This window comes from Ensifer sp. (genome assembly GCF_031989085.1).
In the GTDB taxonomy this organism is placed as follows: Bacteria; Pseudomonadota; Alphaproteobacteria; order Rhizobiales; family Rhizobiaceae; genus Ensifer.
The window spans coordinates 802,741-918,083 of record NZ_DALZXU010000002.1; the positions used below are offsets into that span (position 1 = coordinate 802,741).

Consider the following 115,343-nt stretch of genomic DNA (forward strand, 5'->3'; position numbering starts at 1 on the left):
CACCATAAAGTTAAGACGAAGCGCAACGCACTACCGCACACCAAACCGTGAGCAGGATGACAAAGCCATGTATCGGGTCTATCTGCATGTCTGGGCCGGCGCACCGCTTCGCCTGATCACGCGTCGAGAACGGTCTGTGCCGGGACAAACCGTTCGACTTTCAGAGGAAACCTGTCCGCTTGGAGACAACACTCTATCTGCCGATCAAGCGCTTCCTCGAAGGGGCCGGATATTCCGTCAAGGGTGAGATTGGCGGTTGCGATCTTCTGGCGCTCAGCGACGACGAGCCACCGATGGTGGTCATCTGCGAACTCAAGCTGGCGTTCAATCTGGAACTGGTGCTGCAGGCCGTCGATCGCGCCAATGCCGGCGATGAAGTCTGGATCGCAGCGCGCGTCTCGGCCAAAGGCAAGGGCCGCGAAAGCGATCGCCGCTTTCGCGATCTCTGCCGCCGGCTCGGCTTCGGCATGCTTGCCGTTGCCGATAGCGGCACGGTCGACGTGATTGTCGCGGCATCGGCCGCCATGCCGCGCAAGAACCTGAAAAAGCGGGCGCGGCTGATCAAGGAACATCATCGGCGCAAGGGCGATCCGACGCTCGGCGGCAGTACGCGCGCGCCGATCATGACCGCCTACCGCCAGCAGGCCCTTGCCTGCGCCGCCGCGTTGCAGCTCGGAAAGTTGCGCCCCCGCGACCTGCGCGACGCCGCGCCCGATGCCGCAAAGATCCTGCAAGGCAATGTCTACGGGTGGTTCGAACGCGTCGAACGCGGGGTCTACGCGCTGACGGACCTCGGCGCGGAAGCGCTTCGGCGCTGGCCGCAAGCTCCGGTTTCGGGTGTATCCGCGACAGAGGCCATCACACCGTGTGGCGAAAACTGAGCTGCCCCGGAGAGCAAAGATGAACCTTCCCCTTCGGCTGCTCTGTCTTGGCCTCGGCTGGCTGATGGTCGGCCTTGGCGTTGCCGGTATCTTTCTGCCGATCCTGCCGACCACGCCGTTCCTGCTCTTGGCGGCAGGCCTGTTTGCCCGGGCATCGCCGCGGCTCGAACGCTGGCTGCTGGAGCACCCGACCCTCGGCCCTCCCTTGCGGCTGTGGCGCGAAAGAGGCGCGATCCCCACCAGGGCAAAGAGGGTTGCGCTGGCGCTGATGGCGGCAAGCTTCGCCTTCTTCTGCCTCGTCAGCCAACCGAGCGTGCCGCTCGCCGCGATCGTCGGCGGCGCGATGCTGCTGCCCGCCCTTTTCATCATCACCCGACCGAGTGCCTGACCGATCGGGCGCCCGGCGCCCGCCTTGCGGGAGGCGACGCTTAAAGATTGCTGGCGTGCAGCTCCATCATCGCCCGGCGAAGATCGTCGATCGGCGTCATGCCGGAGGTGGTCGTGCCTTCCAACTCCTTCGGCATCTTCCAGCCGGGGTCGATACCCTGCATGTTGGGCAGTTCATGGGCGATGCCCTTGTGACAGTCGATGCAAGTCGCCTTGCCCGACAGCAGATAGCGGGTGTGGATGGTGGCGGCGCGCTCCGTTTGCTTCTGCAGGTCCATCGCAACGGATGAGTGGCAGTTGCGGCATTCCAGGCTGTCATTGGCCTTCAGCCGCGCCCATTCGTGCTGGGCGAGTTCGAGGCGTTTTTCGAGGAATTTCGGCCGCGTACTGATCGTGCCGAAGATCTTGCCCCAGACCTCCTTCGACGCCTGCATCTTGCGGGCGATCTTGTCCGTCCATTGGTGCGGCACGTGGCAATCGGGACAGGACGCGCGCACGCCGGACCGGTTGGAGAAATGGATGGTGCGCGTCAGCTCCTCATAGACGTTGTCCTTCATCTCGTGACAGGAGGTGCAGAACTTCTCGGTGTTGGTGATTTCCAGCGCCGTATTGAACGCGCCCCAGAACATCACGCCGCCGACGAAACCGCCGAGCGTGAGAAATCCGAGGCTGAGCGTGCCGGCCGGCGTGCTGACCAGCCGCCACGCCCAGAGGATAAGACTTCGGATCCGCTCCATGGGCTCACTCGCTTCCGGCCGGCTTGACGCCGAGTTCGCTCATATCCTTGAAACCATTGTCGACCAGCGGGCGAACGTCCGCCTGCGGCACATGGCAAGCCGTGCAGAAATAGCGCCGGGGAGAGACGTCGGCGATCATCTGGCCGTCGCGCGTCATGTAGTGCGTCACGCTGATCATCGGCGCGCCGCTGTCCTGGGTGAACTCGCGCTTGTGGCAGGAGAGACAGCGATTGGTGTTGACCGAGAGCTGGTAGCCCTCGATCGAGTGCGGGATGATCGGCGGCTGGTCCGGATAGGCGCGCATCTTGCGTTTGTCGTCAACCACCCATTTCGGCAGGGTTGCCGCAGGGCCGGTTTCCATCTGCGGTGTGGGGCCCTCAAGCTGCGGCACCATCTGCTGGACGACCTGAGCGATCGCCGTCGTCGCGACGAACAGCGCGAGACCGATGGCAACGGCCATCCATTCTGGTCGCCTCAGGCGACGGAGACGATCTTGACTGCGCATTTTTTGAAATCCGTCTGTTTGGAGATGGGATCCGTTGCGTCGAGTGTCACCTTGTTGATCAGCTGGCTCGCATCGAACCAGGGCACGAAGATCACGCCGGGCGGCATGCGATTGCGACCGCGTGTGTCGATGCGCGAGCGGATTTCGCCACGTCGCGACAGGATCCGCACCTCCGCCCCCTGATTGATGCCGCGCTTGCGCGCGTCGTCTGCATTCATGAAGCAGCGCGCGCCGGGAAACGCCCGGTAGAGTTCCGGAACGCGCATGGTCATCGAGCCGGAATGCCAGTGCTCGAGCACGCGCCCAGTCACCAGCCAGAGATCGAATTCATCGTCCGGCATTTCTGCCGGCGGCTCGTAGGGCACGGCGAGAATGATCGCCTTACCATCAGGCCGGCCGTAGAATTTCACGCCTTCGCCGGCCTTCACGTAGGGATCGAAGCCCTCGCGATAACGCCAACGCGTTTCCTTGCCGTCTACGACGGGCCAGCGCAGGCCCCGTTCCTCGTGGTAGCGATCATAGGGCGCCAGATCGTGGCCATGGCCGCGACCGAAGGTGGCATATTCCTCGAACAGACCCTTCTGGAGATAGAAGCCGAAGGCTTCCGCCTCGTTGTTGGCGTAGTCGCCGCTGACCTCGCTCAAGGGGAAGCGATTGACCTCGCCGTTCTGGAACAGAACGTCGTGCAGGGTCTTGCCCTTGAACTCGGGGTTGGCTGCAAGGATTTCCGCCGGCCAGACCTCGTCGGTGATGAAGCGCTTGGAAAATTCCACCATCTGCCAGAGATCCGAGCGCGCTTCGCCCGGCGCCTGCACCAGCTGGTGCCAGACATGGGTGCGGCGTTCGGCATTGCCGTAGGCACCTTCCTTTTCCACCCACATCGCCGCGGGCAGGATGAGATCGGCGCTCATCGCCGTGATCGTCGGATAGGCATCGGAGACGACGATGAAGTTTTCAGGATTGCGATAGCCCTGCCAGGTCTCGTTGCTGGTGTTGGGGCCGGCCTGGACGTTGTTGTTGACCTGCACCCAGTAGAAGCTGAGCTTGCCGTCCTTCAGCATCCGGTCCTGCTCGACGGCGTGATAGCCGGGCTTTTCCGGGATGATGCCATTGGGGATCCGCCAGATCTCCTCGGCATGCTTGCGGTGCTCGGGATTGGTCACGGTCATGTCGGCCGGCAAGCGATGGGCAAACGTCCCGACCTCGCGTGCCGTGCCACAGGCGGACGGCTGGCCGGTCAGCGAGAACGGGCTGTTGCCAGGCTCCGAGATCTTTCCGGTCAAAAGGTGGATGTTGTAGACCATCTGGTTGGCCCAGACGCCGCGCACATGCTGGTTGAAGCCCATGGTCCACAGCGACATCACCTTGCGCTGCGGATCGGCATAAAGTTCGGCGAGCTCTTCCAGGAATGCCGGGTCGACCCCGCTCAGTTCGGCCGTCTTCTTCAGGGTGTATTCCGACACGAAGGCCTTGAACGCCGCATAATCCATCGGCTCCATCTTGCCGGGATCCGACGCATTGGCCGCCTTGACCTCAAGCGGATTGTCCGGCCGCAGCCCGTAGCCGATATCGGTGACGCCGCGCATGAACGTCGTGTGCTTCTGCACGAAGTCTTCGTTCACCCTGCCCTTTTCGATGATGTAGTTGGCGATGTAATTGAGGATGGCGAGGTCGGTGCCGGGCTTGAACACCATCGGGATGTCGGCGAGATCCATGCTGCGATGGGTGAAGGTCGACAGCACCGCCACCTTCACATGCGGCTGGCCGAGCCTTCGGTCGGCAAGCCGCGTCCACAGGATCGGGTGCATTTCCGCCATGTTCGAGCCCCAGAGCACGAAGGCATCCGCGTGCTCGAAATCGTCGTAGCAGCCCATCGGTTCGTCCATGCCGAAGGTGCGCATGAAGGCGTAGGCCGCCGACGCCATGCAATGACGGGCGTTGGGGTCGAGGTTGTTGGAGCGGAAGCCCGCGCGCATCAGCTTGGTCGCGGCATAGCCCTCGAAGATCGTCCACTGGCCGGAGCCGAACATGCCGACGGCGGTCGGCCCCTTCTCCTTCAGCACCTTTTTGCATTGCTCGGCCATGACGTCGAAGGCTTCGTCCCAACTGACGGGCTCGAACTCGCCATCCTTGCTGTAGGCGCCGTTCGACTTGCGCAGCATCGGCGTCTTCAGCCGGTCGGTGCCATACATGATCTTCGAAAGGAAATAGCCCTTGATGCAGTTGAGGCCGCGATTGACCTCGGCCTGCATGTCGCCATGGGTGGCGACGACCTGCCCCTCCTTGACGCCGACCATCACGCCGCAGCCGGTGCCGCAGAAACGACAGGGCGCCTTCGACCACTTGATCTCGAGCGCGCTGATGCCGCCGGGCACGGGTTGGGCGGCAGCCGGCAGCGCGATGCCGGCGGTGGCGGCGGCAATGCCCGCTGCATGTGCCTTCAGGATGTCACGCCGCGTCAGTTCGGTGGTCATCGTCCGTCACTCCCTCCGATTCGACATGTTCGAACACCATGTTGGCTGCGACCACGCCTTCGAGCGTGGAGATCGTCGACAGGGCTTCACCAAGCATGCCGGTATTCGTTCCCTCGATCACCACGACGATCTTGCCGCCTTCGTGACCGTAAACCTCGACATTTTCCATGCGCGCCAGCGCGGCGAGCACATCGTCCTTCATCGCCGGAAGAGCGACGACGACGGCGCTTGAGACATGATAGTGCCGGGCGTGTTGCTCAGGCATGGACGCCCTCCTCAAGCGGTTCGGCGACCTCGATCGCAGCGACCGGACAGGTCCCGATGCAGGCGCCACATCCGCTGCAGCTATCGGCGTCGACCTCCGGCAGGAAAGGGCCGCCGGCACGCGGCCGAAAGCGGATTGCCTGTTCGGGACAGGCATCGCGGCACGATTGGCAGGCGACATAGTTGCGGGCGAGACAGCCATCGCCGATGGCAACGACATAGGCGAGCCGCGTCATACTCTGGCCAGTGAACACCGGCTCCGGACAGACGCGCGCGCAATCACCACAGAAGGTGCATTCGCCGCCGGAAAAGTCGAGCGTCGGGCGCTCATCCATGAGCGCGACGATGTGGGTGGGGCAGTGCTGCACGCAGCGGCCACATCCGGTGCAGGCCGTCAGGCTTTCCACGGTAACGCCGGGCGGCAGGACACGCTTTCTCTCAGCCTGCCGGCCGAAGAACAATCCGCGTCTGGTTGTCACCGGCCCCATCGATCACCTCAATGCCCGAGTGGGCCCGGAGGGCCGAAGATCATTTGATAGAACCAGACCAGGAAGCCGTAACCGGCGACCGTACCGACGGCGACGATCGGCCAGATGCCGAAGGCGAGGACGAGAAAAGTCAGAAGTTCCTGGCGCCGGCGCGAGCGCGGCTCCCCTTCGGTCAAGTGCTGTGGAGGTACCTCTGACACGTCAGGCTCCCGGGCTCGTTGATCCGAGAGCATAGTAACAATCCTTGGCAGAAAAGAAAGCGGAACAAACTATACCATAATACTCAAGTACATAAATAACATATGTCAATTCAAAGCGATAATTACCCCGGCAATTCTAGTGGTAGTTCGCCGCGTGAGCGTCGAGATCTCACTTGGTCTTTTCGCAAATGACCATTTGAAGGGGCCGCGAAACAACGTCGACGCGTTGATCAGGGTGTGAGCCGCGTGCGCCATGACGCGCTTCTAAGCCATTGGATTTCGCAGAAAACCGACGATTCGCGAAATGCGCCAGTGCATTCCCCAACGCGAAACCGCAGCCGCGCAATAATACTGGGTGCAGTCGAGCGCTCGGCCCGTCTTCGTAAACGACGCGCACGCCGTGCCGCGCCATCCCCACGATTGCCGGTTGACAAGCCGATGGAGATAAGGACACATATTGCATTACAAAGGGATCAATTCCTTAATAAAGGAATATACGGAGGACTTGGGGTGCCGGACTTGCTTGTGAGCTTGTATTCGCCGACGCTCGCCAATCTCAAGCGGAAAACCGACACGACCGACATTCGCATTCGCCCGGCGCTGCCGCCGGAGATGCATGTCGTCGTCGAATGGGTAAGGCAGAACTTCAGTGACAATTGGGCGAGCGAGGTTCTCGTCGCCTTCTCCCGCCAGCCGATCGCCTGCCTGATTGCGGTCGAGGACGGCAAACTGCTGGGCTTTGCCTGCTACGACACGACAGCGCGCGGCTTCTTCGGTCCGACCGGGGTCGCGGGCGAAAGCCGTGGTCGCGGCATCGGCGTCGATCTGCTCGTTGCGTCGCTCGAAACCATGAAGACGCTCGGCCACGCCTACGCCTTTATCGGCGATGCCGGCCCCGTCGACTTCTATGCCAAGACCATCGGCGCGGTCGCCATCCCCGCCACCGACAAGGGCATCTACGAAGGCATGCTTCGTAGCCCATCCAAATAATCATCTGAACATCGGAGCTATCCCATGGCATCGACGCCGCTCGCCCTCTTCGTCGGGCTTCCCAATCCCACACTCTCGAACGACGAGTTCGCGCTCTTTCGCGAAACCAATCCGCTCGGCCTGTTCGTCGGCCGCCGCAACCTGCGCGAACCCGGTCAGGTCAAGGTCCTGATCGAACGCTTTCGCGAGGCCGTCGGCCGTGAAGACGCGCCCGTCTTCACCGACCAGGAAGGTGGTCGCGTGCAGCATCTCGACGCCGGTCCCTGGCCGCTTTTCCGCAGCTTCGGCCAGTTTGCCGAGCTTGCCCGCCACGACCTCGATCTCGGCCGCAAGGCGCTGCGTCTGTCGTCGCAGGCCATGGGCACGATGATGACCGAACTCGGGCTGACCAGCGGCTGCTCACCGGTTCTCGACCTCGTCTTCGAAACGACCAGCTCGGTCATCGGCGCACGCTCCTTCGGCTCGGATCCCGACTTCATTGCCGCGCTTGGCCGCGAAGTGGTCGACGGCCTGCTCGAGACCGGCAACATGCCGGTCATGAAGCACATTCCCGGCCATGGCCGCGCGACACGCGATTCCCACAAGGAACGTCCCGTCGTCGACGCATCGCGCGAAACGCTCGAAGCAACCGATTTCAAGCCCTTCGTCGCCCTCAAGGACACGCCCTGGGCGATGGTCGCCCACGTCGTCTACTCCGCCTATGACACCGAGCTGCCGGCCTCCATCTCGCCGACCATGCACGAGGTTATCCGCAAGGACATGGGCTACGAGGGCGTGCTGGTCTCGGACTGCATCTTCATGGAATCGCTGCGCGGCACCTTGCCGGAACGCGTGAAGCAGGTGCTCGACGCAGGTTCCGACATCGCACTCCACAGCCACGGCGATCTGGCCGAGAGCGAGGCGGCTGCCAAGGCAGCGCGTCCGCTGACGGCAGACGCACAGAAGCGCATTGCCGCCGGCCAGAGCCGGATCGGCAAACTCAAGGTCGATGTTCGCGCCGCACATGCCGAAGTCGAAGACATGTTCAAGAGCGTTTTCGTCGCCTGACGAGACGCCGTTCACCAATCAAGGGGGGAGAAACCATGAAAACATCCATGCTCTGGGCAGCAACCGCGCTGACCCTTTTTGCCGCGCCGGCGATGGCGCAATCGGTTCTGACGGTCAACATCGAGCCGGCCACGACCTGGGTTCGCAACTTCAACCCGTTCAACCAGACGTCGGCGCGCCAGAGCACGCTCGACTTCGTCTATGAGCCTTTGATCGTCTTCAATCGCTTCAACGACAACAAGCCGGTCTTCCGCCTTGCCGAAAGCTTCAAGCTGTCCGACGACCTGAAGTCGATCGAGTTCAAGCTGCGCCCGAACCTGAAATGGTCCGACGGCAAGCCGCTGACGGCATCCGACGTCAAGTTCACCTACGACTATCTGAAGAAGTTCCCGGCGCTCGACTTCGTCAGCATCTGGACGTTCATCACCGGCGTCGAGGCTGTCGACGGCCAGACCGTGCGCTTCACCCTTGCTAATCCGAGCTCGCTTGCAGCCGAACAGCTGGCGCAGCTGCCGATCGTGCCTGAGCATATCTGGAAAGATATCGCCGGGCCGGTGACCTTTGCCAACGAAACGCCCGTTGGCAGTGGCCCGATGACGGAGATCGCCCGCTTTACCGGCCAGACCTACGACCAGTGCCGCAACCCGCACTACTGGGATGCAGCGACGCTGAAGGTCGATTGCATGCGCTTCCCGCAGCTCGCCGACAACAACCAGATCCTGACCGCGACCGCGTCGGGCACGCTCGACTGGGGCGTTTCCTTCATCCCGGATATCGAGAATGTCTACGTCGCCAAGGACCCGGAACACTTCCACTATTGGTACTCGCCGAGCAGCATGGTCGCCTTCCTGTTCAACCAGGAGACCGCCAACGAAAACAACCGCAAGGCCTTCAACGACGTGAAGTTCCGCCGCGCGGCCTCGATGGCGCTCGACCGCGGCACCATGGTCGACGTCGCCGGCTACGGCTATCCGACGCTCAACGAAGACCCGGCCGGCATGGGCGAGCTCTACAAGAGCTGGGCTGACCCGACCGTCGCGACCGACTTCGGCACCTACGGCAAGTACGACGCGGATGCATCGAAGGCGCTGCTCGACGAGGCAGGCTACGTCGACAAGGACGGCGACGGCTTCCGCGACAATCCCGACGGCAGCAAGATCTCGTTCTCGATCATCGTGCCGAGCTCCTGGACCGACTGGATCGACACCGTGACGATCGCCGTCGAGGGCCTGCAGGCCGTCGGCCTCGATGCCAAGATCGAAACGCCGGAGGAAGCCGTCTGGACCGGTAACCTCATCAACGGCACGTTCGACGCAGCGATCAACAGCCTGCCGGCATCCGCCTCGCCCTACTACCCCTACAAGCGCGCCTTCAGTTCTTCGGACAAGGGCAAGACGCGCTTCACCGCGCAGCGCTGGTTCAATGCCGACGTCGAAAAGCTTGTGACCGAGTTCACCCACACGGATGATCTTGCCAAGCAGAAGGAAGCGATGAACAAGGCACAACGTATCGTCGCCGAGAACATGCCGATGATGCCGGTGTTCAACAATCCGAACTGGTACCAGTACAACACCAAGCGCTTCACCGGCTGGGTGTCGGCGGAGAACCCCTTCGTCAACCCGTCGATCACCCGCAACAACCCGGCGCGTCTGCTGCACCTTCTGGCGCTGCAGCCGGTCAAGTAAACATCCCAGGACTGACGGGAGCAGCCGACGATTGGCTGCTCCCGTCTCCGCGCCGGCCTGCGGGAGAGTTCTCGTCCGGGGCTTGCGCCTTTTCAAAGCGTTTCTGCTGCCTCTTCTGCCGGTAACGGGATCAGGCGCAGTCGATGGAGTCCCCATGGCTTTCCTGCTTCGCCGCCTATGCTTCTATCTGGCAGCCTTCGTCGCGGCGGCGACGATCAATTTCTTTCTGCCGCGGCTGATGCCGGGTGATCCCGTGCAGATCATGTTTTCGAGCGCGGGCGCGGAATTGCCGCCTGAAAGCCTGCAGGCGCTGAAACTGACCTTCGGCTTCGTCGACGGCCCGCTCTGGCAGCAGTACCTCACCTATCTCGGCAGCATCTTCAGCGGCGATCTCGGCCGCTCGATCAAGTATTTCCCGCTGGAGGTGACGACGGTTCTCGGCAATGCGCTGGTCTGGACGGTCGGCCTGATGGGCACGGCGACGATCATCAGCTTCACGCTCGGCACCTTCCTCGGCATTCTCGCCGCCTGGCGGCGCGGCAGCCTATTCGACGTCATCGTTTCCGTCGGCGCGATCTTCGCGACGTCGGTTCCAGCTGTCGTCACCTCGCTGATCGTCGTCTTCTTCTTCGGCTTCACGCTCAACTGGTTCCCGACAGGCTATGCCGCCGATCCGGCGCTCGATCCGGCCTTCACGCTCGAATACATCGGCAGCGTTCTCTATCACGGCATCCTGCCGATGCTGACGCTGTGCACCGTTCTGACCGGCGGCTTCGCCGTCACCATGCGCAACAACATGATCAACCTGCTGGGCGAGGACTATATCGTCATGGCCCGCGCCAAGGGCCTGTCCGACGGTCACGTGATGCTCTGGTATGCGGCGCGTAACGCGCTTCTGCCGACGGTATCGAGCCTTGCCATCGCGATCGGCACGATCCTCGGCGGATCGCTGGTCACCGAAGTGGTGTTCAACTATCCGGGCCTCGGCAACATCCTCTATCAGGCGATCCTTGCCCGCGATTACCCCGTCATCCAGGGCCAGCTTCTGATCATGACTGCGACCATGCTCGTCGCCAATTTCATTGTCGACGTCAGCTATGTGTTGCTCGACCCCCGTTTGAAGAGGGCGTGAGATGAAGTCCCAACCCTTCGGATTGATACGAAACCGCAAGGCGCTGGTCGGCGTCGCCATCATCGCCTTCATTCTGATCGTGGCGATCGCGGCACCGCTGCTCACCCCCTATGATCCGGGCGCGCGCGTCGGCCGGCCACACCAGGCGCCGTCGCTCGCCCACTGGCTTGGCACCACCCGCATCGGCCAGGACGTGTTCACGCGGCTCATCTACGGTGCGCGCACGTCACTTGCCGTCGGCTTCGGCGCCGGCCTGCTCATCACCATCGTCGGGACCGCGCTCGGCATTCTCGCCGGCTATCGCGGCGGCAAGGTCGATGAGGTCATCAGCTTCTTCACCAATATGGTGCTCGTCGTTCCCAACCTGCCGCTGCTGCTCGTGCTCGCAGCCTTCATCGGCCAGGCCAGCCCCTGGGTGATCGCATTGATCCTCGGCGCGACCTCCTGGGCCTGGGGGGCGCGCGTCACCCGCGCCGAGACGCTTTCGGTCAAGCAGAAGGACTATGTCAAATCGGCGGAGATGATGGGCGAACCGCGCTGGCGCATCATGACCTTCGAGATCTTCCCCAATCTGATCTCGATCGTCGGCATCAACTTCATCGGCAGCGTCATCTTCGCGATCATTACCCAGGCGACGCTGGAGTTTCTCGGACTTGGCGACCCGAAGGTCGTCTCCTGGGGCACCATGCTCTATGCCGCCCAGAAGGCCTCGGCACTCTCGGTTGGCGCCTGGTGGGACATCCTGACGCCATGTTTCGCGCTCGCCTTCCTCGGCATCGGCCTGTCGCTGCTCAACTTTGCCGTCGACGAGATCGCCAATCCGCGGCTGCGCACCGGCAACCGCCTCGGCCGCTGGTCCGCGCTCATTCGCTCCGGGGAGGGTCGACTGTGACCGCGCCATTGCTATCTGTGAAAAACCTGACGATCGACTATATCGGCGAGGAGAAGGATTTTCGCGCCGTCGATAATGTCAGCTTCGACGTTGCGCCCGGCGAAGTCTTCGGCCTTGCCGGCGAATCCGGCTGCGGCAAGAGCACCATCGCCTTTGCCATCAGCCGGCTGCACAAGCCGCCGGCGCTGATCCGGCGCGAAAGCAGCATCCTGCTCAACGGCAGAAACGTGCTCGACCTCGACGACAAGGCGCTGCGCGACTTTCGCTGGCGCGACGTCGCCATGGTGTTCCAGAGCGCGATGAACTCGCTCAATCCGGTGCTGCGCATCGAGCAGCAGTTCTACGACGTCCTGAAGACGCACAAGGGCATGAGCCGTGCCGAGGCACGCGACCGCACCGCCGAAATGCTGAAGCTTGTCGATATCGCGCCGGACCGCATGCGCAACTATCCACACCAGTTTTCCGGCGGCATGCGCCAGCGCATCGTCATCGCCATCTGCCTGGCGCTCGATCCGCGGCTGGTGGTCATGGACGAACCGACGACGGCGCTCGACGTCGTCGTTCAGCGCGAAATCCTGCAGCGCATCAACGAACTCCGCCGCAAGCTCGGCTTTGCCGTTCTCTTCATCACCCACGATCTCGGGCTGATGGTGCAGTTCTGCGACCGCATCGGCATCATGCTCGGCGGCAAGCTGGTCGAGCAGGGCACGGCCGACGCCATCTACCGTACGCCGGAGCACGACTATACCAAAAAGCTCTGGGCCTCCTTCCCCTCGCTGCACGGAGGCGTCCTTCGATGAGCGCGACTTCAGCACCCATTCTGACCCTGGACAAGATCAGCAAGACCTTCGGCGGTGGGCCGGGCGCGGTGCATGCCGCTCGCTCCATATCGTTTTCGCTGCATGCCGGACGCGCGCTCGCCGTCGTCGGCGAATCCGGCAGCGGCAAGACCACCTGCGCCCGCATCGCCATGCGCGAATATGAGCCGAGCGAGGGACGCCTGCTGTTCAAGGGCAAACCCGTCGACACAGCAGGTAGCAGGGAAATCGCCGACTATCGCCGTTCGGTGCAAATGATCTTCCAGGATCCTTTCGCCTCGCTCAATCCCGCCCACACGATCGCCTACCATCTGAAGCGTCCGTTGATGCTGCATCGCCCCGAACTGAAGGGTGCGGCGATCGGCGAGGAGATCACGGCGCTGCTCAGGCAAGTGAAGCTCGATCCCGACATCGTCGCGCCGAAGTACCCGCACGAGCTCTCGGGCGGCCAGCGCCAGCGCGTCAACATCGCCCGCGCGCTCGCCGCCAAGCCCGAGGTCATCGTCGCCGACGAGCCGACCTCGATGCTCGACGTCTCGGTCAGGCTCGGCGTCCTCAACCTCTTGAGCGAAATGAAGCGGGAGATGAACCTCGGCCTGCTCTACATCACGCATGACATCGCCACGGCGCGATATGTCGCCGAGGATATCGCTGTGATGTATGCCGGCCAGATCGTCGAGTGGGGCAACACCGGCAAGGTCATCGATAACCCTGCACACCCCTATACGAAGTTGCTGCTTTCAGCCGTGCCCGACCCCGACATCCGCTTCGACGATCCGAAAGCGCAGGTCAGCACCTCCGAGGCTGACGAGACACGCCGCCGCTCGGCGGCAACGCAGGAGACCATCCGCGAGGTGGAACCGGATCATTTCGTGCGCGCTGCCTGAACCGCCCAACGTCGTCTAAACAAAAAACGCCCCGCGAGCCGCGGGGCGTTTTTTGTTGGGCGCGAAAAGCGCAACCCCGTCGATTTGGCCCGGCGCCCTCGTAAGCGCCGGGCTCCGAAATCAGGCGGCTTCGCGCTTTTCGACGTCGGTCGGAACCTTGGAGATCGTCTTCAGGATCTGCGCGGCGATCTGGTAGGGGTCGCCCTTGGAGTTCGGGCGGCGGTCTTCGAGGTAGCCCCTGTAGTCGTTGTTGACGAAGCTGTGCGGAACGCGGATCGAAGCACCGCGGTCAGCAACGCCGTGGCTGAACTGGTGGATCGAGGCCGTTTCGTGCTTGCCCGTCAGGCGCAGGTGGTTGTCGGGACCGTAGACGGCGATGTGATCGGCGCGGGCTTCGGCAAAGGCCGCCATCAGGTTTTCGAAGTACGCCTTGCCGCCAACGTCGCGCATGTAGGCGGTCGAGAAGTTGGCGTGCATGCCCGAGCCGTTCCAGTCGGTGTCGCCGAGCGGCTTGCAGTGGTATTCGACGTCGATGCCGTACTTTTCAGTCAGGCGCTGCAGCAGGTAGCGGGCAAGCCAGATTTCATCGGCAGCCTTGCGCGAGCCCTTGCCAAAGACCTGGAATTCCCACTGGCCCTTGGCGACCTCGGCGTTGATGCCTTCATGGTTGATGCCTGCGGCCAGGCAGATGTCCAGATGCTCTTCGACGATCTTGCGGGCGTTGTCGCCGACATTGCTGTAGCCGACGCCACAGTAGTAGGGGCCCTGCGGCGCCGGGAAGCCGGCTTCCGGGAAGCCGAGCGGGCGGCCGTTCTGATAGAAGAAATACTCCTGCTCGAAGCCGAACCAGGCGCCGTCGTCATCAGCGATCGAGGCGCGGGTGTTCGACGGATGCGGCGTCTTGGCATCGGGCATCATGACTTCGCAAAGAACGAGCACGCCGTTCTTGCGCTCCGGGTCCGGATAAACGGCAACCGGCTTCAGTACACAGTCCGAGCTGCTGCCTTCGGCCTGCATCGTCGAGGAGCCGTCGAAGCCCCAGTTCGGGAGCTGTTCGAGCTGCGGAAAAGCGTCGAATTCCTTGACCAGGGTCTTGCCGCGCAGGTTAGGGGTCGGCTTGTAACCGTCGAGCCAGATGTATTCGAGCTTATACTTTGTCATTTCGTTCTCTCACATGACGCCAGGAATGGCTTGGTTCCGAAGCGGCTGGGCATTCCAGATCGGCTGCCCGAAGACCGTTGATCACAAGAATGCATTAATCGTGCCAGTTCGCATTGCTCGGTCAAAACATGAAAAATCAACGCTCGCAGCACGCCCGGCAACGGGGTCGGCGGCGGCGCAAGACTAAGGATGAAGCGAATTGCATAGAAATTAGGCATTTCCAGCCGCACTTTGAGGCACGTTCGCGCGCAAACCGCTGCCCAGACGGCAGGTGGGCGGCAAGATGGCGGCGGCGAGGTCGCCGCGCCAGCACTGCTGACCGTCAAGGAAGGTGCTCGAAAAACGAGCAGCCCGTGGCGCACAGGCGAGAACCGGCGCTGCAGACGACGCTCTAGCGGACGATCTTGGCGAGCACGCGGTAAAGCCGTTCGTCGCCCGACTGGGCGACATTGAAGCGCAGAAATCCTGAAGCCGCGCCGGAATGACTAAAGACGTTTCCCGGCGCCAGAACGACATCATGCGCAAGAGCCTTCTGCGCCAGCTCCGATGCATCGGCCCCCTCCGGCAGCCGGCACCAGAGGAACATCCCGGCTTGCGGCTCGATCCACGGCTTGATCCCGACCGCGGCAAGCCGCGGCGCCGTCTCGGCCATCGCCCGGTTCAGGCGTAAGCGCAGCGCCTCCATATGCTTCCGGTAGCTGCCATCCCTAAGAAGCGTCAGCACCAGTTCGGCCGCAAGACCGGGGCCGCCGAAGGTGGTGGCGATCTTCAGATCCGTCAGCCCTTCGATCCAGCCGCGCGGCGCTGCAATGTAGCCACAGCGCACGGAAGCCGACAGCGTCTTGGAAAAACTGCCGATCTGGACGACACGGTCGAGACCATCGAAGGCCGCGAGCCGCGGTGCGGGCGCATGCTCGAAATCGGCAAAGATGTCGTCCTCGACGATGGTCAAGCCGGCCTGTTCGGCAAGCCGCAGCAGACGATGCGCGACCACGGGAGAAAGCGTGGCGCCCGTCGGATTGTGCACGGCGGAATTGGTGATGTAGAGGCGAGGTTGATGGGCCTCCAGCACCTCGGCGAACCGGTCGAGATCCGGACCAACGGGCGTATAGGGAACGCTGACGATGTTGACCCGGTGCGCCCGCAGCAACGCGTGGAAATTGAAGTAGCAGGGATCATCGACGATGACGGTGTCGCCGGGCTCGAGTAGAAATCGGCAAAGAAGGTCGATCGCCTGGGTTCCCGATTCGGTGAGCATGATCTGATCGGGCGACGCCTCGACACCATGTTCGGCAAGCCGTCGCGCCAGCAATTGCCGCAGCGGCCGCAAGCCGAGCGGCGTGCCGTAATCCGCAAGGCAAGCCGCGTCGGCGCGCGCGACCGCGCGCAACGCCCGCCTGAGCGCCTGCTCCGGCATCCAGGATGCCGGCAGCCAGCCACAGCCGGGCTTCAGCACGCCGGCATTCGTTTCCAGCGACTGCCGCGAAACCCAGAGGGGATCGACGGCGCGATCGACGCGCGGCCCTGCCTCAACGAGCGATAGCGGCGCGAGCGGCGCCGAAACGAAGAAGCCGGAGCCAGGCCTGGAGCGGATCGCACCTTCGGCTGCAAGGCGTTCATAGGCCTCGACGACCGTCGATTTGGACACCCCCATTGTCTTGGCCAGCGCCCGGATGGACGGAAGTTTGGAGCCGGGCGTCAGCGACCGCCCGGCAATCCGCTGCCGGATCGTGCCCATCACCGCTTCAAGCAGGGTTTCGCCGCTGCTTTCCGATTGCTGAAATGCCATCCGTACCGGCTCCAAATACAGAACAGTTTGGCGAAACTGTACCGCATTGTCTCTGGAAGAACCATCGCGTCGAGCCGATACAGGTGAAAAAGGAGACGACAATGGATAAAACGACGACCGGCTGGTTGAACGGCTTTCTCGGCGTGCTGATTTTCAGCGGCTCGCTGCCGGCCACCCGGGCCGCGGTGATGGATTTCGACCCGGTGTTCCTGACGGTAGCGCGCGCGGCGATCGCCGGCGTACTGGCGGCCTGCCTGCTCGTCGTCTTCCGCCAGCCGAAGCCGACACGCACCGATCTCGTCTCGCTGGCGATCGTCGCCTTCGGCGTCGTTCTCGGCTTTCCGCTTCTGACGGCGCTGGCCCTCAAGCATGTGACATCGGCCCATTCGATCGTCTTCGTCGGCCTGCTGCCGCTTGCAACCGCGGTCTTCGGCGTGCTTCGCGGCGGCGAACGCCCGCGTCCTGCCTTCTGGCTGTTTTCCTGCCTCGGCAGCGCGCTGGTTGCCGGCTTTGCGCTGACGCAGGGCTTTTCGGCCTCCCCGGTCGGCGACCTCCTGATGCTTGCGGCCATCATCGTCTGTGGCCTCGGCTATGCCGAAGGAGCGAGCCTGTCGCGCCGGCTCGGCGGTTGGCAGGTGATCTGCTGGGCCCTGGTACTGTCGCTGCCGGTCATGCTCGGCATCGGCCTTTTCACCACGGCACCCGCCATCGAGATGATCAACAGGAGCGCCTGGGCGGGACTGGCCTACGTCTCCGTCTTCAGCATGTTGATCGGCTTCGTCTTCTGGTATCGGGGTCTGGCGCTCGGCGGCGTTGCCGGCGTCGGCCAATTGCAGCTGCTGCAGCCGTTCTTCGGCCTGGCGCTGGCGGCAGCACTGCTCCAGGAACCGGTAAGCGGGGCGATGCTGGCCGTCACCGGCGCGATCGTGCTCTGCGTCGCCGGAGCCAAGAAATTTGCGAAGTAGCGAGCCCGAGCGCAACCGTTGTCAGAGATGGTCGAGCTTCAATCTCTTGCTCAGGAGGTCGATGAAGGTTCGCACCTTGGCGGTGGGCGCCCGGCCCTCGCGCCGCAGGATGTGGATCGGGACAGGCGCAGGTTCGAACTCCTCGAGGACAACCTCGACCCTGCCCGCCGCGATCAGATGCTCGATCTGCCAGAGGGGCGAAAAGCCGAGCCCAAGCCCCTCGCCGACGGCAGCATAGATCGCCGCCATGGCATTGACCCGCAAGGGACCGCCGACCTTGATCCCGCGCGGCTTGCCGTCGATCGTGAACATCCAGATGCCTTGCCGATCATCGCCTGGGCGCGTGACGCAGTCGTGGTGCCTTAGGTCTTGCGGATGGCTCGGCCGGCCGCGCGTGGCGAAATAGGACGGCGCGCCAAAGACGACGCGGCGCAGGCCGCCGAGCCGTCTGCCCGTCAGACTCGAGTCGGCGAGGTCGCCGATCCGCACCACCATATCGAGACTGTCCTCCGCAAGATCGACGAAGGCGTCGGAAAGGTCGAGTTCGACCTCCACCTCAGGATATCGGCGCATGTACTCGGCGACGATCGGCATCAGAAAACGCGGCGCAAACAGAGCGGGCGCGCCGATACGCAACACGCCTGAAGGCTCGAGCAGGCGCTGTGCCGCCTCCAGCCGGGCTTCATGGATTTCATCGATGGCGGGTTTCACCCGACGATAGAAGGTCTCGCCAGCCTCGCTCGGCGTCGAACGCCGAGTGGTGCGGTGGATGAGTTCCACGCCAATATCTTCTTCAAGCGCAGCAAGCGCCCTGCTGACAGTCTGCAGCGGCCGTTGAAGACGGTTGGCGGCCGCCGTCAGGCTGCCAAATTCGACGACGGCGACGAACGCTTCAAGATCTTCGATACGGCTCATCTTATTATCCCACTTTTGCTGAGAATAAATCACGTTTTCGGCCAATTGTCTCCGATCTACTCAGGAAATATCCTCTACTCACAGTGCACCATACCACCGTCAGGAAGGCCGAATCGCATGGCAGAGGCAGAGAAAAGAACTGCAGAGAACAGGGTACTCGTCGTGGGTGCGACCGGCCGGTTTGCCGGCCTCGTCGTGCCTGAGTTACGCCGTCGTGGTGCCACCGTTCGCGCCCTCGTCAGGGACCAGTCCAATATCGGCGCGGCGCGGGAAGCCGGTGCGCAGCAAGTGGCGGTGGGAGACCTCAGGGACCGCCAAAGCCTCGACATGGCGCTGAAAGGGATCGACGGCGTCTTCCATATCGGGCCTGCCTTTGCACCCGACGAGGCAGCGATCGGCATCGCGATGGTCGATGCCGCGGTGCGCGCGGGCGTCCGAAAGTTCGTCTTTTCCTCCGTCATCCAGCCGAGCAATACGCGGCTGAAGAACCACGCAGCCAAGATACCGGTCGAGGACGCGCTCTATTCGTCCAGCCTGGAATACACCGTGCTGCATCCGGCAAACTTCATGCAGAATATCCACTCCGCCTGGCCGGGGATTGTCGAGAGCGGCGTCTTTGCCGAACCTTTCCCGAAAACCGCGCGTCTGGCGCGTGTCGATTACCGCGACGTGGCCGAGGTGGCGGCGATCGCCTTGACGGAAGACCGCCTCGCCTTCGCCACCCTCGAACTCTGCGCCGAAGGTCGTCACAACCGGCTGGAGATTGCGGCGATGATATCAGCAGCGCTTGGACGCCCCATCGATGCGGGCGAGATCAGTTTCCACGAATGGGCTGCTCCGGCACGCGCCATATACACCGAACAGCAACTTGGCCTGCTCGCCAAGGTTCACGAGCACTACGCCACCGTCGGTCTCGGTGGAAACAGCCTCGCCCTCAGGGCCGCACTCGAGCGGGAACCGCGAACCATGCAGGCCTTCATCAGCGCCCTTGCAACCAACACCCGAACCCGGCTCGACGCCTGAAACCCAGAACAGGAGCTCACGCTATGCGCAAAAAGTTGCCGCCTCGCTACAATACCATCGCCATGCCTCTGGTGCTCTCGGTGTTGATGTCCTGCCTGGTCTCAGGCGTCTCGACTGCCGCCAGTGCCGGGTTCGGGGCCGATATGCCATCCCTGTGGCTGAAAGCCTGGGGCATCTCCTGGCTGGTGGCGTTTCCAAGCTTGCTGCTGGTGCTGCCACTGGTGCGCGTCATCGTCGGCGCCTTGGTGCAGGCACCGCAGACCCGCCCCTGAATCTTGCCCGCCGAACGCATGCCGGCAACACCCTTTAGAAGCCGCGATATTCCGATCACGACAATACCAGTTTAACACCGGATAAAAATATTGCATAAGGGAGACAACGCAAGGCAGGTGTCTCCATGAGCGATCGGGCAACTCTCGACTTTCTGTTGCAAACCATGTCCGGCGAGAGCGGCGAGCCGCTCTACCGCCGGCTTGGCGACGCCATCAAGGTGGCGATCGGTGCCTCCGTCATCCGGCATGGCGCAGTGATCCCGAGTGAACGGGATTTGAGCGAAGGCCTGGCGATCTCGCGGGTAACCGTCAGGAAGGCCATAGAGGGTCTTGTCGCCGAGGGGCTTCTGGACCGGCGGCAGGGCGCCAAGACCATCGTATCGTCGCGTGTCGAAAAATCTCTGGCGACGATGACGAGCTTTTCCGAGGATATGCGATCGCGCGGCCTGGAACCGGGCTGCGTCTGGATCTCCCGCGAAGTCAGCCGCCCGTCACCGGCCGAGATGATGGCGCTCGGCATTCCCGTCAGCGAAAAAATCGTGCGGCTGCGGCGCCTGCGCACTGCCGACAATACGCCGATCGCGATTGAAACGGCGGCACTGCCGGCCCGTTTCGTGCCGCATCCGGAGGCGATCGGCGCCTCGCTCTACGAGTATCTGGCGGCCCATGGCGCTCTTCCCGTGCGGGCGCTGCAGCGCATGCAGGCAAAACCGGCAAGCGAGGAGGAGCGCCGCCTGCTCGCCACTCCCGAAGGCACCAGCCTTCTGATCATGGAGCGCCGCTGCTTCCTTGCCGATGGCCAGATCGTCGAATTCACCCAGACCAAATATCGCGGCGACGTCTACGACTTCGTCATCGAGCTGATGCGATAATACCAGTTTAATTCCTGTTGCAATCTGGTCTTGCCCTGTTACCGTAATGGCCAGATCGGGTCGCAGCGCTCCCGGGCAGAGCAAGCCAAGGGCGACGGCGCGGCCGAAAGGCAAGTGCGTGCGGGCAGTGGCGATGTCGCCACAGACCTCGGCCCGCGCCAGAGGAGCCGGCGTGACTTTCGAAATCCAGAGCCTGAAGAATGGACTGATCGTGTCCTGCCAGCCCGTCAAGGGCGGTGTCATGGACAATGCGGCAATGGTCGTCGGCTTCGCTCTCGCAGCGCTCGATGGCGGTGCTGCGGCGCTGCGGATCGAATCCGCCGACTATGTGCGCGCCGTTCGTCAGGCGACGCATCGGCCGATCATCGGCCTGGTCAAGCGCGACCTGACGACATCGCCGGTGCGCATCACGCCGCTGATCGAGGATGTCGACGCGCTGGCCGCCGCCGGCGCCGACATCATCGCCTATGACGCGACAGAGCGCACGCGGCCGGTCGAGACGGCGCGCCTGATCGAACGCATCCATGCGGCGGGAAAAATCGCCATGGCAGACTGCTCCATCATCGGTGACGCCGAACAGGCCTTGCGGGAAGGCGCCGATATCATCGGCTCGACACTTGCCGGCTACACCGGACCGGTCGAACCGACCGAGCCGGATTTCGCGCTCATCGCCGCCATGAGAAAATTGACGCCCCTCGTCGTGGCGGAGGGCTGCGTGCGCACGCCAGAGCAGGCATCTCAGGCGCTGAGGGCCGGCGCGTTTACGGTCGTCGTCGGCTCGGCCATCACCCGGCCCGAACACGTAACGTCCTGGTTTCGCGCAGCACTCGACGAAACGCTGGCCTCGACCGGAGCGTGACGGTGATGGCGGAGGTCCAACACACCCTTGCAATCGACCTCGGCGGCACGAAGATGCTGGCAGCGCTTGTGCGCGGGCGGACCGTCGTCGAAACGCACAGGATGGCGACGCCGCGTGAGGGAAATCCCACCATCTGGCTCCAGAGCCTGTTCGACGCCATCGCCGCCTGGAAGGGACGCTATGGCAGGGTTGGCATCGCCGTCACCGGCATCGTCGACGATGGCCATTGGTCCGCGCTCAATCGCAACACGCTCGACATCCCCGATCGCTTCCCGCTGACCGACACGGTCACCGCGCTTTCCGGCGCGCCCGTGTTTGCCGCCAATGATGCGCAGGCGGCGGCCTGGGGCGAATTCGTCTTTGGCGCCGGCCGGCACGAAGACATGGTGTTCCTGACCGTTTCGACCGGCATCGGCGGCGGCATCGTCGTCAACGGTCGCCTGCTCGGCGGCCTTGCCGGGCATTTCGGTCAGTTTCGCCTCGACGAGAGCGGGGCTCACACGCTCGAGGACCAGGTTTCCGGCCATTGGATCGCCGCTGAGGCGAGATCGCATCATCCGGGTGCTACGGCACGCGAGGTCTTTGCCGCGGCGGACGCCGGACAGACCTGGGCGCTCGGCATCGTCGAGACCTCGGCGCGCCGGACAGCACTTCTCTGCCGCAACGTGCAAATGGCGCTCGATCCGAAGCGCATCGTCATCGGCGGCAGTATCGGGCTGGCGCCGGGCTACATACCAGCCATGGAGGCCGCCTTCGGCGCGCTTTCGCCGCGGCTCAAACCATCGATCCACGCCGCCGAACTCGGGGAAAACGCCGGCGTGGTCGGCATCGCAGATCTTGCAGAGCGTCAACAACAACTTTGAGGGAGAACCAAAGATGACACTTGCGACCATGAAACGAGGAGCGCTGCTGGCAGCCGGTATCGCCAGCCTGCTGGCAAGCCCTGCGCTGGCCGAAGTCACCGTGCTCGGCTGGCCCGGCGGCCCGGAGGAAGTGGCGCTGCGCGCCGCCGCCGACACCTACAATGCCAAGTCCGACGTTGCCGAGAAGGACAAGGTCGAGCTCCTGTTCTTCAACCGCGACGGCTTCTGGGACAAGCTGCAGGCCGACCTTGCCGCCGGCTCGAAGGCGTTCGACCTCAACCTGCTCGCCACCTATTCGATCGGCCGCTATGCGCCGTTCATGGAGCCGGTCGAACTGTCGGGCGAGGCCAAGGCCGTCTACGGCGATTCCGTGCTGTCGACGATGCAGTATGAAGGCAAGCAGTATGGCGTGCCGACCGACCTGTCGCTGCACTTCATGTATTTCCGAAAGGACCTCATCGACACCCTGATGAAGGACGATGCGGCCAAGGCGAAATATGCGGAGATCTCGGAAAAGTACCTCGGCAAGAAGCTCGAGCCGAAGGCGCCGGACGAATGGAGCTGGGACGACTACGCCGCAACGGCGCTCTATTTCACGCAGGCCGTCAATCCTGACAGCCCGACCCGCTACGGCACCGTGCTGCAGCTGAAGAACCTCTTGTTCAACATCATGATCTGGCAGTCCGTGCCGCGCGCCTATGGCGCCAACTGGATGGACGACAGCGGCAAGATCACCGTCAATTCCGACGCCTATCGCAAGGGCCTCGAAATCTACAAGCTGCTCTACGACAACGGCGCGACGCCGCGCGATTCGCTGTCCTACGAGTTTGCGGAAGCAAACGCCGCCTTTGCTTCCGGCCAGGTGGCTGCCATGCTGCAATGGAATGCCGCCGCCGGCGACCTGACGAGCAAGGAAAAGTCTCCGGCCGTAGCGGAAGTGACCGACACGGTTGCCCCGCCCGCCGGGCCTGAAGGACGATTCACCCATATTCACGGCCTCGGCTTCGGCCTCAACAAGAATGCCGAGAACAAGGAAGGCGCGGCCCAGTTCCTGAAATGGCTGTCTTCCAAGGAAGCGGCGTTGATCTATGCGAAGAACAATGGCGCACCGGCACTGACGCCGGAAGTGGTCGCCGAAGTCGCCGAAGCACGGCCGGACCTGGTCAAGCTCGGCGAGTTCGCCGGCAAGTACGGCTATGTCATGAACGGCGGCACGTCAGCCAAGGCGCTTTCGGTCTACGAACTTCAGGCCAAGGAGTTCACCGGCTACTGGTCCGGCCAGCAATCGATCGACGATGCGCTGGCAAACACCGAAAAGGGCATGGCCGAGCTGCTGAAGTAAGCGATGATGACCGGCGGCGGCCTGTCCGCCGCCGGTCATGTCGACATTCGCCACGGCCATGCGACGTGGGCGCCAGGAGCCGCCAACCCCGCGGGGTTGTCGATGTTCAAGACATGCCAGATGCAGATCGGTTCGATGACGAAAGCCCAGCAACGTCCCCTTGTCCAGGAATTCAGGCTGCTCGCCACGCCGGTCGTGGTGTTCCTCTTGGTCTTTCTCGGCTTTCCCGCGATCGTCAACCTGATCTATTCGGTCTCCGAGGTCTCGTTCGAGACATTGCGCCAACCGGAACTTTCCGGTTTCAAGAACTTTGCCGCCGTATGGAGCGACGGTGCCTTCTGGCAGGCCAGCTGGTTCTCGTTCCGGTTCGGTCTGCTGACCGCCGTCCTCGAATGCGCGCTTGGGCTTTTCCTCGCCATTTTCCTGTCGCCGCTGATCGAGCGGCGGAGCTGGCTGATGGCGATCCTGATGCTGCCCTTGATGGTGGCGCCGGCGCTGGTGGGGCTGATGTACCGGCTTGTGCTGCACGAATTCGTCGGGCCGGTGCCATACTATCTCTGGACCTACTTTGGCGCGAGCCTGTCGTTCCTTGGCCCGGGCTCCGCCTTTTGGACGCTCGTCGTCGTCGAGACGCTGCAGTGGACACCCTTTGCGCTGTTGCTGTTCTACATGGCCTACCAGGCGATCCCCTCCGAGATCGCCGAAGCCTCGGCGATGGATGGCGCCAGGAGCCATCATCGGCTCTGGTATATCGAATTGCCTTTGATGCTGCCGACGATCGTCGTCGCGCTCCTCATCCGGTTCATCGACGGCTTCCGCGTGTTCGACAACGTCTACGTGTTGACCGGCAGCGGCCCCGGCGGCTCGACCGCGTCACTGTCGATCTACATCTACGAGGCGTTTTTCAAACAGGGCGCCATCGGCAAGGCGGTCGCTGCCTCGGTTATCCTGTTCGTCGTCTCCTTCGCGGTGCTCTACGGCCTCAATTTCATCGCCAGCCGCCGGAAGGGAGCCAACCGATGATGACCACACTCCGCTGGCTGGTGTTCGGCATCGCCGCCTTCGCCATGAACTTCCCGATCCTGGTGACGCTTTCGACCTCGTTCAAGAGCGCCCGTGAACTGTCGACCAATCCTGGCCTCTGGGTCGAGGCGCCGACGCTCGACAATTATCTTGCGGTGTTCCAGGTGACGGATCGCCTCAACATCTTCCTCTATCTGTTCAACAGTCTTTCGGTGGCCCTGATTGGCACCGTGCTTGCCGTGGCGCTGGCGCTTCCCGCGGCCTATGCGATTGCCCGCGGCCGCCTCGGCGAGCGCACGCTGCTGCCGTTCATCGTCAACCTGCGCGCCGTGCCGCTCATCATCTTCGCGATCCCCCTCTACATGATGTTCCAGTGGCTGGCGCTGCTCGACACCCGTCTGGGTCTGGGGCTGATCCTTTCCATCGTCAACCTGCCGCTGGCGCTGGTCATCCTCGTCAACGCCATCCGCGACCTGCCGGGAGAGCTCGACGAGGCGGCGCTGATGGATGGCGCCAGCCGGACGCAGATCCTCTTCAGGGTCATTGCCCCGGTCTGTCGCCCGGCCATCGTCACCAGCCTGATCTTCGGCTTCATCACCGCCTGGAACGAGTTCCTGTTCGGCCTGATGCTGACGACGTCGAAGGCCGTGCCGATCACCGTCGGCGCCTCGTTCTTCTTCGCCGCCAGCGGTGGCGGCGTGCAGTGGGGCGTGGCATCCGCAGTTATGGTCGTCGGCGCGCTTCCGCCGGTTCTGCTCGGCCTCATCATGTATCGCCAGATCAGCGGCTCCATGACCGCAGGCGCGGTCAAGGGCTGACCCATTTTTCGGAGACAACCATGGCACCGATTTCGCTTAAAAAGGCCGGCAAGCAGTACGGCAACCTCGAGATCATCCGGGAGCTCGATCTCGACATCGCCGACGGCGAATTCGTCGTCATCGTCGGCCCGTCAGGCTGTGGAAAATCCACGCTGCTGCGCATGATCGCCGGACTGGAAGAGACCACCTCCGGTCAGATCCTCATCGACGGGCGCGACGTGACGGCCGCCTCCCCGGTCGAGCGCAAGCTCGCCATGGTGTTCCAGTCCTACGCGCTCTATCCGCACATGACCGTTCGCCGCAACATGGGCTTCGGCCTGAAGCTTGCGAAACTGCCCGCCGAGCGGATCAGGGAAAAAGTCGAGGCTGCGGCCGAGACGCTGAAGCTCACGCACCTGCTCGAACGCTATCCAAAGGAGCTGTCCGGTGGCCAGCGCCAGCGTGTGGCGATCGGAAGGGCGATCGTGCGCGAACCGGTCGGCTTCCTCTTCGACGAACCTCTCTCCAACCTCGACGCGGCGCTGCGCGTCGACATGCGGCTCGAAATCACCAGGCTGCACCGAACCCTCGGCGCAACGATGATCTATGTCACCCATGACCAGGTGGAGGCGATGACGCTTGCCGACCGGATCGTGGTGATGAAGGAGGGTCGCATCATGCAGCAGGGCACGCCGCAGGCGCTTTATGAAACACCGGCAAACCTGTTCGTCGCCCAGTTCATCGGCAGCCCGAAGATGAATCTCCTGCCTTGTCTGCCCGGTGCAGGTGGCCTCGACCTATCCGGCGAAGGCAGCATCCAGTTGCCGGTGTCCGGCCGGGCAGCGCCCGCCCATCTCGGCGCCCGACCCGAACATCTGTCGCTGGTCTCGCCCGACAGCGGTCATTGCCGCGGCACCATCGAGGTCAGCGAGTATCTCGGTGGCACGACCAGCGTCTTCGTGCGCGCCGGCAAGCTCGGGCTGATCAATGTCAGCGCGCCCGCCGACACGCCCTATCGCCTCGGCGAGATTGTCGGCATTCATATCGACGTGGCTCGGTCATCGCTGTTCGATGACGCAGGCAAGGCGATCGCGGCGAGCCGGTAGGCGCGCCGCGCAATCTGCCTCAGGCGCCCCAGGTCGTTTCCAGCACGCGGATCCAGTTGCCGTGGCAGATCTTCGCCAGCGCTGTCTCGTCGTAGCCGCGCTTGCGCAAGATGTCGACGAGCAGCGGCAGATCGGCAGCATCTCGCATCGACGTGGGGATGGTCGTGCCGTCGAAATCCGAGCCGAGCGCGACATGGTCGAGTCCGATGCGGTTGACGATGTAGTCGATATGATCGGCCAGGAGATCCAGGCTGGTGTCCGGGTTCCGGATGCCGTCCGAGCGCAGGAACAGCACGCCGAAATTGATGCCGGCGAGGCCGCCGGTATCCCGGATGGCGTCAAGCTGGCGATCCGTAACATTGCGGCTGTGCGGGCAAAGCGCATGCACGTTCGAATGGGAGGCGACCAGCGGCGCGTTCGAAAGCGCGGCAATGTCCCAGAACCCCTGCTCGTTCATGTGCGACAGGTCGACCATGATCTTCAGCTCGTTGCAGGCCCGGATCAGGTCCTTGCCGCTCTCCGTCAGGCCCGGGCCGATATCCGGCGACGAGGGGAAACGGAACGGCACGCCATAGGCAAAGATGTTCGGCCGGCTCCAGACGGGACCAAGCGTGCGCAGGCCGGCGGCATGCAGCACATAGAGCGCATCGAGATCGGCGGCGAAAGCTTCCACGCCTTCGATATGCAGCACCGAGGCGAAGACACCGTCCGCGATCGCCTGGCGGATGTCGGCGGCGGAGCGGCAGATCTTCAACCGGCCGGCCGCCTGTCGCTCAAGGCGCATCAGCAGGCTTGCCATGCCGAGCGTGCTCTTCAGCGCATCCTGTTGTTCGGGCGTCGCAAAATCGCCGTTGGCATCCTTCTGCGCGCTTGGGGAAGAGACGTAGACGGCGCAAAGACCACCGGCAAGCCCACCCTCCTTGGCCTTCACGAGATCGATATGGCCGGAGCTGCCGCCGTCTATGAACAGCGCTTCTGCGTCCGGCTGCTGCGAATGCCAAAGGCGCGACAACACATCGTTATGCCCATCGAAGACCGGAATTTTTGCCTGTGTTGCCAATTGGGGACCGCCTTTCAACCTGTTTTCCGGCCGAGACTGCCGGCTGCGTGCGACTCATTGCATCGTCGCGCGGGAACATAACCATCCGACAGCCCTAGGGGAAAGCCATCTGTCGGCGCAAATGCAAACCATGCATAGGCCTTGCCGAAATCGGAATTGGTCGCGCCCGGCCGTGTTGTGCTTAATCCGGGCCCTAACGAGGGAACACGGCTGGCGGTGCGGCAAATGGAGCGCCCGCCGCGACGGCCGTCCGCATGACATCAAGACCGAGAAGGGGATATTTCCGATGATTTCCAGACGCAACCTGTTGATCGGCGGCGCAGCCGTGCCGTTTCTGTCCTATGTAAGCCTGGTGCCGGCCTTTGCCGAAACACCGAAGGACATCCTGGTTGTCGCCCAGCAGCTCGACAACATGACGAGCCTCGACCCGCACGAGAGCTTTGAAGCGGTCGGCAGCGAAATCTGCGGCAATATCTACCAGAAGCTGGTTCATCCCAATCTCGACGACGCCAACAAGGTCGACCCGACGCTCGCCGAATCCTGGGAAGCCGACGCCGACAGCAAGGTGTTCACCTTCAAGCTGCGCGCCGGCGCCGCCTTTGCAAGCGGTGCACCGGTGACGGCTGAAGATGCGGCCTTCTCGCTGCAGCGCGCGATCAAGATGAACAAGGGCCCGGCCTTCATCATCGCCCAGTTCGGCTTCACGCCTGAAAATGTCGAGGAGCGGATCGTCGCCGTCGACGGCTCGACGCTTCGCCTCACGCTGGAGCAGCCAGCCTCGCTCGCCTTCTTGCTCTACTGCCTCTCGGCCAATGTCGGCAGCATTGTCGAAAAGAAGATTGCGCTCGAAAACGAAGTCGACGGCGACCTCGGCAATGCCTGGCTGCAGAAGAACACCGCCGGCTCCGGCGAATTCGCGCTGCAGTCCTGGAAGCCGAGCGAAAGCGTCGCGCTGTCCGTCAACCCGAACGGCCCCTACAAGGGCAACATCAAGCGCATCATCCTGCGCCATGTCGCCGACCCGTCCTCGCAGCTCCTGATGCTGCAGAAGGGCGACATCGATATCGCCCGCAACTTGAGCTCCGAGCAGCTGCGCACGCTACAGGGCGACCAGAACTTCACCCTCGTTCGCAAGGCGGTCGCCTCGCTGGTGCTGGTTTCGCTCAACCAGAAGCAGCCGAACCTCGCCAAGCCCCAGGTCTGGCAGGCGATCAAGCATGCGCTCGACTACAAGGGCATGCAGGAAAATATCGTTCCGCTCACCCACAAGATCCACCAGAGCTTCCTGCCCGAAGGCTATCCCGGCGTCGTCAACGACACGCCGTTCGTCAAGGACGTGGCCAAGGCCAAGGCGCTGATGGCAGAGGCGGGCCTCGAAGCCGGCTTCGACATCGTCATGGATCACTATTCGGCGCAGCCCTATCCGGATCTGGCCCAGGCAATCCAGGCGAACCTCGCCGAAATCGGCATCCGCGTGCAGCTGCAGGCCGCCGAAAACCGGCAGGTGCTGACGAAGATGCGTGCCCGTGAACATCAGATGGCGCTCTCGGCCTGGGGTTCGGACTATTTCGACCCGCACGCCAATGCCGACGTGTTCTGCATCAACCACGACAATTCCGACGATGCCAAGTCGCGTCCGTTCCTGTGGCGCTCGTCCTGGCAGGATGAAGACATGGCCAAGAAAGCCGAAGCCGCCCGCGACGAGAAGGACCCGGCAAAGCGCATCGCGCTTTACGAGGAGCTGCAGCGCGCCCACATGGAGCACAGCCCCTTCATCTTCATGTTGCAGACGACGACCACGGCCGCCTGCGGCAAGACTGTAACCGGCATCCGGCTCGGCACGCTCTCGGACGCCCACTCCTATGCAGAGGCGTCCAAGGCTTGAACAAGCGTATCCGAAGCTTTTCCGCCACGGCGAGCAGCGTCTTCCTGACGCTGCTCGGCCTGACGATCGTCACCTTCATGATCGGCCGCGTCATGCCCGTCGACCCGGTGATTGCCGCGGTCGGCGACAACGCCTCCGAGGCGGTGATCGCGCGCGCCCGCATCGAGATGGGCCTCGACCAGCCGCTGATCGTGCAGTTCTTCCGTTATCTCTGGCAGTTGCTGCACGGCGATCTCGGTATGTCGATCCTGACGCGCAACCCGGTTTCGACCGACATTGCCCGGTTCTTCCCGGCGACGCTCGAACTGGCGACGGCGGCGCTGATCCTGTCGGCGGCAATCGGCATTCCGCTCGGCGTCTGGGCGGCCGTCCGCCAGGGCAAGTTCATCGACCAGGCGATCCGTGTGGTGTGCCTTGCGGGTCATTCCGTTCCGGTGTTCATGCTGTCGCTGATCTCGCTCCTGATCTTCTACGCCACGCTCGGCCTGGCGCCGGGACCCGGCCGTCAGGACATCATTTTCGACGGCATGATCGACCCGGTCACCGGCCTTCTAACGATCGACACGCTGATTGCCGGCGACTGGGATGCCTTCTGGGACGCCGTCGCGCACATGGCGCAGCCGGTCTGTATCCTTGCCTATTTCAGCATGGCCTACATCACCCGCATGACCCGGGCCTTCATGGTCGACGCGCTAAAGGGCGAGTTCGTCATCACCGCCCGCGCCAAGGGACTGTCGGCCTCAACGGTCATCTGGAGCCACGCCTTCCCCACCGTTGCCGTGCAACTGGTGACGGTACTGGCGCTTACCTATGCCGGACTTCTCGAGGGCGCCGTCGTCACCGAAACGGTGTTCAGCTGGCCGGGCCTCGGTCAATACCTGACGGTGTCGCTGATGAACGCCGACATGAACCCGGTGGTCGGCGCGACGCTTCTGATCGGCCTCATCTATGTCGGCCTCAACCTCATCGCCGACCTTCTCTATCGTGTACTGGATCCCCGCGTCCGATGATGCTTACGACCTTCAGAAACTGGGCGCTGGATGAAACGCCCGCCTCCCGCACCCAGGCCTCCTGGGGCCACCGCTATCGGATCTGGCTGAAGCTCAGGTCCAATCCGCTGGCGATGATCGGGCTTGCGATCATCCTCGTCTTTTCGCTGCTGGCAGCGCTTGCCCCGGTGCTGGCGCCGCACGATCCGGCGATCCAGAACCTCGCCAACCGGCTTGCCGCACCGAGTGCCGTCCATTGGCTCGGCACCGACGAGCTTGGCCGTGACATCTTCTCGCGCATCCTTTTCGGCGGTCGCGTGACGCTTGGCATGGTCGTTTCGGTCGTCGTTCTCGTTGCCCCGATCGGCCTTGCGGTCGGCTGCATCGCCGGCTATTTCGGCGGCGTCGTCGATACCGTGCTGATGCGCGTCACCGACGTTTTCCTCGCCTTCCCGCGCCTGATCCTCGCGCTTGCCTTCGTCGCGGCGCTCAAGCCCGGCGTCGAAAGCGCCGTTCTCGCCATCGCGCTCACCGCCTGGCCGCCCTATGCGCGCCTTGCCCGGGCCGAAACCATGACGGTGCGCCGCAGCGACTTCATCGCCGCCTGCCGGCTGACCGGCGCCTCGCCCTGGCGCATCATCATGCGCCATGCCGCGCCGCTCTGCGTGCCGAGCCTGATCGTGCGCATCACGCTCGACATGAGCTCGATCATCATCACCGCCGCCAGCCTCGGCTTCCTCGGCATGGGCGCGCAGCCGCCGTCCCCCGAATGGGGCGCGATGATCGCCACCGCCAAGCGCTTCATCTTCGACCAGTGGTGGGTTGCAACCGTGCCCGGCATTGCGATCTTCCTGGTGTCGCTCGCCTTCAACTTCCTCGGCGATGGATTGCGCGACGTGCTCGATCCGAAGGGAGACTGAGCCATGCTGGTTGATATCCAGAACCTTCGCATCGCCTTCGAGAACCGCTCATCCCGCTTCGAAGCCGTGCGCGGCGTCTCGCTTTCGCTCGGTGCGGAAAAACTCGGCATCGTCGGCGAGAGCGGCTCCGGCAAGAGCCTGACGGCGCGGGCGCTGATGAAGCTCCTGCCCGCCAATGCCGCCATATCAGCCGATCGGCTCTCGTTCGACGGCATCGACGTGCTCGCCGCCTCCGAAAGACAGATGCGCCAGATCCGCGGCAAGCGGGCGGGCTTCATCCTGCAGGACCCGAAATACTCGCTGAACCCGGTGATGAACATCGGCCGGCAGGTGTCCGAAGCCTGGCGCGCCCACAAGGGCGGCAGCAAGAAACAGGCGCTTGAGGCGGCGATCCACCTTCTCGACCAGGTGAAGATCCGCAATCCGCGCGAAGTCGCCGCCGCCTACCCGCACGAGGTCTCCGGCGGCATGGGCCAGAGGGTCATGATCGCGATGATGCTGGCACCCGATCCGGAACTGCTGATCGCCGACGAACCGACGAGTGCACTCGATGCCACCGTACAGGCGGAAATCCTGCGGCTGATCGAGGAACTGGTGTCGGAGCGCAACATGGGCCTCATTCTCATCAGTCACGACCTGCCGCTCGTCTCGCATTTCTGCGACCGCGTCGCGGTGATGTATTCCGGCCGGGTCATGGAAGAGCTGAAAGCCTCCGAACTGCTGAACGCGCAGCACCCCTACACCAAAGGCCTCCTCAACTGCATGCCCTCCCTTACGCATCCCAGGGACCGGCTGCCTGTTCTCAACCGCGATGCATCGTGGCTTACCGCATGATCGACGTTGAAAATCTCCGCATCAGGTTCGGCGACCGCGAGGTCGTCAAAGGTGTCTCGTTTTCGGTGAAGAAAGGCGACAGCTTCGGCATCGTCGGCGAAAGCGGCTCGGGCAAATCCACCATCCTCAGGGCCATGGCCGGGCTCAACGAAAGCTGGGAAGGCCGCATCGCTTTCGGTGGCGAGCCGGCCGCGCTGAAACGTCCGCCGGGCTTTTTCCGCCGGGTGCAGATGGTGTTCCAGGACCCTTACGGCTCACTGCATCCACGCCAGACGGTCGACCGCATTCTCAGCGAATTGCCGCTGGTGCACGGCATGGACAATATCGACAAGCGCATCGTTCAGGCGCTCTCCGACGTCGCCCTGCCGCAGGCCGCCCGTTTCCGCTTTCCACACCAGCTTTCCGGTGGCCAGCGCCAGCGCGTGGCGATTGCGCGCGCACTGATCGCCGATCCGCAGGTGCTGCTGCTCGACGAACCGACGAGCGCGCTCGACGTCTCGGTTCAGGCGGAAATCCTCAATCTGCTATGCGACCTTCGCGAGGCGCGCGGCCTCACCTACATTCTCGTCAGCCACAATCTCGCGGTCATCGCCCATCTCTGCGGTCAGGTCGGCGTCATGTTGAACGGCGAAATGGTGGAGCAACTGAGTGCGCAGGATCTGCGGGCAGGCAAGACAAGCCACGCCCACACGACGGAACTGCGCACGCTGAGCGTCGGGCTGGAAGAGCCCGCCTGACCTCGGCCCTGTCGTGGCAACAAGCACAATGGAAGACACCATGCCGGCACATCTCGATTGGCACGCAGCATCCTCCACCGCAAAGGCATTTGCCGAGCAGTGGGCAGACAACGAACCGGGCGGCGCGATCATCGGCTTCGACGACAGCGGCATCCGCTTTTCGCACGCGCGCGGCGTCGAGAGCCTGTCGACGCTCACGCCGTTTTCGGCCGACAGCGTCGTGCGTTATGCCTCCGTCACCAAGCATTTCTTCTGCGCCATGGTTCTTCGCCACGACGACATCATCAAGCTCGACGACCGGCTTGGCCAGCACCTGCCGGAACTCGTCTCGCCGCTTGCCGACGTGACGGTCGGCCAGGCGCTCGACATGAGCGGCGGCCTGCCGGACACGCGCGAATGCCTGTCGCTGCTCGGGCTTTCCGTCTACACCGAAACGGAAGCCGCACCGCTGCTTGCGTTTCTGGCACGGGTGCAGCGGCTGAATTTCGATGCCGGCCACGAGGTTTCCTATTCCAACACCGGCTATCGCCTGGTCGAGGCGGCCCTGGAGCGTCGCGGCTTCGCTTTCGACGACTTCATCCAGAACGATGTCGCCGGGCCGCTTAGCGTTGCGTTCAAGGCGCCCGACGTCTGGAACGATCCGGTCGCAGGGCTGGTGCCGGGCTATTGGCACAACGGCAAGCGCTGGCAGCTTTCGGCAGCCGGCCTGCATATCTCCGCCTCCGGCAGCCTGACGGGGAGCGCCAACGCGCTGACGACCTGGCTGCAGGCGTTGATGCGCCGGACGGGCCATTTCGATGGGGTCCTCGAAAAGCTGCAGGCGAGACGCGCCCTCGCAGACGGGCGGCCGAGCGGCTACAGCCTCGGCCTGCGCCTTTCGACGCTTGGCGCGCGCGACTTCGTCGGCCACGGCGGTTCTCATCCGGGCTACAAGACCTACTTCCTCATCGACCCCGAAAGCCGCTCGGGCTTCGTCGTCGTCTCCAACCGCGAGGACACGAACGGCAACAAGATCGCGCTCGAAAGCATGGCAGCTCTAACGGGCCTGCCGCTGCCGACGCCGGCAACCGGCATTCCCGACGGCCTCTATGTCACCGAACAGGGCCCCTGGTGGCTGGAGATCAAGGGCAGCACCTGCACCTATCTCGATGCCGACGACACGCTTTACGACGATGGCGACGGTTGGGTCTCCTCGCGCTCGGCCTCCTCGCCGATGCGTTTGCGGCAGGAGGGATCGGCGCTTGTCGGCGAGGCCGGTCATGCGGCACGGCGCTTCCTGCCCGTTGCCGGCGATCAATCGGTATCCGCCGCGCTTGCCGGGACGTGGCGGTCCACGGAAGGTGCTGAGTTCGAAGTCCGCGACGGCGCGGTGGTCATGGGGGTCGGCCCTGTGCGCCACGTCATGCCGCTCATGGCACTCGGCAACGGCCGCTACCTTTTCACCCTTCATGACGGCCCGTGGACGAAACGCGTCTGCCTTCACGTGCTCGGCGACGACAGGGTCGAACTCGTGCTCAATCGCGCCCGGATGATGGAATATGTCCGCCGCACCTGATTTTCCTTGAAGCCTGTCGAACTGCGCCTAAAAGAGGTCAGGTTACCGCTGCAGTGCGGAAATGGACGTTTTTCAGGAGTGCATGCTTTGGAAATCAAGTGGCTCGAAGACTTTCTGGCACTGGCGAGCACGCTCAATTTCTCCAAGGCAGCCGACGAGCGGAACGTGACACAATCCGCCTTCAGCCGCCGGATCAAGCAGCTTGAGGCCTGGGTCGGGGCGAGCCTCGTCGACCGCGCCACCTACCCTTCGCGGCTGACCGAAGCGGGTCAGAAATTCGTGCCGGTGGCGCAGGAGACGCTGCAGCACCTTTATCAATCCCGACGCAACCTGCAGAAGGAAGAGGGCTCGGACGCCAAGACGATCAAGGTGACGGCGCTGCACACGCTCTCCTTCACCTTCTTTCCCGACTGGATGAACCGGATCAACAGGAAGGCTGGCCCGATATTCTCCAGGCTGCGCCCGGATTCCGGCAGCATGGAGGAAAACCTCAACTCGCTGGTCGACGGTTCGTGTGATTTCCTGCTGACCTATGCCCACACCCAGGTGCCGCTGCTGCTCGACCCCCAGGCGTTCGAGCACCGCCTGCTCGGCCATGAAAAGATCATTCCGGTTTCGGCACCCAACGAAAACGGGTCGGCCGCGCACATCCTGGAAGGCGGCACCAAGCCTTTTCCCCATATCAGCTACGAAAAGTCATCGTTCTTCGGGCAATTGCTGGGAGAGCTTGTCGGCGCCGACCTGCCGTCGTTCCAGCGAGTGCATGAAGGCAGCATGTCCGTCGGCCTGAAGGCGATGGCTGAGGCCGGCTGGGGCATCGCCTGGGTGCCGGAAAGCCTGATGGTGGCCGAGCTTGCCTCCGGCGCACTCGTGCGCGCCGCCGACCCACGCTGGGATATCAGCGTGGAAATCCGGCTCTACCGCGCCAAGGACAACCGGCGCCCGGTCGTCGGGCGCATCTGGCAGTCGCAGGAGACGGTTGCCGCCTGAGGGAAGAGATGAAGCGGATCCCGTCAGGATGCGCTTCACGCCTTCGTCCTGTCAGCACTAGATCGCCGTGCGGCGGGCATTTTCCAGATAAAGTTCGCGCAACCGCCGGACCATCGGCCCAGGCTTGCCGTCGCCGACCGGCTTGCCGTCGATGCGCGTCACCGGCACGACGAAGTTTGATGCGCTCGTCAGCGCGGCCTCGCGGGCGGAAAGCGCCTCGTCCAGCGTAAACGGCCGCTCTTCGACCGTCAGCCCCTGCTCGCGCGCCAATTCCAGCGCGGCAAGCCGGGTGCAACCAGGCAGCGTGGCATTGCTGTTGCCGCGGGTCACGATCCGGCCGTCGTCGGTGACGATGTAGGCGGTCGAAGACGCGCCCTCCGTCACGAAGCCGTCCTCGATCATCCACGCTTCGTCACAGCCCTCGGCCTTGGCGATGCGCTTGGCCATCACCTGCGGTAAGAGACACACGCTCTTGATATCGCGTCGCGCCCAGCGCTGGTCGGGGACCGACTTGACGGACACGCCCTTGTCGACGGCAGCCACATGCTCCAGCGTCTTGACCTGGGTGAAGAGCAGCAGCGTCGGCTTGATATCACCTGAAAACAGGAAGTTGCGATCTTCGGCGCCCCGCGTCAGCTGCAGGTAGACGACGCCCTCGGTGAGGTTGTTGTCGCGCACCAGCCGGCGCTCGATCTCGACGATCTCGGCAACCGAGACTGGAAGCGGCACGTCGATCTCGCGGGCGGAGCGCTCAAGCCGCGCCATGTGCAGGGCACTGTCGATGAGCTTGCCTTCGAGCACGGCGGTGACTTCGTAGATGCCGTCTCCGAACAGGAAACCGCGGTCGAAGACCGAAAGTTGCGCCGCATGTTCGGAAACGAACTCGCCGTTCAGGTAAACGATACGGCCGGTCGGGTTGGGCATGGGAACTCCGTCTGAGGGAAGAAAATTAGACCTTGAGGGCTGCCAGCCGGTCGAGCGAAATCGCCTCGACCGAGCTCGGCTTACCCGTGGCGGCGTTGAAGCCGCCCATGGAACGTGCGGCGACCAGCGAATTGAGGATCGCTTCTTCGGCGGCCTCGATCGTCGCTTCGAAGAGCGGCGACACCAGGTCGTTCGGCAGGTCGGGATAGCTGGCAATCTCGGCCCGCCTCGCCCGCGTGCGACGGACGGCGTCAGCGGTCGAGAATGCCAAGGCATAATCGCCGGACCCGTTGCTGAGGGCGGCGCCGGTGCGCGACAGCCCGCCAAAGGCGCGTTCGGCCAGCCGTTTCAGGTTGCGGGCCGACAACGGCGCGTCGGTGGCAACGACGATGACGATCGAGCCATCGCGATCATGTCCGGACGGCGCATCGTAAGGCTGGCCGCAGACCAGCAGCCTGCCGCCATAATTGGACTGGACCAGCACGCCGACGGTAAAGGTCTCGCCCGCCGCCTTGACCCGGCGCGAACTGGTGCCGATCCCGCCCTTGAGGCCGAAAGCGACCGTGCCGGTGCCAGCGCCGACAGCGCCCTCTTCGACCGGACCGGGCCTGGCCGCGGCAAGCGCCATGCCGATCTCTTCGACCGTCGGGCGGCCGGCGCGGATATCGTTCAATCGGCTGTCATTGGTTTCGCCGACCACCGCATTCAGCGACACGACCTTTTCGTTGCCCGGCTGCGCCAGCGTGAAGCGGTTGATCGCCTCGATCGCCCGCCCGGTCGCCAGCGTATTGGTCAGCACGACAGGGGTTTCGAGCTCGCCCAGTTCGGCGACCTGGGTGGATCCGACGAACTTGCCGAAGCCGTTGAGCACCGCGAGCGCCGCCGGCACCTTGTCCTGGAACAGATTGCCCGGATGGGGAAGGATGGCGGTGGCGCCGGTGCGGATGCTGTCGCCCTCGACGAGGGTCGCGTGACCGACGGCCACGCCCTCAACGTCGGTGATGGCGTTCAACTCACCGGTTTCATACACGCCCGGCCGAAAGCCCAGGTCTCGAAGTCGCAGGCGTTGATCGTCTGTCATGGGTTTCCCGTTGCCGCCCTGTCCGCCACTCAAGGTCGCAACAGGCATTTCGTCGGAAGGACCCTACCCTTGCCGCCGACAAAACGGCATCGCAAAAATGGAATAGTTTTATGAGAAGCCTGCAACGCCCGCCGTTTTCGGCTGTTTGTCTGCCCGGGCACCGGCAACTGCGATCTCGCGCGGAGGAAATACGGCATCCGCCGTATTTCTTGACGGCGCCCATGCCACTAGCCTAGCGCCATCCGCGCCGTGAATCTCCGTTATCTTTCAATGCCCTGCGCCACGGAAGCGCCACCGCGTCGGGTCTTGAGGACCTGTCTTGAAGAAGAACCGCCAAACAGCCATTCGCGTTGCCGCATTTATGTTGTCGACCGTGCTGCCCTCCCTGTCGCTCGCACAGGCCGTCGGCGACCCTCGAGATCCGCAGACATGGCGGACGCCGGAGTTCACCGCCCAGTGGGGATTGGCCGCGGTTCATGCGGAGTACGCCTACACGCTCGGTTACGATGGCCGCGGGATCAAGGTCGGCGTGGTCGACACCGGACTGGACATCACTCACCCGGAGTTCGCTGGACGCTACGGGGAAGGCGTGACCTACGATCCATCAAAACCGTGGTATCTCGACCTGGACGGCCACGGCACCGCGGTTGCTTCCATCATCGCCGCCAATCGTGATGGGGTCGGCATGCACGGCATTGCTCCTGGCGCCTCTATCGTTCAGGTGGGCGCCTTCCATGAGCTTGGATACATCGATGACCGCGCGGCCGAATACGGCATTCGCAAGCTCGTCGATCAGGGCGTGAAAATCATCAACAACAGCTACGGCTTGGGCTCGATTCTGGAATTTACGGCCGCGGATTTCGAGGCGTGGCGGCCAGGAGACCTGGCTACCTACCGCTACGCGGTCGCGCACGATGCGTTGATCATATTCGGTGCAGCCAACGATGGGGCGGCCCAGCCTTCGTGGCACGCCGGTCTTCCCTATCTTTTTCCGGAGCTGGAACGGGGGTGGCTGGCGGTGGTGGCAGCAGGTCCTTCGGACATGCCGTATTGGTCGAACGGTTGCGGGGTGGCCATGAACTGGTGCCTCGCGGCGCCCGGCGGCGCAGACGCCGAACGATGGAACGCGGAAAAAGGGGAATGGGAGTGGGTCAACCCGCAGGACAACATCATGGTAGCCGCGACAGGAGGTGGATATGTCAGAGAGTTCGGCACATCGCTCGCAGCGCCTTTCGTCGCAGGCGCGGCGGCGTTGGTCGCACAGGCTTTCCCCTATATGACCATGGACCAGGTGAGGCAGGTGCTGCTGGGCACAGCGACCGACTACGGCGACCCCGGCGTGGACCCTATTTTCGGCTATGGCATGGTCAGCGCCGGCTGGGCGGTGCGCGGCCCGGGCAAATTCGACTGGGGTGATTTTCAGGCGGCGATCGAGGACGGGCAGAGCGTCTGGTCGAACGACATCACCGGCGCGGGAGGGCTGATCAAGTCGGGCGACGGCGTCCTGATCTTGGCAGGCGACAGCACATACCAGGGCGCAACGTCTGTTAAAGGCGGCGCTCTCGCCATTGGCGGCAGCATCGCCTCCAACACCTTTATCGAGTGGAACGGCACCCTTTCCGGCAACGGTGTCATCCATGGCGATGTGGACAATGCCGGCGCGGTAATCGCCGGTTTTGGGTACGTCGGCGGCACTCTCACCGTCAACGGCGATTATCGGCAGCGTGAAGGCTCCGGACTGCTCGTTCATCTTGAAGCGCCGCAGGGCACAAGCCGCCTCGACGTTCTTGGCGAGGCTGTCATCGAGGGAGGCGAGGTCGCCGTGCGGGTCGCGCCGGGCAGCTACAAGGGCGACAGCCGCCACACGATCCTGTCTGCGCTTGGCGGCGTCAGCGGTCGTTTCGCAGAAGACTGCGGTTGCTACGCCTTTCTCGACCTGTCGCTTTCCTATGATCCTGAGAACGTCTATCTCGATGTCGTCCGCAACGACCTGGCGTTCGCAAGCGTTGCGGCCACCCGCAACGGTGTCGCGGCTGCCACAGCCGTCGAGAGGCTGGGGATCGGCGGGCTGCTTCACGATCTCGCCATGACGCTGGACGGCGACGCGGCGGCCGAACTGTTCGGGCAGTTGCCAGGCGAAGTCTACGGCGCGACCGTGAGCGGCCTGATGGAGAGCAGCCAGCTCATCGGCAACCAGATGAACGACCGGCTGCGTTCGGCCTTTGAAACCGTCGGCGCCGACGCCCTGCCTGTGACAATCGGTGCCAATGGCACCGACAGTATCACGACGGCATCGATCGCGGCGGAGCGTTATGGTGCCTGGAGCTCGGCCTTCGGCTCCTGGAGTGACATCGACGGCGACGGCAACGCCGCCGCGCTGTCTCGTTCCACTGGCGGTTTCGTCGCCGGGATCGATGGCATGGCCAGCGACGAGTGGCGGCTCGGCTTCCTTGCCGGCTACAGTCATTCCAACATCGAGGTCGACGACCTCAAGTCATCGACCTCGAGCGACAATTATCATCTCGGCATCTATGGCGGTCGAGCCTGGGAGGCCTTGTCGTTCCGCTCCGGCCTTGCCTATACCTGGAGCGAGATCGACAGCCGTCGCGTCGTCGCATCGCCGGCTCTGACCGACAGCCTGACGGGCGATTACAGCGCCGGCACGGCACAGTTGTTCGGCGAACTTGGCTACGGCATGGCCGCCGGAAACATCGCCTTCGAGCCCTTCGCAAGCCTCGCTTTCGTCAACGTCGACACCAGCGACTTTTCAGAGAAAGGCGGCGCCGCGGCGCTTTCCGTTCGTGGTAGCTCGCACGACATGACATTCACCACGCTCGGCCTGCGCGCCTCGACCGATTTCGACTTTGGCGACGCAAAGGCGACAGCGCGCGGCCTCATCGGCTGGCGACACGCCCTTGGAGATGTCACGCCCGGTGTTGCCCAGGCGCTCTCGGGCAGCGAAGCCTTCTCCGTCACCGGCGCGCCGCTTGCCCGCGACAACGTCGTTCTGGAGGCCGGCGTCGAGGTCGCCATCACCCGAGAAGCGACGCTCGGCATCTCCTATCAGGGGCAGATCGCATCGACAGCAAGGGATCACGGCGTCAGGGCCGATCTCGCCATCCGCTTCTGACAACGTTGCGGCAGGGATCACGCCTACGCCGTGCCGGCGAACCGGATCAATTCAGCGGCAGACGGCGCTGCTGCCAGGACGCCTTCGGAACGATCCCGCCGATGGCGTAGCTGAACGACACGACCTCGACCGTATCAAGGTTGACCTTGCACTTGAAGTTGACGTCGTGCCAGTCGCCCTTGCTGCGGTAGGCGCCGCCGCTCGCATCGATCTGGTCCTTGCCAATAAAGCCGCCGGATGGGCCGAAAGGCACCAGCATATCGGGAAAATCCTCCGGTCGCTGGTTGCGGATCTGCTCCAGCGCCTCGATGCTGCAGAGCTGCAGGATGCGCTTCTTCACCGGCAGTTGGCCCATCGCCTGCTTGACGCGCGGGTCGGCGATCGATTTTGCCGAGAACAGCTCCTTCGCCTCAACGAAGCGGTCTGCCGGCAGCTTGGCCTTCGCCTCGGCCTTGCCTTCGGTCGCATCGGCCTTTTTCCTGTCATCGACTGGTTTGCGCGCCGGCACCGGATCGGTCTTCGGCACCGATTTTTCGGCTTGCGTCTCAGCACTCGCCTTGTTTTCGGCGGTGCGCTTGTCGCCATTGGCGGCACTTGAAAGAACGGCGAGTTGCTCAGGCGTTGGCTTTTCGGCCTCGGGCCGCGCCCGCGCCTTCGCCTCTTCCTTCGCAGCCTTCTCCGCAGCCGCCGCAGCCGCGGCGGCGGCCTTCTCGGCCTCGTCTGTCACGTCTTTTTTTTCAGCCTTGGCGGTCGGCGGAAGGTCGGCGGCCTTGGCCTTCTGCTCCGTCTTGGCTGCGGCCGATTCGAAGGCCTGCGGCTGCTGTCGGGCAGGTGCCGGCTGCGGCTTCGGCTGCTCTTTCTTCGGCTGCTCCTTCTTGGGTTGCTCTTTCTTTGGCTGTGCCTGCTCTTTTGTCTTTTCCTGCTGCTTTGGCTGCGGCGGCGGTACGATTTCGACGTTGACGCTCTCTTCACCCGGAGGCTTGGGCGTTTCCTCCGGCAAGCGAAACAGCAAGAGAACGATCACAAGCAGATGCAGCCCCACCGAGACCGGCGCACCCCATCGGATCTTCTCCCACCATTTTTCGGAAAACAGCTGCATCGGTTACGAGATAATGGACCACGGGGATGGACGCTAGAGCGCTTCATTTCTAAACGGAAGCGATTCTGTTGGCTCCAAACGGCCGTTCCACACGAAGGATGGCGCAGGGCTATCCGCTCCAGCACTCAAGCCATCCGACACAGGGGCGGCCGAAATTCCTTCCGGCAAAATGCATCCGTTTAAAAAAGAAGCGCTCTTGGTGTCGCCAGACTCTGGCGAAATTATTGCATGGCCGGGCTCGGCAAATGAAAACAGCAAATAGCCTGACGGCGCGCGCGAGAGGTCCAGGTGGAGATTGGACAGTTGCTCTTCATTTTCCTGGTCGGCGTGCCGGTCATGGCGCTCGCGATGATCTGCTCTGTCTGGCTCATCTGCGTCGTCAGGCGGCCGATCCTCGGGGTCATTGGATTGGCAATCGTCGGTTGGACGTATTTTTGCGCGGAGGGCCTGGCTCTGTTGCTCTTCGTTCCCGGCATCCTGGCCTGTATTGCTGCGTCGAGAGGACCGGGCAAGACCTTCGCCGCGAGAATGCGAAGACCAATGCCGTCTGCGTCGCACCGGGACTAACTGGTTTCGTCCGATCTGGCGTCCGTTTCGCATCTGCGCTGCCATTGCCGCCATTTTCCACTCAGATCAGAAATTTCTTCTCGCAACGGCGCGGATTCAGCACGTTCATCCCTATTCTATAATTTCTATAGATTTAAAACTTAACTTAGTTGCGGCCCTGGGTTTGAGGGGCGGCGCGACGAACGAACATCATGGCCAGGAGCCTCTTCATGCAGCGCAATTCCACTCGAAGCCGATTTTTCACAAAAGCATTTGCAGTAACGGCAGCCCTCACCGCCGCACTGGTCGCGTCGTCGGCGCTTGCCGGCGAAACCCTCGACAAGATCAAGGCGCGTGGCCTCATCAAGGTCGGCGTCGGCACGACGCCCGGCTTCTTCACGCCGGATAGCAGCGGCCGCTGGCAGGGCTTCTTCGTCGATTTCGGCCGCGCGCTCGCCGTCACCGTCTTCAACGATGCCGAGAAGGTCGAGTTCACCAACTCATCGCCGCAGCAGCGGCTTCCCGCATTGCAGTCGGGCGAATTCGACATCCTGCTCTCGGGCGTGACCCAGACGGTCACCAGAGCGTTCAAGCTCGGCTTCCACTTCGGCCCCGTGGTCTTCTACGATGGCCAGGGCCTGCTGGTGCGCAAGGACCTCGGCGTCGCCAAGGGCGAGGAGCTCGACGGCGCGACGATCGGCGTACAGAGCGGGACAACGGGCGAGCTCAACATCGCCGACTTCTTCCGCAAGACCGGCAAGACCTTCACGCCCGTCACCATCGAGGAGACCGGCGAATTCCTGAAGGCACTCGATTCGGGCCGCGTCGATGCGCTCACCCAGGACGCCACGGACCTTGCCGCCAAGCGCACGCAGCTTTCCAAGCCCGACGACTACGTGCTTCTGCCCGAGCGCCTGTCGAAGGAGCCGCTGGCACCGGCCATCCGCGCCGGCGACGACAAGTGGCTCGAAATCGTCAACTGGACCGTCTACGCCACGATCCAGGCCGAAGAATTCGGCATTACCCAGAAGAACGTCGACAGCTTCCTCACCAGCGAAGACCCGGGCATCAAGCGCTTCCTCGGCGTCGATCCGTCGCTTGGCGAGGCCATCGGGCTCGATCCGAAGTTTGCCTACAACATCGTCAAGGCGGTCGGAAACTACGGCGAGATCTTCGATCGCAACGTCGGAAAGGGCACGCCACTGAACTTCGACCGCGGCTACAACCAGCCCTGGACCGCCGGCGGCCTTCTCTATTCGCCGCCGTTCCGTTGAGCCGTTGCCGGTATCTCAGATGACGCCAATCAACCAACCGGGCCCCGTCGGGCCCGGATTTCCCTCGCGCCTGCGCACCTGGCTCGGTCCCTTTCCGTTTCAACAGATCCTGCTGTTTGCGGGTGTGCTTGCGATCTTTGCGATTTTCGGCGCAAACACCGCCGACAGCATGCAGCGCATGGGTCTCACGCCCGGGTTCGACTTTCTCTTTCATCAGGCAAATTTCGAAATCGGCGAGAGCGTGCTGGCCTACTCCGCCGGCGACACCTATGCCCGCGCGCTTGCGGCCGGCCTTGCCAACACCGTCAAGATCGCCGTCGTTGGCTGCGTGCTGGCCACGATCCTCGGCGTTGCCCTCGGCATAGCCCGGCTGTCCGGCAACCTGCTATTGGCGACCTTCGTGCATGGCTATGTCGAATTGCTGCGCAACACGCCGCTGTTGTTGCAGCTCTTTCTCTGGAGCGCGATCATCCACGCGCTGCCGCCGCCACGGGGCGCCTACGCTTTCCTTGACAGCGTCTATCTCAGCAATCGCGGCGTCTACGTCCCGTCCGTTTCGCTGCACGGCCTCTCATGGGCGATCTGGCTACCGGCGATCCTGCTCACCGCCTATGCGTCGCTATCGCTCGCTCGGCGCCTTCTGACGGGTGCTGCGTTCTACATGCCGAAAGCAGCCGTGAGCGTGCTCGGCTCGCTGGTCATCTGCACTTTCGCGCTTACGTCTTTCGGCCTTGCTGCCACCATCGATCTTCCGGCCAAGGGCGGCTTCAACATCAAGGGCGGGCTGTCGCTGACACCGGAGTTCTTCGCACTTTTGATCGGTCTCGTCGTAAATGCATCCGCCTCGATTTCGGAGATCGTGCGCAGTGGCATCCAGTCGGTAAAACCCGGCCAATGGGAGGCCGCGCGCGCCCTCGGCATGAGCCGGGCGCAGATCCTGCGCCTGATCGTCCTGCCGCAGGCGTTGCGTATCATCACGCCACTGATGATCTCGAGCTTCCTTGACCTCACCAAGAATTCCAGTCTCGCCGTCGCCATCGGCTACCCCGATATCGTCAGTGTCGCCAACACCACCGCCAACACCACCGGCCAGGCGCTCGAAGCGATCTGCATCATCGCTGCGGTCTACCTGACCTTGAGCCTCTCGGTCTCAGCCTTGATGAATATTTACAACCGTCGCGTCGTGCTTCGCGGGGAGGCGCGGCGATGAGCCATATCGAACTACCGCCCCCAACCGCACCCGACTGGCACCGCTGGCGAAGCGGCCTCTTCGGTGGCTGGGGCAACAGCCTCGTCACGCTTGCCGCCATCGGCGTTTTTGTGTGGCTCCTGCAGCCCCTGCTCCGCTGGGCCGTTTTCGACGCCGTATGGACGGGAACGGCAACGGATTGTGCCGTCGACGGCGCGGGCGCGTGCTGGGCCTTCATCGGTGCCAAGCTGCGCTTCATCCTCTTCGCGTTCTATCCGCCCGACCTGCAATGGCGTCCCGCCCTTGTCGTCGCGGTGGTGCTTGCCATGCTGGTCCTGTCGGCGCTGCCCCGCTTCTGGAGCTTGCGACTGGTGCCGTTGTGGATCGCAGCGCTGATCTTGAGCTGGCTGCTGATGGCCGGAACGCTGACGCCGCCTGCGGTATCGACCAACAATTGGGGTGGGTTGCCCATCACTCTGGTGGTCTCGATCGTCGGTCTTGCCCTTGCGTTTCCGATCGCACTGCTGCTGGCGCTTGCCCGACAATCGCAGATGGGCATCGTCAGGACGCTCGCGATCGCCTTCATCGAGACTCTACGCGGCGTGCCGATGATCGCCGTGCTTTATGTGGCGATGTTGATCGTTCCCCTCGCCTTGCCGAGCGGCGCTGCCATCGACAAGCTGCTGCGGGCACAGATCGGCGTCACGCTGTTCTTTTCGGCCTATCTCGCCGAAGTCATTCGCGCAGGGCTGCAGGTCGTGCCGCTGGGGCAGCGCGAAGCAGCCCTTTCTCTCGGCCTTGGCTATGTCCAGACGATCCGCCTCGTCGTCCTTCCCCAGGCGCTTCGGGCCGTCATCCCGGCCATCGTCAACCTGTCGATCGGCATCGTGCTGAACACGTCGCTGCTGGCGGTGATCGGCATCTACGACCTTTTGAACGCGGCGCGGACGTCGGCGACGGATCCGACCTGGCTCGGCTTCTACACGGAAGCCTATGTCTTTGCTGCCCTCACCTATTTCACCATCTGCTTTACCGGCTCGCGCTACAGCATCTGGCTCGAGAAGCGGCTCGATGCCGCCGCCCGCCATTGAGGCGAACGTTGACTTCGCCTTGCGCGAGACGCCTTGGCGCGCCAAAAGTGGCGGCAACGGAATCGGATGCCGGGCGGGCGCATGAAACGAAGCGAAATTGCGATCATCGGCGGCGGGCCGAGCGGGCTGATGGCGGCGGAGATCCTGTCCCTGCAGGGTCATTCGGTGACGGTCTATGACAGCATGCCGACCGTTGCGCGCAAGTTCCTGCTCGCCGGCAAGTCCGGGCTCAACATCACCCATTCCGAAGATTTCCAACGTTTTGCCGACCGTTTCGGCGCCGCGTCGAAGCCGTTGCGAACGGCACTCGAGGCGTTCACGCCCGCCGACGTGCGCGCCTGGGCGGACAATCTCGGCACGGAAACCTTCGTCGGCTCGTCCGGACGCGTCTTTCCAAAGGCGATGAAAGCCTCGCCGCTGCTGCGCGCCTGGATCAAACGACTGGAAGCGCAAGGGGTGCGGATCCTGACGCGGCACCGATGGCTGGGGTTTGACGGCCAGGTCCTAGCGTTCGAGACCCCGGATGGACGCAAAAGCTTCCATAGCGACGCCACGCTGCTCGCACTTGGCGGCGCCAGCTATCCGCGGCTCGGGTCCGATGCGGGCTGGCTCGCGGCTCTCAAGGGCAAGGACGTCGATATCGCCGATTTCCGCCCGGCAAACTGCGGTTTCGACGTCGCCTGGAGCGAGCAGTTCCGGGAGCGTTTTGCCGGCGAGGCGCTGAAGTCCGTGACGGCAAAGTCGGCCGCTGGAACGATTCCCGGTGAGTTCGTCATCTCACGGCACGGCATCGAGGGCAGCCTCGTCTATGCGCATGCGGCGGCGTTGCGCGACCGCCTGGCAACGCAGGGAGCTGCGGTACTGACGATCGATCTCGCGCCCGGGAGGTCCAGCGAACGATTGGCCAAGGACCTCGCGCGCCAGGACGGCAAGGCGAGTTTTTCCAATCGGCTGCGCAAGGGTGCTGGACTGGAAGGCGTGAAGTCGGCGCTGTTGCGCGAGATCGCCCCCGATGCGGCACGCGCCGAGCCGCGGGCCCTTGCCGACCTCGTCAAGGCCTTGCCGATATCGGTTCTTCGCCCCCGCCCGATCACCGAGGCTATTTCTTCGGCCGGCGGCATACGCTGGAGCGCTGTCGATGAGAGCTACATGCTGAAGGCGCTTCCGGGTGTTTTCGTCGCCGGCGAGATGATCGATTGGGAAGCGCCGACCGGCGGTTACCTGCTGACAGCCTGTTTCGCCACCGGCCGCGCCGCCGCGCGCGGTATGGACGCCTGGCTGCAACAATCGCAAAACGGCGGCTAGGGGCGCAAGACAAACGCGAGACGCCGGCAACTGCGGTTGCCGGCGTCTCGCGTTTCAGCCTTTTGCATGACCCGACGTCAACTGTCGTTGAGCACCAGACCCTTGGTCAGCTCCAGCGCCTGCCGTTCGAACAGGCCGCGGTAGATGCCGCCGTCGAGGCGGATCAGCGCCTCATGCGTGCCCTCTTCCGCAATCCGGCCATGGCTGAACACCAGCAGCCGGTCGAGCGCGCGCACGGTCGACAGCCGGTGAGCGATCACCAGCGTCGTGCGCCCGAGCATCAACCGCTCCATCGCTTCCTGGATCAGCACCTCCGATTCCGAATCGAGGCTCGATGTAGCCTCGTCAAGGATCAGGATCGGCGCATCCGCGAGAAACGCCCGGGCAATCGCGATGCGCTGGCGCTCGCCGCCCGACAGCTTGACGCCACGTTCGCCCACCAGCGTGCCATAACCTTTCGGCAGGCCGGTGATGAAATCGTGGGCGCTGGCAAGCTTTGCCGCCTTCTCGATCTCCGCCTGCGTCGCCGTCGGCCTGGCATAGGCGATGTTTTCCGCAAGCGAACGGTGGAACAGGATCGGTTCCTGCTGCACGATCGCGATCTGCTGGCGCAACGTCGCCTGGGCAACCCCGGAAATATCCTGACCGTCGATCCGGATCTGCCCCGACTTCAGGTCATGCAGGCGCTGGATCAGCTTGACGAAGGTCGTCTTGCCCGAACCGGAATGACCGACAAGCCCGACGCGTTGCCCCGCCGGGATCGTGACCGAAAACCGATCGTAGAGCGGCTTGCGATGGGCGCCATAGTGGAACGTCACATCGTTGAACTCGATGCGGCCGTCGGTGATGCGGATCGGCTTTGCATCGGCCTTGTCTTCGATACCGAGCGGCTGGGCGTGGATATCGACCAGCTCCTCCATGTCGTTGACGGACCGCTGCAGGTTGCGGATGTGCATGCCCACTTCACGCAGGTACCCCTGCAGGATGAAGAAGGAGGTCAGCACGAAGGTGATATCGCCAGCCGTTGCCTGTCCCTTGGACCAGAGAAACAGCGCAAAGCCGATGACGGCGGCCCTGAGAACCAGCAGCAGCGCCCCTTGAGTGGTGCCGTTTACCGTGCCGCGCACCCAGGTGCGGCTCGTGCGGTCCCGCCACTTGGCGATCACCTTGACGAGGCGCGCATCCTCGCGCGCTTCTGCCCCGAAACCCTTGACGACATTGTTGCAGCTGACTGCGTCGGCGAGCGAGCCGCCGAGCTTGGTGTCCCAGCTGTTGGCAAGACGCGCCATCGGCGCGACATAGCCGAGCGACAGAACGACCGTCGCCGCAATGAAGATGAGCGAGCCCACACCGATGATCACACCCATCATCGGCCAGTACCAGGCCATCAGCGCCGTCGAGCCGACCAGCATGATGACGGAGGGAAACAGCGCGATCAGCAACGTGTCGTTCAAAAGGTCGAGCGCCCACATGCCGCGTGTCACCTTGCGGACCGTCGAGCCGGCAAAGCTGTTGGCATGCCAGTCGGACGAGAACCGCTGAATGCGGAAGAAGGCCGCCGACGCGATATCGGACATCATCTTCAGCGTCAGGTCGACGACACCCATGAAGGTGAAGTGGCGGAAGATGATGGCGCCAAGCGACAGCGCCGTCATCGTCCAGAACGCGGCAAGGGCCGCATCCCAGGCCACCTGATCGGAAGCAGCACCGGTGACGACCGCGTCGACCAGTCGGCCTGAGTAAAGCGGCGTCAAGACGTCGGCGATCGTCGACAGCATGACGGCGCCGAGGATGAAGGACAGGCGAAGCGGCTGGCGCTTCCAATGGACCCAGGTGAAACCGAGAACGCTGCGGAACGCACCGCCGCGCAATGCAAAACGAGTAAAAGCCATAATGATTGCCCAATGCCCGGAGCATTGGCCTCAAAATTGTAGTCGATGAAACATGCCGAAAATGGGAACTTTTTTCCGATCGGCATCCATGGATTGGTCGCTTCCGCGTGAAGGGAAGACCAAAGCCAGCGAAACAGGCACTGACTTGAAACAGCTAAAGAGCGAGGCTCTCCAGCGTCGTTGTCAGAACTGCACGCTGCCCCGTAGGGAGAAAGAATAAGCTGGCATCTGAAACCTCCCTGATCTGTTGCCGGAAGTCGGGTTATAGGCGAATCGCCCGCAACCGCCAAGCGAGGAAATCTAGCCGTACCGCCAAACCGCAACCGGTGCGGCCCGATTGCAACAGTGTATGGCGACCAGACGGGGTTTACGGCGACACGCACTTGGTAGACAAGTAGGCCGTCGGCCGATGGCGGGATCAACCCGGCGGGACGCCGACAAAGAGGGAGGGACCGCGCCCGTTTTGTTGGGAACGAGCTGGCGCCGGCCGTGGTGACGTGAAGTGCTGAAGTTCCGTTTCGTCATTCTTGCGGCGTTGCAGCTGCTGGCTTTCGCCGGCTTCGCGATGCTCGTCACCGGCGCGCAAGCGGCCGAAAAGCAGGAACTGGTGATCGTCACCTCCTACCCGCCATCGTTCTTCGAGCCGTTCCGGCGGACATTCGAGACCGCCAACCCCGATATTCGCCTGGCGATAGTCCAGCGCAACACAGCCAGTGCGACGCGCTTCGTGATCGAGAAGGCCGATGTGCCGGCCGACATCTTCTGGGCCTCGGCCGCAGACGCATTCGAACTCCTGAAGCGCAGCGGCGAATTGCGGCCGATCGCGCCGCGCCACACGGGCGCTGCCGAAAAGGTGTTCGGCTACCCCGTCAACGATCCGCAGGGCTATTATCTGGGCTTTGCGCTCTCCGGATATGGTTTCGTCTACAACCAGTCCTACCTCGCGCAGAACAAGCTGCCCGTGCCGCAGGGCTGGCAGGACCTTCTGCACCCTGTCTATTCCGGCCAGATCGGCATCACCACGCCGTCGCGGTCGGGCACCACCCATCTGATCGTCGAGGCGCTGCTGCAGACCTATGGCTGGGAAAAGGGCTGGGCAATGCTGTCGCAGCTCGGCGGCAACCTGTCGACCGTCACCGCGCGCAGTTTCGGTGTCGCCTCAGGCGTCGCCCAGAGGCGCTTCGGCATCGGCATCACCATCGACTTCCTCGCCAATGCGCCCGAATTCGCCGACGCGGGCAACGTCTTCATCCTGCCGCCCGACACGGTGTTCGTGCCGGCGAGCATCGCGATCCTGTCGCGGGCGCGCAATGTTCCCGCCGCCGAACGCTTCGTCGATTTCGTCCTGTCCGAAGAAGGACAGAAGGTGCTGTTGCTCCCGGCCGTCTCCCGCATCCCGGTCAACCCGGATCTCAACAAGGGACTGCTGCCCGAGGAGAGCGGCGACGGGCTGCTGAAATACAGCGGCTTCGATGCGGCGCTGTCGGCGCGCCGTTATGGTCTCGTCAATCTGATCTTCGACGATTATATCGTGCGCCGCCGGGCGACGCTTGCCCGGCTCTGGAAGAGGGTGACGGATCTGGAAGCGATCGAGATCGAGGACGCGCAGCAGCGCAGCATGCTGGCAAGAGCCCGGCGCCTGCTCGCCACCCCGCCGCTTTCGGCAAGCGAAGTGGAAAACGCCGACGATGCGCTGAAGGCCGAGTGGCCGCGCAGCATTGCCCGCTCGCCCAAGCACACCGCGCTGACGCAGAGGCTGCGCGCCACGATCGAGCGCAATCTGGCAACGGCGGAAATGCTCCTGTCCCCGGTCGCACGACCAGCAGCAGAGCTGACGCCATGGCGGCAATGATGCAGCAGTCGACGGCGGCTGCACCCAGTGCGCGTCCCTGGCGCTTCGGCATCGGCGCGCGCCTTGTCCTCGCCTTCGTCGCGATCGTCGGGCTCGCCGTCGGCGCCTGCCTTGTCGGCTGGCTGTCCTACGAGCGGTTGTCGGGAGAGCTGTCCCGCATTGCCGAAGACCAGATGCCGCAGCTCGCCTTCGCCTCGCGGTTGTCGAAGGCGGGCGCCGACATCGGCTCGGTCACGACGGTGCTCGCCGGCGCCGAAACCCGTGCCGAGTACAACGAGATCCGCAGCAGCTACGCAGCGCGCCTCACCACCTTGCGCGCCCTGCTCAAGGAAAACGACACGAAATCGGATGCGACCGAGCTCCTGCCGCTTGCCGAAGCGATCGGCGAGAACCTCGACAAGATCGACCTTGCGGCCGGCAAACGCTTCACGCTCAGGGAGGCCATGCGTTCCGACATCGACGAGCTGCGCTGGGTCCAGGCGGACCTGCTCGAGGAAGCCGACCCGCTCGTCGACGATATCCGCTTCAACATCGAGGCGGAAACCCGCAACGGAGACGGGGCGGCAGCGCTCGCCGAGCAGCAGAAGAGCGAGGCGTTGCTGACGGCCGTATCGCAGGCAAATCTCGCTACCGGTCTGATCGGCCGGCTCGTCAACGCCACCACGCAGGAGGAGATCCAGGAAACCAACGCGTTTCTCGGCGACAGTGCCGACGAACTGGCAAGCCGGATCGCCAGCCTGGAAAACTGGCCCGACAGCATTACGGTCCGACAGCTCGCAAACCGCATTCTCGACCAGTCCGCGGTCGCGACAGGCATTCCCAATCGCAAACGCTCGGAGATGATCGAGGCGGAGAAACTCTCGGAGCTTGCCAGCCAGAACGGGCGGCTTGTGGACGATCTTGCGCGCCGGATCGAAACCGAGGTCGTGGCGATCGAGGCCAGCGCCGCAGCGGCAGCCAAACGCGCCGCCGCCGCAATCGAAACCGGGCGCAGCCTGCTGGTCGCCATCGCCATCCTCTCGGTGCTTTTGGCAAGCGCGATCGGCTTCTTCTATGTCTACCGCAACCTGCTCGCCCGCATCCGGCTTCTTTCGGCCGCTGCCGGCGCGATCAGCAGCGGGCGTCCGGCAACGTCGATCCCGGCAGCCGAGGCGGACGAACTCGGCGATCTCGCCCACGCGCTGGTGCTCTTCCGCCAGACACGCGACGAACTGATCCAGTCGGCAAAACTCGCCGCCCTCGGCCAGATGGCGGCCGGCATCGGTCATGAGCTCAACCAGCCGCTGGCCGCCCTCCGGGCGCATATCCACAGCGCGACGACGCTGATCGGTCGCGGCAAGGGGGACCAGGCGGTCGGCAATCTCGACAAGATGAAGGGGCTGACCGGGCGCATGGCCGACCAGATCAGCCATATAAGACGCTTCGCCCGCCGTCCGGACGCGCAGCTGCGGCCCGTCGACTTGACGGCTGCCGTGCGCGATGCGCTGAGCCTGCTGGAACATCGCTTCGACGAGGAAGCGGTCGAATTGCAACTGAGCCTGCCCGGCAATGCCCCCGTGATGGTCATGGCCGAACCCGTGCGGCTCGAACAGGTGGCGGTCAATCTTCTCGGCAATGCGCTCGACGCGATCAGGGACAGGCCCGAGCGGCGCGTCAGCGCGACTATCGAACAGAACGGCGCCGAAGCCCGGTTGATCATCGGCGACACCGGCGAGGGCATCGCCGCCCACGACGTTGGCGCGGTCTTCGACCCGTTCTTCACCACCAAGCCGGTCGGCTCCGGCCTCGGGCTCGGCCTTTCCATTTCCTACAACATCATCAAGGACTTCGGCGGCGAGATCACGATCCTTGAAACCGGTGCGCACGGAACGCAGTTCCTCGTATCCCTGAAAGGCCCGCAATGACGGTGGACCCGGATATCATCCTGATCGACGACGATGCCAGCGTGCTTGAAGCCTGCTGCCAGGTGCTTGAACTCGAAGACTTCAGCGTGGCGCCGCATGGTTCGGTGACATCGGCGCTGACAGGCTTGCGCGCCGACAGCCGCGCCGTCATCGTCTCCGACGTGCGCATGCCGGACCATGACGGCTTCGATCTGGTTGCCGCCGTGCGCAAGATCGATCAGGATATTCCGATCATCCTGATGTCGGGCCATGGCGACGTGCCGATGGCGCTTCGCGCGATGCGCGACGGCGCCTGGGACTTTCTGGAAAAGCCCGCCGATCCGGTTCATCTCATCGAAACCGTTCGCCGCGCCCGCGACCATCGCCGCCTGCTGCTCGAAAACCGGCGGCTGCGGCTGTCGGTCGACGACGATGGCTGGGAAACGCGGCTGATCGGGCATTCCGCCCCCATTGTTGCGCTGCGCGAAAAGCTGAAGCGCATTGCGGCAGCGGCGACCGATGCCCTCATCATCGGCGAGACCGGCACCGGCAAGGAAGTGACGGCGCGCGCGCTCCACGACTTCAGCGGCCGCAAGGGGCGGTTCGTCGCGGTCAATTGCGGCGCCATTCCCGAAACGATGCTTGAATCCGAACTCTTCGGGCATGAGGCCGGCGCCTTTACCGGCGCGCGCGAAAAACGCATCGGCAAGATTGAATACGCCGATGGCGGTACGCTGTTCCTGGACGAGATCGAATCGATGCCGCTCGCCGCGCAGGTGCGGCTGCTGCGCGTGCTGCAGGAGCGCGTCATCGAAAGGCTCGGCTCCAATGTCGAGCTGCCGGTCGACATGCGCGTCGTGGCGGCAACCAAGGCGGATCTGCATGCGGCAGCCCGGAAGGGCGACTTTCGCGAAGACCTGGCCTACCGTCTCGACATCGCCCGCGTGGAGCTGCCGCCGCTTTCCCAACGCAAGGGCGACGTCGGCCTCCTGTTCCAGCACTTCCTCGGGCTCGCCGCCAAAAGGCAGGGCCGCACGCCGCCGCGGGTGAGCGCCGAACTGCTGGCCGAACTCGATGGCAGGCCATGGCCGGGCAACGTGCGCGAGTTGCGCAACGTCGCCGAGCGCTTCGTGCTCGGGCTGGAGGATCGCGACGATGGCGACCGGCCAACGGCGAGCGGCGAGACGCTGGAGGTGCAGATGGATCGGCTGGAGCGCGCCATCCTGCTGGATAGTCTCGCCCGAAACGACGGCCGCATCGGCGCGACCGCGGATGCGCTCGGTATCTCCCGCAAGACGCTCTACCTCAAGATGCGCAAGTTCGACATCGCCGCCCAGACCGATGGCGACGCCGGCTAGAGCATTTCCAGGAAAAGTGCGGAGCGGTCTTCCGGGAAATGCATAAAGACAGGGACATAGAGCGTTTCTGTGTTTCCGCCCAAAACGGAAATGCTCTGATGTTACCGGTTTGACCCCGCCCCTTGGGGCAGATGTTACCGTTTTTACCCATTCCGCCGAAAAGATCGCTGGTATCCGGGGATTCTCAAACTGGCACGGCGCTTGCTCCCATTGGGTCGGACACCAGACAAGCGGTGTCCCTATTGGGAGGAGATACCTATATGTTGAAGACCATTGCTGCGGCGATGCTGATGTCGGCCGCCTTCGTTGTGACGGTTCACGCCCAGGACGGCGGAAAAGTCACGATCGTCACGTCGTTTTCCAAGGACGTGACCGATCCGTTCAAGGCCGGTTTCGAGGCCGCAAATCCCGGCTTTACCCTTGATGTCCAGAACAAGAGCACCAGCTCGGGCGTCAAGTACATCGACGAGACCAAGGTGAACAACCAGGTCGATCTGTTCTGGGCATCGGCGCCCGACGCGTTCGACAGCCTGAAGAGCCGCGAACTTCTGGCCAAGTTCACGCCTTCGGTCACCGGCCTGCCCGAAAAGGTCGGCTCCTACCCCGTCAACGACAAGGACGGCTACTACTTCGGCTTTGCCGCGTCCGGTTACGGCATCATGTCGAACGACCGTTATCTTGAGGCCAACGACCTGCCGAAGCCGGTCGAGTGGAGCGACCTGACCAAGCCGGAATACCACGACCACATCGCGATCGCAGCTCCCTCGCGTTCGGGCACGACCCATCTGACGATCGAGACGATCCTGCAGGGCGAAGGCTGGGACAAGGGCTGGGCGACGCTGAAGGGCATCGGCGGCAACCTGCAGCAAGTGACCGAGCGCTCCTTCGGCGTTCCTGACGCCGTCAACTCCGGCCAGACCGGCATCGGCATCGTCATCGACTTCTTTGCCTTCTCGGCGCAGGCAAGCGGCTTCCCCGTTTCCTTTGCCTATCCGTCGGTCACAACAGTCGTTCCGGCCAACATCGGCATCGTCGCCAATGCCCCGAACCAGGCGGGCGCTGAAGCCTTCGTCAACTACCTGCTTTCGGAAAAGGGCCAGGCCGTCCTGCTCGAGCCGGCGATCCGTCGCCTGCCGATCAACCCTGCCCTCTACGAAAAGGCGCCTGAAGGCTTCCCGAACCCCTTCAAGGACCCGCGCTTCCAGTCGATGATCACGTTTGACAGCGACGTTTCGAAGAAGCGCACCGATGTCGTCGATACGCTCTACGATCAGCTGATCTCGTTCCAGCTCGACAACATCAAGGGCGCGACCAAGGCGATCCACGAAGCGGAAAAGGCCGTTGCCGCCAACGAGCAGGCAGCCGCCCGCGCACTGTTGACGGAAGCCCACGCGCTGATCGCCGCGATGCCGATCACGGCGGAAGAAGCGGCCAGCCAGCAGGTCCGCGACGCCTTTACCGGCGGCGAGGAAAAGACCGCCCGCCAGGCCGAGCTCGAGCAGAAGTGGGCTGCCTTTGCGAGCGAGAAGTACGCCGCTGCCAAGGCCAAGGCCGAAGAGGCGCTCGCCCTCGTCGACTAACACCGGCTCAAGGGGCCGCCTGCTATCCGCGGGCGGCCATTCCCGAAAACATTTGCCTTCGCCAAGCCTGACGCGCCTGCCTGGCGGCTCTTGCGGACCGAACCGGTCCGGGAGCCATCGTGCAGCAGCGAGCGTTGTTGCGCCCTCGCGATCCTGAAGCGCGGGGCGAGCAAGGCGCATCAGGCTTGTCGATCACAATCCGGAGTCCGCCCATGGCGCTCGTTCAATCCATTCCCATAAGACGCGTCTCGGCCAAGCCCGGACAGATCTTCGCAATCGCGCTGATCGCGCTTTTCCTTGCAATCTTCCTGATCATCCCGGCCGGAACGGTCATCTACACCGCCTTCACCGAGAAGGGCACCGGTGCGCTGACGATCGTGAACTTCGTCGATTTCTTCAACACGGACCTGTTCCGGCGCTCGTTCTTCAATTCCGTCTACGTCTCCGGCATGTCGGTCGTCTGGGCGAGCGCCATCGCGCTCCCGCTGGCGGTCCTGACCACCCGCTTCGATTTCCGGGGCTCGCTGATCATCCAGACGCTCGGTTTCGTGCCGCTGATCATGCCGCCCTTCGTCGGAGCGGTCGCCATGCAGCTGCTCTTCGGCCGCAACGGCACCGTCAACCTGATCCTCAACGACTGGTTCGGCATCCGCATTCCCTTCATGGAAGGGCTGAACGGCGTGATCTTCGTGCAGTCGCTGCACTATTTCCCCTTCATCCTCATCAACCTGTCGACCAGCCTGCGCAACATCGACCGCTCGATGGAGGAAGCCGCCCAGAACCTCGGCTCGTCGGGCGTCCGGCTGTTTCGCCGCATCGTCTTCCCGCTGGCCATGCCCGGCTACCTCGCCGGCGCCTCACTGGTCTTCGTCAAGGTTTTCGACGACCTGGCGACACCGCTGCTTCTCAACGTCAAGGACATGCTGGCGCCGCAGGCTTACCTGCGCGTTACCTCGGTCGGCCTCACCGACCCCATGGGCTACGTCATCTCGGTCATCCTGATCGCGGTCTCGATCTTCGCCATGTGGCTGTCAGCCGTCGCCATGCGCGGCAAGGATTATTCGACGACGCAGCGCGGTGGCGGCGGCCTTTCCCGCCGCAAGCTCAGCCGCGGCGAAAGCGTCATTGCCTATGGCGTCGTCGGCCTGATCCTGCTGCTCGTGCTGTCGCCGCATATCGGCCTTTTGCTGCTGTCGCTTGCGACCGTCTGGTCGTTCAGCCCGCTTCCCGATGCCTATACGGTCGCCCATTACGGCCGCGTCTTCGGCGAGAGTTCGCTCTACATCAAGAACACGCTGATCTATGCCAGCCTTGCCGGCCTGATCGACGTGGTCATCGGCGGCGCGATTGCCTATCTCGTGCTGCGCACCAAGGTCGTCGGCCGCCGCTGGCTCGACTGGGCAGCAACGGCAGCACTCGCCATCCCCGGCGTCGTGCTCGGCATCGGCTATCTCAGGACGTTCTACGGCATCACGCTGCCCGACGGTACGCCGCTTGCAACCCTCTGGGTGATGGTGGTGCTTGCGCTTGCCATCCGCCGCCTGCCCTATGCGCTCAGGGCCTGCTACGCTGCCCTGCAGCAGGTGTCGGAATCGCTGGAAGAGGCGGCCGAGAACCTCGGCGCCACCAAGCAGCGGACGATCCGGCGCATCGTCCTGCCGCTGATGACGGGCGGCCTGCTCGCCGGCTTCGTCACCAGCTTCTCGACGGCGGCCGTCGAGTTGTCGGCAACCCTGATGCTGATCCAGAGCAACTCGGACGCACCGATCGCCTACGGGCTCTACGTCTTCATGCAATCGCCGGCGGGTCGTGGCCCGGGCGCTGCCCTCGGCGTCATCGCCGTGATCATGGTCGCGCTCTGCACCCTGCTCTCGCACTACGTCATCGAGCGCCGCCAGAAGGCGCTCGGCGTGACGAAATAGAATTTCGGGAGGAACAATCATGACTGTCAACATCAACAGCACGGCACTCGCTGCCAGCCCCGCCAAGGCGATCAGCATCAGCGACGTCAATCTCTACTACGGCGCACTTCACGTGCTGAAGGACATCAACCTCGAGATACAGCCGGGCGAATTCTTCGCCTTTCTCGGGCCGTCCGGCTGCGGCAAGACCACGCTTCTCCGGCTGATCGCCGGCTTCAATGAAGCCCGGCAGGGCAAGGTCGTGATCGGCGGGCAGGACGTGCTCGACATGCCGCCATGGAAGCGGGACATCGGCATGGTGTTCCAGTCCTATGCGCTCTGGCCACACATGACGGTTGCCGCCAATGTCGCCTTCGGCCTGGAGGAACGTCGCCTGCCCCGTGCGGAGGTCGAGCGCCGGGTCCAGGCCGCCCTCGAGCTGGTCGGATTGAAACATCTCGCCGACCGTCGCCCGTCGCAGCTGTCCGGCGGACAGCAGCAGCGCGTGGCCTTGGCGCGCACCATCGCCATCGAACCGAAGGTGCTTCTGCTGGACGAACCGCTTTCCAACCTCGACGCCAAGATGCGCGTCGAGGTCCGCCGCGAGCTGCGCGACCTGCAGCAGCGGCTGAAGCTGACGACGATCTTCGTCACCCACGACCAGGAAGAGGCCAATACCGTCTGCGATCGCATCGCCGTTTTCAACGAAGGGCGCATCCAGCAGGTCGGCACACCGATGGGGCTCTACGAAAAGCCCGCCAACCTGTTCGTCGCCAACTTCCTCGGCACGGCCAATATCCTCGACGGCACCGTTTCAGGTTCCGGCGCGCAACGCAGCTTCGAGGTGAAGGGCGCAGGCTCCATCCCGATCCCGGAGGGCGCGTCAGTGCCTGCGGGCGCAAAGCTGGTCTTCCGGCCGCAATATGCGACGTTGGGCACGCTGGAGCCGGGCGCCGTCGCCCTTACCGGCACGATCGCCCATCGCGAGTTCCTCGGCGCCACCGTGCGTTATGGGGTGCAGGTCGGCACTGCGACCGTGCTGATCGATGCGCCGTTCCACTCGGGCGAAACCCTGCTTGAAACAGGTGCCACGACGACGCTCGGCCTCAAGCCGTCTTCGGCGCTCTGGCTTTCCGAATAATCGAGCAGTCACCCGCCGGCCATTTCCGGCGGGTGATCCACCTTCGTCAATTCCGGCCCGAGGCCGCAGTATTTCGAGCATGCCATGACATCCCCCCTGCCAAACATCATCCTCATCCGCCACGGCGAAACCCAGTGGAACGTCGCTGGCCGGCTGCAAGGCCGAAAGGACACGCCGCTGACCGCAAACGGCGTGCGCCAGGCGCTCGCAGTCGGCCTCAGGCTGGCGGAAAGAATTGCCACCGAGACGAAGCTCGCGTTCTGGGTCAGCCCGCTCGGGCGCGCACGCCAGACGGCCTCGATTCTCGCAGACACCTGGTCAGTCCCCTTCGAGGAGTTTACCCACGACGAAGCGCTGGTGGAGCGGTCCTACGGCTCCTGGGAGGGCCGCGCCCACGACGAGATCGAGCGGGATCTGCCGGATGAATACGAGTCTCAGAACGCCGAGCCCTGGGACTACGCCATGCCCGGCGGCGAAAGCCGCACGATGCTCGACGCCCGGCTGATCGCCTGGCTCGCGACGCTCGATCGCGACAAGACCCATGTGGTCGTCACCCATAGCGGCTGCGTGCGCGCCCTGCGTGGTATCTATACCAAGGCATCCCGCGCGGAGATCCTTGCCTACCGCGAACCGCAGACGGCGTCCTTCCTGCTGTCATCAGGCAATGAGACCATGATCGGCATTCCGCTCACCATCCTGCGCGCGCTCGGCTGCGAAGGCGAGGGTCGGACTGTCTGGATCTGAACGGCACGGGCAATACGAGCAAATCTCGCCGCGATGGCGGGGGTTGTTGTAGCCCGTGTCCGCCCTTATCCGGCAGCGGCAGTCACGAGGATCTCCCTCTTTCCTGTGCCTGTCACAGGAATCTAGACGGCTCAAGTCCTTGGGCCGAAAGGCTTTTTGACCTGACGGGCGCCAGGTAACTGGATCCCGGCACAAGGCCGGAATGAGGGAGACCGCATGCGCCCCTCACACAGACACCGTCAAACCTTAGATCCTGGAAACGAACCCCGCCACGGCGGGGTTCGCCTTCGCGTATAGTGGAGACGGCATCCCCAGCCGCGATCGGTTCTAGAACCGAACCTTCAGCCGTGCGTTGACGCCGTGATCGGACACGCCCGACCCGATCTGGCCGGAATAGTTCACGCCCAGCGTCGCTGAAGGTGCGATGTTGAAATCGACACCAGCTTCGACAATGGCCGCGTCCCTGGCGATCGGCGCGCCTGCAACGGTGAAGGCATCGCCACCCGAAAAGGCCAGGGCCGAGGCCGGGATGACGTCGCCGAAGGCATGCCGCCAGCCGACCGTGCCGCGCATCGTCGCCACCGTTTCGCCGAAGGCGACGTCGCGCGAGGCCCGCAGACCGATGGTCGTGAAGGTCGCATCGCTGTGATCCGCTGCACCTCCAAGTGCTGCGGCGCCGCCACCCTCCTTGAACGCATCCGTATCGAGGTTGAGGTAAGCCAGATTGGCGAAACCTTCGAAGCCGAATGGACCGGCTTCCATCCCATAGCTCGCTTCCCCGAAGAGCTGCGCGGTCCGCGCGTCATAGACAGCCGACAGGGCATCTTCGAAACCGGGGAAAAGCACGCTTCTCGACGTTTCGATCCGGTGCCAGCTATGGGTTGCTCCCGCCGTCAGCGACAACGCGCCGATCTGCGTGCCGGCGTGAACGCCGATATGGTAGTTCTCGCTGTCGCCGGAGGAGCGGCGATCGGCAGCATCGAAGTTCGAGCGGCTATAGCCGCCGACAAGGCCGAGACGCCACGTGTCACCGACGAGGCCGTCCATGCCGGCGAGGAAGCCGCTGGTATTGCGATCGAAGGCCGCGGCATTGTCATTGCCATCCGTGTCGCCCCAGGTGCCGAAGGCCTGGCTCCAGAAAGCGAAGCGGTCCGTATCCGGCGCTACGCTTTCAATGCCGCCCTCGCCATAGGCAAGCACCGGCGTCGTCTTGCCATGGTCGTCGCCGAAGGCCGAGCGGATGCGATTGATGGCAACATCCCGCAGCAACAGGCCGTCCTGCAGCAGCATGCCCTTCACCGAGCTGTGGATTTCGCCGGAGAGCTGGTCGAAGGCCAGGGGAGCTGCCGTCTTGTCGAGATTGACGACCGCCGCATAGGCGGCATTGGCAAAGCCGAGGCTGTCTGCGCCGGCCGCTGCGGCTTTCTGGTTGGCCGTGACCGCGACATCGTAGAAGCGGATGTCGTTGCGGCTGAGTGTGAGGGTGACGTCATTGGCGCCATAGGCAAGCGTCGGGTCGAGGAACGCGAGGCTGGAGGCGACGTCGGCGAACGTTCCCGACACACCGCCATCCGCCGTCAGGATCTTGTAGGCCGTCTGTGGCGCGTAGGCGTTGCCGCTCGCCAGGGCCAGCACGGAACCGCCATTGAGGATCGCCTTGCCGGTCGCCGCGATCCGGTCGCTCTCGCCCTTTTCGTTGGCCTCGACATGATAGGCCGAGCCGGCAGCGAAGGTGATGTCGCCGGCGACGTTCAGCGTGCCGATCGAGTTACCGGGCGCAATCACGCCGCCGTTTGCGACCGTCAGACTGCCGAAGGAGCCGACACCGCCGATGTTACCACCGGTCTCGACGACGAGCTTGGAGGACGACGCGATCGAGCCCTGGACCGACAGCAGGCCGGATTTGACCACGGTCTCGCCGGTGTAGGTGTTCTGGCCGGAAAGAACCAAAGCGCCCGCACCGAGCTTGATCAGGCTTCCCGCCCCGGTGATCGCCCGCTCGATCTCCAGGACATTCTGCGCATCGGCAATGTCGAACGAACCGCCTGCGCCTTCGAGCACCACGTCACGGTTGAGCAGGTGCATGTCCCGCCCGGTGACCCTGAGCCCGCCGCCGTCGAGCCGCAGCTTGGCGTCGGCATTGCCGAGTGCCGCATCCTCATTGACGATCACCGTGCCGCCGTCGGCGACACGCGTCTCGCCGATGAAGGAATGGTCGTCGATGCAATAGTCGCGGATCGCCTGCTGGAAGCGCGGGTCGGCGCTGGCGCAGTCGAGCAAGGTCTGCTTTTCCGTGTCGGTCAGTCCGGCAAGGATCGGCAGGCCGTTCTCGTCGGAGATCTGTCCGAGATAGACATCGTTGCGCATGTTGTTGCGGCTGAGGACGAATTCCTTGCCCTTCTCGGCGAAGGTGGAAGCCTTCTCGCCCCAGACGACACGCGTCTTGGCGGCTGCCGACCCGGGATCGGTGTAGGTTTCGAGCACCGGCCCCACCCAGCGCAGCGTGTGGGCGACGGGCTCGTGGTCGGACAGCGGCGTCTTCGAACCGTCTGGGTTGGTCACGTAGCTGACATCGGTGATGACGCCGGAATAGGGATCGTTCGGGTCGTCGTTGATCGTCCACCACTTGCCGAACGGTCGCGATGCCAGGAAATGGTCGATCTTGACGCGGTGCCAGCTCGCCCAGACGTTGGTCGCGTCTTCGCCGTGGGATGGCCAGGTCACGCTGCCGTCGTTCAGGCCGTGCGGGGTAAACTCTTCGCGCTCACTCGGAAGCTGTAGCAGCTGGTACTGTTTCTTCAGGATGTTCATCGTCTGCGGCAGGTTGCCAGCGACAGGATACATCTCGTCGGCAAAAAGCCCGGTGGGCACGGTCGAAGCGTTGATAGCCGATGCGGACTTGCCCTTCCATTGCGCGATATAGGCATCGAGGGCCTGCTGGTCCTTCGCATATTCGCGCAACAGGCCGAGATAGAAGGTGTTGCTCGGGCTCTTTACATAGGTCTTCAGCAACAGCTCCTGCTGGCTGATCGAATGCAGGCCGCGCTCTGAAACGTCGCCGGCGTTGAAGTCGCCGGTGAGGATTACCGGCCGGGTCTCGCCCTTGGCCCACTTGTTCAGGCCCTTGGCCTCCTCGATGCGGTTGGTGGCCGGGTCGTAGTAGTTGAGATGCGTGGTGCCGACCAAGGTCTGCGGCTTGCTGACCGTCGGATCGACGACCGTAAAGGTCGCGATGTCGCCAAGCGTGTTGACGCCGTAGGTGCCGGGCAGCCGCGAAAACACCCCGACATCTCCGTCCTGGCGCGTGCCGTAGGTGCCGAGCCCTGCGTTTTTCAGGATGCCTGGAATGTCGCGGGCATAGCTGCTGTTGGCCCTGAATTCCTGGAAGGTCAGGATGTCGTAGTTACCCTTGATGAAGAAATCCGACATCACGCTCGGATTGGCCTTGAACCGATCCAGCCAGGTGTTGAGCGTCAGGATCTTCATGCTGTCGTCCGCAGCCCCGGCACTTGCCGCCGAAAGGGCAAGGCTCGTGCCGCACAGAAGAAGCGCCGTCGCCAGGCGTAGCGGCTGCCGCAGGCGCGCGAAAGCCGCCACCCCGCGGATGTCATGTCCACGTTGTCTCATCGTTTGACTCCAAATGTCGCGATATGCTCACGCGCTGTCACAAAGCCTTCATAGCGATGCTGTTGATGACAGGTGCGTTTGCCGGAAAGTACGATTTTGACCATTACCGACGTTGAATGTCAGTTTTGCAACATTTTAGCGGGCGCGATAAAATTTCACACAATGGACATGTCGTTCCACAATTCTTTGCGGAACGACAGCCGGCACAATGCTAGCAAGACGGGATCGGAACTTTCGGGATGACGGTGATGGACGAGCAGACGGCCGGTGGCGAAGACAAGAAGACGCGGCGTCAAATGCGGCTTCTCAGTCACCTCGAAAAGAACCATTACATTTCGATCGAGGAAATCACCGTCATGTTCGGCGTGACGACGCAGACCGCGCGGCGCGACATCATGGCGCTCGAGCAGGACGGGCGGGTTCGCCGCCTGCACGGCGGCGCGACCATCGCCACACCGGTGGATCCGGCCATCTACCGCCAGCGGCGCGTCGACAACGCAGCGCTGAAGGAAAGGATCGGCCAGCTCACGGCCGATCTGGTGCCGGATGGCGCAGCCGTTTTCCTCGATACCGGCACCACCTGCGAAGCGGTCGCTCGCGCCCTGCTCAAACGCAGCGACCTGCGGGTCGTTACCTATAGCCTGCGCGTGGCGACGACGCTCAGCGAGAGCAGCAACTTCGCGGTGGCTGTGCCCGGCGGCTTCGTCCGGCAGGTCGACGCCGGCGTCTTTCGCGAAGAGACCGCCGATTACATCCGCAAGTTCAAGTTCGACATCGCCATCATCTCTGTCAGCGGCATCGACCAGGACGGCGATATCGGCGACGACGATCACGCCGAGGTCGCGGCCGTCTCCGCGGCAATGAAGCAGGCCGAACGCATCATCCTTGCCGTCGACAGCAGCAAGTTTTCAAGGCGCGCACTCGTGCGCCTGGCGTCTCTCGCCGATATCGACGCGCTGGTCACAGACAGCCTGCCGGACGCCGGCATCGTCGCGCTGCTGGAAAGGCACGGCGTGGCCATTCACCACTAGCCGCAGGGGAACACCGCCCGTCAGACGATTGCCAGTCCCGACGAACAAACCGTTATGTTGCGCCCCCGCGCCTTGGCGTCGAGCAGGGCCGCATCGGCCCGCGTCAGGAGCGTCGCCACCGTGCCCTCGCGCGGCGACGAGGCGATACCGATCGAGACCGATACGGAACCGAGGATGCGGCCGCGATGGGAAAGCGGCGTCGTGCCGATCTTTTCGCGCAGCCGCTCGGCGAATTCGAACCCCGCCGCCTCGCTCATATCCGGGAGGAGCATGGTGAATTCTTCGCCGCCGAACCGATAGGTCGTTGCGAGGTCGCCCGCCGCGTCCAGCATGATCTGGGCGACGTATTGCATTACGACGTCGCCGGCGTCATGCCCAAACTCGTCGTTGAAGCGCTTGAAGTGGTCGATATCGATCATCAGGCAGACGAGCGGCCGCCCCGCGCGGTCGCGCAATTGCCTGTTCAGCGCCTCGTCCAGGCAGCGCCGGTTGAGAAGCCCGGTCAGGGCGTCGCGGACCGCCAGATTGGTAAGCTTCTCGCGCAGTTGCAGGTTTGCGACGGCGAGCCCGATGTTTTCGGCAATCAGCTCGAGATAGAGCCGCGAGGTCTCGACGGCCGGTTGCTCGGGCGAGCGTTCCTCGAAGTAAAGCAGGCCGATCGTATCGCCCTGGGCGGTCAAGGGCACGCACAGGCCGGCAACGTCGCTCTCGTCCAGATGCTGGCAGGCGATATCGCTCTGGCCGCCATTGCTGACATGCGGCCTGCCGCGCCGCAGTCCCCAGCAGGCACTCGAGGGAAAACTGTCGGCCGAATGCTGCGGTTCCAGCCAGGTGCCGACACGCATCAGCGACGTCCGGTTGTCGTTGAGCACATAGAGATGGCCAGCGAGATTGGGGAAGATCTGCGGCGCGAAACGGGCGACGACCTCGGCCAGCTCCTCCTGGGTCTGGCAGGCCTGCAGCCGGTGCATCATCTGCAGGATGAGGTCCTTGGTCTGCTGGTCAAGCCGCCGCTCGGCATCGAGACGGTCGCGCTCCAGTCCGTTGGTGCGGAAGATGTGGATCGCCTCGTTCATCTCGCCGATCTCGTCGCGTCGGCGGTCGAGCGGGACCTCCACCTGGTAATCCTGCTTGGCGAGCCGGGTGACGATGCCGGTCATGCGCACCAGCGGCATCGCCACGCGCCGCTTGAGCACGAAATAGAGAACGCCGAGGAAAAGGGCCGCCGTGATCGCAAGCATCGTCCTTGCGGCAATACCGAACCAGTCGCTGCGCGCCTTGGCCTGTTCCAGAGCCGCGCCAGTCCTTGCCTTGGTCAGTTCGCGAAAGCGAACGACCGTTTCGAGCAAGGCTGTCTGCAGCCGGTCGTGTTCAGGACCGAAGAGCATCTGCTGTGCTGCCGCCTGCTCACCCTTCTGATAGGCTTCGATCGCGGCGACTTCGATCTTGTCGAGCGCCTCCGCCTCGCGCTCGACCTCTTGAAGCGCCGCGAGCTCCTGCGGCGACGCGCCGAGTTCGCGCACGTTCCTGATTGCCGCCTCGTGGGCGCGCTCTTCCTCTTCCTTGCCATGGAAACGTTCGAGATGGCGCAGGTCGCCGCGCATCACATAGAGGCGCGCGTCATCGCTGCGCGCTTCCGCCCCAAGCGCCAGATCCTCGCCAAGCGTGTCGAGCACGAGGTGCTGCTCGGCCGCCCGGCGCTCCTCGATCGCGCTGTTCGTCGACAGGATGAAGGCCACGCCGGAAAGCCCGGTCAGAAGAACCGTGACGCCGTAGGCCCAGTTTGTAATCGCATTGATTCTCATGGGGTGATCTATAGCCGATGCCGATAAAGAGCGGGTTACGCGCTTCGGCTTATTTTAGCGAGCATTTCCTTACGCTGTGTGCGCAGGGATCTCTTGCTCTCCCGGCCGGCAGCCCCGCTGCCGCCGAATTGCACCTCCCTCGACGGAGCAGTATCGGGACCGATCCTGGCCGGTCCCGACGTGATCTAAATGGAGGTCCGGCTGGCGGCGAGCCCTACCATTTCTTGCTGAGCTTCAGGGTGAATGTGCGGCTTTCGCCATAACCGCATACCGAAAGCCCCTGGCAACCCTTCACATACTCCCTGTCGAAGAGATTGGAGGCGTTCAGCGATGCCGCCCAGTCGTTCTTTTCGTAGCGGATGGCCGCATCGACAAGCGCGGCCGAGGAGACCTTGCGGGTGTTGTCGGCGTCCGCCCAGGATTCGCCCTGGTATCTGACGCCGGCGCCAAGGCTGACGCCTTCGAACGCACCCGACGGCACCGTATAGTCGAGCCACAGCGATGCCTGCGCGTTGGGAATGAGATAGGGCGTCTTTCCGACCAGTGCCGCGTCGGCGTCCTCGGTCACCTCGAGGTCGATGAAATCAAGCCCGGCGATCAGCTTCCAGTCGTCATTGAGATTGGCCTTGCCCTCGAACTCGATGCCGCGGGAGCGAACCTCTCCCGTCTGGGTGGAAATGCTCGTCAACGGGTCGGTCACCAGCGCATTGCGTTTGGTCAGCTGATAGAGGGACGCCGTCAGCACGCCGTCGAAGAAGGTCGGCTCGTACTTGACCCCGACTTCGAACTGCTCGCCTTCCTGCGGCTTGGTCAGTCCCGTTGCCGTGACCGCAACGATCGGGTTGAAGAATGTGGCGACGCTGACATAGGGCGTCAGACCGCTCTCGAACTCATAGGCAAGCCCGGCGCGACCGCTGAAGGCGCCTTCGTTGTAGCTGAAGACATTGTCTTGCGTCGGCGCCCAGAAGGTCGGGCCGTTATGGGTCTTTGTGTCCACATAGTCGTAGCGGCCATTGAGCGTGACGAGCCAGCCCTTGCCGAACCGGATCTGATCCTGCGCATAAAGGCCAAGCTGCTGCTGGGTCACCAACTGATTGATATAGATGGCGTTGGCGGGCTGTGGCGCACCGTAGATCGGATCGGTCGCGCTGATGGGCGTTGCCGCCGACGACGCCTGGACATGGTCCAGCCGGTAGTACTTGTAATCCAGCCCGACGAGCAGCGTGTGCTCCAGCGCACCGGTCTCGAATTCGCCCTCGACCCGGTTGTCGACAGCAAAGGTATCGACCTTCGATGTCGCCTCGAACCCCAGGCGATAGAGCAGGTTGTCCGGGGTCGCCGGCACCGTCGACGACGGGAAGGGCAGGCTCGGATCGTAGTAGCCGTAGGTATAGGGGCCGTTCTCATGCTTGTAGAGATGGCCGTAGCGCAGGTTCTGGCTGAATTGCCATCCGCCCTCGAACTCGTGCTTGAATTCGTAGCCGATCATCTGCTGGACATAGGTGCCCTCGTCCAGCGCCGGCTCGCCAAAAAACGCATCGCGATCGATCTTCCCGAACGGCGCATCGACGGCGGTACCGACATAGGGCAGGAAACCGTTGCCGACATGCACCTGATCGAGCCCCTGCAGCAGGCCGTAGACCGTCAGGCTGGTCGCATCGTCGGGCGCGTAGGTGATCTGCGGAAGGATGAGGCCGCGCAGATCATTGGAGAAGTCGGTATAGGTGTCGCCGCCCGAGACCTTGCCGGTGATACGATAGCGGATGGTGCCGTCATCCGTCAGCTTGTCGTTGACGTCGAAGCCGGTAAACGCGTTACCGTCGCTGTTGATGCCGATTTCGGTGTAAGTGAGCGGCTCGTCGAGCGGACGCTTGCTGATCAGGCTGATGATACCGCCGGGATTGGCGCCGCCATAGAGCACCGAGGCCGGCCCCTTGAGCACTTCGACCCGCTCCAGCATGAACGGGTCGATCTGGAAACCGCCGAAGCCGAAGCTGAACAGCGACAGGCCGTCGAGGAAAACACCGGTCTGACCGGCATCGAAACCGCGAATGTAGTACCAGTCCGTATCGGCATCGACGCCGAAGGGTTCCGTCGTGACACCCGGTGTGTAGCGCAACGCCTCGTCGACCTTGTTGACCACGCCACGATCGTCAAGCTCCTCGCGTCCGATGACGGACACCGATTGCGGAATTTCGCTGATCGGCGTCGCCGACTTCGAACCCGTCGTCGAGGCCTTGGCGACATAGCCGTCGACGGGACCGGTGGCGTCGCCGCCCTCACCCGGCGCCTGCACCTCGATTTTTTCGAGCTTGGTGGCGCTGCCATCCTGGGCGATGGCCGCACTCGACGTCAACAGCGCGATCGCGGCGACGCCGCTTGCCAGAAAATCTCTCAAACGCCCACTCTTGCCATCACGCTGCATCTTGTCGTCGCCCCTGGTTGCCGGCCCGCTGCTGTCCCCACAGCATGGGGCCCGGCTTTCTGACTGCTGATAAGATGACCGTTTATATCAAGTATATGGGCGCGGCTTGTTTCGATCCCTGAAAGTTGAACGCTCTTGGGCAAATTTGCGCGGGCAACTGTTCAACGATCAAGACATTTGCTCAAGCCAGGCGACTGCGTTTCCAGAGCGCCGGCGTGGCGCCGACAGCCTTGCGGAAGGCGCGGGTGAAATGAGCCTGGTCGGAAAACCCGGTTTCGGCGGCGACCTCGGTCAGCGACGCCTCGTTCTTCAAGAGCAGCAGCTTTGACCGCTCGATCCGAGCGTTCGTCTGCCACTGGTGCGGTGCAACACCGGTCGAGGCCTTGAAGGCGTGGCTGAAATGGGATTGCGAAAGACCGGCAAGGCTCGCCAGTTCCTCCAGCCTGATGTTGCGAACGCTATTTTCCTCGATGAAGTCCATCACCCGGCGCAATTGCCAGGACGCAAGCTGGCTGCGCTTGCGGGCGCTGTTGCGGTTGAGCTTCATCAGGTCGATGAACAGCGCAAGCGCCAACCCGTCGCCGTAGAGGTCATGGAGGGGCTGCGGGTTCAGGCATTCCGCTGCGATCAGGCGGGCGAGCTGGAGGAAACGCTCGTCTTCGAACATCAGCCTCGGCACGTCACATTGCCCGGTGTCGAGATCCTCCATCAGCCGCCGGCTGAGGATGTCCAGATTGAAGTGCAGGTCGAGATGGCGGATATACTGGGCGTCGACCACGTCCGCCCAGATCTCCATGCCCGCCGGGATGTAGGAAATCGCCTGTTGCCGGTCATTGCGAGCCGAGCCGCTGGCTTGCGAGGAGAGCTTGACGTGGCAACGACTGCCGCCTTGGGCATCCAGCAGGATGAACATGCGCGGGTCATCGGACACATAATGGCCGCCGGCCTGCGGTTCGCACGCGACATCCCAAACGTCGGCGATGATCCCGTTCCATTCCCGGCGATGCAATGGGCCGAGGATCTTGAAACCGGCAATCTTGTTCTGCATCCGCGGCTGAAACGTCATGATCGCGTTGCCCGTCTTCCGGAGGTTGGCTGTTGCTACATTATTCCTTCCTTCAATACTCAACTTTAAACCGCGACGGAAGTCCCCCTGCGGTTGCGTTTGAAAGGCGCCTGTGAGGGGCGGTAGAGTAATCCGCCCAGGGGAAGGCAGTATTTCGGGCAATCCACACAAAAGCATCCCGCAGCCAGTCGCGAGCACGGCCAATCCCGCTCTATATGCTCTTTCTGGAAAAGATCAGGAGCTCACCATGGAAACCGTTGAAATCGCCGACCGCAGCGAATTTGCCCTCTGGGCGATCCAGCGTGCCCAGGAAATCGTCGTGACCGAAGGCGCGTCCTTTGCCATGGCGGCGCGCGACATGGACGACACGGCGCTGAGCGCCGCGGCAGCAGCCCTCGGCAAGGCGATCAGCGAAGCCATGCTCGAGGTGTTCGACGGCCTCGTCTCGGAGTGAACCGGCAAGGGCAGCGCCCGATGCGGCCCTTGTCATTCATTGTCTTGCCTTCTGCCGTGCCAGTTCCTTCTTGAAGGCGGCGCGGGATTGCACGACGATCTTGCCGAGCAGGTCAGGATCGACGAAAGCGTCCGTCTCGCCCGCGTCCCGCCGTCTTGCCCGACCAAGCACGTCGGCGAATTCCGGATGGGCCGGTAGCACCACATCCGCCTTCATTGCCGAGAGCCGGTCGAAGCTCTTATCGAAATCGGCGACAATGCCCGGATAGCGCTTGTTACCAAAGAGCCTATTGCCGGCAACGGTGACGCTGCAGGGAAAGACCACGTCGAGCGCGCGTCCGGCCTCGGTCACCGATGTCGACCAGGTGGTGCAACCCGGTGTATGCCCCGGCGTCAGCGTCGCCTTCATGCTGACGTCTCCGAGCCTGACGACGTCGCCGTCGGCAAGCACATGGTCGACCTTGACCGGTGGAAATGTGCCCCGTCTATAGGTGGTCTCGCCGTCATGGAGGCCGTTTTCCAGCGCCCACCGATCCGCCGAAAGCGCATAGAGCCTGGCTCCGCTATCGCGTTTGATCTGGGCGACGCCGGCAACATGGTCGTAATGGGCATGGCTGGTGACGATGATCTTGACATCTGAGAGCTTGAAACCGAGCGCGACGATATTGTCTTCGACCTGCGATGCCGTGCTCTTCAACGTGCCGTCGAGCAGAATGGCCTGCCTGCCCGAGGCGATGAGATAGGCCGACAACCCCTTGGTGCCGACGTAATAGATGTTGCCGACGACATGAAACGGCTTCGCCGGCTCAGACCACGCGGCGTTGTCGGCTCTCGCCCCTGTCGCCAGACAGGTGACGGCGACCACCGTCGCCAGGACGCGCCTCATCATCGTTCTCATGGACATCTCCACATCTCGAATTTGCGTTTCACGAAGCTTGGATGCGTCCTGCCTAAGCAGCCTTGGCATGGCGGGCAACCGACGATTATTTGCAGCAGCCATTAGGATTATTTGCATCACAGGGTTTGAGAGCCCGCAGCGCCGTGGCGACACCGAGACCGAAATCGGCGGCAGGAAAATCCCGGCCGTGCAATGCTCCTGCAACCCTTGCGACCGACAGTCACCTCAAACGCCATCGACGGAAGAGGTAACATGGTGAGGAGAACGCAGCGTCACGGCGGCAGCACGCAACGGAACGCCACAGGGGTCGGCGCGCGAGCGACGCGCACCATCGGGCGTTACTTGCTGCTGGCATTTACGCCTTGGCTTGCCCTCCTTTTCTTCCTCGTCGACGCTCATGCCGAAGCCGGGGGCGCCGTCCCTGAGAAATCCGTCGCCATCACCTTCGACGACCTGCCCCATGCCCATGCCGGCGAGCGCGACGGAACGGATGCGCCGTCCATCGAAAGCATCGAAGATGCAAACGCGCGTATTCTTGCAGCCCTTGAGGCGCACAAGGCCCCGGCGATCGGCTTTGTGGTCGAAAGCAAGGTACGCGCTGTCGGACCGCGGGCGAAAGCCATCCTGAAGAACTGGACCGGACCGCGACTGACGCTCGGCAATCACACATTCTCGCACGCCGACACCAATTCGCTCGACATCGCAGGCATCAAGCGGGAGATCGTCGATGGCGAAAAGACGACGCGGAAAATCATGAAGGCGGCAGGAAAGGAGCTGCGGTTCCTGCGCTTGCCTTACAATCACACCGGCGACACGCCGGAAAAGCAGAAGGCGATCGCGGCTATGGCCGGGAAGCTCGGCTACACGATCGCCGCCTCCACCATCGATACTTCGGACTATGTGTTCGACCGCGCCTATGTGCGCGCGCTTGCCGAAAACGACACGGAAGCAGCCCATCGCATCAGGACGGCCTATCTGATGCACACTCAGAAACAGATCGCCTATTACGCCGATCTCAACGAGCAGGTCCTCGGCTACGAGCCGCCAGCCATCATGCTCCTGCACGTCAACCGGATCAACGCCGACGCCATGCGGGGGATCCTGTCGCTGTTTGAAGAAAGCGGCTACGGCTTCATCACGCTCCAGAAGGCGCAGGCCGACGCCGCCTATCGCCGGCCGTTGTCCCACGCGACGAAACACGGTCCGATGTGGGGCTATCGCTGGGCAAGAGACCGGGACGCAGAAGTCGACGGCAGCCTTGAAAAAGAGCCGCCGGAATGGATCGTCAGCTACGGCGAATAGCGGCGGGTATCCCGTTGCCGCCGCGGGCTCATGCCGGGTGGCTTGCCCCCGGCCGGTCGGCTTGCAGGGCGCCGTCATTCATTGCCGTCGTGAGCCAATCCTGAAAAGCCGACATTGCCGTCGTCGGCGCGCGCGACTTCAACCGGGTCAGCCAGTAGCTCCCCATCGATGTGTAGACGTCGAAAGGCTGGCGCACGGTGCCATTCGACAACAGCCGGGAAAACATCAAGGGCGGCGCAAGCGCAACGCCGATGCCCTGGGCCGCCGCCTCCATCATCGCCAGCGACGAATCGAACACCACGCCTTTCAGAAGCGGCGCCGGATAGGCAATCCCGGCAGCGGCGAACCAACTGACCCACTCATCCGCCCGATAGGACCTGAGCAATGTGTGGCTGAGGAGATCGGCGGGACGGCGCAGCGTCTCGGCGATCTCGGGCACGCACAGGACCGAAAGCGGCGCCTCGAACAGCCGCATCGCCTCGGTGTTGTGCCAGGAACCCCCACCGAAACGGATGGCGTAGTCGAGCCCTTCGGCGGCCATGTCGACGCGATTGTTGTTCGTCGACAGCCTGATGTCGATGAAGGGATGTTTCTCCTGAAAATCCGCAAGGCGGGGCAACAGCCAGCCGACCGCAAAAGTCCCGACGGCGCCGATCATCAGCACTTCGCGCAAGTGACCGCCCTCGAACCGCTCCAGCATGTCTGCCATGCGGTCGAAGGAATCCTGCAGCACCGGCAGCAGCGCCTCGGCCTCTGCGGTGATCATCAGCCCCCGTGGCAGCCGCTTGAACAAGGTGACGTTCAGTCGGCTTTCGAGCAGCTTCACCTGATGGCTGACGGCGGCTTGCGTCACGCACAGTTCGATCGCTGCACGGGTAAAGCTCAGATGCCGCGCCGATGCCTCGAAGGCCCGGAGCGCATTGAGCGGGAGATATGGCCTGACCATGAATGCCCTAACTCAGCTAATGGGTCTTGCAAATAAACGTGGTTTGCCGCGAAGGCGCAAGCCCCTTACGGTGACGCCAGATCGATCGCCCGCGTCATTGGGCGCGACCGCAAACGCATCGAGGACAGACCTCCTCTGACAAACTCTCCCCTGGAGGCTCCGGATATGTGTCGCCCCATCTGAACGCCCGAAGGCAACCATCCCGTCCGCTTCGCGCTGAAACATCGGAATTGGCCGCGACTGGTCGCCAGGGCGGCATGTCACAGCCTTTGGTGGCAAAAGCGAGGCGATAGATTGCCACCGATGGAACGGGCGAGAAGTCCGACCGCTGTGGCCCATCGCCGAACACCGCCACCCAACGGCCCCATCCTGACTGCCGCCGACCCCTGAGGGACGGATGGCGAAGCCACGCCCTTCGAACCCTGGAAGTCGACGACGCACTCATGACGCTCATCACCAACCTGCTTGCGACCCTGATCAATCTGGCCACGCTTTTCGGCGTCGTGGTGGCATTTTGCCTTGCAGCGCTCACCCGCGACCTGCCGGACCACCGGGCGCTCGCCACCTGGGAGCCCTCTGTGACCACCCGTCTCTACGCCGGCGACGGCGCGATGATCGCGCAATATGCAAGGGAACGCCGGCTGTTCCTGCCGATCGGCGCGGTGCCCGCCCGGGTCAGACAAGCCTTCCTGTCGGCCGAGGACAAGAACTTCTATCTCCATCCCGGCATCGACCTGACGAGCCTTGCCACCGCGCTCTGGGCGAACCTTGCCAATTACGGCTCTGGCCGGCGGATGATCGGCGGATCGACGATTACGCAGCAGATCGCCAAGAATTTTCTGCTGTCGGCCGACCGCACATTCGAGCGCAAGCTGCGCGAGGCGATCCTGTCGATCCGCATCGACCAAACCTATTCCAAGGACAGGATCCTCGAACTCTATCTGAACGATATCTATCTGGGTCTCGGCGCCTATGGCATCGCGCAGGCGGCGTTGACCTATTTCGACAAGCCGGTCGACCAGCTGACGGTGGCCGAGGCCGCCTACCTTGCCGCGCTTCCGAAAGCCCCGAACAACTACGACCCGTACCGCCATCCGGAGCGGGCCGTTGCCCGGCGCAACTGGGTCATCGAACAGATGCGCCGCAACGGCGTCATCGATGCCAGGGTCGCGGCCGCAGCAACCGCCTCGCCGCTCGCGACCAGATCGAAGCGGCAGGAGGCGTCGGCCGAGCGGGCGGACTATTTCAGCGAGGACGTGCGCCGCCAGCTCGCCAGCCGATATGGCGAGGCGGCGCTCTACACCGCGGGCCTCTCCGTGCGCACAACGCTCGATCCGCGGCTGCAGCAGGCGGCCATGCGGGCATTGCGAAAGGGCCTTGTCGCCTACGACCAGGCCAAGGGCTACAGGGGACCGGCCGCCCGCCTGGCGTCACTGCAAGGATGGCAGGAGGCACTGGCCGCGCGACAGCCGCTGTCGGACGTGCCGGAATGGCGGCTGGCCGTTGTTCTCTCCGCTGGCACGGACACGGCCGAACTCGGGCTCAGACGGTCAGGCGCGGGCGACGCCGTCGCCGACACGGTTCAGATCGACCGGAAAGACCACGGCTGGGCCCTCTGCCACATCAAGGAAGGCCGGCGGCGCTGCGCGTTTTCGCTCGATGCCGTGCTATCGCCGGGCGACGTCGTCTATGTCGAGACGCTGCGCACCGGAACCGTTCTGCGCCAGCCGCCGCAGGTGCAGGGAGCGCTTGTCTCCATGGATCCGAACACCGGACGGGTGCTTGCGGTCGCTGGCGGCTTTTCCTATGCGCAGTCCGAATTCAACCGTGCGACGCAGGCCTATCGCCAGCCGGGATCCTCGTTCAAGCCGTTCGTCTACGCCGCAGCCCTCGATACCGGCTATGCGCCGACGACGCTCGTCATGGACGCGCCGATCGCCATTGCCGACGGCACCGGCAAGACGTGGCGGCCGAAGAACTATGACGGTCGGTTCAGCGGCCCCTCGACACTGCGAACGGGGCTCGAAAACAGCCGCAACCTGATGACGGTCCGCCTTGCCCGCCACCTGGGCATGGATCTTGTCGCCGACTATGGCAAGCGCTTCGGCATCTATGACACGCTCAGCCCCTATCTGCCCATGTCGCTCGGCGCCGGCGAGACCACGCTGCTGCGGCTCGTTTCGGCCTATGCCGTCATCGCCAATGGCGGCAAGGCGATCAACCCCTCCATGATCGACCGTATCCAGGATCGTTATGGCCGCACGATCTACCGGCAGGACGGCCGCCAGTGTGCGAACTGCAACGCGCTTTCCTGGGAAGAGCAGGACGAGCCTGATCTCGTCGACAACAGGGACTATGTGCTCGACCCGATGACAGCCTACCAGATCACCTCGATGATGCGCGGCGTGGTGGAGCGCGGCACCGCCCGCAATGTCGCCACCCTCGGCGTCCCGATCGCCGGCAAGACCGGCACCACCAACGACGAGAAGGACGTCTGGTTCGTGGGCTTCACACCCGGTATCGTCACCGGCGTCTTCCTCGGTTACGACACGCCGAAACCGATGGGTTATGGCGAGACAGGCGGCGGGCTCGCAGCTCCCATATTCATCGATTTCATGAAGGTCGCGCTCGAAGGCAAACCCGCCGCCGACTTCCATCCGCCTGGTGGAATGACCTTCCAGACGGTCGACCGCAAGACGGGACGGCCGACCGACGATGGCGCGCCGGGCGCTATCGTCGAAGCCTTCAAGCCGGGAACCGGCCCCTGTGATGGCAATTGCACCGTCATCGACGACAGGGAAATGGCCGAGTTGCCCGCCGACGACGCGGAGCCGGGTCTCCCGCCCGCGCTCAAGGAAAAGCTGCTCAACACGACCGGCGGGCTTTATTGACATGAAAAGACGTCTCTCATCCGGCGCTGATCGCCGCCAGCGCATCGCCTTCCTGATCGCCGTCTTCATCGTCGTATTCCTGACAATGCTCGCACGTCTGGTCCAGCTCGGCACGGCCGAGATCGAGACCACAGGCTATGTACCCAAGCGTCCCTCGGTCGGCCGTCCTTCCATCCTCGATCGCAACGGCAATCTGCTCGCCATCGACGTTCCGAGCTCGGGCGTCTATGCCGAGCCCCGTTTCATCGTCGATGCCGACGAGGCGGTGGAGAAGCTGACGGCCATTTTCCCCGATCTCGATGCCCGCGAGCTGCACCAGCGCCTGAAGAGCAAGGCGCCCTTTGCCTGGATCAAGCGCCAGGTCACGCCGGCTGAAGAGCAGGCGCTCTGGGACGCCGGCATTCCAGCGGTCGGCTTCCAGCGCGAGAAGCGGCGCGTCTATCCGAACGGCTCGCTGGCGGCCCACGTGCTGGGCACCGTCGACATCGACAATATCGGCATCGCCGGCATCGAAAAATGGATCGAGACGCAAGGCCTTGATGTCCTGCGCCAGACCGGCATGGACACCTCCCATCAAAACCTGCAGCCGGTCACCCTGACGCTCGACATCCGCATCCAGCACGCGTTGCAGATCGAGCTCGCCAAGGCGATCGACAAGTTCAAGGCGAAAGCCGGTGCCGGGCTGGTGCTCGACATCACCAATGGCGAAGTGCTGGCGCTGGCCTCTGCCCCGGATTTCGACCCGAACAATCCATCCGACGCGCTGAAGCCCGACCGCATCAACCGCATTGCCGCCGCAACCTTCGAGATGGGCTCGACCTTCAAGGCGCTGACGACGGCGATGGCGCTCGATTCCGGACAGTTCGGCATCCGCTCCGTCATCGACGCCAGCAAGCCGCTCGCCTTCGGCCGGTTTCGCATCCGCGATTACCTCGGCAAATACCGTCCGCTCAGCCTGCCGGAGGCCTTCATCTATTCCTCCAACATCTCGATGGCGAAGATGGCGATCGCACTCGGCCCGGACAACTTCCGCGCCTTCCTTTCACGCTTCGGCCAGATGTCACGATTGACGACCGAGCTGCCGGAAAGCGCCCATCCGCAATTGCCGCGGACCTGGGGCCAGATCGATACGGCAACCGCCTCCTACGGCCACGGAATTGCGGTGACGCCGCTTCAGGCAAGCATCGCCGTTGCGGCCCTCGTCAACGGCGGGCGCCTGATCCGGCCGACCTTGATCAAGGGCTCAGATGTCGAGGAACGGGTGCTCGCACGGGATCTCATCAGGCCCGATACCGGTGAGGCCATGCGCTTCCTGCTCCGGCTCAACGCCCGCACAGGCTCGGCACGCAAGGCCGAGGTCAAGGGCTACTTCATCGGCGGCAAGACCGGCACGGCGGAAAAGGTGGTCGGCGGACGCTACGCAAAAGATCTCAACCTTACGTCCTTCATGGGCGTCGTTCCCGCAGACAATCCGCGCTACCTGTTGCTGACCATTCTGGACGAGCCCAAGGGGCTTCCTGAGACATTTGGCTTTCGCACGTCCGGTTGGAATGCAGCGCCGCTCGGCGGCGCGGTGTTCGAGCGCATCCTGCCGATGATGAATCTGATGCCGTCCTTCGACGTGGTCGACGTGGCGTTTCCGTCGATCGCCGCGCAGCAGGCTTTCGGTTCGGAGCTGTTTTCCGGCACCAATCGCAATGCGGATCCGACACCTCCCCTATAACCGGCGATGTTACCCGTCCCGTAGCCGGGCGAAGCGCTCAGGATACGGAGACGCGGGCGGCGGCGTAATATCCGGCTGTCGCCGCGATCGCGGTCAGGGCAGCACCCCAGATCATGTCGACGATGGTGATTGTCAGCGACCAGTTGCGAAGCGTCGCCAGATTGCTCAGGTCGTATGTGCCATAGGCGACGAGGCCGAGCATGGCCCCGGCCACCAGCGCGGTGGTCCAGCTTCCAGCCTGCAGGGCCGGCGAGACTGCGAAATAGACGATGCCCGCCACGTAGATCACATAGAACGCGCCGGCGGCGGCGAAATTGGGCTGATCGAGCAGCAGTCCGCCCAATCTCTCGCGGTAGAAGCCCGACGCCATTCCCGTCAGCCACAGAAAATCCAGGAGCAGAAAGACAAGCGCGGTGGCGATATAGGCGACGACATGTACCAGCATCAGGTCTCATCCCTTCTTGTCGGCCGGGCCGTCATATTCCGAGCACCGGCTGAATGAGGCGCACCAGCCAGCTCTTGAACCTCAAGGGCGCGTCGGTGACGGCGAGGCATATGCAATCCGCGTCTTCGCTCGCCAGAGGCTGGTGCGTCAGGTTCGCATCCGCTTCCTCGATATCGCCGCGCGCAAAGACGTCGCTGCCATCGCGAAAACTGCCGGCGAGCACGACGGTCAGTTCCTGGCCGGCATGGCCATGTTCGGGCACGGGTTTGCCCGCCGGGATCCGCAACAGCCTTGCCACGGTGCTGTCGTCCCCCAACGCGATCGGGATTTGATAGGCCCCCATCCCCAGCGACCGCCACTGGAGGCTGTCGATGTCGCCGCCGAGATAGGAACGCAGCGGCTCCGGCAGGACGGGTTCGGCCGCCGCCTTCACGTGTCCTTCCGGGCGCTGCGGAACGCCCGTTGCGCCACGCTCGATCCGGCTGCGCATGCGCGCCCACGCATCGTCGGAGGCGGTCCCGGCCGCAATGTTTTCGAGAAGCGCTCCGCCGACTGTTTCCATCTGGGCGAGCCGTCTTCTGGAGGCGGGGCAAAGCGCAAGATGTGTCGCAACCGCCAGGCTCCAGCCTTCCGCCAGTTCGCCGGAGGCATAGCGCAGCAGCAACTCATCGCTGACGTGATGACGGATCGACATCATCGCTCCTCCAATGCCGCGCGCAGCTTGGCAAAAGCGAGCCGTATGCGCGACTTCACCGTGCCGAGCGGGATCGAAAGAGCCTCGGCAATGGCGCTGTGGGAGCTGTCCTCGTAGAAAGACCGTTTCAAAAGGTCGAGTTGCTCTGCAGGCAGGGCCTCCATCGCGCGGTGGAGCCGCTCCGCATCCTGCAATTGCTCGAATGCCTTGTCGGCGGGCTCCGCATCGTCCGGCACGAAGGCGGGATCGCTGAGGTCGAACTCCGGTCGCTTCGTCCTTCGGTAGACATCGATCCGCACGTTGCGGGCGATGGTATAGATCCAGGTCGAGACATTGCCACGCGACGGTTCGAACTGGGCGGCCTTGTTCCAGACGACCATCATGGTTTCCTGCATCAATTCCTCGGCGACGGCGCCGTCCCTGGACAGGCGCGCCATATAGGCCTTCACCCGCGGCGCATAGTGGCGAAACAGAACCTCGAAAGCCTCGACATCCCGGTTCAGCCCGACCGAAACAAGCAGGCCCGACATATCGTCCGTGGGCTGCTCCTGATCGCTTTCATCCATGCGCGTGCGCCTGCTCCCGCTTTTCAGCAAAACCCTGGCGAAACGATCCGGAGTTTGCTTCCGCTCGTTTTCGCATGGAGCCGCAAGGATGGGAACAGCGATTGTCATGGCGATGGATACGGATTGCCCGGGCCGGCAGATCACAGTGCCGAAAATTTCTCCGTGACGTCGATCCAATTGCGGCTCGGCTTCGTAGTGATGGGCAGGTTCAAGCGCAAGAGGTTGGTGTATGGGTGTCGGTGGCAGAGAAGAGCGACAACAGCGGCGGCGCGTTGCGGTCATCGGCGGTGGCATATCGGGCCTGTCTGCGGCCTGGCTTCTCAGCAAGAGCATGGATGTCGTCCTCTACGAGCAGGCGCGTCGCCTGGGGGGCCATGCCAACACCGTATCCGTCCCCTCGCCGGTCGGTCCCGTCTCCGTCGATACCGGCTTCATCGTCTACAACGATCGCAACTACCCCAACCTCGTTGCGCTGTTCGACCATCTCGGTGTTGCCACGCTTGCCTCCGAGATGTCGTTCTCGGCCTCGCTCGACGGCGGATCGTTCGAATATTCGGGATCCGGCCTGCGCGGCCTGCTCGGCCAGAGACGCAATGCGGTCCGCCCGCGCTTCTGGCGCATGCTTTCCGATATCATCAGGTTCTACCGTGAGGCGCCGCCCCTGCTGCGACGGCCGGAATTCGCGGCCGTCTGCCTCGGCGACTATCTCGACCGTGGCGGCTACGCCCGCTCGTTCGTCGACGACCACCTGCTGCCGATGGGCGCGGCCATCTGGTCGACGACGGCGAGCGAAATGCGTGCCTATCCGCTGCACGCCTTCATCCGCTTCTTCGAAAGCCATGGGCTGCTTTCACTATCGAACCGACCGCGCTGGCGGACGGTGGATGGCGGCAGCAGGCGCTATGTCGAACGGCTGGTCTCGAACTTCTCCGGCTCCGTGCGGCTCGCCAACCCGGTACAGTGCATCCGGCGCATTGCGGGCGAGGTGGAGGTGATCGATGGCCACGGCCATCTCGACCGCTTCTCCGACGTCGTCATCGCCACCCATGCGGACGAGGCACTCGACATGCTCGACGATCCCAACGGTCAGGAGCGGCACCTGCTGTCGGCGTTCAAATACACGGCCAATGATGCGGTACTCCATACCGACGCCAACCTGATGCCCCGGCGCAAGCAGGTGTGGTCGAGCTGGAACTATATCGGTGACAGCGAGCAGGAGGGTGTGAAACCGCTCTGCGTGACCTACTGGATGAACCGCCTGCAGGGCATCGATCCGGCGGCCCCGCTGTTCGTGACGCTCAATCCCTGCCGTGACGTTGCGCCCGATCGCACGCTCGGCACCTTTGCCTACAAGCACCCGCTCTTCGATCAGGCCGCACTCGTGGCGCAGCGCCAGCTCTGGCGGCTGCAGGGGCATCGCAACACCTGGTTCTGCGGCGCTTATTTCGGCAGCGGCTTTCATGAAGACGGCTTGCAATCGGGCCTGGCGGTGGCGGAGGAACTCGGCAGCATCGATCGGCCCTGGGCGGTGCATGAACCGTCTGGCAGAATTTTCCGCAGCGAACCCATGTTGGCAGCCGAATGAGCCTGACGTCGTCAATCTATCGAGGGCATGTCGCCCATGCCCGCCACAGGCCGCGCCCGCACCGGCTGCGTTACCGCGTCTTTTCGCTGCTGCTCGATCTCGACGAGCTGCCTGAACTCGACAAAAGCAGCCGACTGTTCGGCCACAACCGGGCGGCCGTCTTCAGTTTTCGCGATCAGGACCACGGCGATGGCGACATCGGAGGGCTGCGGAGCTGGGTCTGCCGGCAACTTGAGGCGGCCGGTCTGCCGACCGACGGCCTGCGCATTCGCGTCCTCTGCTATCCCCGGATCTTCGGCTATGTCTTCAATCCGCTGACGGTCTATTTCTGCTATCGCCCGGGCGACAGCCTGTGCGCCGTCCTCTATGAAGTCTGCAACACCTTTCACGAGCGCCACACCTATGTGATCCCGCTCGCAGGGCCTTCGGGCGCCTCGATCAGGCAGCATTGCGACAAGGCGCTTTACGTGTCGCCGTTCACCCCCATGACGGGCCGCTACGATTTTCGCGTCGAGCCCCCGCACGAGCGCGTTTTCGTCGGCATCAACCAATCGGACGACGATGGCCCCCTTCTGGCGGCCAGCTTTGCCGGAAGGCATCTGGCCTTCTCCGACGGGGCGCTCATGAAGCTGCTTTTCGCCTATCCGCTGATGACCCTGAAAGTGATGGGCGCGATCCATGTGGAGGCGTTCCGCCTGTGGCTGAAGGGCATTCCCGTTCATCCGCATTCAGCGGCAGATGTCCCCCGCGCCGCCACCATCGTCGTCGGACCGGACGCCGACCAAACACCTGTCGCGAAAGTGGCGGCCGGATAATCGCAGCGCTCAATCGCGCAGCATCCGCCGCGTCAGCGCAAATCTCAAGCGGGCCGGCATCAGCCTCAGAGCTTTCATTGCCAGCGCCATCTGCCAGGGAAAGATGATTTCGTAGCGGCGCGCCTCCAGCCCGCGCATGATGGTCGCTGCGGCCTTTTCGGCCGTGACGAGAAACGGCATCGGAAAGTCGTTCTTCTGTGTCAGGGGCGTATCGACGAAACCCGGGTTGATCAGGCTGAGGTCGATGCCATGTGCTGCAAGGTCTGGATAAAGCGCCTCGCACATGGCGATCAGCGCCGCCTTGCTCGCGCCATAGGCAGCAGCGCCGGGCAGGCCGACGAGACCTGCCGTCGACGAAACGACGGCGATGTGCCCGCGGCCGCGCGCGCGCATTTGCGCCATTGCGGCCTCCAGGCAATAGACCGTGCCAAGCAGGTTCACATGGACGATCGACGAAAAGCGCGCGACATCGAAATCCCGAACACCGTCGCGCGCATAGGTGCCGGCGCAAAACACTGCAAGATCCAGCGGCCCGAGACCGTCCTCGATCAGGCGGAAGGTTCTGGCGACGGCAGCGGCGTTGGTGACGTCGACGGGGTATGCGAAGATATTGCTGGGGACGACGTCCTCCAGCGCCAGGAGTTCCTCCCGGTTGCGCGCGCTGACGGCCACCTCCCAGCCGGCCTGCGCCAGCGCCACGGCCAGCGCGCGGCCGATGCCGCTGCTGGCGCCGGTGATCCAGGCGATGCGAGCGGTTCCGGAAGACGAACGCCTCGTTGTCTCGACGACCAATGTCTGCACCCTGCATGATATCTGACCATATGCAGATACGCACGGGCGCCGCGGTTGGTTCACACAGCCTCGATTTTTTGCCTGAGCGCCTGCTGCTCTGCCTCCCCGATCGGAAAGCGCCACATCAGCACGATCGCTGCGAGCTTGGCTGGGATCGGCAGCCAAGCGTAGAGCATCGAAAGCACATCGAGAGCGCCCGCGGAATTGTTGCCCTCGCCGGCAAAACCTGCAAGGCCAAGCAATGGGAAGACGACGCCGACCGCGCCCGCCAGGGACAGCTTCGTCGCCAGGCTCCAGGCTGCGAAATAGAGGCCGGATCGCTGCTCGCCCGAAGTGGCGGTATCCTGGTCGATCACGTCCGCCTGAATCGCAGGCGGCAAGACGAGATCAAACCCGAGCAACAGCCCCGTCGCCACGCAGATGACCGCGAACAGGTGGATATCGCCCGCCCCCAGAAAGCCGGCGCCGCCGAAGATGACGGCGGCCGCCGTCATCGCGACGCACCAGGCGCGATGCTTGCCGACGAACCGCGCTGCGAAAAGCGCAAGCGGAATGCCGGCGAGCCCACTGACGAAATAGGCAAGCAGCAATGGTCCGCTCCATTGCGGCGCTTCGAGCCGCTGTCCGACGAAATACAGAAACAGCGTCGCCGGGACAGCGTTGGCGAAACCGTTCATGACGAAGGCGAGGATCAGTCGCCTGAAGGGCCGGTTGGCAACGAGAAACCGCCCCGCATCCGCAAGCCCGAGCCGGTGCCGTGACCTGTCCCTCGGTTCGGGCACCCAGAGGAATGCGGCGCATGCGGCAACCGGCAGGAGGGCGCCGACAAACATGGCGAGCACCCGCAGATCCCCTGCGTTCGACAGCGCTTGCGCGTTGGTCGCAAACGCCAGGGCAATGGCGCCGAGCGTTCCGATCAGCGTGGCGCCCTCCCTGAAGGCCGATACGCGCAGGCGCCCCGAATAGTCATTGACGAGTTCCGCACCCCAGGCCGAATAGGGAAGCAGCGTGCATGTGTATCCAATCGACAGCGCGGTCCCCCAGATCGCGAGATAGACAAGCCCCGCATCATCAGGCGGCCAGAACAGCATGAAGGCGGCGAAGGCCGTGGGCACCGCCGAGGTCAGCACGAATGTCCGCCTGCGTCCCGCCGGCGCATTGATCCGGTCGCTGAGCCAGCCGATCGCAGGGTCAGCCACTGCGTCGACGATCCGGATCGCCAGCAGAACGAAGCCAACGGCGCCCAGTGGCAGACCGAGCGTGCTGACATAGAAGGTTGGAACCACGATGTAGAGCGGCAAGGCGAGGGTCGCCAAGAGGATGGCCGGCAGCGAATAGGCAAAAAGGACGCGGCCGGCGAGCCGCTTTTCGTCGTGACGGGAATTCATCGCTCGGAGCGCCGGAATGCGACCTTCGTCCAGGCGACCGGAAAACCGAACTTCGTCACCAGCGCCGTGTTCTTCACCTCGCCATCGGCGCCCAGCACCATCAGATCGTGGAAGCGGACGAGGTTCTTGCGCTCGGCATCGATGTAGACCAGATAGGAGAACCGCGCCTTGCGGCCATCGATCCGGACCGGAACGGTCCCGACCACGTCCTCCCGCGTGCCGAGATAGGCCCCCGGCCCTGTCTTGCGGAACCGCCAGGTCTTGGTGTCCCGGGCACCGTCGTTGAAAACGAAGTCTTCGCGAAGCGTCAGTGTCGTTCCGTTCCAGCGGCCGGACAGGGTAACGGTGAACCGCCGCGACACGCCGTTCAATGCGGTGAAACTGCCCGTGGCTTGCGACCTGCCCGCGAAGTAGCGCTCAAGCGCGAAGTCAGGCTCTTTCGCCTGAACACGGACCGGGCTTGCAACCACCAGGCCAACGAGAAGGATGGCGAACATACGCATCAGGAACCTCCCTTGAACGACGGTCTGAGCGAGGGGAATGGCTGGCGATGCCAGAGCGTTGGCGCATTGCCTCATAGGTCCGGCCCTATGCGCGCGGTCCCCTTGTCGCCATTGTCCTGGATCCAGCGAATGCGGGTGGCATCGAGGCGATAGAGTTCGAAGCAGAGCCGCGATCCGTCGTACCATGTCGTAAACTTCTGGCAGAGCCGATCACCGTCGATCCACCAGGTGCCACTGTCGGTCGGACGCGTGAACTTCCCCAGCCCCAGGGCTTTGCCGGTGCCGTCGACACGGCCGTCGCGGCGATAGTTCAGGGGAAACTCGCCACCGAGCGGCACGGCAAGAAACACGGTCCTGCCGACGATCTGTGTGCGGATGTCTTCCGCCGACAGGCGATCCAATGCCGCATGACTTGAATGGGCAACGAGCATGAACAGCAAGGCTGGCAGCAGACGCATGCGCTCCTCCATACCGCATCGGGATACGGGTTCGGTTCTTCACCGGGAGGTACGCTACGGTGATCGCCGCGGATCACCGGCGACGGTCGATTTAATGACGGCAAGACGTTACCGCACATAGAGCGATGTCGGCAGCACGCGGCGATGCGTGGTTTGCCCGGCCAGGCTGATGTCAAACCCTGGGTCGGGTCGAGGCATCAACCGCAGCGCGTGTCGACCGGATCGCCCGTGCGGGCACAGGCGAGCCGGTCGATCATCGTTACGCCTGTTCGAACCCGCCCTCGGAAACGATTTCGGAAAGAGCGCGGCGGGGACTTGGCACTTCGCGCTCGCGCAGCCCCTCGGGCAGTTGCGCCTTGTCACCGAGCTTGCCGATGGCGACGGCTGCTTCGATCCGGTAATCGGATGGAATGTTGAGCTCCGAGCGCGCACGATCATAGTCGAGACCGGCCATGCCATGCGCCTGCCAGCCGGAATAGGCGGCCTGCAGCGCCAGCGCACCCCAAGCGGCACCGGTATCGAACGAGTGGGTGTAGGACGGCACCTCTTCGCTTGCGCCCGGCGGCAGCAGCGTGGTCTTCGACAACACGAAGATCAGCGCCGAAGCATCCTTCGCCCAGCTCTGGTTGAAGGCGTTGAGGATGCCGAAAAGCTTGTCCCAATGCGCCGTACCCCTGCGGGCATAGACGAAGTGCCACGGCTGGGCGTTATAGGCAGAGGGCGCCCAGCGCGCCGCTTCGAGGATGCCGAAGAGCTCGGCTTCGGAAATGTCGGCGCCGGCATAGGCCCGTGGAGACCAGCGCTCGAGAAAGATCGGGTTGATCGGGTGGCCGGCGATACGCGAATTAACTTCGATGGTCATGGTTTTCCTGTGTTATCGCTTCGATGTCTGTTGCCTTCAGCCGCAATCACCAGCCCTTGAAGCGCTCGGGCTGGCACTTGAGATTGGAGATTTCGTCCGAGAGTTCGGCGATCCGGTCGCGAAGCTCGTTCGTCGTCCCGTCCTCGAAATCGTCGATGCCGAAACAGTCCCGTGCTTCGTAAAGCTCGAGCTTGCCTTGCAGGACATCCCGGATCGCGTTCAAGCGTTCATATTGCCGCAGGACACTCATGGCAGACCTCGTCATTGGCCATCGTTGTTTAGAAAATGCGCAAACAACGGAAAAGGTTTCATACGATCGCTCGGCTTCAAGCCTTCCGAAAGTTATCGAGTTAATCAGTCGATTAAAGGAACCTCGCCCCAAAGATTGTTGAAGGCTTGGAAAACTGATCCGCCGGCTCTGCGCGCGGCGCGGTCGGGCATGCCCATGACTACGGCTTCTTGCCTTCCAGGTGCTGCTGCAGAAACGGCAGGTTGTCCTGGCCCCAGTAGATCTCGTTGTCATAGGTAAAAGTCGGGAAACCGAAGACGCCGCTCTTTACCGCATGCTCCCGATCGGAGGACCATTTGGCGGTGACGTCGTCGGCGCTTTCGCGCGCAAGCAAGGCGCTGCCGTCGAAACCGGCGCGGGTTGCCACCGCTGCGCGCACCTCCGGTTGGCCGATATCCTCGGCATGGACCCAGAACGCCTCCTGCAATGCCCCAGTCAAGGCGAGCCAGTCCTTGCCGTCGAGATAGGCGGCGATCACCAGCCGGGACGCGGGCGTGGGATCGGCAAGCGGCGGACGTCCGTCGAGAAGGAGGGGCTTGCCCCTGGCGCGGCTCCAGCGCTTCAGGTCACGCGTGCCATAGGCCCGACGCGCCTGCGGCTTGTTGCGCGAGAGGATGCCGCCATTCTCCTCGACCACCGTCGCCAGATAGGGCGTGATCTCCGCCTCATGGCGGCGCGCGAGGGCAGCAAGGGTCTCAAGCCCGATAAACGACCAGGGGGAACCGATCGAGAAGAAATAGTCGATGCTTTTCGTCACGGATGAAATGCCTTGATGGAGTTGGGATCTGGAATCGGCCGCAAAACGTCACGCCGCCGCCGGATTGGCTGACGGGTTACTTTTGGTCTGCGACCAGCCAAGCGCCGGTGCGATGCGCGCAACGACATCGTCGAGGATCTGGCGGTACTCGTCCTGTTCGAATTCGTAGGGCAGTTCGAGCCGGAGTTCGTTGACGTGCGGCAGGATCGGATCGGCGAGCAGGCGCTCGACGATCTCATCGGACGTGCCGACAAGGTCCCGGGCAAACAGCGTGCGCCGCTCGCCCTGTGGCGTAAGCGTTCGCGCATGCCGACCGGCGGCATAGTCGAGATAGCGTCGCCTCGTGCCGGCGTCGGCACCATCGAGCGGCACGATGACCCGGCCAAGCGCCACGCGTTTCCGAGCCCCGCCCGCCTGGCGCCAGGTTTCGAGCTGGCGGATCTGCGCCTCGAAGAAGTCGTCGGTCTGCTCGCCGGTCGTGACATTGCCGATCAAGAGATTGAAACCGTTTTCGCCGGCCCAGCGCGCCGATCGCAGCGAGCCGCCGCCGTACCAGAGCCGGTCGGCCAGCCCCTTGGCGTAGGGCTGCAGTCGCGGGCGCTGCGGCCCGAACGGCGTGTTGATAACCGCGTGCTCGTCGCCCAGAAACGCCCCGCGCAGATTGTCGGCAAAGCGCAAGACCCGTTGATGCGAAAAATCGTAACCGGACCAGTCTCCGTCGAAGGCGAGCGGACCGATAAGGTCGACATGCGGCGGGCGTCCCGCACTGAGGCCGACATTCAGGCGGCCGCGCGAGAGCACATCGACGGTCGAGAGATCCTCCGCCAGCCGGTACGGATTTTCATAGCCGATCGGGATCACCGCTGTGCCGAGCTGGATATGGTCGGTCCTCTGCGTGGCAGCCGCCAGGAACGCGGCAGCCGACGAAATGCCGGGCTCGAGGTGGCGTTGCCTGACCCAGGCGCTGGCAAAACCAAGCGCCTCGCCATATTCGAGCAGGCCCAGCGTCTGTTCAAGGCCCGCCAGTGGATTGTCGCTGGCATAGTTTCCAGGCGTAAGGAAACCGATGTGATCGATCGCAATCTTGTGGTCTGTCATCGTTGTGCGCCCTCAGGATTTCGGCAGGCCGGGAGGATTGGTCTCGGACTTCGGCAGCGCCTCTTCCGCCAGATGCCAGCGCTCGAGGATCCTGGCATAGGTGCCGTTTTTAATGAGGCCATTGGTGGCGGCCGTCAGCGCATCGGCAAGGCCGCTGCCCTTGCGCGTGGTAATCGCCACGTCGGACCGCTCCGGCCAGCCGGCGCTCAAGGTGCCGACGCGCTTGATGTTCCGGTCGCGCGCGGCAATGAAGACAAGCTGCGCATGCGGCTGCACGATCACGTCGGCGCGGCCCGAAGCCAGCGCCACGAGGCTTGTGGCCTCGTCATCGTAATATTGCAGCTCCAGCGGCTTCAGGCCGGCGGCGACGTTCTCGTCGTTCCATTTGAGGAGGATGCGCTCCTGGTTGGTGCCGGCGCCGACGATGATCCGCAGACCCGCGGCGTCCTTCGGCTCCTTGATCGAGGTCACGCCGCTGTCAGCCTTGACGAAAAAGCCGTGCAGGCCCTGGCGGTAGCTCGAAAAATCGAACTTCTCCTTGCGCTGCTCGGTGACGCCGACATTGGAGATGACCGCGTCATATTTGCCCGACGTCAACCCGAGCGGCCAGTCGATCCAGGCGATCGGTACGAGCTCCAGCGTCAGCCCGAGACTGTCGGCAACCGCAAGCGCATAGTCCGGATCCGCTCCGATCACCGTCTTGGCATCGGTCGCATAGGTTGCGAGCGGCGGCCCGCCAGGGCTGACCGCGACGGTGAATTTGCCTTCGGTCACGAATTTGAAGCCCGGCGCGATCGCGGCAGCAGCCGCGTCGTTGCGTTCGGCGCGGATGCGCCCCGGCTGTTCCGGGCTGAAGTCGAAGCCATCAGCTGCCTGTGCCGGGCCGAAATGGACGAGTGCCGCCGCAAAGGCGGCGATGAGTGCTGGGCGTAGAGCGGCTGGACCAAACATGTCTGTCATCTCCAAATGGGGTGTTGAAGGCGCGGGCCGGCAACGGGCCGGCCCGCGGAGGGCCGCAAGGATCAGGAGCCGCTCTTCGGCAGGCCGGGGGGATTGGTCTGCGACGCGTCGATGGCCTCGTCCGTCAGGCTCCAGCGCTTCAGGACCTCGCCGTATTTGCCGTTCTTGATCAGGTCGTTGACGGCAAGGGTGATCGCGTCGGCAAGGCCGCCGCCCTTGCGGGTCGTGACCGCGATCTCGGCCGTCAGCGGCCATCCGCCGCTGGCCGTGCCGACGACCTTGGTGTCATTGCGGATCGAGGCAGCATAGGCGCGCGTCGCATTCGGGTTGAATTCGACATCGGCGCGGCCCGATTGCAGCGCGAGGTCGCCTGCCGCACGATCATCGTAGTACTGGACCTCGATCGGCTTCAGCCCGGCAGCAACGTTCTGCCGGTCCCATTCCAGAATGATCTTTTCCTGGTTGGTGCCCGCCCCGGTGATCACCTTCAGGCCTGCCACGTCCTTCGGCTCCTTGATCGAGCTGATCGGGCTGTCGGACTTGACGAAGAAGCCGAGCACATCGCGCCGGTAGGTCGAGAAGTCGAACTTCTGCTTGCGCTCCTCGGTGACGGTGACGTTGCTGATCACGGCATCATACTTGCCCGACGCAACGCCGAGCGGCCAATCGGCCCAGGCGACGGCGACAAGATCCAGCTCCAGGCCGAGGCTGTCGGCGACCAGCGAGGCAAGATCGGGATCAGCGCCGACGACGGTCTTGGAGTCCGAGGCGTAGGTGGCGATCGGCGGATCCCACGGGTTGACCGCCACGGTGAACTTGCCCGGATTGACGAACTTGAAGTCGGGCGCGATCGCCTTGATCGCCGCTTCGTTGCGCTCGGCGCGCACCCGGTTGGAGATATCAGGGCTCAGATCGAATTTTTCCTGCGCCTGGACGGAGGCTGTCCCGAGGGTCGCGATGGCGACCGCCCCTGCCAGAAGCAGCTTTGCTCTATCTAAGAATGCCATGTGTCTGGACTCCATTTCATCTTTGGGTTGCAGTTGCTGTCAGTCAGATCCAGCACGTGCGTGCACGCCTGGAAATTTCAGAGGACCTTGGCGAGGAATTCGCGCGTGCGAGGATGTTCCGCCGCGGTGAAGATGCGGGATGGCGGCCCGGCTTCGAGGATGCGGCCGGCCTGCATGAAGACGACGGTGTCGGCGACTTCGCGGGCAAAACCGGTCTCGTGGGTGACGATCACCAGCGTCGTGCCCGTACGCGCCAGTTCCTTGATGACATCGAGCACTTCGCCGACGAGCTCCGGATCGAGTGCCGAGGTCGGCTCGTCGAAGAGCAGGACCTTCGGCCGTAGCGCCAGCGCCCGGGCGATGGCCACGCGCTGCTGCTGACCGCCCGAGAGCTGGCGAGGATAGGCGTTGATCTTGTCGCTGAGGCCGATGCGCGCCAGCAGGTCCTGCGCCAGCCGCACCGCATCGTCGCGTTTGAGGCCGCGGACCTGGATCGGCGCCTCGATGAGGTTTTCCAAGACCGTCAGATGGGGGAAGAGGTTGAAGGTCTGGAACACCATGCCGATGTCGGCGCGGCGCTTCAGAATATCCTTCTCCTTCAACTCATAGAGCGTGTTGCCCTTCTGGCTGTAGCCCACGAGATCGCCGTCGATCGAGATGAAGCCGTCGTCGACCCGCTCCAGATGGTTGATCGCGCGCAGCAGCGTCGACTTGCCAGAACCCGATGGGCCGAGGATGGCCGTCACGCTGCCGGCAGGCAGGCTCAGTTCGACGTCGTCGAGCACCTTCAGCGAACCGAAGCTCTTGGAGATGCCGTGGATGCGGACGGCACCGCCGGCACGAAAGGCCGTTGCATCATGAAAGCCGGCCTTCCGGACGATGGCGCCATTGCCTGCAACATCTGCGAGTGGACGGCGAAAGTGCGATAGGAAGGCCTGGAACGGCAGCGGCACCGGGTTGCGGACGGCGCCCTTGGAGAAATGCCGCTCGATATAGTGCTGGGCGATCGACAGCCCGGTCATGATCACCAGGTACCAGACGGTCGCAACCATCAGGAGCGGAATGACTTCGAGATTGCGGCGGTAGATCACCTGGACCGTATAGAAGAGCTCCGGCAGCGCCAGCACGTAGACCATGGACGTGCTCTTGGCGAGGCCGATGATCTCGTTGAAGCCTGTCGGCAGGATTGACCGCATCGCCTGCGGCAGGACAATACGGAAGGCCTGACGGTGGCGCGGCAGGCCGAGGGCCGCGGCCGCCTCGTGCTGCCCGTGATCGACGGAGAGAATGCCGCCCCGCACGATCTCGGCAAAGAACGCCGACTGGTTCAGCGTAAGACCGAGGAACGCGGCTGCAAACGGCGTCAGCAGCTGGGTGGTCGGATAGTTGAAGAACGTGGTGCCGGTAAAGGGAATGCCGACGGAAATCGTCTCGTAGAGATAGCCGAGATTGTTGAGCACCAGCAGCAGCACGATCAACGGAATGGACCGCAGGAGCCAGATATAGCCGAAGGAGAGACCGCCGAGCAGCGGCGACTTCGACACCCGGGCAAGGGCCAGCGCCGTTCCGAGCAGCGAGCCCGACACGGTCGCGAGCGCCGTCAGAAGCAAGGTGCGACCAAGGCCCGCCAGCACCGGTTCGGCAAAGAACCATTCGGCAAAAACAGGCCATCCCCAGCGGGGATTGGTCAGCACCGAATAGAGCACCCCTGTTATGACGAGGGCCGCAAACAGCGTGCCAAGCGCCCGGCCCGGATGGCGGGCCGGCACGACGCGGTAATGCGCATAACCCGGATTGGGTTCGCTCGTTCGTCCCGCATCGGCAATGCCGTCATAGTCGGTCAGAATGGCCATGATGCATCCTCTCTGGAAATCGGTTGTGCGACCGTCGGACGGTGGCCTCAGGGGTGGCTGACAGGCTGCGGCTGCGATGGCGGCGGCTCGGCGAGAAGGGCGAGCGATGCAACGAGATGGGTGATGTCCTTTTCGAACGGCAGCGTCCTGTAGATCTCCGGATCGGCTTCGACATCGAACAGCGCCGTGTAGCCGTTGCCGAGGTACAGGCCGACGGCCTCCGGCTGGCGGAAGCCTGTCGTCAGGTAGATGCGGGAGTAGCCCTGCCGCGCGGCCTGGGCTTCGAGCTCGAGCAGAACCTTGCGGGCCAGCCCCTGGCGGCGCAGGTCGGACCGTGTCCAGATGCGTTTGAACTCTGCGGTGCGGTCGTCATAGTGCTTGAAGGCACCACCGCCGATCGTCTCGCCGTTGCGCACGAGCAGGACGAAATTGCCATGTGGCGGCGCGAAGGCCTCCGCCGGATAACGGTTGAGTTCCGCCGCAGCGCCCTCGTCGCTGAAGTAATTGCCGTAGCGGCTGTCATATTCGAAGATCAGTTCGTCGATCAGCGGCTTGGCGCGCGGATCGAGGGGGGTGGTGTAGAGAAACGTATCGCTCATGGGTTTCGCCAATCCCGTTTTCGTCATCGTGCGAGGAAGGTTTCGACCAGCCGCACCCAGTAGCGGGCGGCGGGCGCAATGATTGCGTCGTTGAAATCGTAGCTGGCGCTGTGGAGCGGCGCGCTGTCGCCATTGCCGACGAAGAGATAGCTGCCGGCCTTCTCTTCGAGCATGAAGGCGAAATCCTCGCTCGCCGTGCGCGGCTTGAAGTCGTCGACGAGCCGGTCCGCGCCGAAGGCTTGGAGCGCGACGCTGCGCGCGAGCTCCGTCTCGGCGGGGTGGTTGATCAGGGCGGGGAAGCCCCGGCGGTAATCGACCTCGGCGACGGCCCCGAAACTTGCCGCCTGCGCCCGCGCCAGCGCCGGAACCCGTTCGCTCAGCAACCCGCGAGTGGCTTCTGTGAAGGCCCGCATGGTGAGTTTCAGCACCACGCTTTCCGGGATGACGTTGGAGGCGGAGCCGCCGTGAATGGAGCCGACGGTGACGACGGCCATTTCCTGCGGATCGACATTGCGCGACACCACGCTTTGCAGCGCCGTGATCAGCGAGGCTGTCGCCAGCACCGGGTCGACCGTCGACTGCGGCTCCGCGCCGTGGCCGCCCTTGCCGACGATCGTGATGTTGCACTGATCGACCGATGCCATGGCCGGGCCGGCGACGAAGCCGAACTGGCCCGACGGAACGCCCGGCCAATTGTGCAGGCCGAAGACGGCATCGACGGGAAACCGGTCGAACAACCCTTCGGACAGCATCTTGCGCGCGCCAGCACCGATCTCCTCGGCCGGCTGGAAGATCAGCCGCAACGTGCCGTCGAAACGTCCGGCCTCGGACAGATAACGGGCGGCGGCCAGAAGGATCGCCGTATGGCCGTCATGGCCGCAGGCATGCATGACGCCGCGATGGATGCTCGCATGGGCAAGGCCGGTCGCCTCCTCGATCGGCAAGGCGTCCATGTCGGCGCGGATACCGATCCGGCGCGCGCTTTCGCCCCGGCTCAAGGTGGCGACGACGCCGGTTCCGGCAATGCCCGTTGCGACCTCATAGCCCCAGGATCGAAGCCGTGCGGCGACGATGGCGCTGGTGCGGTGTTCCTGAAACGCAAGCTCCGGGTGCCGATGGAGGTCGTGTCTCAGCGCAACGATCTCCTCGAGATAGGCGCCGATGCCGCGCTCGATCGCGTCGCCTGCCTGTGCGTCCTTGACGATCATGTTCATGGGCGGTTCCGTCGGCGCCTTAGGCGCCGACGGCCCTTCCCTGCTCGATCGCGTCTGCCGGTAGCGCATAACGGCTTTCACGATAGGGCAACCCCAAATGGTCGCGCAGCGTTTCGCCCTTCAGGTTCGGGTCGAAATAGCCGCGCTGCTCGAGGATCGGCAGCACATAGGTGGCAAAATCCTGGAGCCCCTCGGCAATGACCGGGAAACCGAGGATGAAGCCGTCAGCCGCATCGGTCTCGACCCAGCGGATGATCTCGTCGGCGATATGCTCGGCCGTACCGATGAAGGCTGTTTTCGGCGTCGCGACGTCGAGCGCGATCTCGCGCAAGGTCTGGCCGGTCTCGCGTGCGGTCTTCTTGATGCGATCCGTCGTCGCGCGAAAACTGTTCTTGCCGATGTCGCCGAGATCGGGGAACGCTTCATCCAGCGGATAGGCGCTGAAATCATGATGATCGAAGAACCGACCGAGATAGAGCAACGCCTCTTCGATCGTGACCAGCGCGCGGATCGCCTGGTATTTCGCTTCCGCTTCCTCTGCAGTCGCGCCGACGATCGGGGCGATGCCGGGGAAGAGGCCGATCTCGGCCGCCCGCCGTCCCTGCGCGATCGCGCTCTGCTTGACCTGCTTGTAGAAGGTTCGCGCGTCTTCGATCGGGCCACCATTGGTAAAGACCGCATCGGCGTGTTTGCCGGCCAAACGAATGCCTGAATCGGAAGCGCCCGCCTGGAAGATGACCGGCTGCCCCTGGCGCGAGCGGCTGATGTTGAGTGGCCCCTCGATGCGGAAGAAACGCCCCTTGTGGTTCAACCGGCGCAACTTGGTCTTGTCGACATAGGTGCCCGTCTCCCGGTCGCGCACGAAGGCGTCGTCGTCCCAGGAGTCCCAGAGACCCTTGGTCGCGTCGAGATATTCGTCGGCGATCTCGTAGCGCAACTCGTGTTCGGGATGCTCGCGGCCGTAGTTGCGCCCGGAGCCCTCGAGCGGCGACGTTACCGCGTTCCAGCCGGCGCGCCCGCCGCTGATCAGATCGAGCGAGGCGAACTGCCGGGCGATGGTGAAGGGATCGCTGTAGGAGGTCGAGACCGTTCCGACCAATCCGATTTTCGACGTCGATGCCGCAAGCGCCGACAGGATGGTCAACGGTTCGAAACGGTTGAGAAAATGCGGGATTGACTGCTCGTTGATGTAGAGACCGTCGGCGACGAAGGCGAAGGCGATGCCGGCGGCCTCGGCCTTGCGCGCGGTGTCGACGAAGAAGCCGAAATTGACGCTGGCGTCAGCCGGACCGCTCGGATGCTTCCAGGCGTTCATGTGGCCGCCTGGGCCCTGCAGCATGATGCCGAAGGTGACGCTCTTTCCGGAGTTGGGCTTTTTGGTCATGGACGGGATCCTTTTGCGGATGTTCAGGCGACGAGCGAAAGCCGCTCTCTGGCGATGAGCTCGATCGAAGCGAAGCGTTCGGCCGCGGGAAGGGCCGGCGTGTCGATCACGAATTCCTTGACGCCGTAGCGCCGGTGGAGCGCATCAAGCTCCTGGCGGACCTGGCGCGGCGTGCCGTGCAGCACGCTGGGGCTCTTTTCTTCCACCCGGTAGTCGCTCACACCGGCCTGGCGGGCGAATTCGGCGGCCTGTTCCTCGCTGCCGACATTGACGCTCTGGCCGTTGCCGAGGAAAACCTTGAAGATGCGCAGCCCTGCAACGCGCTCGCGGGCGTGCTCCTCGCTTTCGGCCGCCAGTGCCGCGACCGCCAGGATCGGGCGTCCGCCGCCGGTCGCACGCTCATAGGCGGCGACCGTTCGCTCGAGGTTTTCCGGATCGCCGTTGAGATGGGCCGCGAACACCAGCTGCCAGCCCTTGGAAGCGGCAAGTTCGGCGCTCTCGACGCTGGCGCCGAGCAGGAAACGCTCCGGCGGCTGCGCCGGCAGGGGCGTTGCCAGCAATGCTTCTTCGTCGGTTTTTCCGGACGCGAGGTAGCGGTTGAGGTCGCTCAATTGCTCGGAGAAATCCGGTTTGCGTTCGGGATCGATCCCGATCTGCAGCGCCCGAGTAGAGAGCGGAAAGCCGCCCGGCGCCTTGCCGACGCCAAGATCGACCCGGCCCGGCGCCAGCGCGGCCAGCAGGTTGAAGGTTTCGGCGACCTTGTAGGCGCTGTAATGCTGCAGCATGACGCCGCCGGAGCCGATACGGATCCTGGACGTGCGCGCCAGCAGATAGGCGATCAGCGTTTCAGGCGCCGAGCTGGCGAGCCCCGCCATGTTGTGGTGTTCGGCGAGCCAGAAGCGGTGATAGCCCCACTCCTCCGCTTTCGCCGCCAGCCTGGCTGTCGCCTGCAGCGCGTCGGTGGCGGTGCTGCCGGGATCGATCGGGCTCTTGTCGAGAAGGCTGAGAAGATAGGACATGCCGTGTGTTCCAGATTGTCTCGGCGCCGCCATCGGTCGCCATTAATCTATAAAACACATAGACAATATGTATTATAAGAAATGCATTTCTATTTCATCACGGGATAAGAGAAAAAAGCGGCCGGGGATTCGAGGTGTGCGCGGGTACGCTGGCGTGTCTGGCGCGCGGAAAGCGGCGGCACGGGCGCGCCGTTCAGGCAAGGGCGCTAGCACTACAACCTGGCTGTGGTCAGCAGGAGCGGCGAAGACAAAAGAGGCAGGTATCGGCGCGCGGCTTTGCCGCGCGCCGATCAGGCATCAGTTCACCGAGGTCAGCGTCATCGACGTGCCGGTCGCGGCAACGTTGAGACCGATCTGGCCGGTCACGCTCACCGTCTGCAGGTGGATGGCGCCGGCCGTCCCGCCGATGAGGATGTTGGCGCCGACGCCGGCCCCGAGGGTCGCCTCAGCCGTCGCCCCCTGATAGATGCCGCTGAGCGAACCCTTGTGGTAGCCGGCGGTCGGAGCAAACACGGCCCAGATCAGCCGGCTGCGGGTGGTGAAGCCGAGATCCACGCCAAGTTTGCGGATCGCGCCCGCATAACGATCGGAAGCTTCGGCGCCGACGGTCGAGCGGAAGACGCAATCGACTTCCTTGGCGGAGCCGAGCACATAGCCAGCACCGCCGGCGATGCTGCAATCGAGGTAGCCGATCTTCACGCCACCGCGCGCGTCGGGTTCCCTGTAGGGTTCCTTGTAGGTCGCAAGATCGGCCGCATTGACAGCCCACGCACCGGCAAACACCAGGGAGGTGGCGGCAAGCGTCATCGCAAGACTCTTTTTCATGGTTCGCTCCTTTTCGGGTCGTTATTGATCACGGTACTCGATCCTCCGGGAGAAAGGTTCGAGCAACAGAGATCGCACCGTTGAATGCCGATCGGACATTTCGAAGGCACCGCGCCGGACACGCGCGCGCCTCATGCAAGTTTGTGGCGGACTGTTGCTCCCGGAGAACACTTGACCGGAACAGCAGTCGCCGCCGACACGTGCCAAAGGCAGCTGCGCTACGTTAGACATAGGAGGGCGAGCGCGCGGGACCAGTGTGGCGCAAATGCCGCATGAGCGACGGTGGCGGACGCGTTGCGAGCGGGCAAGCACAAGCAGTGCAATCGGGTCAGCCCGGCCCGCGATCGAGGCCGGTGAGCCACCCGATGCCGATCAAGGCGATGATGATCGCAAGGACACAGAGGCCGACGACATACATCAGCGCGTATTCGGCGAGACGCGGAACCAACAGGAGCGTCTGCCACGACATGAGCGGGACGCCCCGCCATGCCGGCAGCTCATCTCGATTGAATGCCTCCAGCCGACGTACAAACATGCGCATGTCCACTCCCCCAGACAGCCGGCTAAACTGCACGCCGACAATTCCCGTTTGACCATCGCTATCCGGCTACCGTCGCGCCGGCCGAAAACGCGCAGCCTCCTGCTTCGTCCTCAGTGCAGCGGCGTCGCGCTTTCGGCGTCGCGCAATTGAAAGCCGCCGATTGCGAGCTTACCGTCGCCGAACGGAAGTGCCCGGCGTTGGCGAAGCTCGTCGTCGATGACGGCCTGCATGCCGGACTTGAATTTCCGGACACTGAACTGCGCGGTGTGCGCGCGGATCATCTCCGGACGGAAGGCGTCTTCGCGAGCCTCGAAAGCGTAGACGGCCTTGATCAGGGCCTCGACGCTCTGGTGCTCGAACAACAGACCCGTAAGGTTGGGTACAACGGTTTCAAGCGCACCGCCCGCCCCGAATGCAATGACAGGCCGGCCGCTGGCCATGGCCTCGACTGGCACGATGCCGAAATCCTCTTCGCCGGGGAAAACCAGGGCGCGGCAGCGCGCCAGCTTCTCCTTCAGGACCGCGAACGGCGCCCGTCCCAGGAAGGTTACCGTTGGGCCCGCCATGCGCTTCAACCGTGCGATGTCCTGTTCCTTGCCGTCGCCGATCACGACCAGGTTCTTGCCCATCTTCGTGAAAGCCTCGACCGCAAGGTCAATCCGCTTGTAGGGAACGATCTGGCCCGCGCAGAGATAGAAGTCCTCGATCTGCGTCGATGGCGCGAAATCCTCCGTGCTGACAGGCGGGTAGATGACGGTCGCCGGACGTCGGTAATACTTGCTGATCCGGGCTGCGACGTGATGGGAATTGGCGACGAAGCGATCGACCCGCATGCTGGTATTGACGTCCCAGCTGCGCAGCATCGGCGCCAGCACCGGCATCATCATGCGCGACAGCAGGCCCGCGCTCGACCGATAGGCGTGGTAGTGATCCCAGAGGTAGCGCATCGGCGAGTGGCAGTAGCAGATGTGGGCCGCATGCGGCGGCGGAATAATCCCTTTCGCCGGCCCGGACTCGCTTGAAATGATCAGGTCGTAGCCGCTGAGGTCCAGGCTTTCGAGCGCAAACGGCATCAGCGGCAAGAACGACTGGTAATGCCCGATCGCGCCGGGAATGCGCTGCAGGAAGGACGACGTGATCTTGTGCCTCTTGATCGTGTCCGACACGTGGCCGGGATCGTAGACCAGAGTGAAGATGTCAGCCTCGGGATAGAGATCGCAAAGCGATTCGATCACCTTTTCCCCGCCCCGCATCGATACCAGCCAGTAATGAACGATTGCGACGCGCATAGCGCTCCCCTCTGCAATGATCCTGCTGCAGCATGGGGCACACGGGGCACGCGTGCACAGAGCCAAGAACGGTCCGAGCGTGCATCCGAAGGAACGAGTGTCCTACTCGAAAGGTTTAGGGGCTACCCGCCACCGAGGGGCATTTGGCAGGCTGCCGGGGTCACCCTATCCGATGGTGCCGAGGGTTTAGGGCCATTCCCCTAAAGGGATTAGCCGCGATTAGACGGCAGGGAATTTACCTCACGCGTTTTGGGCCGACAATCATTCCGATACGCCACACCGGACTTTGAGCAGTCCGGCCCGGTTGCGCACAGGAACACCAGCGAGGCCCCATGCCCCATGCCGACCACCGTCTTCTCCGCCGCCTGTCGTCGCTGGGCCGCGCTTCGACCTTTTGTCTGGCAATCGGCCTGAGCACGCTTGCCCCGCTCTGTCAGGCCAATGCCGAGCCTGTGTTCCGATTGCAGCCGCAGACGAGGGTCAAGGTCGCGATCGTCGAATGGGTCGCAGCGACAGGCGAATACAAGGAATGGACCGCGCTCAACGGCGAATATGTCGTGTCGCCCGCCGGCACGATTTCGGTGCCGCTCGTGGGTGAAGTCAAGGCCCGTGACCGCACGCCCGCGGAACTCGCGGCCACCATTGCCGATCTCCTGAAGCAGCGCACCGGCCTCAGCAAGGCGCCGGAGACCTCGGTCGAGGTTGTCCGCTATCCCATGATCTACGTGACCGGCCTCGTCGACCGGCCGAGCGAACTGGAGTTCCGACCCGGCATGACGGTGATGCAGGCGGTGGCGATGGCCGGTGGGCGCGAGCGCCGCACCAACCCCGCAGGCGGCTACTCCGACATGGAGCAGATCCGCTACACCGGCGAACTGAACCGGATGGAACTGGAGATGATGCAGCTGGCCGCCCGGCGCGCCCGGCTCAGGGCAGAGTTCACCGACAGCACCAAGGTCGAGTTTCCCCAGGCGCTGAAGACGTCCAACGGCGCCGCCATCCAGCAGATCGTGCGCGACGAGAGCACGCTGTTCGACGCCAGGCTCGAGGCAATGCGCCGCCAGCTCGATTCCCTTGCCGAACTTGGCGCGCTTCTCAAGAACGAAATCGACGTGCTGGAGGAAAAGACGACCGTCCAGCAGCATCAGATCGACATTTCCCAGGACGAACTCAAAGGCGTATCGAAACTGGTGAGCGACCAGACCGTGACGAAGTCGCGCCAGACGGCTCTCGAGCGCATCGTCGCCGAGCTGCAGAGCGAGAAGCTCGACCTCCAGGTCGCCGCCATGCGCGCCAAGCAGAAGCTCAGCGAGACCGAGCGCGATGCGGTGACCTTGCAGGGTCAGCGCCGCACCGAGGCTGGTCGCGACCTGCAGACGACGGAAGCATCGATCGAGGATCTGAAGCTGAAGCGCAGCACGACGCTGCAACTGCTGCAGATCAACGGTGCGTCCCTCTCCCGTTTCGCCGACATGAAGGCAATGGACCTGGAGCCGCTGGAGTACTGGATAACCCATGGCGGCGGCACGGACCCGGCTGTGAAAGTCACGGAAGCGACGCTGCTGGTTCCAGGCGACGTGCTCGACGTGCGCTCGGCGCTGACGGCGGCGCTCGACAACAAGCTTCTGACATCCGTGGGCATCGAACAGTCCCAGTAGCAACAGCTGACCGACTGAGGCGCAATGTATTTCGTGGGGAACAGCAATGGTCGTGCATGATATCTCGAAAATCGTTCTGGATGAGAGCTTCGAGGCCAAGCGATCGGCCGGCCAGGAGAGCATATCCTTCCGTGACGTCTCGGACTTCCTGCGGCGACATCTCGTGCGCATCGGCATATGTGCGATCATCGGCCTGGCGCTCGGCGTCCTTTACGTCCTCAATACCGCTCCGACGTTCACCGCGACAGTCCGCCTGGTAATCGACCCCGAACAGGGCCGCATCGCCTCGCAGGACGCCTCGACGGGGACGATCATCATCGAGGCCGCCGAAATCGCCAGCGAAGTCGAAATCGTCAAGTCCGAGGCGATCGCCCGCGCCGTCATCGAACAGCTCGACCTGACCAACGATCCCGAGATCGTGGGTGGCGGCGTTTCGATCCGCGGCTTGATCGGCGCGCTGTTTTCGTCGGGGTCCAAGAGCGCCGACGGCGATGCGGCAGACGATGAATATCTGATGCGCCGCACCATGGCCGCCTTCCTGTCACGCGTCACCGTGCGGCGTGTCGGGCAATCCTATGTGCTGGAGATCGGCTATTCCTCGACCGACCCGCAAAAGGCTGCCAAGACCGCCAATGCCATTGCCGGCGCTTACATCCGAACCGGCATGAACGAGAGATCGGACGCCGCGAAAAGCGGCGCCAAGTGGCTCGAAAGCCGCCTGATCGAAGTCGGCGCGCAGGCGCGCGCCGCGGCCATGACCGTCGAGGAATTTCGCGCCAAGAACGACATCACCACGGTCGGCACCGCATCGACGCTCGACCAGCAGCAGCTGTCGGAACTCAGCAGCCAGATGCTGGCGGCGCGCGCCGCGACGGCGGCTGAATCGGCCAAGCTGATGACCCTGCAACAACTGATGTCCAAGGACACGATGGTTGCCAGCGTCAACGACAGTCTCGACAATCCCCAGATCCAGAAACTGAACGAGGAAATGCGGCTCGCGGCCGCCAAGCTCGACAATCTGAAAGTCCGTTACGACAGTGGAAACCCCGCAATTATCGCTGCACAGGCGGATATTGCGCGGCTTGACGCGTCGCTTCGCAATGAATTCCTGCGCATCGAGCAATTTTACAAGTCGAATGTCGAGATCGCCAAGACCCGGGAGAAGCTCCTGGAAAGCGAACTTGCCAATCTGACGGCGACTGGCGCCGGCAAGAATGTCGCCCGGGTCGAACTCTCCGAGATGGAGAGCCGGGCAACGACCTATCGCAACATGTATGAGGGCATTCTCCAGCAGTTGATTGGCGCGCTGCAGAAGCAGTCCTTTCCTCTCGGCAAGGCCCGTATCGTGACGGCGGCCACCGCCCCGCTCAGCAAGACTTGGCCCAAGCCGTCAACCATCATGCCGTTTTCCCTGATGTTCGGACTGGCGACGGGGTTGATGCTGTCGGTCCTGCGCGACGGCCTCGACCGGCGCGTCAGCTCCAGCGAGCGGCTGCGCGCCGAACTCGGCATCACCTCGCTCGGGCACGTGCCGATGTTCAGAAGCAGTCCGCGCCCCCACCAGCCGCCGATCGCCTCCACCATGCTGCCGCTGCGCTCGGTGCTGGACATGCCCTACTCCCGGTTTTCCGAGGCGTTGCGCGGCGTCAAGAACTCGGTCGATTCCGCCTTCCCCTCCAATGCTTCGGCCGTGATCGGCGTGACTTCGGTCGGCCCCGGCGAGGGTAAGACGACGATCGCTGCCAACCTCGCCCAGCTCTACATGAACGAGGGAACCTCGGTGCTGCTCGTCGACGCGGATTTCGTCGGTTCCCGCCTCAGCCGCGTGACCACGGAAGACGGCGCCGGCTTCGGCATGGAAAGCCTGCGCATCCTCGGCATTCCCGGCCAGTATTCCAGAAGGCGGTCGAGCGAGGCGGCGCAGCATGTCGAGGACTTCGACGGCAAGGCGGTGCGCTGCGTGCCGGTCCTGACGGTCGACCAGACACGCAAGGCCGCGGTCGCCCACCAGCGCTACGGCCACCTGCCGGCACTGAAGTCGGAACTCGAACTTTTGCGGCAGCGCTACAAGGTGATCATCGTCGACATGTCGGGTTTCGAGGATTCGGCCGACACCCGCGTCATCTGTACCTATCTCGACGGCATCGTCGTGGTTCTCGGACAATCCGACAAGATGACCGTCGAACGGTTGAGCGAGGCGCTGTCGACGTTCGGCAAGTCGCGCGTCGCCCTGCTCGGCGTCATTTCCAACAGAAGCGACGGCCCTCGCCGTACCAACATCCGCTGGGACCGAAAACAATGGCGCAAGTTCAGAAAATGATACCGGAGACGGAAAGCCGTCCCGAAGCCCGCCCGGTGACGGTCGCGATCGGCATCCCGAGCTGCGGACGCAAGGACATCCTGTCCGCCGTCCTGCCCCTCATCAGCAGGCAGACCCGACAGCCGGACGAGATCTATGTCTGCCTGTCGTCGCCGGAGGACATGGATCCCAGCTGCGTCGCGGGGCTTTCTGCCCGGGTCATCGTCATCATCTCCGAACGTGGCAGCTGCCGGCAACGCAACCGTATCCTCGCCGCTGCCAGATCGGATGTCATCCTGTTTCTGGACGACGACTTCCTGATGGCGCCCTCCTATATCGAAGAGGTCGGGCGGCTGTTCTCCGAGAACGAAGATGTCGTGGTCGCCACGGGCACGCTGATTGCCGACGGCATCATCGGGCCCGGAATTTCGGTCGACAGCGGCCTGCAACTGATCGAGGCCGACCTGGCGAAGCCGCGGCCGGCGCCGACCGTCAAGCCGATCTACAACGCCTATGGCTGCAACATGGCCGTCAGGACCGGCCCGGCGCGCGACGCGGAACTCAGTTTCGACGAGAACCTGCCGCTCTACGGCTGGCTTGAGGACGTCGATTTCAGCCGGTTGGCAGCAACGCTCGGTCGCGTGGTGCAGGCAGACAGCCTCGTCGGCGTTCATCTCGGGACCAAGAAGGCGCGCACCCCCGGCATCAAGTTCGGCTACTCGCAGATCGCCAATCCCATCTACCTCATTCGCAAGGACACGATGAGCATCCGGCATGCCGGCGTGCAGATCGTGCGCAACCTCATTGCCAATGTGGTCAAGGTCTGGAGACCCGAGCCCTGGGTCGACCGGAAAGGGCGCTTGCGCGGCAATGCCCGCGCATTCCTCGATCTGCTTGCCGGTCGGCTCGCGCCGAAAAACGTCGAAGGGCTCGAGTGATATCATGACGGCAATCACTCCCGACCGCGTGGTCGTCATCAACGATCGCTCCATCAGGGTCGGGGGTGCGACGAACCTCGCGATCCTTTCGGCCGAACTTCTGCAGCAGCGCGGCATATCGGTGACGTTTTTCGCCGGCGACGGCACGCCCGCCGAAAAGCCGACCGCAGACATGATCAATCTCGACGCCCTTCCCTTGCTCGAGCGGCGGCGAAGCGAAGCGCTGCGTCTCGGTCTCTACGATCCCTATGTCCACGATGCCTTGAGCGGGTTGATCGCCAGTCGCGACACCCCATCGACGATCTATCACGTGCACGGCTGGTCGAAGATCCTGTCGCCGGCGATCTTTCGGTCACTTTCGCCGGTGCGCGACCGCGTCGTCCTCCACGCGCACGACTATTTCCTCGCCTGCCCCAACGGCGGCTTCGTCAATTTCCGCGCCAACCGCGTCTGCGACCTGAAGCCGATGTCTGGGCGTTGTCTTGCGACCCAGTGCGACAAGCGTGGGCTGCATGAAAAAGCCTGGCGCACGGCGCGGCACATGCTGCGAGAACAGCTTTTCCCGACGAAACGAATGGCCGCAAACATCATCGCCGTGCATGAGAGGATGCGGACCTACTTCGAGCGCGCCGGCATGGACGCCAGCCAGGTGGTGACGGTCCGCAATCCGGTCGTCCCATTCGTCGACCACCAACTTCGCCCGTGGGCCAACCGGAACTTTGTCTTCGTCGGCCGGCTGGAGCCCGAAAAGGGGTTCGAGGATGCGGCAAGGGCAGCGAGCCTTGCCGGGGTGCCGCTGCATTTCATCGGCGATGGCGCCGGTCGCGCGCTGATCGAAAAGACCTATCCCGAGGCGATCGTTCACGGTTGGAGAACCAGGGAGGAGATGCGCGATATCATCGGCAGCGCCCGGGCCGTGGTCGTCTCGTCGCGTGTGCCCGAACCGTTTGGGCTCGCGGCACTCGAAGCGGTTTCCAGTGGCATACCGGTCATCGTACCTGACGCCGCCTTGCTCGCCGACGAAATCGCGAGCCTCGGTTGCGGCCTGAAATTCAGCATCGGCAACGTCGAGGCGCTTGCCGATGCAATGCGTGTGCTCGCAGCCGACGACAGACGTCTCCAACACATGAGCGGCAACTGCTTGCGGCATGCAGCAAACCTTGCCCATACGCCCGAAACCTGGGCGGACGCCTTGATCGATCTCTACGACCACGTTTTGCGAAGGTCCCGCCGAACCGGAATAGATGTCCGCGACTATCACCACCCATTGCCGATGCGTGCGGGCGATCTCAGCCGCGAGGACGTGTCGTGAGGCGGTTTCGCGCCGCATACGGCACGCGCTGCCGGCATGTCTTGCTGCCTCACGGCGGGCCCCTGGCTTCCCGGTTAGGCAGTTTACGCGCAGGCTCGATCTTCCTGCCCGGCGTGTACCTCCATTGGACTAGGCCCTGCCCTTCAGGGTCGATTGAAAATCAAGGCAGCCGCTGGCAGCCTGTGAAGGAAGAACGGTGCTTGGAGGGGTGAACGATATGCTGTCCGTATCTGATGGCGCTGCACGACAAGGCCATACCGCGCGCGCCGCCATCGCAGCCCGCCGCGCCAGCAGATCCAAGCGTCTGATCGACGTCGGCGTATCCATTCTGGCGCTGATCTTCCTGGCGCCGGCACTGGCCGTGATCGCCATCGCGCTGATGATCGTGGACGGAAGGCCCATCCTGTTCCGGCAGTCCCGCGTCGGCGCACAGGGAAAGATGTTCGAATGCCTCAAGTTCAGGTCCATGCGCCTCGACGCGGCCGAACGGCTGGCCGAACTTTTGGCCTCCGATCCGGAGCGAAACAAGGAGTGGATGGAAAAGCGCAAGCTCGTCGGCGACCCGCGCGTGCATTGGCTGGGCAAGATCCTCAGAATGACGTGCCTGGACGAGCTGCCGCAATTCTACAACGTGCTGCGTGGGGATATGAGCCTGGTCGGACCACGGCCGATTTCACCGGAGGAGACCGAGAAATACGGCCCCAACCTCCACTACTACACCGCGCTGAAGCCCGGCATCACCGGGATGTGGCAGGTCCGAAGAAAGCCGGACACCACCTATGACGAGCGTGTGCAGTTCGACATCGATTATTTTCAGTCCCGATCGATCTACCTGGACATGGTGATCATCATCAAAACGGTCGGCGTCGTCCTCTTTGCAACAAACGAGACCTGACGGGCGGTTACCAGATGAACAAGAATACGGCCGCCCAGAAGATGAGGCACAGCAAGACCACGGACCAGCGAATGGCAAGCTTGGTGTTCCATGAAGGCCGATTGGTCATGGCGCCCTCTTTTTCCAACGACATCCGTCTCAACATCAGCTGCGAACTCCCCTCTCCCGTTGACCTCACCGACATCTCCCTGGCGACCACGGACCAGGAGGTGCGGATGTATCGCGGGCGCCACTGTTCACGCCATAGCCCAACTTGTAGCCCGAAACCGGCTATACCCGAATCATGGCTACAACGCACACCATACCTTAGGAGTTGCGAATTTTCTGCAAACAGGGGCAATTTCGCAACAGTCGGTGGGCGAAACCCTTGGCGCGCGGCCGTGCTCGAGCCCGTGCCGTCTTCCGACCCGCGCCGCTTCCTCCCGGTCGTGGTGCAATGATGCCCCGCTGGATAGCGACGGCAACGCTCCCGCTGCGGCGATTTTTGCCCGGATCCTCCCGCACCTTGCGCCTTCCCGATCTGATCGGCGACGGCTTTGCCGCTCTCAGCGCGAAGGTTATTTCGCAGGCTGCCCAGCTGTCGATCTTCATCGTCGCAGCGCATGTGCTGGCAGCCGCCGAATTCGGCTTCTTTGCCTTCGCATCCTCCTTCGCCATCTTCGTTCTTGTCGTTGCCGAGGGTGGCTGGGGCGAATTCGTCATGAAAGGCGGCGTCGAAAAGACGGACATCGACCAGCTTGCGACCCTGTCTATGCTTTCGGGTCTCATCGCCACGATCCTCGGTCTTTCCACCGCGGCCACGATCTACATGCTCGGCCACGGCTGGAACGCGCTGCTGATCGCCCTTTTCAGTTCCTGGTATCTGCCGGCATCGCTCTCGACCGTCTATGACGGCATCCTGATTTCGCAGGGGCGATTGCGCGGCCAATCGGTCATCAGGATCGCCGCCGAGATCATCGGCCTGCTCGTCGCGATCGGCGGGCTTTCGCTCGGGTGGAACATCGTCGCGCTCATCAGCGGGCGCCTGGCGCAACAGTTGACGATGCTGGTTGCTTCGATGATCCTGGTGCGGTGGCTGCCGCGCCTGCGCCTGCAGCGCGCCTACGTCGCGCAAGTTCTGGAGTTCTCGCGCCACATCGTCGCCAACCGGCTCGTGGTGTTCTTTCGTTCCTATGCCGGCACACTGGTGGTCGGCAGCTTCCTCGGCCTGGCCGAAGCCGGCTACTATCGCGCCGCCGAACGGATCGTCGCCGCCTTCTCCGAACTCATGGGCGAGCCGGCACGAATGCTCGCATGGATCCTGTTCGGCCGCGCTGCCGGCAAGGACAAGGGCAATGCCGACCGGGCGGCGATCGGGGCGTTTGCCACCACTTTCATGACGGTGCTGATGGCGATATCGACACCGATCTATCTCGGCCTTGCACTGATCTCGGCGGAGCTGATCGACGTCGTGCTCGGCGAAAAATGGGCACCGGCAGCCATCCTCGTTGCCATTCTCGCCGCCAAACAGACGCTTCTCATTCCGGGCTACGTGACCGAACCGCTGCTTTCCTTGAGCGGCAAGATCCACCGGATGCCGAGGGCCGTGATGCTGAACGGCGCGATCTCGGTCGGGCTGATTATCCTGCTGACCCCGTTCGGGGCGGTCGCGACGGCGCTCGGACAATGTGTGGCCGCCGTGTTCTCGTTCCAGATTTCCATGCGCCTGCAATCGCGCGAGGGCGAGCTTGCGTGGAACCGCGTTCTGCGCGACTGCGGCCTCGTGGCGATCGCCGTCTGCGCCATGGCGGCAGCGGTCTTTCTCTTCGGCCGGATCGCCGAGGCGTCGTCGCTGAGGCAGATGTCGACGATCGCGCTGCAGGTGGTCGCCGGAGCGGCAATCTATGTCGCGGCACTCGCCGTCCTGCAGCGATGGAGCGATGCGCTCCGGCCGATCTTCGCGTTCGGCCGCCACGGATGAGGAACGCAGACAGCAACACGGACGCGGCAACCAGGGGAGACACATCGTGCTGACCAGCGATATCAAGAACACCGCCTACCCGCTTCTGCGCAGCGCCGTGCGCAGCCTCAACCGCTCCTTGACCACGCTGAAGGCAGCGGGCGGCCGGCTGCGCTATCTCTCGCCCTTTCCGCAACGCTTTACGGGCGCCTACGGCTCGTTCGAAGACGCCATCACGGCTGCCCGCTCCAATGGGCTTGCCGGCTACGATCACGACGAAATCGCCGCGGTCGCCTTCGACAAGATGTGCCAGGTCGCGCCCTGGGATTATCCGGTGCTTTTCTGGATGCGGCAGGTGATCGACGAGATCGACGGGCTGGTGGATGCCGGCGGCCATATGGGCACGAAATACCGGGCGTTCCGCGACCTGCTCGCGCTCGAAAACTCCTTCCGCTGGGTGGTCTACGACTTGCCGGCGATCGTGAACGCGGGCCGGAAGAGAGCCGAACAGGACAGGCTCGACAGCCTGCATTTCGTCGACCGCATCGCCGATGCCGGCCCCGTGCCGCTGTTCCTCGGCTCCGGTCTGCTGCAATATCTCGATGTGCAGCTGTCGGACCTGCTCGGCCGCATGCCAGCACTTCCTCGCCACCTGCTGCTGAACAAGGTGGCCCTGAGAAAGGGCAGTCCTGTGGTGACGTTGGAGCGCATCGGCAAGGCGATCGTGCCTTACCAGATGCGCAACGAGGAGGCGCTGCTGCGCGACATCCAGCGGCTCGGATACCGCCTCGTCGACCGCTGGTCGATCCCGTCACTTTCCCATGTGATCGAAACACACCCGGAGCTCGGACCGAGCGAAAGCGCCGGCTTCTACTTCCGGCTGCCCTGACAATCGCAAAGCGGTAACGATGGGGCCGGGTATCAACGCCCGGCTGGAACGACGACGTCCTGGGTAACGACCCGCGGCGTTGCCGTCGCCGTCGGACGGCTTTCGAGCCGCGCTTTCAAGTGATCGGCGAGACGCATCGCCAGACCGAGCGTCATCAACGTCGGGTTGGCGTGGCCGGGCGTCGGAAAGACCGAGCTGCCGGCGACGAACAACCCCTCAACTCCATGCACCATCGCATTGGCATCGACCACGCTTGTGGCCGGGTCGTTGCCCATGCGTGTCGTGCAGGAGGGATGCGCCATGTCGGTGAACGCGGCCTTGGCGTCTTCGTCCCAGGCGATCCAATCGACCAGATGCGGCTGTGGAAGCGCGTTGCGCCCGAATTCGGAGACAAGCGCCCGCGCCAGCCGTTTGACGCTCTGCAATTCCGTCGAGCCGATTTTCCAGTCGACGCGCGGCAAGGGCACGCCATGACGGTCCACCTTTTCAGACAACGTCACGCGGCTTTCGGCATCGAGCTTCTGCTCGACCATCACGTCGAAGCGCAACTCGTCAGACCGATGCATCATTCCGCGCTTCTGCACCATCCGGCGGTAGGTTCCCTTGGCGAGGAAAGCAGGCGACCGTGCGACGACGGCCAGATCGCGTGCCAACCGCGTGCGATCGCCGCGCATCAGTCGTTTCAGCGCCGCCCAGGGGTCGGTAACCGCATGGACCTGCACGGGATAGGCCGCGCAATTGACGAGCCCTTCCTGTCTTTGCACCGTGGGGCTCAGCCGCAGGCCGTGCAGATAGAACTGGGTCCGACCTTGATCGGCAAGGCCGTAGAAGTTGAAGTGCCGTGCCACGGCATCGATATCCGCCCGGTCGAAGCGCAGGAGCGTTGAGCGCGGGTGATCGGCGAGGTAACGCCCGACAACATCGCGGCTATTGCCGATGCCGGACGGCATCACCGATCGGGAGGCCAGCAGCAGGCGCGCGTTTTCGATGCCGCCGGCACACAGCACCACCGCCTCCGGTCGCACGCTTGCGCGGCCTCCCTCGGGGCTGCGCACATCGAGCGATGCGACGCGCCTGCCGTCCGGGTCGAGATGGACCTGCGTAACGGTCGCATGCGTCAGGATATCGATGTTCGGGGCGACGAGCTCCGCGGCCACATGCGCAAACCGCATGGGCTCGCCACGCCGATTGCGCTCATGGCTGAACTGCCAGAAGAACGGATGCAGCAGATCGCGGTCGAGGCCGAGATCGTCAGGAGGCGAATGCAGAAGCTCAAACAGCTGCTCGTCATAGAAATTGGGGCCGATATTGAGCAAGCGCGCAGCGCGATCGAGCGTCGGCCCCAGGCTTTCGCGCGTCATCGGCCAGCCCGACACCGGCAACCACGACCGCCGTTCGAAATCGATGTCGTCGAAGCTTGCGCATTTGCCGATCCAGGTATGCGTGCTGCCGCCGAGCACCCGGTTGCGCAACTCGAATGGCGCAATGTCGTTCAGCCAGGCGAGGCTTCCGTTATACCCCCGCCCCGGGCTTTCGACCCCTTCGCGTGGCATCGGCTCGCCAATATTTTCGACGGCGTTCAACGCCTGCCGTTCGGCTTCGAAATCAGCGCCGCCACTTTCGATGATCAGCACGCGGCAACGGCTGCCGGCAAGTTCCCGGGCGATCGTCAGACCGACGGGGCCGCCGCCGATGATTGCGACATCGGCACGAAACTCGGCATCTGAAGGGGTCGATCGGAGGTCACGGATCGGCATGAAGGAAACTCCCGCGGGCTACATACCGGTCGTAGCACCGGCGCCATCCGGCCGAAATCTGCCAATATGCATAGGGGAGTAGGGCAACTACTGATTTCGGCTAGCTCGAGCCTGCACACTTTGTCCATGGCCTGACCGGAAGTCCATTTTGAATCGACGCTGCCACCGGCCTAGGCTTGATTGTTGGGGCCGGTACCCAGCAGGCGATTTGTCCTTGTCCCTGAACGCCGATGATCGGCGCGAGCGGAAAGCCGGCCAGGATCGGAGGGTACGGCATGGCGCGTGTAGGTATCAGGGAGTGGCTGGCGCTCGCTCCGGTCTTTGCATCGGGCAACCTGGCTCGTTTCGGCGGTGACGGCAACGGACCGCTTACGCGCTTCGAAACGGATTTCGCCGCCAAGTTCGGCACAAACCACGTGCTGACGGTCAGCAGCGGGACGGGCGCCCTGATCGCAGCACTCGCCGCCGCCGGCATCGGGCCGGGCGACGAGGTGTTGGTGCCCGCCTATACCTGGATCGCGACTGCCGGCGCGGCGCTCGCCGTCGGCGCCATTCCGATCATCGTCGAAATCGACGAGACGCTGACGATGGATCCGGCGGACATCCTGCGAAAGATCACGCCCTATACCCGCGCCATCGTCCCCGTGCACATGGCCAACATGGTATGCGACATGGATCGCATCCTGCAGATCGCCCGCGAGCATGGCCTCGTGGTGATCGAAGATGCCTGCCAGGCGGTCGGCCTGACATACAAGGGCGTGCGCGTCGGCACGATCGGCAATGCCGGCGCCTTCAGCTTCAATCAGTTCAAGAACATGAATATCGGCGAGGGCGGGGCGATCGTGACCGATGACGACCAGCTCTTTGCACGAGCGCGGATGTATCACGACATCGGCGCGCTGTTTCGCGGCCATCTCGACAATGCCAATGAACCGCCCATGCTCGGTGTCAACCTCAAGGCCAGCCAGATCCAGGGCGCCATGCTGAACGTACAGTTGAAGAAGCTGGATCCGATGATCCGCCGCATGCGCCGTCGCTACGAGGCGATTGCCGAGATCCTGTCGGCCAGCAGCGGTATGCGCATCGGTCCGCACAACGATCGCGACCACGCAGCCGGCCTCCACGTCATTTTCGACACCGCCGAGGAGGCGCGTACCTTTGCCGCCGAAAACAAGCGCGGGGTCTATCGGCCCTACGATTCCAGCCGCCACGTCTACAGCAACTGGCTTCCGGTGCTGGAACAGCGCACGGCAAATCCGAAGATGAACCCCTATGCCTGGGCACACCGCAAGATCGAATACACCGCGGATATGTGCCCGCGCTCGCTCGACATCCTCAAACGGACCTGCCGCATCGGGCTCGGCGAGAACTATCCGTTGCCGCTCATGACCTACTTTGCCAGACGCATGCGCAGCCCGCGTCCCGCGTCGAAGGGGAGCCTCGTTTATGCGACCTAGCCTGATCCGGATCGGCCCCAACGTCATCGATGTCTGGCGCTGGAACCTCGATCCGAGCCCGTGCGACATCGATCGCCTGTTTCCACTGCTGAACGGCGAGGAAAGGACGCGCGCGGGGCGTTTCGTCTATCCCGAGCATCGCCAACACTTCATCGCCGGCCGCGCCGGCCTGCGCCTCGTGCTTGGACACTACCTTCGCATCCCGCCACACCGCATCGGCCTGACCTACAACGTCTTCGGAAAGCCGCGCCTTGCCGGGGCGGCCGAGATGCTCCACTTCAATCTCAGCCATACCGCCGACATGGCAATGCTTGCCGTTTCCGACCACTATCCCGTCGGCATCGATGTCGAAGCGATCAAACCGCTCAAGGAGGATGTCGCCGGACATTTCTTCTCCAGGCGCGAATGTGCGGCGCTCGCGCCCCTCTCGGGCGAGGACTACCTGCAGGCGTTCTATCGCTGCTGGACGCGCAAGGAGGCGTTCGTGAAGGCGCATGGCGCCGGCCTGTCGCTGCCGCTCGATTCCTTCGACGTGTCCGTCGATGCGGCATCGCCTCCCAGGCTCGAAGCCCTGGAAGGCGATAGTGATGCACCTTTGAACTGGAGCCTGTTCGACCTGGTGACCCCGCCGGGCTTCGCCGGCACGCTCGCGGCGCTCACCCTCGGCAATGCCGTCCAAGTTCGCGAATGCGATGAAGAGGTTCTGGCACTCAAAGCGTCAGTCGCGCATCCAGCACATAACGATCCCCAGCGGCGTCAAAATGGTGGCAGCCGAGCAATCCGGGCTTGAAATCGGGCTTGATCGTCCGGATGCACCGTTCCCGGTAGTTCTCCAGGTCCAGCTGTTCGATCTCCATGATGTTCAGGCCATAGCCGTAGACGCCGTGCGCATTGTGCTGCGACGGGCGGAAGACCCGCCCCTCGCGGGCAAATATCCGGCCGGCATTGCGCGCAAAGGTGCTGCCGAGCACCACCGGATTGCGCTTGTGCGGCGTGATGCGCGCAAGGCCAGGCCCGTCGACTTCGAAGACATGCAGTTCGCTGCAGTGATCCTCGAAGGCGTGGAACTCCGAGAGATTGGTGAACAGCCACCAACGGCCGTCATGCCGCGTCAGCACGCTGTCGGCGGCCGACATGCCGTTGAGCGCCGTCGCATGCAGCTCCCACTTCAGCGGAAACTCGACGCAACGCCAGATCTCGATGCGCTTGGACTGGTGGGTCTCCGGCATCATGAAGATATCGTCGCCATCGCGAAAGACGAACGGGTAGGACAGATGGTAGTCGCAGTCGAGCGCGACACCCACCGGTTCAAGCCGATCGCCGTCGAACCGGCCGACCGCGATATGCGCCTTGCGGTCGCCATCGGCATAGGCCTCGTAGAACAGATAGCATTCGCCCTCGTGCTGCAGCAGAAACGGATCCGCCTTGATGTCCTTCGCCGTCGGCGGGATCTCGACGGAAATGCCCGGCTCGAAATCGTCGATCCGGCCGCTGCCGGTAAACAGCGTCCAGACCGCCGAACCGGTGCCGGCCTTGTGCTGCACTGCTTTCTTCAGTCGTCCGGCGAGGTTGCCGCTGAGGATGCCGAGATAGCGGGTCAGCTGATCGATCGATGGCGGCGCGGGTTGGCGGCGCGTCGGTAGCGGCGTCGTGATCAGTTCGCCGGTATCGGCCAGGCGCGACAGTTCGCGCAGAAGCAGCGTCGCTGCGCGCTCCTTGACGAAACTGATGTTCCTGACCGCACTGAACTTGATGTTGAAGGAGGAGGACGCGATGGCAACCGCCGACGCGGACGCACCCAGCCGGACATAGAGCGAAAGATCCACCGACGGCGCGCCGCTTGCGACCTCGAGGTAGCTGAACCACTCGCCGGCGCCCGATTTCTGGTCGGAAAACGACAACGCCCATTCGCCATGGGGCAATGCGCGCACGGCGTCGTCGGGCAGGCTGCTCGGCGTCATCCGGATCACGAGATCGAGGCCGAGCTCCGTCACCTGCGCGGCGATCGCACCGGGCTGCGTCGATGCCAACGGCACGATGCGCTGCTTGTGCGCATCGAAATTGCAGGGGTTGTAGGCCGACTGCCGACCGAAGGCCGCCTGCTCAAGCTGATGGGCGAGCTTGAAAAGCAAGGAGCGTTTGCCGACCCCGTAGGGTGATGGATGAACGAGCAATGCGGTCAGGGCATATCGAGGATCGGCGACGATGCGATCGAACACCATCAGCTGCCAATTCTCGAAATGTTCGTCCTGTTCGACCAGAACGCCGATGCGCAGGGGTAGGCTGGTGACACGCATGGATATTGCCTTCGCACGTCGCGTTCAGCGCTCGTCGGAGCGGAACCGGTTGATGGCGATAGTCGCCAGGGCCTGAATGCTGTTGCTGTTGAGGCTGTCCTCGTGCCAGCCCTCGAGGTCGAAGACCTCGCTATCCTCCGCGATCGCGCCGCGCCAGCCGAAGAGCAGCTTGCGCGCCCGGCGATGCGTGGCTTCGCTGCGGAACAACAGCACCTGCTTTTCGCCGGTTTGCGGCGGGCGATAGCGACGGGCCGCGTTGACCAGGAGGTCGGTCACGTCGGCGTTGACCGCCTCCTCCCGGGAATAGGTGCCCGCCCGCAGACCCAGCGTCTTGAGCAGGGCGAGCGTGAAATTGAACTCCCGGAGATAATCGACGACGCCCATCCGCCCGGACAAAACCTTGCGGGTGAAATAGCCGATGCGCTTGACGCGACGCTCGGTGTTCCAGCGAAAGCGGGTGAACCGCGACTTCGATTTGACGTAGCCCGGCGCCCAGGCATCGATCACGGCGGTGAAGCGCAGATCGGCCCCACGTTCGCGCAGTTGCCGGGCAATCTCGACCGCCAGCACGCCGTTGACGCAAAGCCCCATGACGCCGACCGGCCCTTTGAGAATGCCTGCACCCATGCTGTCGACGGCGTGGCCGGCGATTTCCTCGAGCGACATGGTGGCGAGATCGCCGGTGAGATCCGCATGGAACATGTTGGCGTTATACACCGAAACGGCGTCTCCGAGATCGCTCGCAAGCCGGTAGTACAGAAACGGATGGTTGAGCGTGTAGAGCGTATAGGGCGCATCTGCCTGTCCACAGGCGCTCACGTTCCAGGGGCTCGCACTTGCCTGCTCCACCGCCGCGTCACTGGGCTCGCTGGCGCCGAACAGCGCGTCGGCAAAACCGGAAAAGGTCGGTTGCTTGAACAGGAGTTCGAGATCCGCCTTTGCCCCGAGCTTCGAGCGAACGCCCGAGAGCATCCGCAGCGCGAGGAGCGAGTGGCCGCCAAGGGCGAAGAAGTTGTCGCTCGGCGCGACGGCGGGCACGCCGAGCACGTCCGCCCAGATCGCGGCAAGTGCGCGTGTCTGGTCGGCTCGCGCCGCCGGGGTCCGAACGGGGGCGTCCGCCGGCTCGACGCGCTCATCCTTGACCGGCGCCGATGGCAGCGCCGGAAGCCGCAATGCGCCTCGATCGACGCTGCCGCTGGCATCGCGCGGAAAGTTGAGAAGCACGCTGATGCCACCGGGCATCGCCGCTGGCGACAGTTGCCGGCCGAGATAGTCCATCAGGCTTTCCGGCATCCGGTCGAGCGGCTCGGTGGTGGTGGGTGCCGGTGTTACGAAGGCATGGACGCGCTTGCCATCATCTTCTTCCTTGACGACGGCCGAACCGACCGACGGATGAGCGGCAAGCATCTGCTCGATCGCCGTCGCGCGGCCGGTTTCCACCCGTTGGGCCCTGATTTC

Annotated in this window: 99 protein-coding genes (1 of these 99 running past the window's edge); 54 read left to right on the forward strand and 45 right to left on the reverse strand. The window is 63.6% G+C overall.

Annotated features, from left to right (window positions below; all coding sequences use genetic code 11):
* Positions 1-179 precede the first annotated feature (179 nt).
* Entirely contained in the window at positions 180-881 is a 702-nt protein-coding gene (locus tag RTP54_RS16490) for a DUF2161 family putative PD-(D/E)XK-type phosphodiesterase (protein ID WP_312364195.1), read from the forward strand.
* A 19-nt stretch (positions 882-900) separates the two neighbouring features.
* Positions 901-1,269: a YbaN family protein gene (locus tag RTP54_RS16495; protein WP_312364197.1), complete on the forward strand. Its 369-nt coding sequence runs from the start codon at positions 901-903 to the stop codon at positions 1,267-1,269.
* Between the two features lie 40 nt (positions 1,270-1,309).
* Here RTP54_RS16495 and RTP54_RS16500 read toward each other — a convergent pair whose 3' ends face one another.
* Genes RTP54_RS16500 through napE form a run of 6 tightly spaced genes read right to left on the reverse strand, consistent with a single transcriptional unit; the run spans position 1,310 to position 5,936 of the window.
* A complete protein-coding gene (locus RTP54_RS16500; protein ID WP_312364199.1) occupies positions 1,310-2,005 on the reverse strand; it encodes a NapC/NirT family cytochrome c in 696 nt (231 codons plus the stop codon).
* A gap of 4 nt (positions 2,006-2,009) precedes the next feature.
* Entirely contained in the window at positions 2,010-2,510 is a 501-nt protein-coding gene (locus RTP54_RS16505; protein WP_112807898.1) for a nitrate reductase cytochrome c-type subunit, read from the reverse strand.
* Complete coding sequence (gene napA / locus RTP54_RS16510) at positions 2,480-4,984, reverse strand: periplasmic nitrate reductase subunit alpha (protein ID WP_112807896.1); 2,505 nt, start codon at positions 4,982-4,984, stop codon at positions 2,480-2,482. Before napA ends, RTP54_RS16505 begins: the two co-directional genes overlap by 31 nt.
* The gene (locus RTP54_RS16515; protein WP_312364203.1) at positions 4,959-5,249 is read right to left on the reverse strand and encodes a chaperone NapD; all 291 of its coding nucleotides are present in this window, start codon (positions 5,247-5,249) and stop codon (positions 4,959-4,961) included. The genes napA and RTP54_RS16515 overlap by 26 nt, the downstream gene beginning before the upstream one ends.
* Positions 5,242-5,736, reverse strand: a complete 495-nt coding sequence (napF, locus tag RTP54_RS16520) for a ferredoxin-type protein NapF (protein ID WP_409517144.1) — start codon at positions 5,734-5,736, stop codon at positions 5,242-5,244. Before napF ends, RTP54_RS16515 begins: the two co-directional genes overlap by 8 nt.
* A gap of 8 nt (positions 5,737-5,744) precedes the next feature.
* The gene (gene napE, locus RTP54_RS16525) at positions 5,745-5,936 is read right to left on the reverse strand and encodes a periplasmic nitrate reductase, NapE protein (RefSeq protein WP_312364207.1); all 192 of its coding nucleotides are present in this window, start codon (positions 5,934-5,936) and stop codon (positions 5,745-5,747) included.
* Positions 5,937-6,446: 510 nt separating this feature from the next.
* Here napE and RTP54_RS16530 point away from each other — a divergent pair.
* From RTP54_RS16530 to RTP54_RS16560, 7 genes are all read left to right on the forward strand, one after another.
* Positions 6,447-6,926, forward strand: a complete 480-nt coding sequence (locus RTP54_RS16530; protein WP_312364209.1) for a GNAT family N-acetyltransferase — start codon at positions 6,447-6,449, stop codon at positions 6,924-6,926.
* 24 nt (positions 6,927-6,950) lie between these two features.
* Complete coding sequence (locus RTP54_RS16535) at positions 6,951-7,973, forward strand: glycoside hydrolase family 3 N-terminal domain-containing protein (RefSeq protein WP_312364211.1); 1,023 nt, start codon at positions 6,951-6,953, stop codon at positions 7,971-7,973.
* A 35-nt stretch (positions 7,974-8,008) separates the two neighbouring features.
* Positions 8,009-9,658 carry an ABC transporter substrate-binding protein gene (locus RTP54_RS16540; RefSeq protein WP_312364213.1) on the forward strand — a complete coding sequence of 550 codons (1,650 nt, stop codon included), beginning with the start codon at positions 8,009-8,011 and terminating at the stop codon, positions 9,656-9,658.
* Positions 9,659-9,812: 154 nt separating this feature from the next.
* Positions 9,813-10,790, forward strand: coding sequence for an ABC transporter permease (locus RTP54_RS16545; protein WP_112817689.1), 978 nt, complete (start codon positions 9,813-9,815; stop codon positions 10,788-10,790).
* A gap of 1 nt (position 10,791) precedes the next feature.
* The gene (locus RTP54_RS16550; RefSeq protein ID WP_112817690.1) at positions 10,792-11,682 is read left to right on the forward strand and encodes an ABC transporter permease; all 891 of its coding nucleotides are present in this window, start codon (positions 10,792-10,794) and stop codon (positions 11,680-11,682) included.
* On the forward strand, positions 11,679-12,482 hold the full coding sequence (locus tag RTP54_RS16555) for an ABC transporter ATP-binding protein (protein WP_312364215.1): 804 nt from the start codon (positions 11,679-11,681) through the stop codon (positions 12,480-12,482). The genes RTP54_RS16550 and RTP54_RS16555 overlap by 4 nt, the downstream gene beginning before the upstream one ends.
* The gene (locus RTP54_RS16560) at positions 12,479-13,387 is read left to right on the forward strand and encodes an ABC transporter ATP-binding protein (RefSeq protein WP_112817691.1); all 909 of its coding nucleotides are present in this window, start codon (positions 12,479-12,481) and stop codon (positions 13,385-13,387) included. The genes RTP54_RS16555 and RTP54_RS16560 overlap by 4 nt, the downstream gene beginning before the upstream one ends.
* Before the next feature lie 120 nt (positions 13,388-13,507).
* Here the strand turns inward: RTP54_RS16560 and RTP54_RS16565 are convergent, their stop codons facing one another.
* A complete protein-coding gene (locus tag RTP54_RS16565; RefSeq protein WP_312364219.1) occupies positions 13,508-14,548 on the reverse strand; it encodes a glutamine synthetase beta-grasp domain-containing protein in 1,041 nt (346 codons plus the stop codon).
* 391 nt (positions 14,549-14,939) lie between these two features.
* On the reverse strand, positions 14,940-16,358 hold the full coding sequence (locus tag RTP54_RS16570) for a PLP-dependent aminotransferase family protein (protein ID WP_409517156.1): 1,419 nt from the start codon (positions 16,356-16,358) through the stop codon (positions 14,940-14,942).
* An 80-nt stretch (positions 16,359-16,438) separates the two neighbouring features.
* Between RTP54_RS16570 and RTP54_RS16575 the strand changes: the two genes are divergently transcribed.
* On the forward strand, positions 16,439-17,302 hold the full coding sequence (locus tag RTP54_RS16575; RefSeq protein ID WP_312364223.1) for a DMT family transporter: 864 nt from the start codon (positions 16,439-16,441) through the stop codon (positions 17,300-17,302).
* A gap of 21 nt (positions 17,303-17,323) precedes the next feature.
* On the opposite strand, the gene RTP54_RS16580 is transcribed toward RTP54_RS16575, so the two are convergent.
* The gene (locus RTP54_RS16580; protein WP_312364225.1) at positions 17,324-18,217 is read right to left on the reverse strand and encodes a LysR family transcriptional regulator; all 894 of its coding nucleotides are present in this window, start codon (positions 18,215-18,217) and stop codon (positions 17,324-17,326) included.
* 117 nt (positions 18,218-18,334) lie between these two features.
* On the opposite strand from RTP54_RS16580, the gene RTP54_RS16585 reads away from it, so the two are divergent.
* The 9 genes from RTP54_RS16585 (at position 18,335) to RTP54_RS16625 (ending at position 26,374) form a co-directional block, all read left to right on the forward strand.
* Positions 18,335-19,240: an NmrA family NAD(P)-binding protein gene (locus RTP54_RS16585; RefSeq protein WP_312364227.1), complete on the forward strand. Its 906-nt coding sequence runs from the start codon at positions 18,335-18,337 to the stop codon at positions 19,238-19,240.
* Between the two features lie 23 nt (positions 19,241-19,263).
* Entirely contained in the window at positions 19,264-19,512 is a 249-nt protein-coding gene (locus RTP54_RS16590) for a DUF2798 domain-containing protein (protein ID WP_112817697.1), read from the forward strand.
* Positions 19,513-19,637: 125 nt separating this feature from the next.
* A complete protein-coding gene (locus RTP54_RS16595) occupies positions 19,638-20,384 on the forward strand; it encodes a GntR family transcriptional regulator (RefSeq protein ID WP_312364229.1) in 747 nt (248 codons plus the stop codon).
* A gap of 172 nt (positions 20,385-20,556) precedes the next feature.
* Positions 20,557-21,243 (forward strand): N-acetylmannosamine-6-phosphate 2-epimerase, encoded by a 687-nt coding sequence (locus RTP54_RS16600; RefSeq protein ID WP_112808004.1) that lies wholly within the window; start codon positions 20,557-20,559, stop codon positions 21,241-21,243.
* Between the two features lie 5 nt (positions 21,244-21,248).
* Positions 21,249-22,106, forward strand: a complete 858-nt coding sequence (locus RTP54_RS16605) for an ROK family protein (RefSeq protein ID WP_112807862.1) — start codon at positions 21,249-21,251, stop codon at positions 22,104-22,106.
* A 13-nt stretch (positions 22,107-22,119) separates the two neighbouring features.
* Entirely contained in the window at positions 22,120-23,448 is a 1,329-nt protein-coding gene (locus tag RTP54_RS16610; protein WP_112817700.1) for an extracellular solute-binding protein, read from the forward strand.
* Positions 23,449-23,583: 135 nt separating this feature from the next.
* Positions 23,584-24,471, forward strand: a complete 888-nt coding sequence (locus RTP54_RS16615; protein ID WP_112817769.1) for a carbohydrate ABC transporter permease — start codon at positions 23,584-23,586, stop codon at positions 24,469-24,471.
* Positions 24,468-25,289: a carbohydrate ABC transporter permease gene (locus RTP54_RS16620; RefSeq protein WP_312364235.1), complete on the forward strand. Its 822-nt coding sequence runs from the start codon at positions 24,468-24,470 to the stop codon at positions 25,287-25,289. Before RTP54_RS16615 ends, RTP54_RS16620 begins: the two co-directional genes overlap by 4 nt.
* A 20-nt stretch (positions 25,290-25,309) precedes the next feature.
* The gene (locus RTP54_RS16625; RefSeq protein ID WP_312364238.1) at positions 25,310-26,374 is read left to right on the forward strand and encodes an ABC transporter ATP-binding protein; all 1,065 of its coding nucleotides are present in this window, start codon (positions 25,310-25,312) and stop codon (positions 26,372-26,374) included.
* 19 nt (positions 26,375-26,393) lie between these two features.
* On the opposite strand, the gene RTP54_RS16630 is transcribed toward RTP54_RS16625, so the two are convergent.
* Positions 26,394-27,434: a dipeptidase gene (locus RTP54_RS16630; RefSeq protein ID WP_312364239.1), complete on the reverse strand. Its 1,041-nt coding sequence runs from the start codon at positions 27,432-27,434 to the stop codon at positions 26,394-26,396.
* Positions 27,435-27,720: 286 nt separating this feature from the next.
* On the opposite strand from RTP54_RS16630, the gene RTP54_RS16635 reads away from it, so the two are divergent.
* From RTP54_RS16635 to RTP54_RS16665, 7 genes are all read left to right on the forward strand, one after another.
* Positions 27,721-29,319, forward strand: coding sequence for an ABC transporter substrate-binding protein (locus RTP54_RS16635; RefSeq protein ID WP_312364240.1), 1,599 nt, complete (start codon positions 27,721-27,723; stop codon positions 29,317-29,319).
* Positions 29,316-30,329 (forward strand): ABC transporter permease, encoded by a 1,014-nt coding sequence (locus tag RTP54_RS16640; protein ID WP_112807851.1) that lies wholly within the window; start codon positions 29,316-29,318, stop codon positions 30,327-30,329. The genes RTP54_RS16635 and RTP54_RS16640 overlap by 4 nt, the downstream gene beginning before the upstream one ends.
* Positions 30,326-31,228 (forward strand): nickel transporter permease, encoded by a 903-nt coding sequence (nikC, locus tag RTP54_RS16645; RefSeq protein ID WP_312364243.1) that lies wholly within the window; start codon positions 30,326-30,328, stop codon positions 31,226-31,228. The genes RTP54_RS16640 and nikC overlap by 4 nt, the downstream gene beginning before the upstream one ends.
* Before the next feature lie 3 nt (positions 31,229-31,231).
* Positions 31,232-32,062 carry an ABC transporter ATP-binding protein gene (locus RTP54_RS16650; protein ID WP_112807847.1) on the forward strand — a complete coding sequence of 277 codons (831 nt, stop codon included), beginning with the start codon at positions 31,232-31,234 and terminating at the stop codon, positions 32,060-32,062.
* The gene (locus RTP54_RS16655; RefSeq protein ID WP_112807845.1) at positions 32,059-32,799 is read left to right on the forward strand and encodes an ABC transporter ATP-binding protein; all 741 of its coding nucleotides are present in this window, start codon (positions 32,059-32,061) and stop codon (positions 32,797-32,799) included. Before RTP54_RS16650 ends, RTP54_RS16655 begins: the two co-directional genes overlap by 4 nt.
* Positions 32,800-32,839: 40 nt before the next feature.
* Positions 32,840-34,354 (forward strand): serine hydrolase domain-containing protein, encoded by a 1,515-nt coding sequence (locus tag RTP54_RS16660; protein ID WP_312364246.1) that lies wholly within the window; start codon positions 32,840-32,842, stop codon positions 34,352-34,354.
* 87 nt (positions 34,355-34,441) lie between these two features.
* Entirely contained in the window at positions 34,442-35,344 is a 903-nt protein-coding gene (locus tag RTP54_RS16665; protein ID WP_312364248.1) for a LysR substrate-binding domain-containing protein, read from the forward strand.
* A 57-nt stretch (positions 35,345-35,401) separates the two neighbouring features.
* Here the strand turns inward: RTP54_RS16665 and RTP54_RS16670 are convergent, their stop codons facing one another.
* Positions 35,402-36,268 carry a D-amino-acid transaminase gene (locus RTP54_RS16670; protein ID WP_112807841.1) on the reverse strand — a complete coding sequence of 289 codons (867 nt, stop codon included), beginning with the start codon at positions 36,266-36,268 and terminating at the stop codon, positions 35,402-35,404.
* 25 nt (positions 36,269-36,293) lie between these two features.
* Positions 36,294-37,349, reverse strand: a complete 1,056-nt coding sequence (locus tag RTP54_RS16675) for a P1 family peptidase (RefSeq protein WP_312364250.1) — start codon at positions 37,347-37,349, stop codon at positions 36,294-36,296.
* A gap of 319 nt (positions 37,350-37,668) precedes the next feature.
* Between RTP54_RS16675 and RTP54_RS16680 the strand changes: the two genes are divergently transcribed.
* The gene (locus tag RTP54_RS16680) at positions 37,669-40,479 is read left to right on the forward strand and encodes an autotransporter domain-containing protein (protein ID WP_312364251.1); all 2,811 of its coding nucleotides are present in this window, start codon (positions 37,669-37,671) and stop codon (positions 40,477-40,479) included.
* A gap of 46 nt (positions 40,480-40,525) precedes the next feature.
* On the opposite strand, the gene RTP54_RS16685 is transcribed toward RTP54_RS16680, so the two are convergent.
* Positions 40,526-41,578 (reverse strand): DUF930 domain-containing protein, encoded by a 1,053-nt coding sequence (locus RTP54_RS16685; RefSeq protein WP_312364253.1) that lies wholly within the window; start codon positions 41,576-41,578, stop codon positions 40,526-40,528.
* Positions 41,579-41,611: 33 nt separating this feature from the next.
* Entirely contained in the window at positions 41,612-42,190 is a 579-nt protein-coding gene (locus RTP54_RS16690) for a hypothetical protein (protein WP_312364255.1), read from the reverse strand.
* 164 nt (positions 42,191-42,354) lie between these two features.
* Between RTP54_RS16690 and RTP54_RS16695 the strand changes: the two genes are divergently transcribed.
* The 4 genes from RTP54_RS16695 to RTP54_RS16710 all read left to right on the forward strand — a co-directional run bounded on the left by RTP54_RS16695 (position 42,355) and on the right by RTP54_RS16710 (position 46,983).
* A complete protein-coding gene (locus tag RTP54_RS16695; protein WP_112817710.1) occupies positions 42,355-43,398 on the forward strand; it encodes an amino acid ABC transporter substrate-binding protein in 1,044 nt (347 codons plus the stop codon).
* Between the two features lie 19 nt (positions 43,399-43,417).
* Positions 43,418-44,608, forward strand: a complete 1,191-nt coding sequence (locus RTP54_RS16700) for an ABC transporter permease subunit (RefSeq protein WP_312364258.1) — start codon at positions 43,418-43,420, stop codon at positions 44,606-44,608.
* The gene (locus RTP54_RS16705; protein ID WP_312364260.1) at positions 44,605-45,678 is read left to right on the forward strand and encodes an amino acid ABC transporter permease; all 1,074 of its coding nucleotides are present in this window, start codon (positions 44,605-44,607) and stop codon (positions 45,676-45,678) included. The genes RTP54_RS16700 and RTP54_RS16705 overlap by 4 nt, the downstream gene beginning before the upstream one ends.
* 81 nt (positions 45,679-45,759) lie before the next feature.
* Positions 45,760-46,983, forward strand: coding sequence for a TIGR03862 family flavoprotein (locus RTP54_RS16710; RefSeq protein WP_312364262.1), 1,224 nt, complete (start codon positions 45,760-45,762; stop codon positions 46,981-46,983).
* Positions 46,984-47,060: 77 nt separating this feature from the next.
* Here RTP54_RS16710 and RTP54_RS16715 read toward each other — a convergent pair whose 3' ends face one another.
* A complete protein-coding gene (locus RTP54_RS16715) occupies positions 47,061-48,875 on the reverse strand; it encodes an ABC transporter ATP-binding protein (RefSeq protein WP_112807827.1) in 1,815 nt (604 codons plus the stop codon).
* 502 nt (positions 48,876-49,377) lie between these two features.
* Between RTP54_RS16715 and RTP54_RS16720 the strand changes: the two genes are divergently transcribed.
* The 7 genes from RTP54_RS16720 (at position 49,378) to RTP54_RS16750 (ending at position 59,334) form a co-directional block, all read left to right on the forward strand.
* Complete coding sequence (locus tag RTP54_RS16720; protein WP_312364265.1) at positions 49,378-50,727, forward strand: extracellular solute-binding protein; 1,350 nt, start codon at positions 49,378-49,380, stop codon at positions 50,725-50,727.
* Positions 50,715-52,631: an ATP-binding protein gene (locus RTP54_RS16725; RefSeq protein ID WP_312364267.1), complete on the forward strand. Its 1,917-nt coding sequence runs from the start codon at positions 50,715-50,717 to the stop codon at positions 52,629-52,631. Before RTP54_RS16720 ends, RTP54_RS16725 begins: the two co-directional genes overlap by 13 nt.
* Positions 52,628-53,968, forward strand: coding sequence for a sigma-54 dependent transcriptional regulator (locus tag RTP54_RS16730; protein WP_312364269.1), 1,341 nt, complete (start codon positions 52,628-52,630; stop codon positions 53,966-53,968). The genes RTP54_RS16725 and RTP54_RS16730 overlap by 4 nt, the downstream gene beginning before the upstream one ends.
* A 260-nt stretch (positions 53,969-54,228) precedes the next feature.
* Positions 54,229-55,548, forward strand: a complete 1,320-nt coding sequence (locus tag RTP54_RS16735; RefSeq protein ID WP_112817716.1) for an extracellular solute-binding protein — start codon at positions 54,229-54,231, stop codon at positions 55,546-55,548.
* 212 nt (positions 55,549-55,760) lie between these two features.
* A complete protein-coding gene (locus RTP54_RS16740) occupies positions 55,761-57,470 on the forward strand; it encodes an ABC transporter permease (protein ID WP_112807817.1) in 1,710 nt (569 codons plus the stop codon).
* A 19-nt stretch (positions 57,471-57,489) separates the two neighbouring features.
* A complete protein-coding gene (locus RTP54_RS16745) occupies positions 57,490-58,590 on the forward strand; it encodes an ABC transporter ATP-binding protein (protein ID WP_112807815.1) in 1,101 nt (366 codons plus the stop codon).
* A gap of 84 nt (positions 58,591-58,674) precedes the next feature.
* Positions 58,675-59,334 (forward strand): histidine phosphatase family protein, encoded by a 660-nt coding sequence (locus tag RTP54_RS16750; RefSeq protein ID WP_312364272.1) that lies wholly within the window; start codon positions 58,675-58,677, stop codon positions 59,332-59,334.
* Between the two features lie 327 nt (positions 59,335-59,661).
* Here the strand turns inward: RTP54_RS16750 and RTP54_RS16755 are convergent, their stop codons facing one another.
* The gene (locus RTP54_RS16755) at positions 59,662-62,961 is read right to left on the reverse strand and encodes an autotransporter domain-containing protein (protein ID WP_312364274.1); all 3,300 of its coding nucleotides are present in this window, start codon (positions 62,959-62,961) and stop codon (positions 59,662-59,664) included.
* Positions 62,962-63,200: 239 nt separating this feature from the next.
* Here RTP54_RS16755 and RTP54_RS16760 point away from each other — a divergent pair, with 239 nt between their 5' ends.
* On the forward strand, positions 63,201-63,992 hold the full coding sequence (locus RTP54_RS16760; protein WP_312364276.1) for a DeoR/GlpR family DNA-binding transcription regulator: 792 nt from the start codon (positions 63,201-63,203) through the stop codon (positions 63,990-63,992).
* A gap of 20 nt (positions 63,993-64,012) precedes the next feature.
* Here the strand turns inward: RTP54_RS16760 and RTP54_RS16765 are convergent, their stop codons facing one another.
* The 3 genes from RTP54_RS16765 to RTP54_RS16775 form a co-directional block, all read right to left on the reverse strand.
* Entirely contained in the window at positions 64,013-65,797 is a 1,785-nt protein-coding gene (locus RTP54_RS16765) for a diguanylate cyclase (RefSeq protein ID WP_312364278.1), read from the reverse strand.
* A 214-nt stretch (positions 65,798-66,011) separates the two neighbouring features.
* On the reverse strand, positions 66,012-68,222 hold the full coding sequence (locus RTP54_RS16770; RefSeq protein WP_409517145.1) for a TonB-dependent siderophore receptor: 2,211 nt from the start codon (positions 68,220-68,222) through the stop codon (positions 66,012-66,014).
* 181 nt (positions 68,223-68,403) lie between these two features.
* Entirely contained in the window at positions 68,404-69,288 is an 885-nt protein-coding gene (locus tag RTP54_RS16775; RefSeq protein ID WP_112807803.1) for a helix-turn-helix domain-containing protein, read from the reverse strand.
* 247 nt (positions 69,289-69,535) lie between these two features.
* Here RTP54_RS16775 and RTP54_RS16780 point away from each other — a divergent pair, with 247 nt between their 5' ends.
* Positions 69,536-69,742 carry a hypothetical protein gene (locus RTP54_RS16780; RefSeq protein ID WP_112807801.1) on the forward strand — a complete coding sequence of 69 codons (207 nt, stop codon included), beginning with the start codon at positions 69,536-69,538 and terminating at the stop codon, positions 69,740-69,742.
* A gap of 36 nt (positions 69,743-69,778) precedes the next feature.
* Here the strand turns inward: RTP54_RS16780 and bla are convergent, their stop codons facing one another.
* A complete protein-coding gene (gene bla / locus RTP54_RS16785; RefSeq protein WP_312364285.1) occupies positions 69,779-70,639 on the reverse strand; it encodes a subclass B3 metallo-beta-lactamase in 861 nt (286 codons plus the stop codon).
* Between the two features lie 252 nt (positions 70,640-70,891).
* Between bla and RTP54_RS16790 the strand changes: the two genes are divergently transcribed.
* Complete coding sequence (locus RTP54_RS16790; RefSeq protein ID WP_312364287.1) at positions 70,892-71,941, forward strand: polysaccharide deacetylase family protein; 1,050 nt, start codon at positions 70,892-70,894, stop codon at positions 71,939-71,941.
* Between the two features lie 28 nt (positions 71,942-71,969).
* Here RTP54_RS16790 and RTP54_RS16795 read toward each other — a convergent pair whose 3' ends face one another.
* The gene (locus RTP54_RS16795) at positions 71,970-72,887 is read right to left on the reverse strand and encodes a LysR family transcriptional regulator (protein WP_112807797.1); all 918 of its coding nucleotides are present in this window, start codon (positions 72,885-72,887) and stop codon (positions 71,970-71,972) included.
* Between the two features lie 443 nt (positions 72,888-73,330).
* On the opposite strand from RTP54_RS16795, the gene RTP54_RS16800 reads away from it, so the two are divergent.
* Positions 73,331-75,778, forward strand: coding sequence for a penicillin-binding protein 1A (locus RTP54_RS16800; RefSeq protein WP_312364289.1), 2,448 nt, complete (start codon positions 73,331-73,333; stop codon positions 75,776-75,778).
* A 1-nt stretch (position 75,779) separates the two neighbouring features.
* Positions 75,780-77,501 carry a penicillin-binding protein 2 gene (locus tag RTP54_RS16805; protein ID WP_312364291.1) on the forward strand — a complete coding sequence of 574 codons (1,722 nt, stop codon included), beginning with the start codon at positions 75,780-75,782 and terminating at the stop codon, positions 77,499-77,501.
* Positions 77,502-77,538: 37 nt separating this feature from the next.
* Here the strand turns inward: RTP54_RS16805 and RTP54_RS16810 are convergent, their stop codons facing one another.
* Genes RTP54_RS16810 through RTP54_RS16820 form a run of 3 tightly spaced genes read right to left on the reverse strand, consistent with a single transcriptional unit; the run spans position 77,539 to position 79,206 of the window.
* Positions 77,539-77,946, reverse strand: a complete 408-nt coding sequence (locus RTP54_RS16810; protein ID WP_409517146.1) for a DUF2177 family protein — start codon at positions 77,944-77,946, stop codon at positions 77,539-77,541.
* 31 nt (positions 77,947-77,977) lie between these two features.
* On the reverse strand, positions 77,978-78,640 hold the full coding sequence (locus tag RTP54_RS16815; protein ID WP_312364457.1) for a ChrR family anti-sigma-E factor: 663 nt from the start codon (positions 78,638-78,640) through the stop codon (positions 77,978-77,980).
* Positions 78,640-79,206, reverse strand: a complete 567-nt coding sequence (locus RTP54_RS16820; protein WP_312364292.1) for a sigma-70 family RNA polymerase sigma factor — start codon at positions 79,204-79,206, stop codon at positions 78,640-78,642. Before RTP54_RS16820 ends, RTP54_RS16815 begins: the two co-directional genes overlap by 1 nt.
* Before the next feature lie 229 nt (positions 79,207-79,435).
* Here RTP54_RS16820 and RTP54_RS16825 point away from each other — a divergent pair, with 229 nt between their 5' ends.
* Together RTP54_RS16825 and RTP54_RS16830 are read left to right on the forward strand one after the other, a co-directional pair.
* Positions 79,436-80,791: an FAD-dependent oxidoreductase gene (locus tag RTP54_RS16825; protein WP_312364294.1), complete on the forward strand. Its 1,356-nt coding sequence runs from the start codon at positions 79,436-79,438 to the stop codon at positions 80,789-80,791.
* Positions 80,788-81,606, forward strand: coding sequence for a DUF1365 domain-containing protein (locus RTP54_RS16830; RefSeq protein ID WP_312364295.1), 819 nt, complete (start codon positions 80,788-80,790; stop codon positions 81,604-81,606). The genes RTP54_RS16825 and RTP54_RS16830 overlap by 4 nt, the downstream gene beginning before the upstream one ends.
* 9 nt (positions 81,607-81,615) lie before the next feature.
* Here RTP54_RS16830 and RTP54_RS16835 read toward each other — a convergent pair whose 3' ends face one another.
* The 18 genes from RTP54_RS16835 to RTP54_RS16920 all read right to left on the reverse strand — a co-directional run bounded on the left by RTP54_RS16835 (position 81,616) and on the right by RTP54_RS16920 (position 98,444).
* Positions 81,616-82,407 carry an SDR family NAD(P)-dependent oxidoreductase gene (locus tag RTP54_RS16835; RefSeq protein ID WP_409517147.1) on the reverse strand — a complete coding sequence of 264 codons (792 nt, stop codon included), beginning with the start codon at positions 82,405-82,407 and terminating at the stop codon, positions 81,616-81,618.
* A gap of 50 nt (positions 82,408-82,457) precedes the next feature.
* On the reverse strand, positions 82,458-83,786 hold the full coding sequence (locus RTP54_RS16840; RefSeq protein WP_312364298.1) for an MFS transporter: 1,329 nt from the start codon (positions 83,784-83,786) through the stop codon (positions 82,458-82,460).
* Positions 83,783-84,289 carry a DUF3833 family protein gene (locus RTP54_RS16845; RefSeq protein WP_112807781.1) on the reverse strand — a complete coding sequence of 169 codons (507 nt, stop codon included), beginning with the start codon at positions 84,287-84,289 and terminating at the stop codon, positions 83,783-83,785. Before RTP54_RS16845 ends, RTP54_RS16840 begins: the two co-directional genes overlap by 4 nt.
* A 71-nt stretch (positions 84,290-84,360) precedes the next feature.
* Complete coding sequence (locus RTP54_RS16850) at positions 84,361-84,747, reverse strand: hypothetical protein (RefSeq protein ID WP_312364300.1); 387 nt, start codon at positions 84,745-84,747, stop codon at positions 84,361-84,363.
* A gap of 259 nt (positions 84,748-85,006) precedes the next feature.
* A complete protein-coding gene (locus RTP54_RS16855) occupies positions 85,007-85,609 on the reverse strand; it encodes a nitroreductase family protein (protein ID WP_312364301.1) in 603 nt (200 codons plus the stop codon).
* 46 nt (positions 85,610-85,655) lie between these two features.
* Positions 85,656-85,859: a hypothetical protein gene (locus RTP54_RS16860; RefSeq protein ID WP_112807780.1), complete on the reverse strand. Its 204-nt coding sequence runs from the start codon at positions 85,857-85,859 to the stop codon at positions 85,656-85,658.
* Positions 85,860-86,058: 199 nt separating this feature from the next.
* Complete coding sequence (locus RTP54_RS16865; protein WP_312364303.1) at positions 86,059-86,655, reverse strand: 2-hydroxychromene-2-carboxylate isomerase; 597 nt, start codon at positions 86,653-86,655, stop codon at positions 86,059-86,061.
* A gap of 48 nt (positions 86,656-86,703) precedes the next feature.
* Entirely contained in the window at positions 86,704-87,753 is a 1,050-nt protein-coding gene (locus RTP54_RS16870; RefSeq protein WP_312364305.1) for an LLM class flavin-dependent oxidoreductase, read from the reverse strand.
* 12 nt (positions 87,754-87,765) lie between these two features.
* Positions 87,766-88,704, reverse strand: a complete 939-nt coding sequence (locus tag RTP54_RS16875) for an ABC transporter substrate-binding protein (protein WP_312364307.1) — start codon at positions 88,702-88,704, stop codon at positions 87,766-87,768.
* A gap of 71 nt (positions 88,705-88,775) precedes the next feature.
* A complete protein-coding gene (locus RTP54_RS16880; protein WP_312364309.1) occupies positions 88,776-89,720 on the reverse strand; it encodes an ABC transporter substrate-binding protein in 945 nt (314 codons plus the stop codon).
* 77 nt (positions 89,721-89,797) lie between these two features.
* Entirely contained in the window at positions 89,798-91,573 is a 1,776-nt protein-coding gene (locus RTP54_RS16885; protein ID WP_312364311.1) for an amino acid ABC transporter permease/ATP-binding protein, read from the reverse strand.
* Between the two features lie 47 nt (positions 91,574-91,620).
* Positions 91,621-92,172, reverse strand: coding sequence for a GNAT family N-acetyltransferase (locus RTP54_RS16890; RefSeq protein WP_112807769.1), 552 nt, complete (start codon positions 92,170-92,172; stop codon positions 91,621-91,623).
* A 23-nt stretch (positions 92,173-92,195) separates the two neighbouring features.
* Positions 92,196-93,386: a M20 aminoacylase family protein gene (locus RTP54_RS16895; RefSeq protein ID WP_312364313.1), complete on the reverse strand. Its 1,191-nt coding sequence runs from the start codon at positions 93,384-93,386 to the stop codon at positions 92,196-92,198.
* Positions 93,387-93,405: 19 nt separating this feature from the next.
* On the reverse strand, positions 93,406-94,770 hold the full coding sequence (locus RTP54_RS16900) for an LLM class flavin-dependent oxidoreductase (RefSeq protein WP_312364315.1): 1,365 nt from the start codon (positions 94,768-94,770) through the stop codon (positions 93,406-93,408).
* A gap of 23 nt (positions 94,771-94,793) precedes the next feature.
* Complete coding sequence (locus RTP54_RS16905; RefSeq protein WP_112817740.1) at positions 94,794-95,789, reverse strand: LLM class flavin-dependent oxidoreductase; 996 nt, start codon at positions 95,787-95,789, stop codon at positions 94,794-94,796.
* Between the two features lie 297 nt (positions 95,790-96,086).
* Positions 96,087-96,614: a DUF992 domain-containing protein gene (locus tag RTP54_RS16910; RefSeq protein WP_112807763.1), complete on the reverse strand. Its 528-nt coding sequence runs from the start codon at positions 96,612-96,614 to the stop codon at positions 96,087-96,089.
* Positions 96,615-96,942: 328 nt separating this feature from the next.
* Positions 96,943-97,155 (reverse strand): hypothetical protein, encoded by a 213-nt coding sequence (locus RTP54_RS16915; RefSeq protein ID WP_112807761.1) that lies wholly within the window; start codon positions 97,153-97,155, stop codon positions 96,943-96,945.
* A gap of 110 nt (positions 97,156-97,265) precedes the next feature.
* A complete protein-coding gene (locus tag RTP54_RS16920) occupies positions 97,266-98,444 on the reverse strand; it encodes a glycosyltransferase (protein ID WP_112807759.1) in 1,179 nt (392 codons plus the stop codon).
* Positions 98,445-98,776: 332 nt separating this feature from the next.
* Here RTP54_RS16920 and RTP54_RS16925 point away from each other — a divergent pair, with 332 nt between their 5' ends.
* The 7 genes from RTP54_RS16925 (at position 98,777) to RTP54_RS16955 (ending at position 108,374) form a co-directional block, all read left to right on the forward strand.
* On the forward strand, positions 98,777-100,102 hold the full coding sequence (locus RTP54_RS16925) for a polysaccharide biosynthesis/export family protein (protein ID WP_312364322.1): 1,326 nt from the start codon (positions 98,777-98,779) through the stop codon (positions 100,100-100,102).
* A gap of 46 nt (positions 100,103-100,148) precedes the next feature.
* Positions 100,149-102,422: an exopolysaccharide transport family protein gene (locus RTP54_RS16930; RefSeq protein WP_312364324.1), complete on the forward strand. Its 2,274-nt coding sequence runs from the start codon at positions 100,149-100,151 to the stop codon at positions 102,420-102,422.
* Positions 102,401-103,339: a glycosyltransferase gene (locus RTP54_RS16935; RefSeq protein ID WP_312364326.1), complete on the forward strand. Its 939-nt coding sequence runs from the start codon at positions 102,401-102,403 to the stop codon at positions 103,337-103,339. The genes RTP54_RS16930 and RTP54_RS16935 overlap by 22 nt, the downstream gene beginning before the upstream one ends.
* A gap of 4 nt (positions 103,340-103,343) precedes the next feature.
* Positions 103,344-104,651 (forward strand): glycosyltransferase family 4 protein, encoded by a 1,308-nt coding sequence (locus RTP54_RS16940; RefSeq protein WP_312364328.1) that lies wholly within the window; start codon positions 103,344-103,346, stop codon positions 104,649-104,651.
* A 217-nt stretch (positions 104,652-104,868) separates the two neighbouring features.
* On the forward strand, positions 104,869-105,546 hold the full coding sequence (locus tag RTP54_RS16945; RefSeq protein WP_112807754.1) for a sugar transferase: 678 nt from the start codon (positions 104,869-104,871) through the stop codon (positions 105,544-105,546).
* 505 nt (positions 105,547-106,051) lie between these two features.
* Entirely contained in the window at positions 106,052-107,506 is a 1,455-nt protein-coding gene (locus RTP54_RS16950; RefSeq protein WP_312364330.1) for an oligosaccharide flippase family protein, read from the forward strand.
* Between the two features lie 46 nt (positions 107,507-107,552).
* Positions 107,553-108,374, forward strand: coding sequence for a methyltransferase, TIGR04325 family (locus tag RTP54_RS16955; RefSeq protein ID WP_312364332.1), 822 nt, complete (start codon positions 107,553-107,555; stop codon positions 108,372-108,374).
* A 32-nt stretch (positions 108,375-108,406) separates the two neighbouring features.
* Here the strand turns inward: RTP54_RS16955 and RTP54_RS16960 are convergent, their stop codons facing one another.
* Positions 108,407-110,131 (reverse strand): GMC family oxidoreductase, encoded by a 1,725-nt coding sequence (locus RTP54_RS16960; protein ID WP_312364334.1) that lies wholly within the window; start codon positions 110,129-110,131, stop codon positions 108,407-108,409.
* Between the two features lie 275 nt (positions 110,132-110,406).
* On the opposite strand from RTP54_RS16960, the gene RTP54_RS16965 reads away from it, so the two are divergent.
* Positions 110,407-111,588 (forward strand): DegT/DnrJ/EryC1/StrS family aminotransferase, encoded by a 1,182-nt coding sequence (locus RTP54_RS16965; protein WP_312364336.1) that lies wholly within the window; start codon positions 110,407-110,409, stop codon positions 111,586-111,588.
* Entirely contained in the window at positions 111,578-112,378 is an 801-nt protein-coding gene (locus RTP54_RS16970) for a 4'-phosphopantetheinyl transferase family protein (RefSeq protein ID WP_112833060.1), read from the forward strand. Before RTP54_RS16965 ends, RTP54_RS16970 begins: the two co-directional genes overlap by 11 nt.
* On the opposite strand, the gene RTP54_RS16975 is transcribed toward RTP54_RS16970, so the two are convergent.
* Both RTP54_RS16975 and RTP54_RS16980 read right to left on the reverse strand, forming a co-directional pair.
* Positions 112,299-113,885, reverse strand: coding sequence for a hypothetical protein (locus tag RTP54_RS16975; protein ID WP_312364339.1), 1,587 nt, complete (start codon positions 113,883-113,885; stop codon positions 112,299-112,301). The genes RTP54_RS16970 and RTP54_RS16975 overlap by 80 nt on opposite strands.
* A 24-nt stretch (positions 113,886-113,909) precedes the next feature.
* Positions 113,910-115,343, reverse strand: the 3' portion of a protein-coding gene (locus RTP54_RS16980; protein ID WP_312364341.1) for a condensation domain-containing protein. The gene runs 1,365 nt beyond the window's last position; 1,434 of the gene's 2,799 nt are visible here — the last part of the coding sequence; its start codon lies off the right edge, out of view; its stop codon occupies positions 113,910-113,912.

Bases quoted from the DNA above. Each gene is read 5' to 3' on its own strand.
- RTP54_RS16495 (WP_312364197.1), top strand. From the start codon at position 901: ATGAACCTTCCCCTTCGGCTGCTCTGTCTTGGCCTCGGCTGGCTGATG.
- RTP54_RS16500 (WP_312364199.1), bottom strand. From the start codon at position 2,005: ATGGAGCGGATCCGAAGTCTTATCCTCTGGGCGTGGCGGCTGGTCAGC.
- RTP54_RS16505 (WP_112807898.1), bottom strand. From the start codon at position 2,510: ATGCGCAGTCAAGATCGTCTCCGTCGCCTGAGGCGACCAGAATGGATG.
- napA (WP_112807896.1), bottom strand. From the start codon at position 4,984: ATGACCACCGAACTGACGCGGCGTGACATCCTGAAGGCACATGCAGCG.
- RTP54_RS16515 (WP_312364203.1), bottom strand. From the start codon at position 5,249: ATGCCTGAGCAACACGCCCGGCACTATCATGTCTCAAGCGCCGTCGTC.
- napF (WP_409517144.1), bottom strand. From the start codon at position 5,736: ATGGGGCCGGTGACAACCAGACGCGGATTGTTCTTCGGCCGGCAGGCT.
- RTP54_RS16535 (WP_312364211.1), top strand. From the start codon at position 6,951: ATGGCATCGACGCCGCTCGCCCTCTTCGTCGGGCTTCCCAATCCCACA.
- RTP54_RS16540 (WP_312364213.1), top strand. From the start codon at position 8,009: ATGAAAACATCCATGCTCTGGGCAGCAACCGCGCTGACCCTTTTTGCC.
- RTP54_RS16545 (WP_112817689.1), top strand. From the start codon at position 9,813: ATGGCTTTCCTGCTTCGCCGCCTATGCTTCTATCTGGCAGCCTTCGTC.
- RTP54_RS16550 (WP_112817690.1), top strand. From the start codon at position 10,792: ATGAAGTCCCAACCCTTCGGATTGATACGAAACCGCAAGGCGCTGGTC.
- RTP54_RS16560 (WP_112817691.1), top strand. From the start codon at position 12,479: ATGAGCGCGACTTCAGCACCCATTCTGACCCTGGACAAGATCAGCAAG.
- RTP54_RS16565 (WP_312364219.1), bottom strand. From the start codon at position 14,548: ATGACAAAGTATAAGCTCGAATACATCTGGCTCGACGGTTACAAGCCG.
- RTP54_RS16575 (WP_312364223.1), top strand. From the start codon at position 16,439: ATGGATAAAACGACGACCGGCTGGTTGAACGGCTTTCTCGGCGTGCTG.
- RTP54_RS16580 (WP_312364225.1), bottom strand. From the start codon at position 18,217: ATGAGCCGTATCGAAGATCTTGAAGCGTTCGTCGCCGTCGTCGAATTT.
- RTP54_RS16585 (WP_312364227.1), top strand. From the start codon at position 18,335: ATGGCAGAGGCAGAGAAAAGAACTGCAGAGAACAGGGTACTCGTCGTG.
- RTP54_RS16590 (WP_112817697.1), top strand. From the start codon at position 19,264: ATGCGCAAAAAGTTGCCGCCTCGCTACAATACCATCGCCATGCCTCTG.
- RTP54_RS16595 (WP_312364229.1), top strand. From the start codon at position 19,638: ATGAGCGATCGGGCAACTCTCGACTTTCTGTTGCAAACCATGTCCGGC.
- RTP54_RS16605 (WP_112807862.1), top strand. From the start codon at position 21,249: ATGGCGGAGGTCCAACACACCCTTGCAATCGACCTCGGCGGCACGAAG.
- RTP54_RS16610 (WP_112817700.1), top strand. From the start codon at position 22,120: ATGACACTTGCGACCATGAAACGAGGAGCGCTGCTGGCAGCCGGTATC.
- RTP54_RS16615 (WP_112817769.1), top strand. From the start codon at position 23,584: ATGACGAAAGCCCAGCAACGTCCCCTTGTCCAGGAATTCAGGCTGCTC.
- RTP54_RS16620 (WP_312364235.1), top strand. From the start codon at position 24,468: ATGATGACCACACTCCGCTGGCTGGTGTTCGGCATCGCCGCCTTCGCC.
- RTP54_RS16625 (WP_312364238.1), top strand. From the start codon at position 25,310: ATGGCACCGATTTCGCTTAAAAAGGCCGGCAAGCAGTACGGCAACCTC.
- RTP54_RS16635 (WP_312364240.1), top strand. From the start codon at position 27,721: ATGATTTCCAGACGCAACCTGTTGATCGGCGGCGCAGCCGTGCCGTTT.
- nikC (WP_312364243.1), top strand. From the start codon at position 30,326: ATGATGCTTACGACCTTCAGAAACTGGGCGCTGGATGAAACGCCCGCC.
- RTP54_RS16650 (WP_112807847.1), top strand. From the start codon at position 31,232: ATGCTGGTTGATATCCAGAACCTTCGCATCGCCTTCGAGAACCGCTCA.
- RTP54_RS16655 (WP_112807845.1), top strand. From the start codon at position 32,059: ATGATCGACGTTGAAAATCTCCGCATCAGGTTCGGCGACCGCGAGGTC.
- RTP54_RS16660 (WP_312364246.1), top strand. From the start codon at position 32,840: ATGCCGGCACATCTCGATTGGCACGCAGCATCCTCCACCGCAAAGGCA.
- RTP54_RS16670 (WP_112807841.1), bottom strand. From the start codon at position 36,268: ATGCCCAACCCGACCGGCCGTATCGTTTACCTGAACGGCGAGTTCGTT.
- RTP54_RS16675 (WP_312364250.1), bottom strand. From the start codon at position 37,349: ATGACAGACGATCAACGCCTGCGACTTCGAGACCTGGGCTTTCGGCCG.
- RTP54_RS16685 (WP_312364253.1), bottom strand. From the start codon at position 41,578: ATGCAGCTGTTTTCCGAAAAATGGTGGGAGAAGATCCGATGGGGTGCG.
- RTP54_RS16690 (WP_312364255.1), bottom strand. From the start codon at position 42,190: ATGGCAGCGCAGATGCGAAACGGACGCCAGATCGGACGAAACCAGTTA.
- RTP54_RS16695 (WP_112817710.1), top strand. From the start codon at position 42,355: ATGCAGCGCAATTCCACTCGAAGCCGATTTTTCACAAAAGCATTTGCA.
- RTP54_RS16700 (WP_312364258.1), top strand. From the start codon at position 43,418: ATGACGCCAATCAACCAACCGGGCCCCGTCGGGCCCGGATTTCCCTCG.
- RTP54_RS16705 (WP_312364260.1), top strand. From the start codon at position 44,605: ATGAGCCATATCGAACTACCGCCCCCAACCGCACCCGACTGGCACCGC.
- RTP54_RS16710 (WP_312364262.1), top strand. From the start codon at position 45,760: ATGAAACGAAGCGAAATTGCGATCATCGGCGGCGGGCCGAGCGGGCTG.
- RTP54_RS16715 (WP_112807827.1), bottom strand. From the start codon at position 48,875: ATGGCTTTTACTCGTTTTGCATTGCGCGGCGGTGCGTTCCGCAGCGTT.
- RTP54_RS16725 (WP_312364267.1), top strand. From the start codon at position 50,715: ATGGCGGCAATGATGCAGCAGTCGACGGCGGCTGCACCCAGTGCGCGT.
- RTP54_RS16730 (WP_312364269.1), top strand. From the start codon at position 52,628: ATGACGGTGGACCCGGATATCATCCTGATCGACGACGATGCCAGCGTG.
- RTP54_RS16735 (WP_112817716.1), top strand. From the start codon at position 54,229: ATGTTGAAGACCATTGCTGCGGCGATGCTGATGTCGGCCGCCTTCGTT.
- RTP54_RS16740 (WP_112807817.1), top strand. From the start codon at position 55,761: ATGGCGCTCGTTCAATCCATTCCCATAAGACGCGTCTCGGCCAAGCCC.
- RTP54_RS16745 (WP_112807815.1), top strand. From the start codon at position 57,490: ATGACTGTCAACATCAACAGCACGGCACTCGCTGCCAGCCCCGCCAAG.
- RTP54_RS16750 (WP_312364272.1), top strand. From the start codon at position 58,675: ATGACATCCCCCCTGCCAAACATCATCCTCATCCGCCACGGCGAAACC.
- RTP54_RS16755 (WP_312364274.1), bottom strand. From the start codon at position 62,961: ATGAGACAACGTGGACATGACATCCGCGGGGTGGCGGCTTTCGCGCGC.
- RTP54_RS16760 (WP_312364276.1), top strand. From the start codon at position 63,201: ATGACGGTGATGGACGAGCAGACGGCCGGTGGCGAAGACAAGAAGACG.
- RTP54_RS16765 (WP_312364278.1), bottom strand. From the start codon at position 65,797: ATGAGAATCAATGCGATTACAAACTGGGCCTACGGCGTCACGGTTCTT.
- RTP54_RS16770 (WP_409517145.1), bottom strand. From the start codon at position 68,222: ATGCAGCGTGATGGCAAGAGTGGGCGTTTGAGAGATTTTCTGGCAAGC.
- RTP54_RS16775 (WP_112807803.1), bottom strand. From the start codon at position 69,288: ATGACGTTTCAGCCGCGGATGCAGAACAAGATTGCCGGTTTCAAGATC.
- RTP54_RS16780 (WP_112807801.1), top strand. From the start codon at position 69,536: ATGGAAACCGTTGAAATCGCCGACCGCAGCGAATTTGCCCTCTGGGCG.
- bla (WP_312364285.1), bottom strand. From the start codon at position 70,639: ATGAGAACGATGATGAGGCGCGTCCTGGCGACGGTGGTCGCCGTCACC.
- RTP54_RS16790 (WP_312364287.1), top strand. From the start codon at position 70,892: ATGGTGAGGAGAACGCAGCGTCACGGCGGCAGCACGCAACGGAACGCC.
- RTP54_RS16795 (WP_112807797.1), bottom strand. From the start codon at position 72,887: ATGGTCAGGCCATATCTCCCGCTCAATGCGCTCCGGGCCTTCGAGGCA.
- RTP54_RS16800 (WP_312364289.1), top strand. From the start codon at position 73,331: ATGACGCTCATCACCAACCTGCTTGCGACCCTGATCAATCTGGCCACG.
- RTP54_RS16805 (WP_312364291.1), top strand. From the start codon at position 75,780: ATGAAAAGACGTCTCTCATCCGGCGCTGATCGCCGCCAGCGCATCGCC.
- RTP54_RS16810 (WP_409517146.1), bottom strand. From the start codon at position 77,946: ATGCTGGTACATGTCGTCGCCTATATCGCCACCGCGCTTGTCTTTCTG.
- RTP54_RS16815 (WP_312364457.1), bottom strand. From the start codon at position 78,640: ATGTCGATCCGTCATCACGTCAGCGATGAGTTGCTGCTGCGCTATGCC.
- RTP54_RS16820 (WP_312364292.1), bottom strand. From the start codon at position 79,206: ATGGATGAAAGCGATCAGGAGCAGCCCACGGACGATATGTCGGGCCTG.
- RTP54_RS16825 (WP_312364294.1), top strand. From the start codon at position 79,436: ATGGGTGTCGGTGGCAGAGAAGAGCGACAACAGCGGCGGCGCGTTGCG.
- RTP54_RS16830 (WP_312364295.1), top strand. From the start codon at position 80,788: ATGAGCCTGACGTCGTCAATCTATCGAGGGCATGTCGCCCATGCCCGC.
- RTP54_RS16840 (WP_312364298.1), bottom strand. From the start codon at position 83,786: ATGAATTCCCGTCACGACGAAAAGCGGCTCGCCGGCCGCGTCCTTTTT.
- RTP54_RS16845 (WP_112807781.1), bottom strand. From the start codon at position 84,289: ATGCGTATGTTCGCCATCCTTCTCGTTGGCCTGGTGGTTGCAAGCCCG.
- RTP54_RS16850 (WP_312364300.1), bottom strand. From the start codon at position 84,747: ATGCGTCTGCTGCCAGCCTTGCTGTTCATGCTCGTTGCCCATTCAAGT.
- RTP54_RS16855 (WP_312364301.1), bottom strand. From the start codon at position 85,609: ATGACCATCGAAGTTAATTCGCGTATCGCCGGCCACCCGATCAACCCG.
- RTP54_RS16860 (WP_112807780.1), bottom strand. From the start codon at position 85,859: ATGAGTGTCCTGCGGCAATATGAACGCTTGAACGCGATCCGGGATGTC.
- RTP54_RS16870 (WP_312364305.1), bottom strand. From the start codon at position 87,753: ATGACAGACCACAAGATTGCGATCGATCACATCGGTTTCCTTACGCCT.
- RTP54_RS16875 (WP_312364307.1), bottom strand. From the start codon at position 88,704: ATGTTTGGTCCAGCCGCTCTACGCCCAGCACTCATCGCCGCCTTTGCG.
- RTP54_RS16880 (WP_312364309.1), bottom strand. From the start codon at position 89,720: ATGGCATTCTTAGATAGAGCAAAGCTGCTTCTGGCAGGGGCGGTCGCC.
- RTP54_RS16885 (WP_312364311.1), bottom strand. From the start codon at position 91,573: ATGGCCATTCTGACCGACTATGACGGCATTGCCGATGCGGGACGAACG.
- RTP54_RS16890 (WP_112807769.1), bottom strand. From the start codon at position 92,172: ATGAGCGATACGTTTCTCTACACCACCCCCCTCGATCCGCGCGCCAAG.
- RTP54_RS16895 (WP_312364313.1), bottom strand. From the start codon at position 93,386: ATGAACATGATCGTCAAGGACGCACAGGCAGGCGACGCGATCGAGCGC.
- RTP54_RS16900 (WP_312364315.1), bottom strand. From the start codon at position 94,770: ATGACCAAAAAGCCCAACTCCGGAAAGAGCGTCACCTTCGGCATCATG.
- RTP54_RS16905 (WP_112817740.1), bottom strand. From the start codon at position 95,789: ATGTCCTATCTTCTCAGCCTTCTCGACAAGAGCCCGATCGATCCCGGC.
- RTP54_RS16910 (WP_112807763.1), bottom strand. From the start codon at position 96,614: ATGAAAAAGAGTCTTGCGATGACGCTTGCCGCCACCTCCCTGGTGTTT.
- RTP54_RS16915 (WP_112807761.1), bottom strand. From the start codon at position 97,155: ATGCGCATGTTTGTACGTCGGCTGGAGGCATTCAATCGAGATGAGCTG.
- RTP54_RS16920 (WP_112807759.1), bottom strand. From the start codon at position 98,444: ATGCGCGTCGCAATCGTTCATTACTGGCTGGTATCGATGCGGGGCGGG.
- RTP54_RS16925 (WP_312364322.1), top strand. From the start codon at position 98,777: ATGCCCCATGCCGACCACCGTCTTCTCCGCCGCCTGTCGTCGCTGGGC.
- RTP54_RS16930 (WP_312364324.1), top strand. From the start codon at position 100,149: ATGGTCGTGCATGATATCTCGAAAATCGTTCTGGATGAGAGCTTCGAG.
- RTP54_RS16935 (WP_312364326.1), top strand. From the start codon at position 102,401: ATGGCGCAAGTTCAGAAAATGATACCGGAGACGGAAAGCCGTCCCGAA.
- RTP54_RS16940 (WP_312364328.1), top strand. From the start codon at position 103,344: ATGACGGCAATCACTCCCGACCGCGTGGTCGTCATCAACGATCGCTCC.
- RTP54_RS16945 (WP_112807754.1), top strand. From the start codon at position 104,869: ATGCTGTCCGTATCTGATGGCGCTGCACGACAAGGCCATACCGCGCGC.
- RTP54_RS16960 (WP_312364334.1), bottom strand. From the start codon at position 110,131: ATGCCGATCCGTGACCTCCGATCGACCCCTTCAGATGCCGAGTTTCGT.
- RTP54_RS16965 (WP_312364336.1), top strand. From the start codon at position 110,407: ATGGCGCGTGTAGGTATCAGGGAGTGGCTGGCGCTCGCTCCGGTCTTT.
- RTP54_RS16970 (WP_112833060.1), top strand. From the start codon at position 111,578: ATGCGACCTAGCCTGATCCGGATCGGCCCCAACGTCATCGATGTCTGG.
- RTP54_RS16975 (WP_312364339.1), bottom strand. From the start codon at position 113,885: ATGCGTGTCACCAGCCTACCCCTGCGCATCGGCGTTCTGGTCGAACAG.